This window comes from Arcanobacterium hippocoleae (assembly GCF_040360365.1).
Classification (GTDB): domain Bacteria; phylum Actinomycetota; class Actinomycetes; order Actinomycetales; family Actinomycetaceae; genus Arcanobacterium_A; species Arcanobacterium_A hippocoleae_A.
The window spans coordinates 1901279-2016621 of record NZ_CP136412.1; the positions used below are offsets into that span (position 1 = coordinate 1901279).

120 protein-coding genes, 1 tRNA gene and 11 pseudogenes (2 of these 132 running past the window's edge) are annotated in these 115343 nt (G+C 47.3%); 68 read left to right on the forward strand and 64 right to left on the reverse strand.

Annotation, left to right across the window (positions count from 1 at the left end; translation table 11 throughout):
- The 5 genes from RQN30_RS09810 to RQN30_RS09830 form a co-directional block, all read right to left on the reverse strand.
- Window positions 1-67 carry the 5' portion of a type IV toxin-antitoxin system AbiEi family antitoxin domain-containing protein gene (locus RQN30_RS09810; protein ID WP_353060314.1) on the reverse strand. 386 nt of this gene lie to the left of the window's left edge, so the window shows 67 of its 453 coding nt (coding positions 1-67); the start codon lies at window positions 65-67; the stop codon falls past the left edge of the window.
- Window positions 16-552 (reverse strand): restriction endonuclease subunit S domain-containing protein, encoded by a 537-nt coding sequence (locus tag RQN30_RS09815; RefSeq protein WP_353060315.1) that lies wholly within the window; start codon window positions 550-552, stop codon window positions 16-18. Before RQN30_RS09815 ends, RQN30_RS09810 begins: the two co-directional genes overlap by 52 nt.
- 119 nt (window positions 553-671) lie before the next feature.
- Window positions 672-1148: a riboflavin biosynthesis intermediates N-glycosidase gene (ybiA, locus tag RQN30_RS09820; RefSeq protein WP_353060316.1), complete on the reverse strand. Its 477-nt coding sequence runs from the start codon at window positions 1146-1148 to the stop codon at window positions 672-674.
- 64 nt (window positions 1149-1212) lie between these two features.
- Window positions 1213-1560, reverse strand: a complete 348-nt coding sequence (locus RQN30_RS09825) for a hypothetical protein (RefSeq protein WP_353060317.1) — start codon at window positions 1558-1560, stop codon at window positions 1213-1215.
- Window positions 1541-2218 (reverse strand): DUF3990 domain-containing protein, encoded by a 678-nt coding sequence (locus RQN30_RS09830; protein ID WP_353060318.1) that lies wholly within the window; start codon window positions 2216-2218, stop codon window positions 1541-1543. Before RQN30_RS09830 ends, RQN30_RS09825 begins: the two co-directional genes overlap by 20 nt.
- A 226-nt stretch (window positions 2219-2444) precedes the next feature.
- Between RQN30_RS09830 and RQN30_RS09835 the strand changes: the two genes are divergently transcribed.
- Entirely contained in the window at window positions 2445-2654 is a 210-nt protein-coding gene (locus tag RQN30_RS09835) for a DUF6290 family protein (RefSeq protein WP_353061835.1), read from the forward strand.
- 243 nt (window positions 2655-2897) lie between these two features.
- On the opposite strand, the gene RQN30_RS09840 is transcribed toward RQN30_RS09835, so the two are convergent.
- From RQN30_RS09840 to RQN30_RS09865, 6 genes are all read right to left on the reverse strand, one after another.
- Window positions 2898-3494, reverse strand: a complete 597-nt coding sequence (locus RQN30_RS09840; RefSeq protein WP_353060319.1) for a glucuronate isomerase — start codon at window positions 3492-3494, stop codon at window positions 2898-2900.
- Window positions 3491-4315: a glucuronate isomerase gene (locus tag RQN30_RS09845; protein ID WP_353060320.1), complete on the reverse strand. Its 825-nt coding sequence runs from the start codon at window positions 4313-4315 to the stop codon at window positions 3491-3493. Before RQN30_RS09845 ends, RQN30_RS09840 begins: the two co-directional genes overlap by 4 nt.
- Window positions 4316-4546: 231 nt before the next feature.
- Window positions 4547-5425, reverse strand: a complete 879-nt coding sequence (locus RQN30_RS09850; protein ID WP_353060321.1) for a LacI family DNA-binding transcriptional regulator — start codon at window positions 5423-5425, stop codon at window positions 4547-4549.
- A complete protein-coding gene (locus RQN30_RS09855; protein WP_353060322.1) occupies window positions 5422-5664 on the reverse strand; it encodes a LacI family DNA-binding transcriptional regulator in 243 nt (80 codons plus the stop codon). Before RQN30_RS09855 ends, RQN30_RS09850 begins: the two co-directional genes overlap by 4 nt.
- A 135-nt stretch (window positions 5665-5799) precedes the next feature.
- Entirely contained in the window at window positions 5800-7143 is a 1344-nt protein-coding gene (gene uidA, locus RQN30_RS09860; RefSeq protein WP_353060323.1) for a beta-glucuronidase, read from the reverse strand.
- A complete protein-coding gene (locus RQN30_RS09865; protein ID WP_353060324.1) occupies window positions 7050-7607 on the reverse strand; it encodes a sugar-binding domain-containing protein in 558 nt (185 codons plus the stop codon). The genes uidA and RQN30_RS09865 overlap by 94 nt, the downstream gene beginning before the upstream one ends.
- Window positions 7608-8066: 459 nt before the next feature.
- Here RQN30_RS09865 and RQN30_RS09870 point away from each other — a divergent pair, with 459 nt between their 5' ends.
- Both RQN30_RS09870 and RQN30_RS09875 read left to right on the forward strand, forming a co-directional pair.
- Window positions 8067-8261, forward strand: a complete 195-nt coding sequence (locus RQN30_RS09870; RefSeq protein ID WP_353060325.1) for an MFS transporter — start codon at window positions 8067-8069, stop codon at window positions 8259-8261.
- Window positions 8210-9388, forward strand: a pseudogene (locus RQN30_RS09875) (MFS transporter); the annotation flags it as partial. The gene RQN30_RS09870 and the pseudogene RQN30_RS09875, both read left to right, overlap by 52 nt.
- A gap of 131 nt (window positions 9389-9519) precedes the next feature.
- Here RQN30_RS09875 and RQN30_RS09880 read toward each other — a convergent pair.
- From RQN30_RS09880 to RQN30_RS09905, 6 genes are all read right to left on the reverse strand, one after another.
- Window positions 9520-9828, reverse strand: a complete 309-nt coding sequence (locus RQN30_RS09880; protein WP_353060326.1) for a MarR family winged helix-turn-helix transcriptional regulator — start codon at window positions 9826-9828, stop codon at window positions 9520-9522.
- Between the two features lie 236 nt (window positions 9829-10064).
- Window positions 10065-10832: an NAD(P)H-dependent oxidoreductase gene (locus RQN30_RS09885; protein WP_353060327.1), complete on the reverse strand. Its 768-nt coding sequence runs from the start codon at window positions 10830-10832 to the stop codon at window positions 10065-10067.
- A 404-nt stretch (window positions 10833-11236) separates the two neighbouring features.
- Complete coding sequence (locus tag RQN30_RS09890; protein ID WP_353060328.1) at window positions 11237-12385, reverse strand: LLM class flavin-dependent oxidoreductase; 1149 nt, start codon at window positions 12383-12385, stop codon at window positions 11237-11239.
- Between the two features lie 643 nt (window positions 12386-13028).
- Complete coding sequence (locus RQN30_RS09895) at window positions 13029-14135, reverse strand: TDT family transporter (protein WP_353060329.1); 1107 nt, start codon at window positions 14133-14135, stop codon at window positions 13029-13031.
- A gap of 270 nt (window positions 14136-14405) precedes the next feature.
- Entirely contained in the window at window positions 14406-15188 is a 783-nt protein-coding gene (locus RQN30_RS09900) for an isochorismate synthase (protein ID WP_353060330.1), read from the reverse strand.
- An 11-nt stretch (window positions 15189-15199) separates the two neighbouring features.
- A complete protein-coding gene (locus RQN30_RS09905) occupies window positions 15200-15850 on the reverse strand; it encodes a hypothetical protein (protein ID WP_353060331.1) in 651 nt (216 codons plus the stop codon).
- A gap of 58 nt (window positions 15851-15908) precedes the next feature.
- On the opposite strand from RQN30_RS09905, the pseudogene RQN30_RS09910 reads away from it, so the two are divergent.
- From RQN30_RS09910 to secA, 21 genes and pseudogenes are all read left to right on the forward strand, one after another.
- Window positions 15909-16606: pseudogene (locus tag RQN30_RS09910) on the forward strand (class I SAM-dependent methyltransferase).
- A gap of 258 nt (window positions 16607-16864) precedes the next feature.
- Window positions 16865-18148, forward strand: coding sequence for an NAD(P)/FAD-dependent oxidoreductase (locus tag RQN30_RS09915; RefSeq protein WP_353060332.1), 1284 nt, complete (start codon window positions 16865-16867; stop codon window positions 18146-18148).
- A 156-nt stretch (window positions 18149-18304) separates the two neighbouring features.
- Window positions 18305-18667 (forward strand): NADH-quinone oxidoreductase subunit A, encoded by a 363-nt coding sequence (locus tag RQN30_RS09920; RefSeq protein WP_353060333.1) that lies wholly within the window; start codon window positions 18305-18307, stop codon window positions 18665-18667.
- Complete coding sequence (locus RQN30_RS09925) at window positions 18667-19224, forward strand: NADH-quinone oxidoreductase subunit B (RefSeq protein WP_353060334.1); 558 nt, start codon at window positions 18667-18669, stop codon at window positions 19222-19224. Before RQN30_RS09920 ends, RQN30_RS09925 begins: the two co-directional genes overlap by 1 nt.
- Window positions 19221-19934, forward strand: coding sequence for an NADH-quinone oxidoreductase subunit C (locus RQN30_RS09930; RefSeq protein ID WP_353060335.1), 714 nt, complete (start codon window positions 19221-19223; stop codon window positions 19932-19934). Before RQN30_RS09925 ends, RQN30_RS09930 begins: the two co-directional genes overlap by 4 nt.
- Before the next feature lie 11 nt (window positions 19935-19945).
- A pseudogene (locus RQN30_RS09935) lies at window positions 19946-21281 on the forward strand (NADH-quinone oxidoreductase subunit D).
- Window positions 21281-21970 (forward strand): annotated as a pseudogene (gene nuoE / locus RQN30_RS09940) (NADH-quinone oxidoreductase subunit NuoE); the annotation flags it as partial. The pseudogenes RQN30_RS09935 and nuoE, both read left to right, overlap by 1 nt.
- Before the next feature lie 16 nt (window positions 21971-21986).
- Window positions 21987-23330, forward strand: coding sequence for an NADH-quinone oxidoreductase subunit NuoF (nuoF, locus tag RQN30_RS09945; RefSeq protein WP_353060336.1), 1344 nt, complete (start codon window positions 21987-21989; stop codon window positions 23328-23330).
- Complete coding sequence (locus RQN30_RS09950) at window positions 23327-24019, forward strand: 2Fe-2S iron-sulfur cluster-binding protein (protein ID WP_353060337.1); 693 nt, start codon at window positions 23327-23329, stop codon at window positions 24017-24019. Before nuoF ends, RQN30_RS09950 begins: the two co-directional genes overlap by 4 nt.
- Window positions 23958-25901 (forward strand): molybdopterin-dependent oxidoreductase, encoded by a 1944-nt coding sequence (locus RQN30_RS09955; RefSeq protein ID WP_353060338.1) that lies wholly within the window; start codon window positions 23958-23960, stop codon window positions 25899-25901. Before RQN30_RS09950 ends, RQN30_RS09955 begins: the two co-directional genes overlap by 62 nt.
- Window positions 25898-27241, forward strand: coding sequence for an NADH-quinone oxidoreductase subunit NuoH (gene nuoH, locus RQN30_RS09960; protein WP_353060339.1), 1344 nt, complete (start codon window positions 25898-25900; stop codon window positions 27239-27241). The genes RQN30_RS09955 and nuoH overlap by 4 nt, the downstream gene beginning before the upstream one ends.
- Window positions 27234-27942 (forward strand): annotated as a pseudogene (nuoI, locus tag RQN30_RS09965) (NADH-quinone oxidoreductase subunit NuoI). The gene nuoH and the pseudogene nuoI overlap by 8 nt, the downstream one beginning before the upstream one ends.
- Window positions 27942-28646: an NADH-quinone oxidoreductase subunit J gene (locus RQN30_RS09970; RefSeq protein WP_353060340.1), complete on the forward strand. Its 705-nt coding sequence runs from the start codon at window positions 27942-27944 to the stop codon at window positions 28644-28646. Before nuoI ends, RQN30_RS09970 begins: the two are co-directional and overlap by 1 nt.
- Window positions 28643-29014, forward strand: coding sequence for a hypothetical protein (locus tag RQN30_RS09975; RefSeq protein ID WP_353060341.1), 372 nt, complete (start codon window positions 28643-28645; stop codon window positions 29012-29014). Before RQN30_RS09970 ends, RQN30_RS09975 begins: the two co-directional genes overlap by 4 nt.
- Window positions 29014-29313, forward strand: coding sequence for an NADH-quinone oxidoreductase subunit NuoK (gene nuoK, locus RQN30_RS09980; RefSeq protein ID WP_353060342.1), 300 nt, complete (start codon window positions 29014-29016; stop codon window positions 29311-29313). Before RQN30_RS09975 ends, nuoK begins: the two co-directional genes overlap by 1 nt.
- Window positions 29314-29331: 18 nt before the next feature.
- Entirely contained in the window at window positions 29332-31275 is a 1944-nt protein-coding gene (nuoL, locus tag RQN30_RS09985; RefSeq protein WP_353060343.1) for an NADH-quinone oxidoreductase subunit L, read from the forward strand.
- A 21-nt stretch (window positions 31276-31296) separates the two neighbouring features.
- Window positions 31297-32856, forward strand: a complete 1560-nt coding sequence (locus tag RQN30_RS09990) for an NADH-quinone oxidoreductase subunit M (protein WP_353060345.1) — start codon at window positions 31297-31299, stop codon at window positions 32854-32856.
- Complete coding sequence (nuoN, locus tag RQN30_RS09995) at window positions 32853-34460, forward strand: NADH-quinone oxidoreductase subunit NuoN (protein WP_353060346.1); 1608 nt, start codon at window positions 32853-32855, stop codon at window positions 34458-34460. Before RQN30_RS09990 ends, nuoN begins: the two co-directional genes overlap by 4 nt.
- Window positions 34457-34867 (forward strand): polyprenyl synthetase family protein, encoded by a 411-nt coding sequence (locus RQN30_RS10000; protein ID WP_353060348.1) that lies wholly within the window; start codon window positions 34457-34459, stop codon window positions 34865-34867. The genes nuoN and RQN30_RS10000 overlap by 4 nt, the downstream gene beginning before the upstream one ends.
- 16 nt (window positions 34868-34883) lie before the next feature.
- Window positions 34884-35468 (forward strand): polyprenyl synthetase family protein, encoded by a 585-nt coding sequence (locus tag RQN30_RS10005; RefSeq protein WP_353060349.1) that lies wholly within the window; start codon window positions 34884-34886, stop codon window positions 35466-35468.
- A 356-nt stretch (window positions 35469-35824) separates the two neighbouring features.
- Complete coding sequence (gene secA / locus RQN30_RS10010) at window positions 35825-38641, forward strand: preprotein translocase subunit SecA (protein WP_353060350.1); 2817 nt, start codon at window positions 35825-35827, stop codon at window positions 38639-38641.
- A 179-nt stretch (window positions 38642-38820) separates the two neighbouring features.
- On the opposite strand, the gene RQN30_RS10015 is transcribed toward secA, so the two are convergent.
- The 3 genes from RQN30_RS10015 to RQN30_RS10025 are packed head-to-tail and all read right to left on the reverse strand — an operon-like array spanning window position 38821 to window position 39811.
- The gene (locus RQN30_RS10015; RefSeq protein WP_353060351.1) at window positions 38821-39087 is read right to left on the reverse strand and encodes a stage II sporulation protein M; all 267 of its coding nucleotides are present in this window, start codon (window positions 39085-39087) and stop codon (window positions 38821-38823) included.
- On the reverse strand, window positions 39024-39737 hold the full coding sequence (locus tag RQN30_RS12615; RefSeq protein ID WP_491608728.1) for a stage II sporulation protein M: 714 nt from the start codon (window positions 39735-39737) through the stop codon (window positions 39024-39026). Before RQN30_RS12615 ends, RQN30_RS10015 begins: the two co-directional genes overlap by 64 nt.
- Complete coding sequence (locus RQN30_RS10025; protein ID WP_353060353.1) at window positions 39677-39811, reverse strand: hypothetical protein; 135 nt, start codon at window positions 39809-39811, stop codon at window positions 39677-39679. The genes RQN30_RS12615 and RQN30_RS10025 overlap by 61 nt, the downstream gene beginning before the upstream one ends.
- A 139-nt stretch (window positions 39812-39950) precedes the next feature.
- Between RQN30_RS10025 and RQN30_RS10030 the strand changes: the two genes are divergently transcribed.
- Window positions 39951-40691 (forward strand): RDD family protein, encoded by a 741-nt coding sequence (locus RQN30_RS10030; RefSeq protein WP_353060354.1) that lies wholly within the window; start codon window positions 39951-39953, stop codon window positions 40689-40691.
- A gap of 209 nt (window positions 40692-40900) precedes the next feature.
- Here the strand turns inward: RQN30_RS10030 and RQN30_RS10035 are convergent, their stop codons facing one another.
- Window positions 40901-41287 carry a DUF3499 family protein gene (locus tag RQN30_RS10035; RefSeq protein WP_491608729.1) on the reverse strand — a complete coding sequence of 129 codons (387 nt, stop codon included), beginning with the start codon at window positions 41285-41287 and terminating at the stop codon, window positions 40901-40903.
- Window positions 41288-41476: 189 nt separating this feature from the next.
- Here RQN30_RS10035 and RQN30_RS10040 point away from each other — a divergent pair, with 189 nt between their 5' ends.
- Complete coding sequence (locus RQN30_RS10040; protein ID WP_353060356.1) at window positions 41477-41959, forward strand: metallopeptidase family protein; 483 nt, start codon at window positions 41477-41479, stop codon at window positions 41957-41959.
- A gap of 66 nt (window positions 41960-42025) precedes the next feature.
- Here RQN30_RS10040 and RQN30_RS10045 read toward each other — a convergent pair whose 3' ends face one another.
- The 4 genes from RQN30_RS10045 to RQN30_RS10060 all read right to left on the reverse strand — a co-directional run bounded on the left by RQN30_RS10045 (window position 42026) and on the right by RQN30_RS10060 (window position 47786).
- A complete protein-coding gene (locus RQN30_RS10045; protein WP_353060358.1) occupies window positions 42026-42958 on the reverse strand; it encodes a DUF5719 family protein in 933 nt (310 codons plus the stop codon).
- Window positions 42889-43782, reverse strand: a complete 894-nt coding sequence (locus RQN30_RS10050) for a DUF5719 family protein (RefSeq protein ID WP_353060359.1) — start codon at window positions 43780-43782, stop codon at window positions 42889-42891. The genes RQN30_RS10045 and RQN30_RS10050 overlap by 70 nt, the downstream gene beginning before the upstream one ends.
- Window positions 43782-47174: a glycosyltransferase gene (locus tag RQN30_RS10055; protein WP_353060360.1), complete on the reverse strand. Its 3393-nt coding sequence runs from the start codon at window positions 47172-47174 to the stop codon at window positions 43782-43784. Before RQN30_RS10055 ends, RQN30_RS10050 begins: the two co-directional genes overlap by 1 nt.
- 327 nt (window positions 47175-47501) lie before the next feature.
- Window positions 47502-47786 carry a WhiB family transcriptional regulator gene (locus RQN30_RS10060; RefSeq protein WP_353061836.1) on the reverse strand — a complete coding sequence of 95 codons (285 nt, stop codon included), beginning with the start codon at window positions 47784-47786 and terminating at the stop codon, window positions 47502-47504.
- A 189-nt stretch (window positions 47787-47975) separates the two neighbouring features.
- Here RQN30_RS10060 and RQN30_RS10065 point away from each other — a divergent pair, with 189 nt between their 5' ends.
- Both RQN30_RS10065 and RQN30_RS10070 read left to right on the forward strand, forming a co-directional pair.
- On the forward strand, window positions 47976-48872 hold the full coding sequence (locus tag RQN30_RS10065; protein ID WP_353061837.1) for a TIGR03089 family protein: 897 nt from the start codon (window positions 47976-47978) through the stop codon (window positions 48870-48872).
- Between the two features lie 230 nt (window positions 48873-49102).
- The gene (locus RQN30_RS10070) at window positions 49103-50440 is read left to right on the forward strand and encodes an immunoglobulin-like domain-containing protein (RefSeq protein ID WP_353060361.1); all 1338 of its coding nucleotides are present in this window, start codon (window positions 49103-49105) and stop codon (window positions 50438-50440) included.
- Window positions 50441-50727: 287 nt separating this feature from the next.
- Here RQN30_RS10070 and trpS read toward each other — a convergent pair whose 3' ends face one another.
- From trpS to RQN30_RS10090, 4 genes and pseudogenes are all read right to left on the reverse strand, one after another.
- The gene (gene trpS / locus RQN30_RS10075; RefSeq protein WP_353060362.1) at window positions 50728-51837 is read right to left on the reverse strand and encodes a tryptophan--tRNA ligase; all 1110 of its coding nucleotides are present in this window, start codon (window positions 51835-51837) and stop codon (window positions 50728-50730) included.
- Between the two features lie 91 nt (window positions 51838-51928).
- Entirely contained in the window at window positions 51929-52786 is an 858-nt protein-coding gene (locus RQN30_RS10080) for a 3'-5' exonuclease (protein ID WP_353060363.1), read from the reverse strand.
- The gene (locus tag RQN30_RS10085) at window positions 52783-52908 is read right to left on the reverse strand and encodes a 3'-5' exonuclease (protein ID WP_353061838.1); all 126 of its coding nucleotides are present in this window, start codon (window positions 52906-52908) and stop codon (window positions 52783-52785) included. The genes RQN30_RS10080 and RQN30_RS10085 overlap by 4 nt, the downstream gene beginning before the upstream one ends.
- A 347-nt stretch (window positions 52909-53255) precedes the next feature.
- Window positions 53256-54025: pseudogene (locus tag RQN30_RS10090) on the reverse strand (UvrD-helicase domain-containing protein); the annotation flags it as partial.
- A 625-nt stretch (window positions 54026-54650) separates the two neighbouring features.
- On the opposite strand from RQN30_RS10090, the gene RQN30_RS10095 reads away from it, so the two are divergent.
- Genes RQN30_RS10095 through RQN30_RS10115 form a run of 5 tightly spaced genes read left to right on the forward strand, consistent with a single transcriptional unit; the run spans window position 54651 to window position 56977 of the window.
- Window positions 54651-55325 carry a hypothetical protein gene (locus RQN30_RS10095; RefSeq protein ID WP_353060364.1) on the forward strand — a complete coding sequence of 225 codons (675 nt, stop codon included), beginning with the start codon at window positions 54651-54653 and terminating at the stop codon, window positions 55323-55325.
- Window positions 55322-55606 carry a hypothetical protein gene (locus RQN30_RS10100; protein ID WP_353060365.1) on the forward strand — a complete coding sequence of 95 codons (285 nt, stop codon included), beginning with the start codon at window positions 55322-55324 and terminating at the stop codon, window positions 55604-55606. The genes RQN30_RS10095 and RQN30_RS10100 overlap by 4 nt, the downstream gene beginning before the upstream one ends.
- A 50-nt stretch (window positions 55607-55656) precedes the next feature.
- Complete coding sequence (locus RQN30_RS10105) at window positions 55657-55992, forward strand: hypothetical protein (RefSeq protein ID WP_353060367.1); 336 nt, start codon at window positions 55657-55659, stop codon at window positions 55990-55992.
- Window positions 55962-56834, forward strand: a complete 873-nt coding sequence (locus RQN30_RS10110) for a hypothetical protein (protein ID WP_353060368.1) — start codon at window positions 55962-55964, stop codon at window positions 56832-56834. Before RQN30_RS10105 ends, RQN30_RS10110 begins: the two co-directional genes overlap by 31 nt.
- Window positions 56789-56977, forward strand: a complete 189-nt coding sequence (locus RQN30_RS10115; RefSeq protein WP_353060369.1) for a hypothetical protein — start codon at window positions 56789-56791, stop codon at window positions 56975-56977. The genes RQN30_RS10110 and RQN30_RS10115 overlap by 46 nt, the downstream gene beginning before the upstream one ends.
- 498 nt (window positions 56978-57475) lie before the next feature.
- Here the strand turns inward: RQN30_RS10115 and RQN30_RS12620 are convergent, their stop codons facing one another.
- Together RQN30_RS12620 and RQN30_RS10120 are read right to left on the reverse strand one after the other, a co-directional pair.
- Window positions 57476-58024, reverse strand: coding sequence for a zinc-dependent metalloprotease (locus RQN30_RS12620; RefSeq protein ID WP_491608730.1), 549 nt, complete (start codon window positions 58022-58024; stop codon window positions 57476-57478).
- A complete protein-coding gene (locus RQN30_RS10120) occupies window positions 57925-59001 on the reverse strand; it encodes a zinc-dependent metalloprotease (protein WP_491608671.1) in 1077 nt (358 codons plus the stop codon). The genes RQN30_RS12620 and RQN30_RS10120 overlap by 100 nt, the downstream gene beginning before the upstream one ends.
- Before the next feature lie 1251 nt (window positions 59002-60252).
- Here RQN30_RS10120 and RQN30_RS10125 point away from each other — a divergent pair.
- Window positions 60253-60504 carry a hypothetical protein gene (locus RQN30_RS10125; protein WP_353060370.1) on the forward strand — a complete coding sequence of 84 codons (252 nt, stop codon included), beginning with the start codon at window positions 60253-60255 and terminating at the stop codon, window positions 60502-60504.
- Between the two features lie 6 nt (window positions 60505-60510).
- On the opposite strand, the gene RQN30_RS10130 is transcribed toward RQN30_RS10125, so the two are convergent.
- Window positions 60511-61116, reverse strand: coding sequence for a PPA1309 family protein (locus tag RQN30_RS10130; RefSeq protein ID WP_353060371.1), 606 nt, complete (start codon window positions 61114-61116; stop codon window positions 60511-60513).
- 344 nt (window positions 61117-61460) lie between these two features.
- On the reverse strand, window positions 61461-62405 hold the full coding sequence (locus RQN30_RS10135) for a ubiquitin-activating E1 family protein (RefSeq protein ID WP_353060372.1): 945 nt from the start codon (window positions 62403-62405) through the stop codon (window positions 61461-61463).
- 522 nt (window positions 62406-62927) lie between these two features.
- Here RQN30_RS10135 and RQN30_RS10140 point away from each other — a divergent pair.
- The 21 genes and pseudogenes from RQN30_RS10140 to RQN30_RS10240 all read left to right on the forward strand — a co-directional run bounded on the left by RQN30_RS10140 (window position 62928) and on the right by RQN30_RS10240 (window position 80461).
- Window positions 62928-63467, forward strand: coding sequence for a UPF0182 family protein (locus RQN30_RS10140; RefSeq protein WP_353060373.1), 540 nt, complete (start codon window positions 62928-62930; stop codon window positions 63465-63467).
- Window positions 63350-65835: pseudogene (locus RQN30_RS10145) on the forward strand (UPF0182 family membrane protein). Before RQN30_RS10140 ends, RQN30_RS10145 begins: the two are co-directional and overlap by 118 nt.
- A complete protein-coding gene (locus tag RQN30_RS10150; RefSeq protein WP_353061860.1) occupies window positions 65736-66239 on the forward strand; it encodes a hypothetical protein in 504 nt (167 codons plus the stop codon). The pseudogene RQN30_RS10145 and the gene RQN30_RS10150 overlap by 100 nt, the downstream one beginning before the upstream one ends.
- A gap of 331 nt (window positions 66240-66570) precedes the next feature.
- Window positions 66571-66644 (forward strand) — tRNA-Met (locus RQN30_RS10155).
- Window positions 66645-67097: 453 nt separating this feature from the next.
- A complete protein-coding gene (locus RQN30_RS10160) occupies window positions 67098-67343 on the forward strand; it encodes a MerR family transcriptional regulator (RefSeq protein WP_353060375.1) in 246 nt (81 codons plus the stop codon).
- The gene (locus RQN30_RS10165; protein WP_353060376.1) at window positions 67340-67621 is read left to right on the forward strand and encodes a hypothetical protein; all 282 of its coding nucleotides are present in this window, start codon (window positions 67340-67342) and stop codon (window positions 67619-67621) included. The genes RQN30_RS10160 and RQN30_RS10165 overlap by 4 nt, the downstream gene beginning before the upstream one ends.
- 12 nt (window positions 67622-67633) lie before the next feature.
- Window positions 67634-68848, forward strand: a complete 1215-nt coding sequence (locus RQN30_RS10170; protein WP_353060377.1) for a helix-turn-helix domain-containing protein — start codon at window positions 67634-67636, stop codon at window positions 68846-68848.
- Between the two features lie 79 nt (window positions 68849-68927).
- Window positions 68928-69353, forward strand: coding sequence for a hypothetical protein (locus RQN30_RS10175; RefSeq protein WP_353060378.1), 426 nt, complete (start codon window positions 68928-68930; stop codon window positions 69351-69353).
- A gap of 122 nt (window positions 69354-69475) precedes the next feature.
- Complete coding sequence (locus tag RQN30_RS10180; RefSeq protein ID WP_353060379.1) at window positions 69476-70258, forward strand: hypothetical protein; 783 nt, start codon at window positions 69476-69478, stop codon at window positions 70256-70258.
- A 449-nt stretch (window positions 70259-70707) separates the two neighbouring features.
- Window positions 70708-73296, forward strand: a complete 2589-nt coding sequence (locus RQN30_RS10185; RefSeq protein WP_353060381.1) for a VaFE repeat-containing surface-anchored protein — start codon at window positions 70708-70710, stop codon at window positions 73294-73296.
- The gene (locus RQN30_RS10190; protein WP_353060383.1) at window positions 73278-73697 is read left to right on the forward strand and encodes a VaFE repeat-containing surface-anchored protein; all 420 of its coding nucleotides are present in this window, start codon (window positions 73278-73280) and stop codon (window positions 73695-73697) included. Before RQN30_RS10185 ends, RQN30_RS10190 begins: the two co-directional genes overlap by 19 nt.
- A 167-nt stretch (window positions 73698-73864) precedes the next feature.
- The gene (locus RQN30_RS10195) at window positions 73865-74335 is read left to right on the forward strand and encodes a hypothetical protein (protein WP_353060384.1); all 471 of its coding nucleotides are present in this window, start codon (window positions 73865-73867) and stop codon (window positions 74333-74335) included.
- A gap of 77 nt (window positions 74336-74412) precedes the next feature.
- Complete coding sequence (locus RQN30_RS10200) at window positions 74413-74622, forward strand: hypothetical protein (protein WP_353060386.1); 210 nt, start codon at window positions 74413-74415, stop codon at window positions 74620-74622.
- A gap of 12 nt (window positions 74623-74634) precedes the next feature.
- Window positions 74635-75021, forward strand: coding sequence for a PrgI family protein (locus RQN30_RS10205; RefSeq protein ID WP_353060387.1), 387 nt, complete (start codon window positions 74635-74637; stop codon window positions 75019-75021).
- 444 nt (window positions 75022-75465) lie between these two features.
- Entirely contained in the window at window positions 75466-77328 is a 1863-nt protein-coding gene (locus RQN30_RS10210) for a VirB4-like conjugal transfer ATPase, CD1110 family (RefSeq protein WP_353061839.1), read from the forward strand.
- A gap of 2 nt (window positions 77329-77330) precedes the next feature.
- Complete coding sequence (locus RQN30_RS10215) at window positions 77331-78107, forward strand: RCC1 domain-containing protein (RefSeq protein WP_353060388.1); 777 nt, start codon at window positions 77331-77333, stop codon at window positions 78105-78107.
- A gap of 98 nt (window positions 78108-78205) precedes the next feature.
- Window positions 78206-78397 (forward strand): RCC1 domain-containing protein, encoded by a 192-nt coding sequence (locus RQN30_RS10220; RefSeq protein WP_353061861.1) that lies wholly within the window; start codon window positions 78206-78208, stop codon window positions 78395-78397.
- A gap of 49 nt (window positions 78398-78446) precedes the next feature.
- Entirely contained in the window at window positions 78447-79070 is a 624-nt protein-coding gene (locus tag RQN30_RS10225; protein WP_353060390.1) for a hypothetical protein, read from the forward strand.
- 223 nt (window positions 79071-79293) lie between these two features.
- Window positions 79294-79617, forward strand: coding sequence for a CHAP domain-containing protein (locus RQN30_RS10230; RefSeq protein WP_353060391.1), 324 nt, complete (start codon window positions 79294-79296; stop codon window positions 79615-79617).
- On the forward strand, window positions 79614-79895 hold the full coding sequence (locus RQN30_RS10235) for a hypothetical protein (protein ID WP_353060392.1): 282 nt from the start codon (window positions 79614-79616) through the stop codon (window positions 79893-79895). Before RQN30_RS10230 ends, RQN30_RS10235 begins: the two co-directional genes overlap by 4 nt.
- Entirely contained in the window at window positions 79895-80461 is a 567-nt protein-coding gene (locus RQN30_RS10240; RefSeq protein WP_353060394.1) for a hypothetical protein, read from the forward strand. The genes RQN30_RS10235 and RQN30_RS10240 overlap by 1 nt, the downstream gene beginning before the upstream one ends.
- 165 nt (window positions 80462-80626) lie before the next feature.
- On the opposite strand, the gene RQN30_RS10245 is transcribed toward RQN30_RS10240, so the two are convergent.
- The 9 genes and pseudogenes from RQN30_RS10245 to RQN30_RS10290 form a co-directional block, all read right to left on the reverse strand.
- A complete protein-coding gene (locus RQN30_RS10245) occupies window positions 80627-81544 on the reverse strand; it encodes a type IV secretory system conjugative DNA transfer family protein (RefSeq protein WP_353061840.1) in 918 nt (305 codons plus the stop codon).
- A gap of 106 nt (window positions 81545-81650) precedes the next feature.
- Window positions 81651-82676 carry a type IV secretory system conjugative DNA transfer family protein gene (locus tag RQN30_RS10250; protein WP_353060395.1) on the reverse strand — a complete coding sequence of 342 codons (1026 nt, stop codon included), beginning with the start codon at window positions 82674-82676 and terminating at the stop codon, window positions 81651-81653.
- 176 nt (window positions 82677-82852) lie between these two features.
- Window positions 82853-83152 carry a hypothetical protein gene (locus RQN30_RS10255; protein WP_353060396.1) on the reverse strand — a complete coding sequence of 100 codons (300 nt, stop codon included), beginning with the start codon at window positions 83150-83152 and terminating at the stop codon, window positions 82853-82855.
- Window positions 83145-83402, reverse strand: a complete 258-nt coding sequence (locus tag RQN30_RS10260) for a hypothetical protein (RefSeq protein WP_353060397.1) — start codon at window positions 83400-83402, stop codon at window positions 83145-83147. Before RQN30_RS10260 ends, RQN30_RS10255 begins: the two co-directional genes overlap by 8 nt.
- Window positions 83347-84510 (reverse strand): ImmA/IrrE family metallo-endopeptidase, encoded by a 1164-nt coding sequence (locus RQN30_RS10265; RefSeq protein WP_353060399.1) that lies wholly within the window; start codon window positions 84508-84510, stop codon window positions 83347-83349. The genes RQN30_RS10260 and RQN30_RS10265 overlap by 56 nt, the downstream gene beginning before the upstream one ends.
- 155 nt (window positions 84511-84665) lie before the next feature.
- Window positions 84666-84752, reverse strand: a pseudogene (locus RQN30_RS10270) (hypothetical protein); the annotation flags it as partial.
- Window positions 84719-85072 carry a hypothetical protein gene (locus RQN30_RS10275; protein WP_353060401.1) on the reverse strand — a complete coding sequence of 118 codons (354 nt, stop codon included), beginning with the start codon at window positions 85070-85072 and terminating at the stop codon, window positions 84719-84721. The gene RQN30_RS10275 and the pseudogene RQN30_RS10270, both read right to left, overlap by 34 nt.
- A 28-nt stretch (window positions 85073-85100) precedes the next feature.
- On the reverse strand, window positions 85101-85733 hold the full coding sequence (locus RQN30_RS10280) for a hypothetical protein (protein ID WP_353060402.1): 633 nt from the start codon (window positions 85731-85733) through the stop codon (window positions 85101-85103).
- A 172-nt stretch (window positions 85734-85905) separates the two neighbouring features.
- Entirely contained in the window at window positions 85906-86895 is a 990-nt protein-coding gene (locus RQN30_RS10290; protein ID WP_353060404.1) for a relaxase/mobilization nuclease domain-containing protein, read from the reverse strand.
- 460 nt (window positions 86896-87355) lie between these two features.
- Here RQN30_RS10290 and RQN30_RS10295 point away from each other — a divergent pair, with 460 nt between their 5' ends.
- The 3 genes from RQN30_RS10295 to RQN30_RS10305 are packed head-to-tail and all read left to right on the forward strand — an operon-like array spanning window position 87356 to window position 88757.
- Complete coding sequence (locus RQN30_RS10295; protein WP_353060405.1) at window positions 87356-87694, forward strand: hypothetical protein; 339 nt, start codon at window positions 87356-87358, stop codon at window positions 87692-87694.
- Window positions 87695-87699: 5 nt separating this feature from the next.
- Complete coding sequence (locus RQN30_RS10300) at window positions 87700-88032, forward strand: hypothetical protein (protein WP_353060406.1); 333 nt, start codon at window positions 87700-87702, stop codon at window positions 88030-88032.
- 11 nt (window positions 88033-88043) lie between these two features.
- The gene (locus RQN30_RS10305) at window positions 88044-88757 is read left to right on the forward strand and encodes a nucleotidyl transferase AbiEii/AbiGii toxin family protein (protein ID WP_353060407.1); all 714 of its coding nucleotides are present in this window, start codon (window positions 88044-88046) and stop codon (window positions 88755-88757) included.
- Window positions 88758-89268: 511 nt separating this feature from the next.
- Here the strand turns inward: RQN30_RS10305 and RQN30_RS10310 are convergent.
- The 8 genes from RQN30_RS10310 to RQN30_RS10345 all read right to left on the reverse strand — a co-directional run bounded on the left by RQN30_RS10310 (window position 89269) and on the right by RQN30_RS10345 (window position 94227).
- Window positions 89269-90003, reverse strand: coding sequence for an ImmA/IrrE family metallo-endopeptidase (locus RQN30_RS10310; protein WP_353060408.1), 735 nt, complete (start codon window positions 90001-90003; stop codon window positions 89269-89271).
- Window positions 90004-90357: 354 nt separating this feature from the next.
- Entirely contained in the window at window positions 90358-91050 is a 693-nt protein-coding gene (locus tag RQN30_RS10315) for a hypothetical protein (protein WP_353060409.1), read from the reverse strand.
- 172 nt (window positions 91051-91222) lie between these two features.
- Window positions 91223-91852 (reverse strand): hypothetical protein, encoded by a 630-nt coding sequence (locus tag RQN30_RS10320; protein WP_353060410.1) that lies wholly within the window; start codon window positions 91850-91852, stop codon window positions 91223-91225.
- Window positions 91853-91914: 62 nt separating this feature from the next.
- Window positions 91915-92202 (reverse strand): hypothetical protein, encoded by a 288-nt coding sequence (locus tag RQN30_RS10325; RefSeq protein ID WP_353060411.1) that lies wholly within the window; start codon window positions 92200-92202, stop codon window positions 91915-91917.
- Window positions 92203-92234: 32 nt separating this feature from the next.
- A complete protein-coding gene (locus RQN30_RS10330; protein ID WP_309955734.1) occupies window positions 92235-92567 on the reverse strand; it encodes a hypothetical protein in 333 nt (110 codons plus the stop codon).
- A gap of 10 nt (window positions 92568-92577) precedes the next feature.
- The gene (locus RQN30_RS10335) at window positions 92578-93342 is read right to left on the reverse strand and encodes a ParA family protein (RefSeq protein WP_353060412.1); all 765 of its coding nucleotides are present in this window, start codon (window positions 93340-93342) and stop codon (window positions 92578-92580) included.
- A gap of 60 nt (window positions 93343-93402) precedes the next feature.
- A complete protein-coding gene (locus RQN30_RS10340; protein ID WP_353060413.1) occupies window positions 93403-93633 on the reverse strand; it encodes a tyrosine-type recombinase/integrase in 231 nt (76 codons plus the stop codon).
- 210 nt (window positions 93634-93843) lie between these two features.
- Window positions 93844-94227 (reverse strand): site-specific integrase, encoded by a 384-nt coding sequence (locus RQN30_RS10345; RefSeq protein ID WP_353060414.1) that lies wholly within the window; start codon window positions 94225-94227, stop codon window positions 93844-93846.
- A gap of 1263 nt (window positions 94228-95490) precedes the next feature.
- On the opposite strand from RQN30_RS10345, the gene RQN30_RS10350 reads away from it, so the two are divergent.
- Together RQN30_RS10350 and RQN30_RS10355 are read left to right on the forward strand one after the other, a co-directional pair.
- The gene (locus tag RQN30_RS10350) at window positions 95491-96273 is read left to right on the forward strand and encodes a hypothetical protein (RefSeq protein WP_353060415.1); all 783 of its coding nucleotides are present in this window, start codon (window positions 95491-95493) and stop codon (window positions 96271-96273) included.
- 68 nt (window positions 96274-96341) lie between these two features.
- Entirely contained in the window at window positions 96342-98999 is a 2658-nt protein-coding gene (locus RQN30_RS10355; RefSeq protein ID WP_353060416.1) for an LPXTG cell wall anchor domain-containing protein, read from the forward strand.
- Between the two features lie 337 nt (window positions 99000-99336).
- Here the strand turns inward: RQN30_RS10355 and RQN30_RS10360 are convergent, their stop codons facing one another.
- The 4 genes and pseudogenes from RQN30_RS10360 to RQN30_RS10375 all read right to left on the reverse strand — a co-directional run bounded on the left by RQN30_RS10360 (window position 99337) and on the right by RQN30_RS10375 (window position 101948).
- On the reverse strand, window positions 99337-100089 hold the full coding sequence (locus RQN30_RS10360; RefSeq protein ID WP_353060417.1) for a dihydrofolate reductase: 753 nt from the start codon (window positions 100087-100089) through the stop codon (window positions 99337-99339).
- 204 nt (window positions 100090-100293) lie between these two features.
- Window positions 100294-101044 (reverse strand): annotated as a pseudogene (locus tag RQN30_RS10365) (thymidylate synthase); the annotation flags it as partial.
- Between the two features lie 296 nt (window positions 101045-101340).
- Window positions 101341-101700, reverse strand: a complete 360-nt coding sequence (locus tag RQN30_RS10370) for a DUF2505 family protein (protein ID WP_353060418.1) — start codon at window positions 101698-101700, stop codon at window positions 101341-101343.
- The gene (locus RQN30_RS10375) at window positions 101700-101948 is read right to left on the reverse strand and encodes a hypothetical protein (RefSeq protein ID WP_353060419.1); all 249 of its coding nucleotides are present in this window, start codon (window positions 101946-101948) and stop codon (window positions 101700-101702) included. The genes RQN30_RS10370 and RQN30_RS10375 overlap by 1 nt, the downstream gene beginning before the upstream one ends.
- Window positions 101949-102115: 167 nt before the next feature.
- On the opposite strand from RQN30_RS10375, the gene RQN30_RS10380 reads away from it, so the two are divergent.
- Complete coding sequence (locus tag RQN30_RS10380) at window positions 102116-103741, forward strand: histidine kinase N-terminal domain-containing protein (protein WP_353060420.1); 1626 nt, start codon at window positions 102116-102118, stop codon at window positions 103739-103741.
- Window positions 103742-103798: 57 nt separating this feature from the next.
- On the opposite strand, the gene RQN30_RS10385 is transcribed toward RQN30_RS10380, so the two are convergent.
- The 9 genes from RQN30_RS10385 to RQN30_RS10425 form a co-directional block, all read right to left on the reverse strand.
- Window positions 103799-104044: a hypothetical protein gene (locus RQN30_RS10385; protein ID WP_353060422.1), complete on the reverse strand. Its 246-nt coding sequence runs from the start codon at window positions 104042-104044 to the stop codon at window positions 103799-103801.
- Between the two features lie 32 nt (window positions 104045-104076).
- Window positions 104077-104319, reverse strand: coding sequence for a WhiB family transcriptional regulator (locus RQN30_RS10390; RefSeq protein WP_353060423.1), 243 nt, complete (start codon window positions 104317-104319; stop codon window positions 104077-104079).
- A gap of 248 nt (window positions 104320-104567) precedes the next feature.
- A complete protein-coding gene (locus RQN30_RS10395; RefSeq protein ID WP_353060424.1) occupies window positions 104568-105785 on the reverse strand; it encodes an FtsX-like permease family protein in 1218 nt (405 codons plus the stop codon).
- Entirely contained in the window at window positions 105706-106740 is a 1035-nt protein-coding gene (locus RQN30_RS10400; RefSeq protein WP_353060425.1) for an FtsX-like permease family protein, read from the reverse strand. The genes RQN30_RS10395 and RQN30_RS10400 overlap by 80 nt, the downstream gene beginning before the upstream one ends.
- 20 nt (window positions 106741-106760) lie before the next feature.
- Entirely contained in the window at window positions 106761-107012 is a 252-nt protein-coding gene (locus tag RQN30_RS10405; RefSeq protein ID WP_353060427.1) for a hypothetical protein, read from the reverse strand.
- A 2-nt stretch (window positions 107013-107014) separates the two neighbouring features.
- On the reverse strand, window positions 107015-107356 hold the full coding sequence (locus tag RQN30_RS10410; RefSeq protein ID WP_353060428.1) for a hypothetical protein: 342 nt from the start codon (window positions 107354-107356) through the stop codon (window positions 107015-107017).
- Window positions 107357-107454: 98 nt separating this feature from the next.
- Entirely contained in the window at window positions 107455-108030 is a 576-nt protein-coding gene (locus RQN30_RS10415; RefSeq protein WP_353060429.1) for an ATP-binding cassette domain-containing protein, read from the reverse strand.
- Window positions 108031-108217: 187 nt separating this feature from the next.
- A complete protein-coding gene (locus tag RQN30_RS10420; RefSeq protein WP_353060430.1) occupies window positions 108218-108952 on the reverse strand; it encodes a response regulator in 735 nt (244 codons plus the stop codon).
- A gap of 80 nt (window positions 108953-109032) precedes the next feature.
- Window positions 109033-110259: a sensor histidine kinase gene (locus RQN30_RS10425; protein ID WP_353060431.1), complete on the reverse strand. Its 1227-nt coding sequence runs from the start codon at window positions 110257-110259 to the stop codon at window positions 109033-109035.
- Window positions 110260-110518: 259 nt separating this feature from the next.
- Here RQN30_RS10425 and RQN30_RS12625 point away from each other — a divergent pair, with 259 nt between their 5' ends.
- The 5 genes and pseudogenes from RQN30_RS12625 to RQN30_RS10445 all read left to right on the forward strand — a co-directional run bounded on the left by RQN30_RS12625 (window position 110519) and on the right by RQN30_RS10445 (window position 113080).
- Window positions 110519-110887, forward strand: coding sequence for a DNA ligase LigA-related protein (locus tag RQN30_RS12625; RefSeq protein WP_491608672.1), 369 nt, complete (start codon window positions 110519-110521; stop codon window positions 110885-110887).
- Complete coding sequence (locus tag RQN30_RS10430) at window positions 110830-111729, forward strand: hypothetical protein (RefSeq protein WP_491608673.1); 900 nt, start codon at window positions 110830-110832, stop codon at window positions 111727-111729. Before RQN30_RS12625 ends, RQN30_RS10430 begins: the two co-directional genes overlap by 58 nt.
- Window positions 111729-111968: pseudogene (locus tag RQN30_RS10435) on the forward strand (hypothetical protein); the annotation flags it as partial. The gene RQN30_RS10430 and the pseudogene RQN30_RS10435, both read left to right, overlap by 1 nt.
- A gap of 596 nt (window positions 111969-112564) precedes the next feature.
- Window positions 112565-112696 (forward strand): annotated as a pseudogene (locus RQN30_RS10440) (hypothetical protein); the annotation flags it as partial.
- Between the two features lie 135 nt (window positions 112697-112831).
- Window positions 112832-113080: a BRCT domain-containing protein gene (locus tag RQN30_RS10445; protein WP_353061841.1), complete on the forward strand. Its 249-nt coding sequence runs from the start codon at window positions 112832-112834 to the stop codon at window positions 113078-113080.
- A gap of 37 nt (window positions 113081-113117) precedes the next feature.
- Here the strand turns inward: RQN30_RS10445 and RQN30_RS10450 are convergent, their stop codons facing one another.
- Window positions 113118-114521 (reverse strand): phospholipase D-like domain-containing protein, encoded by a 1404-nt coding sequence (locus tag RQN30_RS10450; RefSeq protein ID WP_353060432.1) that lies wholly within the window; start codon window positions 114519-114521, stop codon window positions 113118-113120.
- A 49-nt stretch (window positions 114522-114570) separates the two neighbouring features.
- Between RQN30_RS10450 and gatC the strand changes: the two genes are divergently transcribed.
- Window positions 114571-114867 carry an Asp-tRNA(Asn)/Glu-tRNA(Gln) amidotransferase subunit GatC gene (gatC, locus tag RQN30_RS10455; protein WP_353060434.1) on the forward strand — a complete coding sequence of 99 codons (297 nt, stop codon included), beginning with the start codon at window positions 114571-114573 and terminating at the stop codon, window positions 114865-114867.
- 100 nt (window positions 114868-114967) lie between these two features.
- Window positions 114968-115343, forward strand: the beginning of a protein-coding gene (gene gatA, locus RQN30_RS10460; RefSeq protein WP_353060435.1) for an Asp-tRNA(Asn)/Glu-tRNA(Gln) amidotransferase subunit GatA. Its footprint extends 1136 nt past the window's final position; only the first 376 of its 1512 coding nucleotides appear in the window; it begins with the start codon at window positions 114968-114970; its stop codon lies off the right edge, out of view.

A 115343-nucleotide genomic window follows, 5' to 3' on the forward strand; every position in this document is an offset into this window, starting at 1 on the left:
CTGCTTCGGCTGAAGTTATGAGCCCGAAATCGTCAATGGCATCATACAGCATATCAATCTTTGCCATGTCAAAAGTATAGTGAATGAGTTATATTTTTGGCAATTTTCCTGTATTGGAAGAAAACTATAAGGATTTTCTAACTTACGCTGCTGAAGGGTAATCAAGGAGTCAAGACGACGAAAAAGCGTGCCGATCTGCTGCTGTTCAGAGTTATATTTTGGTATACAAACTTCTAAATTCTCCACATCTGCTGTATTGTATGACGGTAATGCTCCAACTTGTACAAGAGCAGTTAAGTCTATTGTTTCAAAAGTTATTTTTCCAAAATCAGCATTCCAACATTCCCCAAATGAATAACACATAGTGTTGTTGTCAAATAAGAAAGGTCTATTTACCAGCCGCTTTCTATTTAACATGACTGCTGCGCCTACTTTTGCAAATAGCATTGCAGGCACTGAGGTGACAGGTTTCCACTTGTTGCGATTAACTTGTTTGCTAGTCACATAATTCTTCGAAGAGTGCATTTCTTGCTCGTTGCCGAGAATATTCATGTCAGAGACTTTGTAAAAGGTATACCTTCTGCACCGCCTTGCTCCGAGTCAGGAAAGCCCACACCAGACTGTGCAAAACCGCAATTCCCCAGCCGTCGCTGTTCCCAAGCGTGAGCCGGTTACACGCGTTCGCGTACCATCATGAGTGTGTATCCAAGCAGATTTTGCCCTTTCCATTTTGTTTTATCGAACCTATCAGGATCTTCCATTGATAATCCCGCACCCCAAATTAGGTCTTTTACTGCACATTCCGCTAATAATGCTTCGCCGGTGGATTTGAGTTTACCTTTTAAGACCTCATTTTGTGAGAATTTCGCTAAAAGTCCTTCATAAACAACGATTTGTCTCACGCCATTCCAGATATGATCATCATAATTCGCTACTTGTCTGCCAAGTGCCTTGATCTCGGCAGCATCATCAGTGGCGAGTATCTTTGTTGCCGCTGCTTCGTCATAAAAACAAATCGCCTTGCAATACATCATGAATTGTTCCATTGAGGAAAAAGATTTTTGCTTTGCGGTAAATGATGATGGATACCAATTGCTTAAATAGCCATTTTCTTCATCTGGATTATGAAAACAGATAATGCTCATCATTCTTCGCCGACCTTTTGCACTGCTAAATCAAGTTCCAAATCGTGTAGGCCGCAGTACGCTTTCTTCAAAAATCAAGCGGCACTTTTTCCAGTACCTCTGAGCTGGGAATATTGTAGTACCACTGATAATAAGCATAAAACTCGCCAATCCAATCAGGCATAAAACCGGCAAGTGCCTTGCCGGACTTCAAAACATAGCTTTCTGTTTCGCTAAAGTAACTCCACAACTCTTTAGCGCTCATTGTATTGACATAAGCTTTCGCTTCATCAACGCTTCTTCTTGTTTTGCTTTGCATATAGGTCTTAATAAAATCCTCAGTGTCCTTATCGGGGAAATTTTGCGCAACGAAGTCAAAGAGTTTTCCCTGATTTTCCACTACATCATTCAAATAATCATTTGGATACGCTCTCATAATTATCACTCCGTAAAAGCGTACTGAACACTTTAGTTACACAATTAGCATCGGAATCAACAAGTTCTCGCATTTTCTGCCTTGCGGCAATATCACGCTGATTATACTTTGCGTTGAACTCAGCATACCGAACCGTCATCAAGCTATCCTCTACTTCGTACAGTTTAGAATAAGCAAGTTCAGACTTAATACAATACTGAATACCCAAACCACCCAAAGAAAGCAGTTCTTCAAGAATATCCATATCAATATTGTCTCTTACGAATTCCTTTGCAATGTAGAAATAAGAGGCATTTGCACGCCATCCTCTGATAACGTCGCAGTCTTTGGTGTCTACGCCATATTTTTCGATAAACTTTTTTGCAAGCATACGATAACGCTTTGTGTCGGCGGCGTCCCGATGTTTCATCAGTTCAGCCAGCCAAGCCAAAACACCTTTATCTTGAAAATCCAAGATTTTAAGCCCGGCAGTATCAAGCCGATACTTGTGAACCCATCCGTTTTCCTCATTCGGTCGGCAAACTGCCCATTCTTTGGCAAGGTTGATACTATCAGTCAAGTAAAAACCTTGCCCGTAGTCATGTTTTTCTTCGCCCTTGCCGTATGCTGGTACTACGATTTTGTTAGGAGAACCGTGAAATAAGATCAACTCGCTCATTTTCGCATTTCCTCCTAAATACCTGCCCGCCGTGCGGGCGGGAACATCTTTTCAAACATAGATTTCTTGATATTTTACATCTTTTCCAACTTACGACGTTGAAGGGCGGTACGCCCAGCAGATACAGGCTTCAGTAGCAGCCCCTAAAAACTATCTGCCAGTATACAAGCCGATGTCCGTTTCTCTGTTCTCCCTCACAAATATCCTCGCTGACATGTCGATTTCGATGAGGGTAAACGAGCAAGAGTCTCAACTAATTCATGAATACGTGGCAGTAAATCGCCTAAATCTATCTCAATTTCTTCGAGAAACAATCCTCGACAGAATCGAAAAAGATCTCCGCATGGACGAGCAACGCATCATACAGGCACACGAGCGGGTAAAAACTGAGGAGAAATACGAATATACCCAAGTGCGGCAAATGCTAGGCGTATAGTATGTATCGAATTTAAATTATGACCCCAAGCCAAAAGTAGTCTCTAGACCTAGTGAATGCCGGTAATGACGCTGCGATACACACTTCACCCTAACTATAACAATACAGCTTGAGGTGCAATGCAAACAGAATGCATTGCACCTCAAGCTGTATATTTCCCAGTCTCGTTATTTCCCAGGGGGTGTTTGAAGGCCTATCCCGAGGGAGTTCAGAGTTGAATCGGTTTAGAGTTTGAACTTCGGTTTAGAGCTTAAACGCACGGCTCGGGATTGCGGTTACAAGATCTACTGCTATTTCACGTGCCTCATCCATTTCAAGACGATGCTCAGCTACCATGCGTGCAAGATATCGTGCATCCATCCGGCGAGCCACATCATGCCGTGCCGGGATAGAAGCAAAGGCGCGAGTATCATCAATCATGCCGGAAGTCTTGTAGAACGTGCCGTAAGGCGTCACCTGCTCACGGTAACGCAAAATCGCGTCTGCTTCATCGAGGAACCACCAAGGAGCACCCACATAAACACTAGGATAGTAGCCGGCAAGCGGAGCTAATTCGCGTTGATATACGTCCTGATCCATTGTGAATACTACTACCTGGAAGTTTTCGTGATTACCATACTCGCTCAGCATCGGTTGCAGTGCATGTGTAAATTCAACTGCAGCCGGGATATCTCCGCCCACATCGGCTCCGAGCCGAGCAAAAGCAGCAGAATCATGATTGCGGTGTACTGCCGGGTGGAGCGTCATTACTAAACCGTCCTCGCAAGCCAAACGTGCCTGATCGTTAAGCATATGCCGCCGCAGTTTCGCTCCGTCTTTTGCGTTAATCTCGCCATTCAATGCTTTCTGGTAAAGCTTCTCCGCCTTTTCGCAGAAAGCCGCACAGTGCCCGCATCTGCATGTGAATGGTCGGAAGAGACGGCACCCATTTCTTTGAAGAACAAGCGGCGTTTGCGCATTGCCTCCAGATGCCCGGCGTAAGTAGAAATGTCTGTATCTGCCGCAGCTCCAAGCGCTTCAGTGAGCTGCTTGAAATCAGGGCGAGCTGGTTCCAAATATTGGTCAGGACGGAAAGTTGGGATCACGCGGCCGTCCCATTGCGGATCTTCATTGAGCTGCTGATGGTAACGCAAATCAGAGAGCGGATCGTCAGTGGTGGCAAGGAGCGCCAAATTGAAACGATGGTAGAGAGATCGTGGTAAAAATTCTTCCGTCTGCAATTGTTCGTTGATCGTATCGTAAATTTGATCAGCGGTTTCTTCGCTTGGGCGAACATCGATTCCGAAAACTCCTGCAAATACCTGCTCAAACCAAGTCTGCACCGCAGTGCCGCGGAAAACCCGCCAATTCTTGCAGAAAATTCGCCATGCTTCACGTGCACGATGCGCATCCATCGGGGAACCTACCGGCACGCCAAGATCAGCCAAATCCACGCCGGCTACACCATGCAAAATCCGATTGGTGTAGTGATCTGGCGTGAGCAGCATTGAGGTTGGGTCAGTAAATGGGGTATTTTCAGCAAGCCACTGGGGCGGCACATGCCCGTGCGGGGAAATGATCGGGTGAGCGTTAGCAGCCTCATAAAGTTCGCGGGCGATTTCGCGTTGCTTTGCTTCGCTCGGGAAAAGACGATCAGGATTGAGATTTAGCGGCGTTGGCATAGAAACTCCTTCAAAATTAGATTGCGGCATGTTCTGAGAAATCGCGCATTATCGAACAACCGGCGCGGTATCCGGGCGGAATCAAACGCTGCGAACGTCTTTGCGCACAACTTTTATTCCGATAACTTTTATCATGCAGCACTATTTTACCTTGAAAAACCGCCATTTTAGCGTCTGGTTGCCGCAAGTTGCCAAAAGTATTTGCGATTTTCAAATCGATTTGCGGATCAGTTAATTTCCCGCATCAGACTTCGGCACAAGGCTAAGCTTTTGCGTATTCACATTCGGATTTGAACCCATATTTGCATTCGTATTCGCGACGGCATATTCCGCTATCTCGCGGATTTTCGGATTCGCCGTACCCACACTTCCGCGTACAGTTAAAAACATCGGCACATATACTTTTGCCGGTACATGCTGCTTTTTCTGAATTTGCGTCCGCAGCAGGCGGGCAGCTTCCTTTCCGATATGGCGGTATGCGCCTGCCAGTGTGGTAAGCGGAGGATTGCATAGCGGCGCAGCAAGAGAATTATCAAAACCGGCGACGGAAACCGCTTCCGGAACCCGGATTCCGCGGCGGTTGAGTGCCTGGATGAAACCAGCTGACTGCATATCGTTGAAAGTAACCACAGCCGAGGTTGGTCTGGTCAGCCATTCCTTGGCTGCTTTAAAACCGCCCTGCGGATCCGGACTGGCAGTATTCGTTCGGTAGAGCTTTACCCCGATTTCGTGGCAATAGTTGTGCAGGAAGCGCCAGCGAATACCGTCCATCCACGATCCTTCCGGTCCGCGGACATAAGTGAAAGTCTGGTGTCCTTTTGAAATAAATAAATTAATGAGATCTTTAATTCCGGCTTCAGTGTCTGACAAGACGGAAGGGATGCCGGGAGCAAAACGCTGTATTGCCACCGTCGGGCAGCGTTTATAGACTTGTGCAAGCTGTGAATCGGATGCGAGCGGACCTACTAACACAATGCCGGATACATTCGGAATCAGGAAATCTGCTACTTCATTCACCGAACGTTTTTGGGTGCGGGTTTCAGCAACGATTGTGAAATATTCTTCACCGAATCCGTCTTCAAATCCGGTCATAATATCTTCATGAATCATATTTGTGATGTTTTGGGTAATAAACGCAATCGTCGGAATTTCTTTTTCCGATATACCCGTGCCGGGCGGTTCTCATAGCGGTATCCAAGTTTTTCCGCAGCTGCATATACAAGATTTAATGTTTCATTCGAGACGCGGCCAGGTTTGGAAAATGAACGTGAAACGGTGGAAACAGAGACATTCGCTGCAGCGGCGATATCGTAAATGGTCACCTTTTTCTCTGCACGTTCACTTGGCATATCACTCCTTTGTTAGCTGAACCCCATTATAACGAAACCGGGGAAATAAAGCGCGCAGAAAAATGCTTCGAACGCAAAGCGCGCATAATAAAAGCGGACGGTCCGCATACTGCGAACCGTCCAAAGTTATTTAATTTAAACCCGATACCGGATTAAAAGCTGCGCCTCACCATCCCAGTTCGTCACGCATTTTAATCCAGCGCTGGCGAACTTTATAAGCATTCGACTTTGGTAAGCGGTCGCGGGTAAACATTCCCTTTTATTGCCGCCCACACGCATAATACCTGGGGTGGTTTGGAAATCTGCGAAGTTCCACATTTGTTCTCCCACCACTTCCGGGTAGTCATCAAAGACTCTGTGGAACATTCCAATCATATCTTCCTGGAATTCTTCCGACCATGGACGACGGAAATAATCCTTTTGCCCCGGGAGCGTATCCGGACCATATTCGGTGAAGATAATTGGTTTGTTCGGGAAGAGTTTCAGCCAGCCGTCGATCTCATCCCGCAAATGCTTTTCCGCATCGCCCAAAGCGCCTGTATCCACATACCAGCCGTAATAGCGGTTGAGCATAATCACATCGAAGAGGTCTGTAATCTTCTCTTTCTCCGGGGTGGAGATCATTACGTTCACGTAGCCGACGGGGCGGGTTGGGTCAGCTTCCCGGGCGGCCTGTGCAAGCGGTGCAAAGTATTCGCGAGAGGCGTCAGTGTGAGTTTCCGGTTCGTTCGCGATTGACCAGATCACCACGCAAGGATGGTTCTTATCGCGCTGAATCAGGTCGCGAATTTCCTGCTCATGTACTAAACGGGTGGCTTCGTTTGCGGTTTCCGGCGAGAAAGTAGTGAATCCTTGGCTGCCGAAAATCCCGCCGCCAAGCCCCATATTCAACCCAACGGCTGGAGTTTCGTCGATTACCACAAAACCCTGTTCGTCCGCATAATCCATAACTTCTTCCGCATATGGATAATGCGATGTGCGGAAAGAATTTGCCGCCTGCCACTTCATCACTTCAAAATCGTGTACCATCATCACATTATCGTGCCCTTTTCCGCGGATAATGTTATCTTCGTGCCGTCCGTAGCCGCGGAAGTAGAATGGTTTGCCGTTGATTAGGAACTGATGGTCTTTAATCTCGACGGTGCGGATACCGAAACGCTGCGGGTAGACATCCGAATCAGCAGTGATTTCGAGTGTGTAAAGTGCGCCGTGGCCGGGTGCCCAGAAATCTGCATTCGACACGCGAATTTCGCCTGCGGCGCCGGCAGCTGCAGCTACCTCTGTATCGTTTGGATCAAGTACGCGTACTGAAATATTTTCTGCACCGTCAGCGACGGCTTCATATTTTACAATGCCGTCGGCGCCTGCAATATCGGTTACGATGGTTACATCGCGTACATATACCGCTGGACGGGTGTAAAGGCGGACCGAACGGTGGATTCCGGCGTAGTTGTAGAAATCATGCCAGTAATGCTGCACATTTTCGCCAGCCTCATTCTGATCGATATACCCTGGGGAATTGACTGCCAGTGGAGACGATTGTCAACAGCGACGGTAAGACGGAATTCTTCGCCCGGCTTTACCAGTTCAGTGATATCGGCTTCAAATGGCAGATACCCGCCCTTGTGGGTAGTTACCTCGGTGCCGTTTACAAAGATGTATGCTTCGTGGGTGACGGAACCGAAACGAAGTATCAGCCGGTCTTCTCCATACTTTGGGGCGATTACATTCCGTTCATACCAGACCAGACCGACATGGTCATGTACATTAGTATCGACGGTAACGTCGTTATAAGAACCAGGCACAGCCATTGGGCGGGTGCCGCGAAGTTGCTGGCCGGCCCAATTTTCAGCGAGACCAACATTGTTAGTGTCAACAGTGAAATTCCAAATTCCGTCGAGAATAGTGGAATGGCGGGAAATGGAATCTTTTACAGAAAGCATTTGAAGCTCCTTTGCTCTAGTTGCCGTTTGCTCTAGGCGCCGTACTTATTTGTGGCTACTGCTAGTCTTGCAATCCCGTAATTTCTCGGCAAGTGATTACGGAGAAATATGCAACATTGTGCAACAACTAGGAAAAGCGGCTTCCGCTCAAAGATGATGTTCTCAAGTAGCTGTGAATGTGCCGTGATGAAGGTGTTCGGCACGGGAAAGCTGTAAAATCGGAAAATTTTGTTAATCCGCAGATAGGCTCGCTGGAGAGATTGGGTATATCGCGAATTGATGGAATTGTAAACCTGAGCGTAATGAAGCGCTTCAGGCTTGGCCAGGAGGAAAAATGTCTCGACCAGAGAATACCGCTGTAAAAGCGGCGCGCAAATTTGGAATGCGCGATTGTCTCGGATATATGTTTGGTGATTTCGGGAACGATTTCACTTTCATCTTGCAAGCAATGTTTTTACTTTGTTCTACACGAACGTTGCGGGAATTAATCCTATTCATGTTGGTACGCTGCTGCTGGTTGCGCGAGTTATTGACGGATTCACCGATGTGGGAATGGGGGTGCTTGTTGACCGGCTCCCGCTGAAAAAGGCGGAGATAAGTTCCGCCGCTGGATTAAGTGGATTGCTATTCCGGTGGCTGCGGCTTCAGCATTAATGTATATGTCGTTTGTTGCTGACTTCAGCTCCTATACGGCAAAGATTGTTTGGATGTGCGCCACTTACTTCCTTTGGGGGTCGCTCTGCTATACGGCAATTAACATCCCTTACGGTTCGATGGCTTCGGTAATATCTTCTGATCCCGATCAGCGTGCGCAGCTTTCCGTATGGCGCTCCACAGGTGCAAACCTTGCAGTGCTCCTCATCAGCTCGGTTCTGCCGTTAATCGTTTACACCAAGAATGCGAAAGGTGTGGCGGTAATCGACGGCCCAATGATGACATATTCCGCAGTCGCCTGCTCAATTGCCGCTGTTGTCTGTTATGCGGTGCTTTACTTTAACTCCATCGAACGTGTGAAATCGGCGCCGAATACGGATAATTCAAGCACGGAAAATCAGCAGCCGGGCATTGCAAAGATGCTCGTCTCTGTGGTGAGTAATAAGGCGCTTCTTGGTTTGATTGTGGCTGCGCTTTTGCTGCTCCTAGCAAATCTTTTCCTCACGGGGATGCTCGGCTATATTTTCTTGAATTGGTTCGGCGACGGTAAACTTCAGTCTCCGGCTTCGATGGCGAGTATGATTCCGGCATTTGTGTTAGTTGTGCTTGCGCCGTGGATGGCGAAAAAGTTCGGGAAAGCTGAAGTCGGTTCCGTCGCGATGATAATCGGCGGAGCGGTGCTTGTGGCTGCATACTTTATGAAAATTGAAAATCCGGTTATTTGGATTGTGTTCTACTCAATTGCAATGTTTTGTATCGCAATCTTTAACTTCCTCGTTTGGGCATTTATCACGGATGTGATTGATGATCAGGAAGTGCGTACGGGGCATCGTGATGACGCGACCGTGTATGCAGTATATTCTTGGGCGCGGAAGCTGGGGCAGGCGCTTGCAGGTTTTCTTACTACCTGGGCGTTGAGCGTTGTTGGTTTCGACTCGGCGATTGCGAAAGAAGGCGGGCAGCAGGCGCAGAGTGTAATTGATGGAATTTACACTTTTGGAAATCTTGTGCCCGGGATTGGCTGTATTTTAGTTGGGTTCGCACTGCTTTTCCTCTATCCTTTGAAAAAGAAGCGGGTAGCGGAGAATGTGGCGGTTCTTGCAGCTCGCCGTGCTGCTGGGAAGTGAGAATTTAGCGCAGTTCGAAAATAAAAAGTCCGCTGCGTTTCAAAGCAGTATTTCGAAATACTCCCTGGAAGTTGGGTTGATTTGTTCAGTTCCTGTTTCCGGGAGTATTTTGAATTGCGGATCGTGTTCGGTTAGGGGTGTGCCAGCTTTTGCGATATGGCGCTGAGCGCGGAGATTTCTTCATGTGTCAACTTGCTGGTAAATGATTCTTCAATATGCCGGTGGTGTGCTCCGCCGATTTTTGTCAGAATATTTAACCCAAGTTTGGTGAGCTGCAAATTTGATGCGCGCTTATCGTTCGGGCAGGCGGTTTTCGCAATCCAGCCGCGTTCTTCGAGTATGCGCACGCGGTAGCTTAATCGGGCCACAGAAAAAACAATCTGCTGAGCCAGTTTTGCCATTTTTAAGGTGTGCGCTGGGGCTTCGGCAAGGGCAATCAAGATGTTGAGATCGCCTAAATCGGATCCGGTTTCGTTGCGCAGCTGCTCGTCAAGATGTGAAATCAGATGCTGTGCAGTTTCGAAATAGCTGCGCCAATGCTCCAGTGTATCGTTATGGAAAACGGGCAGTTCGGGGAAGATGGTTTTGGATTCGTCATTTTGCTGTCTGTACTTTTAGTGTCGGTTGAGAAGCTGGGCAAAGGGTGTGATTTGGTTTGGGTCAAACAAATCTGCTGTTACTGATTTCCGTTTCGGGAATCTTGTGCCGTCAGTGTATAAATCCTTGTTGATAAGTTCAATCGTATCGTTATTGCGTTCCCGTGCTTCTTTAATCTGTTCTGGATTTTCTGGTTCGGATGAAATTGTGTCCGCAGCTGCAGCGGATTTCTGCGAGTAATTTTTACATCTTGTGCTTCGGCAGTGTCTGCGGCGGAACTCTCAGTATTTGCAGGCGAATGGTTTGCTTTGCTCCCGATTAATGCGGTTACGAGTTCTTTTGCTGTCCCATCGATTCGGCGCTGTAAAGCGGCAGCTCCTGTTGCGGAACCCCAATCGTCTGTGGCGGCGAAGATACTGCTTGGCAGGACGATTCCTTTCAAATAGGAGAGCATTGGGCGGATTGCGTATTCGGCAGCGAGTGAGTGGCGTGCGGTGCCGCCCGTCGCCCCGATTAAAACCGGTTTGCCGCTGAGTGCGGCGTCGTCAATTAACTGCCAGAAGAGTGTTTGGATTCCAATCGGTGCTCCTTTATAAATCGGACTGATTGTCACGACGGCATCGGCGGTCTGGACACTTTTAAAAGCTGCTTCCAATTCGCTGTCCGGCACTGGGGTGAGCGCAGAAAGAGCAAGTTTTTTCGTATAATCGCGCAAGTTTATTCGGTCTACCGTGAGTTTTTCTCCGAAAGCTGCGGCGTGTTCGACGGCTGCTTTAATTATTTGCGCAATTAGTTTTGTGGTTGTTGATTCGGAACTGATTCCGGTCCATACTGCTGTGAGTTTCATTTTTTCCTTAAAATATTTGAGTTTGCGGCTTCCTGGAATGATTCATGTTTTGGAGACGATTTTTTTGGGGGGCGGCACCTGAGATATCAGGTTCGGAATATCGGGAACTCGGGATATCGGGCACTCGGCATATTAGGCTCAGGATATCGGGCACTCGGTTCGGAGTTTTGGTTTTCGCAATTTTCTTCACCTGTTTTGTGATTTTATTGATTCTGCCGATTTCGTTTTGGGATACCGCAGTGGCGCATTATCCGGTTTTATTTTCGTCTGCTGGATACATGATTTTCCTTGCGCCGCCCGAATTGGTCATTTACGTGCGCTGAGCTGGGCGGATAGTTCGGACGGCGCTTTCTGGATTTATATTTTATTTCACGGATTTAGCTGCAGCTGTGCACATTTTCGTTTTATGCCTCTGCCGCAGCGCGGTCTTTTCCTGCCTGTGAATCTGGTTTACCTCCAGGTACTGGTTCAGATCCGGCAGCTTTCCGTGCTTTCAACCATTCGTGAGTTGGTGAGTCTGGTACGTCTGCCGGGCGTCCTTTTGCGAATTCTTTCCGCAGTACCGGAACTACTTCTTCGCCGAGAATATCAATCTGTTCAAGTACCATCTTTAACGGTTGACCTGCATGATCGATTAGGAACATTTGGCGCTGATAGTCTCCTGCCCAATCGCGGAAAGAGAGTGTGCGGTCAATAACTTGCTGCGGCGATCCGACGGTAAGCGGTGTTTGCTCAGCAAATTCTTCCAGTGATGGGCCGTGACCGTATACGGGGGCATTATCGAAGTAGGGGCGGAATTCACGCACTGCGTCTTGTGAGTTCTTGCGCATAAACACTTGTCCGCCAAGGCCGACGAATGCTTGGTGTGCTTTTCCATGCCCGTAATATTCGTAACGCTGCCGGTAGAGGTTCACCATCTGTGCGGTGTGGCTGGTCTTCCAGAAGATGTTGTTGTGGAAGAAACCGTCGCCGTAATATGCGGCTTGTTCGGCGATTTCCGGGGAACGGATTGAGCCGTGCCAGACGAATGGCGCCACATCGTCGAGCGGACGCGGAGTTGCGGTGAAGTATTGCAGCGGTGTCCGGAAGCGGCCTTGCCAGGTGAGATCGGTTTCGCGCCAAAGGCGGTATAGCAGCTGATAGTTTTCAACTGCGAGCGGGATTCCTTCGCGAATGTCTTTGCCGAACCAAGGGTAAACTGGGCCGGTGTTTCCGCGTCCCATCATTAAATCGATGCGGCCGTCGGCGAGGTGTTGGAGGTAAGAGTAGTCTTCTGCAATCCGTACCGGATCTGTGGTCGTAATCAGTGTGGTAGCGGTAGAAAGTTTGATTTTCTCGGTCTGTGCTGCGAGGTTTGCGAGCAGGATCGGCGGATTGGCTGGTGCGATAAATGGGGGATTGTGGTGTTGGCCGGTGGCGAAAACATCTAGGCCGGCAGCTTCGGCATGTTTCGCGATTTCGACGGTTGCTTTGATTCGTTCGTGCTCGGTCGGGGTTTTGCCGGTAGTTGGATCGGTGGTGAGGTCACCAATTGTGAATACGCCGAATTCCATTTCGGTCTCCTTGCATAAAAATAGTTGAAAAATTAACTAACACTCGTTAGTTTACTTAAAATTTTTAATAATGCAAGCGGGGTGATGTGCAGCTTAAAACGATTATGATTGTTCGGAGGTGCCCTCGTTAATTGCAGTATCTTCGTTAATTTCTGTAACTAGCGGTGTTTTTGCATAGCGGTCAGGCTTGATTTATGTGAAACACTGCTTTCCGCCCGGATACACACCGGCTTTATTGCACCACCCCAAGCAATCAATCCGCAGCACCGCGCAATCAGATAGTAAGGACTCGTGCTCATCACGTAAGTGGTGGCAAGAACTCAGGTTAGTTACGTAACTGGTGGCAAGAACTTAGATTGAGATTTTTACTGTCGGAAGTGCTTGCGTTTGTGCTGGTCACAGGCTCGTGATAATGACGGTTCTCTCGTCGTTATACAAAACTGCTCACTTTGCACCAGTTACGTAAGTTCGGATTGATTTTGCAACTAGTTGCGTTAGTTGGGTCCGGTTTGGCTGGTTCCAAGCGGTGTTTTTGCATAGCGGTTTGCTGGGTAAATATCTGCTGCCGTTTTCGCTGGATAAAATAAATATGATAAATATTTAGTGAAATATTTTATCGAAACCGCGCTATTGTTATGTGATGTTATTGCGATTTTGCGGCTAGCTGCTGTTCAATAACTGCCCGCGCGCTTGTGCAGAGACAGAAACTTACCGTGAAGCACAGCGCAATTAAACTAATTACTCCGTAAATGTGGAACAATCCAATCTTTGTAGATTCGGATAAATAATATGCTCCGAGCGAAAGCGTGCCGATTGGGAAGGTCAGCGCCCACCATCCCGTCGTAAATGCCATCTGATTCTTAAATCCGTGCACCGTCATCTTAATTGCCCAGGCAATTAGCGGAATACTCAAACCGAGCATAAAACAACCGTAAATATCGGCAAGCAAATGCAGCATTTGCGCATACTCCGGATGTGCAATCGGTTCGGTGTTTTTTGCGATTACCTGCACTGCTGCGGTTGATTGCCCGACCATTCCAAGCGGAATCCAAGCACTTAGTGAAGCGTTAGTCGGGATTTTACTGATTCGCCAATGATAGTGGTACACCCGGCTGAAAATGACGGTACCCAAGACAAAAGCGACGAAAAAACATGCTGTCGAGAGAAAAAGTATCAATCCGCGTATCGCAATATCGTCAATATTTCCAGCAATTCCAGCTCCGACAGTAGCCGAAACCATTGGTCCGACAACAGCCAGACCCCACACCGCAATCGGGCTGGAAATGATTCTTCCAGACAAAACTACGCCAAAGCCGAATGCAGTGATTAAACCAATGAAAGTCGCAATAATCCATAAAACGGTATCGATCCAGAAAGCAGCCGATAAAGCGTTCGGAAACCAGTAGGGGAGAATCGTGAGCGTAGCAGAGCCGACGGAAAGAATTCCCATCGCGACGGTACCCCACATTGGAATCAAGTTTTGATTAGATATTGTTTCGATAAACGCATTCCGATTACGGATAATCCGAATAATAAAAATGCCGGTAATAGTAACCAGCAAAATCCAGGCAATGCTGAAAGGGAGTAGTGCGAGAATTTGCAAACCGGGAAATAATCCGCGGTTTAAATGAATTAGTGTGGAAAGAATTGCAATCCCCATCACGGCTGGATACCAGGATGGCCCTGCCGCTGGAAGTTTGATTTGCCGATATTTATTCCGTTTCGTTTCGTGCATTTTCATTTCGTGCATTTTCCGCAACTGCTCCTAGTGTAGACCGTATTAAAGGATACGGCCTACTGTTGCGAAAGCGAAATTGCGGTAACATTCAATGAATTAGAATTAACCAGCCGGTACTGAAGCGGCGGCAACACGGCAAAATGTTTATCCTGCAGTTCAGATTACTGAACGAAACAACTATCGGTATGCAGATTCGACTGGTATTAACCGCTGCCGAAAATGGTTTGTGTTTTGCTCTGCAGGGTTGTTGTTTCGGCAATTGCGGTTTGAAAATGCAATTTATTAATTCGCGAATTGGGATTTTAGGGCAGTAATTGCCGGGGAAAATTTTGCTTGAGTTTCTGCAAGCTCGTTCTCAGGAATCGAATCTGCCATAATTCCGCCGCCGGCCCATGCTGTTGCACTCCGTAAATCGGCAGAAACTTGGCAGCAGCGCAGTGCGATTGCCCACTGCCCAAACTCACCTGCAGCTCCGTGGGAAATCCAACCGACAGGTGCGCCGTAGCGTTCGCGGACATCTCCTTCAAGCTGAGTAATAACTTCATTTGCTTTCTCGCGCGGGTTTCCTCCGAGTGCCGCAGTTGGATGCAGTTTTCCTATCACCGCCAGCAAGGAGAGGGTGCCGTCGAGAGTAGTGTAAATATCGGTGGCGAAATGCTCCACGTTCGGTAATGTTAAGACGTATGGTTCGCCAATTTCCACTGTTCCGAATTCTTGTAAAGCGGCGGCAGCAGAATTAACTGCTACACGGTGTTCGCGGATATCTTTTTGGGAAGTTTCCAGTTCAAATTCTGCAGTAAAATCATTTTCTGCAAATATCTGGAGCGGCTTGGTGCCGGCTAAAACACGGCAATGTACGCGCGGAATGCCGTGTTGTGAATTCTCTGTTTGGGCGAGCATTTCAGGAGATGCTCCAACCAGTCCGTCGACAGAAAATACCCACGTATTTGGATATCCGGCAGCGAGAGTTTGTGTTAGTTTCGGCAAGGAAATTGGGTGCGGAAAATTAAGGTTCAATGAACGGCTGAGAACTACCTTTTCCAGCTTTCCCTGACGAATCATCATGCTTGCGGCCGCTACCTGTTTCTTCCAATCTTCAGGCGTCGGGGTAGGGATAATTTTAATGCCGGCACAATTTTTACTTGCAATATTTTTTCAAAACCAGCGGATTCGGCGGATTTTACCGATTCTGTGAAGCTTTGATGCGTGTTTTGCGATAAAGCTTTTGCGTGTTTTTCCGCACTGCGGTGAATCAGGCTGAGCAAACCCGCATTATTTTTCGGGACTGCAGGTTTGGCAGAATCTGCAGTCCAGGTTTGCGTAATCCATGCCATGCCGTTTTTCTTCCCAACCAGCACTTCCGGCACGATTAATGCTGATCCGACGGCGGAGTTCGGGCTGAATGAAAAGGAACCGAAAGTAATTAAACCGGAACCGGATGTTTTTACATTATCGATAATGGCGGCATTATTGCATAAAGCGTTCCAATAGCGGTTTGCGGCAGTGAAACGAGTTTGGGAGTGTGTTTGTGAATCTGCGCTGCTGCCGGCGGAATCCGGATTGGGGGCAGGCGTGCTGCGGTTATTGGCAAGGTCAGCGCGGGCAGCCGTGCCAAATCCGAGCAAATACGCGCTATCATGCGTCCAAACTAAACTATCGCGCGAAATTAGCTGAATCAGCTCAGAAAAATCCGGTTGGAAAGAAAGCGGAACTGAACGTACAAACAACTGCGGAATCTTAAACACAAATAACGATAATAGTCCTAAAAGTGGTTAAATTCGTATTATGAGTCGAGCAGATTTAGCAAAAAATCCAAATGATATATCCGGCATGTTTAATCAGGTTGCCCAGAAATACGATTTGATGAACACTATTCTCACTGGCGGATTGGTCTATTCTTGGCGGAAAGCAACCTCCGCAGCACTTGAAATCACACCTGGAATGAAGATTCTTGATCTTGCTGCGGGCACTGGGACTTCATCTATACAGTACTTGAAAGCTGGAGCTGATGTCGTAGCGTGTGACTTCTCTGCCGGAATGATTGCGGCCGGGCGAAAGCGTTACCCGGAATTAACTTTTGTTGCCGGTGATGCTACTAACCTGCAATTTGCGGAAAATACTTTCGATGCCGTTACGATTTCCTACGGTATTCGGAATGTGAGCGACCCGAAAAAGGCGCTTGCAGAAATGCTGCGGGTAACTAAGCCCGGGGAAAGCTCGTAGTATGCGAATTTTCAAAACCGACGAATTCGGTTTTCTTTGCGCTGTACCGTTTCTTCCTTGAACATGTAATGCCGCAAATATCGAAGATTTTTTCCTCTGATGCGCCGGCATACGAATATCTGATGGAATCGATTCTTGATTGGCCTGCGCAGCAGGAATTTGCCGGCTGGATTCGCGATTCCGGCTGGGAAAACGTGGAATTTAAGAATCTTACCAATGGGATTGTGGCACTTCACCGCGGTGTGAAACCGCTGGTTTAATATGAATAGATCTGCTGTCCAGCAGAATCGGGCAGACGGCAGAACTGTACCGCAGTTCCAAATAAATGTGAGCTAAGTTTTATGTGCATATTTTGTTGCGTAAAGCCTTTAGTCTGAGGTGTTATTCGCAAGAGTATCTCGCGTAGAATCTGAGCGAATACGTATTTGAAATTTTGCGCAGTTGTTTGCATAGATTCTTTTAACAAAGAAAATATCCGCAGACACACGGGATATTAACAGGGCGGGAGCAAGGCACGCATGGAAATTGCGAGTGAAGCTGATGTAGTGATTGTAGGAGCTGGTCCGGGCGGATCGGCAGCGGCACACTATCTCGCCCGCTACGGAATTGATGTCCTAGTACTCGAAAAAGCAACTTTTCCCCGCGATAAAATTTGCGGCGACGGGCTTACCCCGCGCGCAGTATCCGAGCTAATCCGCATGGGGATTCAAATCCCGCAGTCAGAAGGATGGGTGCGCAACTATGGTGTGCGCGCATACGGCGGCGGTCATAAAATTGAAGTTCCATGGCCGGATATTGCTTCGCAGCCAAACTACGGTTCAGCGAGCGCTCGCGTAAAACTTGATCAGAAGCTGATACAGCACGCGGTCCGCTCCGGAGCAAAGCTGGCGGAGGGAATAACTGTTACCGGCGCTTTGCAGGATGAGCGAACTGGGCGCATAGTCGGGGTAAAAGCACGTCAAACCAAAGATGGTGCAAAAGGCAGCGAATTTACAGTGAAAGCGCGCTACACAATCGATGCCGGAGGTGTATCAGCGCGGCTTGCCACTTCCGTCGGTCGGGAAAAGAATCTGCACCGGCCAATGGGGGTAGCGGTTCGTACATATTTTGAATCCCCGCTGGCAAATACAGACATGATGGAATCTCATCTCGAACTTTGGTCAGGAACACCGGGAGAATCTGAGCTGCTTCCCGGTTACGGCTGGCTTTTCGCTGTCGGAGACGGACTTGTGAACGTCGGACTTGGTTCGCTTTCTTCGACGGCGAAGCCCAGCGGGATTGACTATCGTTCTGTTTTCAAGACATGGATTGCAAACGTGCCGGAAGAGTGGGGTTTGAATCCGGAAACACAGCGCGGTCCGCTCCGTTCAGCAGCACTGCCGATGGCGTTTAATCGTAAACCGCATTACCGTGACGGTCTTGCCCTTGTAGGGGATGCCGGCGGTATGGTTTCTCCGTTTAACGGCGAAGGTATCGCTTATGCGCTTGCCTCCGGGCGGATTCTCGCAGATTTTATTATTCAAGCCTTGAATCGCCGCACTATGGCGCAAGCTGAACAGGCAATGCTGCAATATCCGCAGGAGCTGCGGGCAGAGCTTGGCGGATATTACACGCTTGGGCGGATTTTTGCGGCGCTGATTGAACGCCCGGAGATAATGCATATTTGTGTGAAATACGGTTTACCGCGTCCGGTATTAATGAAACTTGTGATGAAACTGCTTTCAGATACTTACGATCGGCGTGACGGCGACTGGATGGACAAGCTGATTACCGCGCTGACAAAGGTGGTTCCGAAAGCATGAAAAGCGCAGTGTTTCAAGCAGGAAAACTTGCAGATAATCTCTATGCGGATATGTGTGAGAGAAATCTTGCGTATAAGACATTTAATTTTCAAAGCTATATTATTAAGACGGATTGCGTTATTACGCGCAGAAATATGAAGAGCAGGTGAAGGATAGATGAACCCGTACGTTCCGCTCCTGATTATGATCGCGGCAGCGGCAGTAATCGCACTTGGAGGTCTTGGAGCTTCCGCGATTCTTGGTCCGCATAAGTTTAACCGCGTAAAGGTTTTGAACTACGAATGCGGTGTAGAGGCTACGCCGAACGGCGGGACAGCCCGGCGTTTCCCAATCAAATATTTTCTGACGGCAATGACTTTCATTATCTTCGATATCGAAGTTGTATTCCTCTATCCTTGGGCAGTTGCCAACGATCAGCTTGGTCTTTTCGGTCTGCTCTCGATGGCCGCTTTCGTAATTCTTATTACCGTCCCGTTCATTTATGAATGGCGCCGCGGCGGTCTGGATTGGAGTGAATAATGGGTCTTGAAGAGAAAATTCCGCAAGGTATTGGCCTGACCACAATGGAAGCAGTGCTCGGCTGGGCGCGGGCCCGCTCTCCTTGGCCGGTCACGATGGGTCTTGCCTGCTGTGCAATTGAAATGATGGCGTTCGGGGCAGTTCGTTTTGATGCTTCACGAATCGGGATGGAAGTTTTCCGCGCCTCCCCGCGCCACTCGGACTTAATGATTGTTTCTGGGCGTGTGAGCCAAAAGATGGCCCCCGTCGTACGCAATATTTACGATCAAATGACCGGTCCGAAATGGGTTATCTCAATGGGTGCCTGCGCTTCCTCGGGCGGAATGTTTAACAACTACGCACTTGTGCAGGGAATTGACCACATTGTGCCAGTTGATATTTATCTTCCCGGATGTCCGCCGCGGCCCGAAATGCTCATTAATGCTGTATTTGAGCTGCGTAATCAGCTGCTTGAAAAAGCTCCGCTTGGGCAAAACCGCATTGATATGTGTAAGGCTGCTGAAGCTGCTGCACTGAAAGCTGAGCCGATTGAGCTGCAGAAAGGACTCCTCGCATGAGCGAAAATCACGAAGGCGCCCTCACTTCTTTTCCGCCCGAAGCGGCCGGCGGTGAATATTTAGGCACCCGCAAAGGACTTTGGGGTGTAAAGAATCTTGCGGATACTACCGGTTTTTCTGAACAGACTGAAATAGTAGCAATATCGCATCCGGCGATGCGTCCTTTCGGCAGCTGGTTCGATGAAGTAGTCGATATCATCATTGAACTGGCGGCAAAAGACGGCTTTTCAGAAGATGACATTATTGAAAAGGTCACTACCGATCATGATCAGCTCGTAATTTTCGTTAAACGTGAACGGATTGTTGATGTAGCACGGTATCTTCGTGACGACCGCGATTTGCGTTTTGAGATGTGTCTCGGAGTCTCTGCCGTGCATTATCCGCACGATAAAGGGCGTGAACTTCACGCATATATTCCGTTCTTTTCAATTACACACAACCGAATGATTGCACTCGAAGTTGCAATTCCAGAATCTGATCCGCATATGCCTTCACTCACTTCGGTCTATCCCGGTGACGATTGGTCAGAGCGGGAAGCCTTTGATTTGATGGGGATTATCTTCGACGGACATCCCGGTTTAGCACGCTCAGCAATGCCTGATGATTGGGTTGGGCATCCGCAGCGCAAAGATTATCCGCTCGGCGGTATTCCTGTGGAATATAAGGGTGCCGTAATTCCGCCGCCGGACACTCGGAGGGAGTATAACTAATGGTCCAAACCATGCCTCATGCGACGAAAGCATTTGTCGATACTGAAACAAATTCCTACCCTGAGTTCTCTGCTGCCGGCGGCGATTGGGATTCCTCGCAAAAGAAGCAGAAGAACTTGGTGAAGACCATATTGTCGTAAATCTTGGTCCGGTCCATCCGGCTACACACGGTGTGCTGCGATGCCAGGTTGAACTCGACGGTGAAAACGTCAAAGAAGTTCGTGCCGCTACCGGCTTCCTCCATACCGGTATTGAGAAGAATATGGAATACCGGACTTGGACCCAGGGAGTGGCGTTCTGTACCCGAATGGACTATGTGGCTCCAATCTTCCAGGAAGTCGCATACTGTCTTGCAGTGGAAAAACTTCTTGGTATCACCGATCAGGTTCCGGCGCGTGCAAACGCAATCCGAGTGCTTTTGATGGAAATCGGGCGAATTAATTCGCACCTGGTTGCAATCGGGTCGGGCGGTAACGAACTTGGCGCAACCACAATGCTCACCTTAGGTTTCCGCGGCCGTGAAGACTGCTTGCGAATCTACGAAGACATTACCGGATTGCGAATGAATCATGAGTTTATTCGTCCAGGCGGAGTACTCGAAGATATTCCGGAGAACGGTGTTGAATATATTCGCGGATTGCTGCCGAAAATTAAGCGCACACTTGAAGATATGCAGGATTTGACGATGCAGAATCCAATCTTCAAGATTCGCCATGTGGATGTGGCAAATTCACCGCTTTCATCAATGATGGCGCTGTCAATGACTGGTCCGTCGGTGCGTGCCGGCGGAGTTCCGTGGGATTTACGGAAAACCCAGCCGTACTGCGGATATGAAAAATACGAATTTGATATTCCTGTTGCCGATAAAGCAGACGCATACAATCGCGTGCAAGTTCGGTTCGAAGAATGTTACCAGTCGCTGCGGATTTGCTATCAGGTACTTGATGAGCTTGAACGTACCGCAGGCGAACCGGTGATGGTTGCAGACAAAAAATTGCATGGCCGGCACGCCTTTCAATCAGCTCCGACGGTCAAGGGCAATGTCCAGGGCATGTACAGGAAATCATGAGTGAATCAATGGAATCACTGATTCACCATTTCAAGCTGGTAACAGAAGGTTTCCGAGTTCCCGCCGGGCAGGTCTATCAGATGATTGAACACCCGAAAGGTGTGATTGGAGTGCATCTTGTAAGCGACGGAGGCACCCGCCCGTACCGTGCGCATTTCCGTGATCCGGGATTTAATAATCTGCAATCGCTGAGCATCATGGCAGAAGGCGGAATGCTCGCCGACATGATTATCGCACTGGCGATGATTGATCCAGTTATGGGAGGTGTTGATCGCTAATGGCTCTTGAAAATACTTATACTCCGGAAGTCGAGGCGCGCCTGCGCAGCGACGCTGCCGAAGTAGTGGCCCGCTACCCGCAGTCACGTTCGGCAATTATGCCGCTGCTGCATTTGATTCAATCTGAGGATGGGTTCTGCTCTCCGCGCGGGATTGCACTCGTCGCCGATATTCTTGGGTTAACACGGGCGCAAGTTTCTGCAGTTGCGACGTTCTATTCGCAGTATCGGCGCCATCCAAACGGAGAATACAACGTCGGCGTATGCACGAATGCGCTTTGTGCAGTGATGGGCGGCGATATTATCTGGGATGAACTCACCGAATATGTGGGTGTCGGATCCGATGAGACCACTGCCGACGGCAAGATTACACTTGAGCGTCTTGAATGCAACGCGGGATGTGATTATGCTCCGGTGGTGATGGTGAATTGGGAGTTTTTCGATAATCAGACTCCGGAATCCGTAAAACAGATTGTTGATGATATTCGTGCCGGTAAAGATCTTCACCCAACCCGCGGACCGGAAAAAGTGCATACTTTTAAGGAAACTGAACGGGTGCTCGCCGGTTTTGAAGATGGTCATGTTGATGAAGGCGTCGGTGCCGGTGAAGCCAGCCTGCGCGGATTAAAGCTGGCGCGTGAAAACGGATGGAAAGTGCCGCAGCCAATTGCAGGTGAGGAAGATCGAGAAACGGAGGGGCTGAAAAATGACTGCCTTTTCAAAGCCAGGGATGCTTGCTCCCGTGCTTTCGAACATTTGGGATCAGCCGAAGTCTTGGAAGCTCGATACTTACCGTGCAAACGATGGTTATAAAGCGCTTGCAAAAGCGTGGCAGATGAAAGCTGAAGACGAATCTGCAATCACGAATCTGATTAAAGAATCCGGGCTTCGCGGCCGCGGCGGCGCAGGCTTCCCGACCGGGTTAAAATGGTCATTTCTTCCAGCTCCCGACGGCGGTCAGCGCTATCTTGTCGTGAATGCCGACGAGTCTGAACCAGGGACGTGTAAAGACATTCCATTTCTTATGGCAAACCCGCATTTGCTGATTGAAGGAATGGCGATTTGTATGCTCGCTATTGGGGGCAATCACGGATTTATTTATCTGCGCGGCGAAGTGGTGCATGTCTACCGGCGTTTGCTTGCTGCGGTGCGGGAAGCGCGGGAAGCCGGGCTGCTTGGTGCAGGTCTGGGGCCAAACGGCGATTATGATCTTGATATTACAGTTCACGCCGGTGCCGGTGCATATATTTGCGGTGAGGAAACAGCACTTCTTGACTCGCTTGAAGGATACCGCGGTCAGCCGCGTCTGAAGCCGCCGTTCCCGGCTGTAGCGGGGCTTTATGCTCGTCCAACCGTCGTTAATAATGTGGAATCAATTGCTTCAATTCCCGGCATTATCAATAATGGCGCGCAATGGTTCACGACAATGGGGGCGGAAACGAAGAACTCGCGCGGACACGGGATATTCTCGATTTCCGGGCATGTGAAGTATCCAGGTCAATACGAAGCTCCATTCGGGATTACAATGCGCCAGCTGCTTGAATTTGCCGGCGGTATTCGCGAAGGCCACCAGCTAAAGTTTTTCGTTATCGGCGGATCTTCCGTCCCGCTTTGGACGCCGGATCATCTTGATATTCCGCTCGGATACGAAGAAGTAATGGAAGGCGGGTCGATGCTTGCCACCCGTGCAATACAAGTTTTTGATGAGACTGTTTCCGTGGTGCGGGTAATTTCCCGCTGGACTGATTTCTATCAGCATGAATCATGCGGAAAATGTACGCCATGCCGTGAAGGAACATTCTGGATGCGGCAGATTATGCATCGTATTGAAGCTGGTAAAGGGCAAGAAGGCGATATTGAACGGCTGACTGAAATTGCCGGAAATATTGCCGGCCGCTCGTTCTGCGCGCTTGGCGATGCTGCTTCGACACCAGTTAGATCCGGTATTGAACATTTCCGTGAAGAATTCGAACTCGGTTATCACACGCCAGCTGCCGAGCTTTTCCCGATTGCAAACTCTGCGGTTTTCAGCAAAGTAGGTGTTAAATGACAACCACAGAACCACAAGATTTGATTACGATTAAGGTCGACGGCAAGGAAGTGAGTGTCCCGAAAGGGACATTGATTATCCGGGCTGCGGAAAAGGCAGGAGTGCATATTCCGCGTTTCTGCGATCATCCGCTTTTGAAACCTGCAGCAGCATGCAGACAGTGCTTAGTGGAAGTCGCTAGCCCGAATCGGCAGGGCGTCGTATCGAAAATGCCGAAGCCGCAGCCGGCTTGTGCTGTTACTGTTAGCCCGCAAATGGAAGTTTATACTGGAGCTACTTCTGAGGTTGCGAAGCAGGCACAGCACGGAATCATGGAATTCTTGCTGATTAATCATCCGATGGACTGTCCGGTTTGTGATAAGGGCGGGGAATGCCCGCTGCAGAACCAGGCGATGAGCGACGGACGTGAGAAGTCGCGGTTTATTGATATTAAACGCACTTATCCGAAGCCGATTTCAGTTTCTTCCCAGATTTTGCTTGATCGCGACCGCTGTATTCTCTGCCAGCGCTGTACCCGTTTCTCAACCCAAATTGCAGGGGATGCTTTCATCCAGCTGCAAGGCCGCGGCGGCGGTACTCCAGGCAGTGAAGTACACGCATTGCATGGTTCGCAAATCGGTAACTTTGATGCGTGCACGCTTGATTTTCGCGTCCCCGGATGGAACACATCCGGAAAAGATTGCGAATGACTATGTTGGGGCTGATGGTGCAGCTGGGATGAAGCTTGGTTTTGCCGCTGGGCCGGTAGGCAATGCGGAAGCCGATGTGGAAGGGAAGCCGTTTGCTTCTTATTTCTCCGGTAATGTGATTCAGATTTGCCCAGTTGGTGCGTTAACTTCGGCAGCGTACCGTTTCCGTGCACGTCCGTTTGATCTGGTTTCCGTACCGTCGGTGACAGAACATGACGCATCAGGCGCTGCGCTGCGGATAGATTACCGGCGCGGCAGCATTGTTCGCCGTCTCGCTGGTGAAGATGCGGAAGTAAACGAAGACTGGATTACTGACAAAGATCGTTTTGCGTTCCGTTGGCAGAATGGTCCGGACCGTTTACGCTACCCGCGTGTTGCAAACGAAGATAGTATTTCGTGGTTTGCCGCAATTGAAGCGGCAGCCCAAGGTTTGCGGAAAGCAAAGAATGTCGGTGTAATTACCGGCGGGCGGCTGACGCTTGAAGACGCTTATGCATACTCGAAGTTTGCGCGGGTTGTGCTGGGAACGAATAATATTGATTTCCGCACGAATGCAGTTTCGGATGAAGAAACGCAGTTCCTTGGATCGGCAGTGGCTGGACGCGGACTAGGAGTTACTTATCAGGATATTGAAAATGCCGGACACGTGCTGCTGATTGGTCTTGAAGCCGAAGATGAATGCGGTTCGCTTTTCTTACGGCTGCGTAAGGGAGCTTTGGCAAAGACTACTTCCGTGACAGTGATTTCTGCCTATAAGACGCTTGGCACGGCGAAGATGTTTGCACGCTTCCTGCCGGCAGCGCCTGGCAGCGAAGTCGCTGCGCTTGCCGCAATTCATGCAGACGCTGCAGGTGAAAAGGGTGCGGTTTTTGCTGATTTGCAGAAAACCGGCGCCGTAATTTTAGTTGGCGAACGGGCAGCAGACACTCCAGGCGCGCTCAGCGCCGCTCTTAATCTTGCAGAACGCACCGGTGCGAAACTTGCGTGGGTTCCGCGCCGTGCAGGTGCCCGCGGCAGTGTTGATGCCGGTTTGCTTCCAACACTTTTACCAGGCGGCCGTCAGACAGCGGATAGTGAAGCCCGGATTGATACGGCTGCAGTGTGGGGAGTAGATTCACTTCCAGCGCAGCCCGGACTCGACACGTCGTTAATGCTTGCTGCTGCTGCTGCCGGCGAACTTGACGCACTTATTCTTGCCGGAGTGGAACTTTCTGATCTCCCAGCTAATGCTGCACAGGCGCTCGAAAAAGCTTTTGTAGTTCAGCTGGAAGTTCGTGAAAGCGAAATCGCGCGGTATGCCGATGTCTTGCTTCCAGTAGCTCCGCCGGCAGAAAAGGGCGGTACTTTTGTGAATTGGGAAGGACGGATGCGTCCGTTCGGGCAAGTACTCACTTCCACGCATTTGCCTGATCGCCGGGTATTGAACGATCTTGCCCAGGAACTTGGTTTTGATTTAGGGCTTGAGACGCTTGAAGCTGCAGTTAATGAATATGCGCAGCTGCGTGAATGGGACGGTGCACGAACTGCAGCTCCCGCATTCGATCCTGCAGCTGCGCAGGAAGTAAATACGGAAAATATTGTACTGGCAACCTGGAAGCAGATGCTTGATGGCGGTGCGCTTCAGCTTCACGAGCCGTTCCTCGCAAATACTGCCCGCAAGCCGGTAGCAGTGATGTCTCATCAGACTGCTGCGGCACACGGGATTGGTGCAAACGTAGTGATTACTGGTCCTGCTGGTTCTCTTGAATTTGCAGTGGCAGAGCACGATATGCTTGACGGTGTAGTTTGGGTGCCGCAAAATGCTGTCGGACTTGCACTTTCGAGAATCGGTCTGCGCGCTGGAGATTCGATAAAGATTGCGAACGCGGAGGTGACAAAGTGAACAGCGAAGCAATGAATGTGATTGCAGACTTTTCCCAAGATACATGGTGGATTTGGGTAATTAAAGCCGTATTCATCGTTGTGTTTTTGATTTTTTCAGTGATTTTTGCGCTCTGGTTCGAACGCCGGTTACTGGCGCGGATGCAAAATCGTGTTGGTCCGAACACTGTTGGTCCTTTCGGTTTGCTGCAATCTTTCCCAGATGCGATAAAACTGCTCTTCAAGGAAGATTTCAATCTGAAGGGTGCGGATAAATTAGTTTACTTCTTTGCACCGGCACTCTCTGCACTCTGTGCGTTCACGGTGATGGCAGTGATTCCGATGGGGCCGTCGGTGAATCTTTTCGGACACGAAACCCCCTTGCAGCTCACGGATTCGCCGGTAGCAATGCTCTTTATTCTGGCTGTTGCTGCGCTCGGAGAATACGGTTTGGTACTCGGCGGCTGGTCAGCTAAATCTACACTTCCGCTCTATGGTTCAGTCCGTTCAGCTACCCAGATGATTTCCTACGAATTAGCGCAAGGACTTTCCCTAGTTACCATTTTTATTTTGAATCGGACAATGGCAACTTCGGGAATCGTCTCCGGGCAGCAGGAAATCTGGAATATTTTCCTGCTCATGCCGGCTTTTCTGATTTACTTGGTAACAATGTTCGGCGAAACTAACCGGCTGCCATTTGATCTTCCTGAAGCTGAAGGTGAAATTGTTGCTGGCCCGCATGTTGAATATTCTTCAATGAAATTCGGCTGGTACTACCTTTCCGAATACGTAAATATGCTGAACATGTCGATGATTGCAAGCACGCTTTTCCTCGGCGGATGGCGTGCGGGGCCAATTCTCAGTTCCTTATTCAGTCTCTGGGGCGGAGACCCCAATGTCGGCTGGTGGCCGATGCTTTGGTTTATTGGGAAAACATGGACATTTATGGCGGTGTTTGTTTGGGTTCGCGGAACGCTGCTGCGTTTCCGCTATGACCAGTTCATGCATCTTGGCTGGAAAGGCTTGATTCCAGGAGCGCTCACCTGGCTCTTCATGGTAATGGCAGTAAAAGGTATCAATATTGTCTACCCAATCAATGTGACGAATGTGCTTTTGATTCTCTCAATCGGCTTCTCGCTGATTCTGCTCATTTGGGCATTCGGTGACGATACCGTAAAGCCAAGCCAGGCCGAGTTGATTCGTTTCCGCAGCAGTACAGAATTTACTGGTTTCGAGAACGGTTACCCTGTGCCTCCGCTTCCTGGCCAGCATCTCCCGCCATCAGACCGAGCACCGCGTAAGGATACAAAAGACATCAGTGATACTGACTACGCGGAAGAATTGGAGGCAAAGAATGCCTGAGCAAATAGCACCAAAAAGCAATGTGGATCCAAAGCTTTACAAGCCGCGCAAGCGTTCTTTCCTCGGAAATCTGCTTGCGCCGGTTGCCGGGTTCGGCGTCACTTTCTCGACACTGTTTAAACCTGTTGTAACAGAACAATACCCATACCAAAAGTTCCGCCGCGTCCGCGGTATCACGGTTTACATCGGCTGAACCGTTATGCAGATGGTCTTGAAAAATGTATTGGATGTGAGCTTTGCGCTTGGGCCTGCCCAGCGGATGCAATCTACGTCGAAGCCGGAACGAACACTCCGCAAGCGCAATACTCTCCGGGGAGCGCTATGGAAAGGTCTACCAGATTAATTATCTGCGCTGCATTTTCTGCGGTTATTGTATTCAAGCTTGTCCGACTCGGGCATTAACAATGTCTACTGAATTCGAAATCGCTGGTCAGACCCGTGAAGAGATGATTTACGAGAAGCAAAACTTGCTTGTTCCATTGGCAAAGGGAATGCTCCAGCCGCCTCACCCGATGGCTGCCGGAAGCACGGACGCAGATTACTATCGCGGAAGAGTTGTTGCTCCGACGAATTCACAGGTGGCTTGGGTCCAGCTGCAGCGGCCAAACGATGAATCTTTGAAAGAAGTTTCATCCGTATCCGATGAATTGCATGAAGCGAAAACAACAGCTTCCGCTTTTGAAGAAGGGAAAGAAGCATAATGATACCGCAAATGCAGTCCCTTACATTCTCCATGGGAGAAACTATTCTTTTCAGCTGCTTAGCAATTTCGATGGTGCTCGTCGCCGGTTACGGCCTGTTGATTGCGCGGAAAGCTGTTTACACAATCATTTCGGTGATTTTCGTGATGGTTGGTTTTGCGTTCCTCTATACAATGCTTGAAGCGCCTTTTATGGGCGTGGCGCAGGTAGTTGTGTACACAGGCGCGATTTTGATGATGTTCCTCTTTGTTCTAATGCTTATCGGTGTTGATTCTGCTGATTCCGGGCATGAAACATTGAAAGCACAGAAACCGATTGCTGTTGTTGGCGGTGCCGGGATGCTTGCCATTGTGATTGCAGTGTTGGTTGAACTCGGGCATACGAGCGCTGCCGGACTTGAACTTGCAAACGGAGAAACTAATCCGGTTGGGGTAGCAAAACTGATTTTTTCAAACTATGTGCTCACTCTTGAGCTGACCGGCACACTTTTAATTGTGGCAGCACTTGGGGCGATGACGCTTACACATCGCGATCGGCTTGAAAACGTAAGACGCAAGAAATGCTTGCCAATGAAAAAATACTTGCGTTTACTTCACGCGGAGTCCACCCGGGAGCAAAGCCGAACTCCGGCGTGTACGCGGAATCAAACTCGTCTGCAAATCCGGCACTTACTGCATATGGAAAGCCGCTTGATAATTCTGTGAACCGTGTGCTGAAAGTACGCGGGCAGGAGCGCCGCGTCGCTGAAATTTCGCCGGCAACTGTCGAACGTCTTGCCAAGAATGGATTACTTTCTGGTCCAACAACTTACGGAAAAGTTGGACGGGCGCAAATTCCGGGTATGCCCGGTGAGAGTGCTCCCGATTACGAAACTGCAGCAAAGCGCAATTCAGAGCTTACAGCGGTGCAGACCAGCGAGACTGGCATCGAATCCGCTCCGCATTGGGAAAGCGAAAAGAAGCTGAATCCTCCGGAGCCGGAAAGTACCGATTATGCTGCTCAGAATGGGCAGCCGGATCAGCGTGAAGCAGATTCCCCGACCAATCAAAATGAAGCAGCGGAGGAGAAGTAATGGATTTGATGTATTACATAGCACTTGCGCTAGTGCTGTTTGCGATTGGCGGGGCTGCTGTGCTCACTCGGCGCAACGGCGTAATCGCATTGCTTGGTGTGGAAATCATGCTGAACTCTTGTAATCTTGCGCTGATTACATTCTCGCGAATGTGGGGAAACCTGCATGGTCAAGTGTTTTCATTTTTTGTGATGGTGGTGGCTGCTGCAGAAGTTGTAGTCGGACTTGCAATCATCGTGTCCATATTCCAAACCCGCAGGACGGCATCGCTTGATGGTGCCAATCTGATGAAGAACTAGGAAGCAGGTGTAATCGTTTTGTTTATCGGACTTCTCAATTCCGTAAATGTAGCTCCTGCTGCTGGTGCTGCGAATCTGATTTGGCTTGCAGCGGCGGTACCGCTGCTTAGCTGTGCAATTTTGCTTCTGCTTGGGAGAAAAGCTGAAAAGTGGGGGCATTGGCTCGCGATTTTCTCTTCCGCGGTTTCTTTCGTGGTCGGGTTACTCGCTGCAATTGAACTGATTGGTTTAGATCCGGCAGCACGCCTGCTTGAGACTGATTTTTTCACCTGGGCTGCAGCACCCGGTTTCAATATCGACTTTGGCACGCGCGTAGATCCGCTTTCAATTACTTTCGTGCTGCTGGTTACTTTTGTCGGTACGCTAATTCATATTTATTCTGTGGCTTATATGAGCCATGATGCTGACCGCCGGCGTTTCTTTGCATACCTGAATTTATTCGTTGCTTCAATGCTGCTGCTCGTGCTTGGCAATTCCTATCTAGTACTTTTCTTCGGCTGGGAAGGCGTTGGGCTGGCATCTTATCTGCTTATTTCTTTCTGGAATTTTGTTCCGGAATATGCAAAAGCAGGTAAGAAAGCATTCGTGATGAACCGCGTGGGTGATCTTGGAATGCTGATTGCAATGATGGCAATGGTTGACGCTTGGGGTTCTGTGAAGTTCACCGATGTTCAAGCCGGAGTTGCCGACGGCGCCGGTTCACAAGAACTGTTCACATTTATTGGTTTCTTCCTGCTCTTGGCTGCCTGCGGTAAATCTGCACAATTCCCGCTGCAGGCATGGCTGGGAGACGCGATGGCCGGTCCAACCCCAGTCTCTGCACTGATTCACGCAGCCACAATGGTCACTGCTGGTGTCTATTTGATGGTTCGCTCCGGAGCGATTTATGCTGCTGCTCCGGCAGCGGCTCTCGGCGTGGCAATTATTGGTCTGATTACTTTGATTTTCGGCGCAATTGTGGGTGCAGCAAAGGATGATATGAAGAAAGTGCTGGCTGCTTCAACAATGTCGCAAATCGGCTATATGATGCTTGCTGCCGGTCTCGGACCAGTCGGTGCAGGTTTTGCAATTTTCCATCTCGTCACACACGGTTTCTTCAAGGCAAATATGTTCCTCGGCGCCGGTGCGGTAATGCATGCAATGGATGACGAAGTAAATATGCGCGGCTTCGGCGGACTCGGGAAACGAATGAAGATTACGTTCTATACATTCATGGCTGGTTATCTTGCAATAATTGGTTTCCCGTTCCTCTCCGGATACTTTTCCAAAGATAAGATTATTGAATCGGCATTCATCGGCGACGGCGCGCAGCCGTGGATTTTCGGTACGATTACAGTGCTTGTTGCCGGGCTTACCGCTTTCTATATGTCACGGATGGTTTTCATGATTTTCTTCGGTGCGGAACGTTGGGAAAGCCACGGAACAGGAGCGAAACATCCGCATGATCCGTCGCCGTTCATGTGGATTCCTATGGCGATTCTTGCCGTCGGTTCACTCGGACTTGGCGCCGTGATGAACTATGGAGGGTTTCTCACGTGGCTTGAGCCGGTTATCGGGCATGCCGAACATGGTGATCCAGTGCTGCCGGTACCGGTAATTACTGGTGCCACACTGCTAACTGTGGCAATCGGCGTAGGTATTGCTTGGAAGATGTATTTGGCAAAGCCGGTTCCGAAAGCAGCGCCGGTGGGATCTGCCCTGACGCGTGCTGCACGGCAAGATTTGCTCCAGGATTTCTTTAATGAAGCAGGAGTTGTGCAGCCGACCATGGCGCTTTCGCGCGGTACTGCAGCAGTTGATAAACATGTGGTCGACGGCATTGCGGAAAGCACCGGGAAATTCTTGCCGGCATTGGGAAGGATTGCCGGCAGTTTCCAAAATGGTTATGTGCGTTCTTATGCCGGATATATGCTTATCGGTTTAGTAATCGCACTTGTTGCTTCTGTGGCGTTCACTTTGTAAGTACGGGAGGGTAATTAGAAAATGCAATCAGCAACAGCAGCCGTACCGTGGCTGTCAATCTTAGTTCTTCTCCCATTAGCGGGCGCACTCCTGCTCGCGTTGGTGAAGTCATTTGCGAAAGTGGCGAAGTCCGTCGCTCTTGCGCTTTCAGTTTTTATCTTCGTGCTTTATCTCACCGCACTGTATAGTGACTTTCAAATTGCGGATGCCGGCACGGTACAGTTAGCGGAAACTCATTCGTGGATTCCGCAGCTTGGCGTGTCACTTGCATGGGGAGTTAACGGAATGGGTGCGGTGATGATTGCACTCGCAACTTTCCTTGTTCCGCTTGTGATTCTCGCTTCTTGGGACGAATTCGACGGGGAAAATTCCCGCGGATACTTTGGCTGGATTCTGTTCCTTGAAGCAATTATGATTGGGCTTTTTGCTGCTCGGGATCTTTTCTTGTTCTATATCCTGTTTGAAGTGATGATCGTGCCGATGTACTTCCTTATTGGGCGTTACGGCGGTTCGGAACGGAAGAGCGCCGCGATGAAGTTCTTGCTTTACTCGCTGCTCGGCGGGCTGATTATGCTCGTTGGTGTAATTGCTGTCTATCTTTACGGGCCTGGCGGTCCCGGCGGTTACAGCATTGATTTGCTTGCTGAAGGTCTGCAGATTCCGGCCGGAGCGCAAATGTGGATTTTCCTTTCATTCTTTATCGCGTTCGCAATTAAAGCTCCGATGTGGCCGGTGCACACCTGGCTTCCGGATACTGCACAGGAAGCTCCCGCCGGCACGTCTACTTTGCTTGTGGGCGTGCTTGATAAACTCGGTACTTACGGAATGATTGCAATTTGTCTGCCGCTTTTCCCGCAAGCTGCGCAGGATGCTGCACCGGTGATTATGGTATTTGCAATCATCTCAATTCTTTGGGGTGCGCTGATGGCGATTAGTTCCGATAACCTTTATCGTCTTGTCGCATATACTTCAGTGTCGCATTTCGGTTTCATGGTGATGGGGATTTTCTCCGGATCGGCGATTGCAATGTCGGGAGCGATTCTCTACATGGCAGCACATGGCGTGGGAACAGCAGGATTGTTTTTCATCGTCCGCTTCCTTGAGCTTCGCGGCGGTTCGCCGCTGATTTCCCGTTATGGCGGTTGGCAGCGGGTAACTCCAGTGCTTGCCGGAGTATTTTTCATGGTCGGATTGGCAACAATCGCGCTTCCTGGTCTTTCCGGATTTGTTCCGGAATATCTGGTGTTGATGGGAACATATTCAGTTGCTCCGGCGGCTGCAGTTTTTGCAGTAATTGGTGTGGTGCTTGCGGCTGTATATATTTTGCTTCCGTATCAGCGGGTGTTTACCGGTCCTAAACCGGCAGAAGCAGCAGCAGACTTGAACGGTGTTGAAAAAACGGTAATGGGTGTATTGCTTGCGGCAATGCTTTTCTTAGGGTTCTATCCGGCGCCAGTGCTGAATGCAGTGAATCCGGTTGCGGAGAGTACTGTTAATATTCAGGAGACAGCAGCGGAAGCTTCGAATACCGGCAGCACTGCCGAGAATGCTGCAGAGACGATTGAAGGGAGCGAAAAGTGAATTTCACGCAAATAACATGGGAGCCGCTTTTACCGCTTTTAGTAGTTTTCGGCGGGGCAGTAATCGGGACCTTATTTGAATCCTTTATTCCGCGTAAAATTCGCCGCCCATGGCAAGTGATTTTTTCGCTGATTGTCTTGTTATGCGCTTTTGTGGCGGTAGTTTGGCGTTGGAGTCTTGCGCATGGCGAGCAAGGAATTAACACCACTCCTTTGTCGTTTGTTCAAGGTCAGGGCGGGATTACTGGAGTTTCGTTTGTTGAAGATGCGTTCACGCTTCTTGGACAGGGCACGATTTTGCTGATTGCTTTCCTCTCATTTCTGGTGATTGCTGATCGGAGTGAAACTCATGAAGGGGCGTTTGCGGCTTCCGCAGCAACCCAGCCGGGAACGTTAGCGGAGCGCAAGTATATTGCGGCTCGCTATGAGCAAAGCGAAATTTTCCCGCTTGCGCTTTTTGCAACCGGCGGAATGATGGCTTTTGTTGCTGCATTTGATTTGCTTTCGCTGTTTATTGCGCTTGAAGTTTTGTCGCTTCCGCTCTATGTGCTCTGTGCGACGGCTCGCCGGCGGCGGTTGCTTTCGCAGGAAGCTGCTTTGAAGTATTTCCTCCTCGGTGCATTTTCTTCTGCGATTTATCTGATGGGTGCAGCTTTTGTTTATGGTGCAACAGGTTCACTTGGTTTCTCGGAAATTGTAAATCTCGCGATGATGCAAGGAGCCGGAAAACAGCTGCTCACTATTGGTGCGGTAATGGTAACGATTGGTTTGCTTTTCAAAGTTGCTGCGGTACCGTTCCACGCTTGGACCCCTGATGTTTACCAGGGCGCCCCAACTCCAATTACTGGTTTTATGGCTGCAGCGACGAAAGCGGCTGCTTTTATCGCTTTGATTCGGGTTTGCGTATATATTGCCGGCCCGGTCGAAGTAAATATGCGCCTGTTCTTGTGGATTGTGATTATTGCGACGATTCTCGTCGGTACAGTTTCCGGTTTAGTACAAAATAATGTGAAACGTTTGCTTGCCTATTCTTCAATTGCGCACGCCGGGTTTGTATTGATTGCCATTAGCGCCATCCAGCTCACAACAATGACAGTAGAAACATATGTCGGAACAATTTCTGCGATAATTTTCTATCTGATTGCTTATGGAACGGCGACGGTTGGTGTTTTTGCAATTGTGACACTTGTGCGGGAGCAAGATGCGGCCGGAAATATTCTTGGCGAAGCGGCTGACCTTTCATATTGGGCTGGTTTAGGTAAGCGCAGTCCGCTGCTGGCTGCAGCGATGACGGTTTTCCTGCTTTCGTTTGCCGGGATTCCGCTGACAGCAGGTTTTATTGGGAAATTTGAAGTGTTCAAAGCCGGGATTATGGGCGGATCGGTAATCTTAGTTGTGATTGCGGTTCTCGCTTCGGCTGCAACGGCTTTCTTCTATTTCCGGATGATTCAGCTAATGTTTTTCCAGGAGCCGGCTGCCGGCACTGCAGTGATTCGTTCCGAAGGTTTTGTAATTTCCGCAATCGTGATCGCTTTCATTCTCACTCTTGTGCTCGGGTTATTCCCTGATACCGTGCTTTCATTGATTCAAGGATCGTTTGCGTGAGTTTTATAGATACAATTTTTCCAGAACATCCTGAACTGGCTGCGCAGATTACAGCTCAAATGGAAGCTGTGGAAGCGCAGCTGGCGCAGGTTGTGAGCGGCAGTGACGCATTTACCGACAATGTTACGGCGCATCTGGCCCTTGCTGGAGGGAAACGTTTACGGCCGCTGCTCTGTTTTATGGCGGCACAGCTTGGTCCGAATCCGAATGATTCACGAGTGCTTGATGCGGCGCTTTCGGTAGAGCTTACACATTTGGCTTCGCTTTACCATGATGATGTGATGGATGAGGCGCCGCTTCGGCGGGTGTGCCGACAGCACAGCGGCTGTATGGGAATTCGGCCGCAATTATGGCTGGAGATGTGCTTTTTCCCGTGCATCTGCAACGATACTTCGCGTTGGTCTTGACGCGGTGGAAGCACATGTGAAAGCGTTTGAGCGGCTGTGCATTGGGCAGCTGCGTGAGACTGCCGGTGTGCAGGATGGGGCGGATCCGATTGCGCACTATTTAGATGTCCTTTCCGGAAAAACCGGATCTTTGATTGCGCTCTCTGCCTGGCATGGCGTAACCGCTGCCGGCGGATCGCAGGAGGATGCACGCGATCTTGCCGAATATGGAGAACGTGTGGGGGTGGCATTCCAGTTAGCTGATGATGTGATTGATTTGATTTCAGATTCTGCGCTGACCGGAAAAACTCCGGGTACTGATTTGCTGGAAAATGTTGCGACAATGCCAACTTTGCTGCTGCGTAAACATCAGCAGGAAGGCACGCTTGACCAGGACGGAAAAAATATTCTTGAACTGCTCGATAGCGGTGAAATTAGTGCAGCGGATAATCTGAATCTTGTATTAGATCAGCTTCGTTCCCATGCCGTAGTGGCGGAAACGAAACAGTTAGCAGCGCAGTGGGCTGATGATGCGCTCAGTTATCTTGCACGTTTGCCGGAAGGTGCAGTGAAAGATGCTTTTTCCGGGTTTGCTCATGCGATGGTGCAGCGGATGGCATAGTTTCTGCTTGGATAGTGGTTTTGGATAGTTAATGCGCAGATAACTTTGCGGAATTTGTATTGACTGCCCAAACTGATATCTCTCAGTTGCTGATACTGATTGTCTCGTCATAAGTGGAATCCGGATTGAAAAAGAATCTGCGGGAGTTACGAAAAGGCACTTTGGTTAGATTCCGTTCACCACTGGGTGAAGAAGTTCAAAATTAACTCATTCTTGCTTTAGAATGAGCCAGAAGTCTGAAAAAAATAGCACAAAGGTGTTTGCTGCGAACGGCCGCCGGTATTTATGTGAAAATCTTTGCCGTCGGTATTTAAAACATGCAAGCGCCTCGGAACGAAGCTTTTCAAGGAGATAATGTGCGCAACATTTTGAACCGCGTTCTTCGTGCAGGCGAAGGCCGCACCCTAAAGAAATTGCAGCGAATCACGGAGCAGGTAAATCTCCTTGAGCCTGAGATGAAAGCGCTTAGCGACGAAGATTTGCGTGCACTCACTACTGAGTTTCGGAAGCGCTACACCGATGGGGAAAGTCTTGACGACTTGCTTCCGGAAGCGTTTGCCGCAGTACGTGAGGCATCTTGGCGCACTCTTGGGCAGCGGCACTATGATGTGCAGATTATGGGCGGAGCAGCGCTGCATTTAGGGAATATTGCCGAAATGAAGACGGGTGAAGGAAAGACGCTCGTCGCTACTCTTGCTGCATATCTCAACGCACTTCCAGGACGCGGCGTACATGTAGTGACAGTCAATGACTATCTCGCTTCCTATCAGTCCGAGCTAATGGGGCGAGTTTACCGGTTCCTGGGAATGACAACCGGCTGTATTACCGACGGGCTTACTCCGGAACAGCGGCGGCACGAATACGCCTGTGATATTACCTATGGTACGAATAATCAGTTCGGTTTCGATTATTTGCGCGATAACATGTCAAACGATGTTTCCGGGCTTGTCCAGCGCGAATACTATTTTGCAATCGTGGATGAGGTTGATTCGATTCTTATCGACGAAGCACGGACTCCGCTGATTATCTCCGGTCCGGCTGAAGGAGATGCGAATAAGTGGTATCAGGCATTCTCTGAAGCAGTGCTGCAGATGAAACGCAATATTGATTACGAAGTTGATGAAAAGAAGCGGACCGTCGGTGTACTTGCTCCGGGTATCGATAAGATTGAGGATTATCTCGGTATCGACAATCTGTATGAATCAGTAAATACGCCGCTGATTGGCTATTTAAATAATGCGATTAAAGCAAAAGAGCTTTTTACCCGCGATAAGGACTATATCGTCGCCGACGGCGAAGTGTTGATTGTGGATGAACATACTGGCCGTGTGCTTCCGGGAAGACGCTACAACGAAGGGATGCACCAGGCGATTGAAGCGAAAGAACATGTGGAAGTAAAAGCCGAGAATCAGACTCTTGCCACGATTACTTTGCAGAACTACTTCCGGATGTACGACAAGCTTTCCGGAATGACGGGTACAGCAGAAACAGAAGCTGAGGAATTTGCTTCCACATATGATATCGGCGTAATTCCGATTCCAACAAACCGGCCAATGATTCGTGTTGATCAGACAGATTTGGTGTATCCAACGGATGCTGGGAAATTCCGGGCAATTGTCGCCGATATTAAAGAGCGCCATCTGAAAGGGCAGCCGGTACTGGTCGGTACCGCTTCTGTGGAAAATTCAGAGCGGCTTTCCGAAATGCTGCGGAAAGCTCATGTTCCGCATGAAGTTTTGAATGCGAAGCAGCATAAGCGGGAAGCTGCAGTGGTGGCAATGGCTGGACGAAAAGGTGCAGTTACTGTTGCGACGAATATGGCTGGGCGCGGTACTGATATTATGCTTGGCGGAAATGCTGAGCATATTGCGCTGGCAATGATGGAAAAGCTTGGTTTGGATCCGCAGGAAAATTCTGAAGAGTATGAAGCACGTTGGCCGGAAGTGCTTGAACAAGCAAAAACGACCGTAAAAACGGAGCATGATGAGGTTACCGCGCTGGGAGGTCTGTACGTACTCGGATCGGAGCGGCACGAATCCCGCCGTATTGATAACCAGTTACGCGGGCGTTCAGGGCGGCAAGGCGATCCGGGTGAATCCAGATTCTATCTTTCCCTTGACGACGATTTGCTTCGTCTTTTTGCAAGTAATCGAGCAATTCAGCCATTCCGCAATGGGCCGGAAGATGAAGTTCTCGATTTTAAGCTGCTTTCACGGGTGATTCAGCGGGCACAGGCGGCAATCGAGGCTCGCAATGCGGAAATGCGGAAGAACGTGTTGAAATATGATGACGTGATGAATGAGCAGCGGACCGTGGTTTATGAGGAACGGAGAAGAATTCTCGACGGTGAAGATCTTGAATCGCAGATTCAGTCTTTTATTGACTTTACTGTGGAAGATGTAGTGCGGGCTGAGACGCAGAGTGCTGCCGAAGACTGGAATCTTGATTCGCTATGGAACACAATGCGTTCTTACTATAATCCGTCATTTACACCAGCTGAATTGCTGGAAGCGCATGGAGGCGTGCAGCGTAATCTGAGCCGAAGTGAAGTTCTTGACGAGATGAAAACGGATGCGCACGAGATTTATGCCGATCGTGAGGAAGAGCTTGGTGCGGAAACTATGCGTTCAGTAGAACGCCAGGTATTGCTCAATGTGCTTGACCGAAAGTGGCGCGAACACTTGTATGAGATGGATTATCTGAAAGAAGGTATTGGTCTGCGTGCAATGGCGCAGCGGAACCCGCTTGTGGAGTATAAGCAGGAGGGTTACGAAATGTTCCAATCGATGAACGATGCGATTCGTTCTGAAACAGTGCAGTTCCTCTTTAATTTTGAGCTGCCTTCAGAGCGGGAAGCGCGGTTAGCGCAAGAAGCGGCTGCTGCGAATCATGCTGCAATCCAGGCAAAATCACAGGCGCAAGCACAGGCTGCGCTGACGGCAGGCGCCCCGAGCAAGACAGCTTCACAGATGGCTCGGGAAATGCTTGGAGTGAAAAATACAGACCGCAGTCCGCAAATGCAGTATTCTTCCAGTGCAAATCAAAATAGTTCCGATTCGGGAAAGAATGCATTTGGGGTGAGTACCGCGAAAAATAGTGGCAGTGACGCTTCTTCCCAGCCGATGAATCGCGAGCAGCGCCGGGCAGCAAAGCGTAACGCACGGAGAAATTGATAATTTAAGGCATTAGCAGGATATGGATTCGGCTCGGGAAACTCTTATTTCAGAGTTCCTGAGCCGAATTCATATCAGCTGCAGAATGGCTTGCCGTGGAATTCGTACTGAATAATTACCGGAAGCTGTTTTCACTGCAAGCAATCATGACTGCAAAAACTGAAAGCTTATCGGGAGGTTTAAGCATATTCGACAGTCCAGCCGATTTCGGAAACTGTTTCCCGGAGGCTGCTTTCCTGTTTTGCGGCTTTGCGTCCAAAATACATAAACCAAAAGACGACGGCGGCAAAAGCTAATGTTCCAATGAAAATTTTTCCTGGCCACGGCAGATTGGCAGGTGTAATGAATCCTTCAATTAGTCCGGAAATGAGCAGGATAAAAACTAATCCGATACCGACCAGTGCCGTGTATTTTCCTTCTGCTGCAAGCGCGCGGGTGCGCGGCATATTTTTGGGCGCACCCATGCCCAGAAAAGCCGCATTCCAGCTGCTCCGGCAATAAAAATTGCAAAAAGTTCAAGCTGCCCATGCGGACCAATTAGCTGGAAAAATTCTCCGAGCATATCACGGGAGGAAAGAACGGCTGCGGCTTGCCCGACACTTACTGAATTTGACCAGAGGACGTATAACGGGAAGATACCTGTTACTCCGCTTGCCACGCATTGCAGTGCAATCCAAGCATTATTTGTCCATACTAACACTGTGAAATCAGCGTGGGTATATTCAGAGTAGTAAGCTTCAAAAGCGACTTTGGCATAGTGGTCGAGCTGTTCCGGGGATCCAAGTGCGGCGATAAGATTTGGGTTAAGAATATGTGACATAAGCACTGCGATAAAGACGCTGATACACAGCAGTGTGGAAGTGAGCGACCACCAGCGGATTCGGTAAAATGCGTAGGGGAGCGCGGCGAAAAAGAAATGTTTCAGAGCTTCCGGAAGCGATGTCCGTTTGGCAGTGAGTTTTGAACGGGCACGCCCAAGAATCGCTGAAAGGCGAAGTATTAGGTCGGGATCTGGGGCATTTGCCCGCAGGTATGCTAAATCTGCAGCGGTGCGCTGGTAGAGCCGGTAAAACTCATCTGCCTCTTCGCCGCGCAGGCTCCGTTTTTTGCCAGTGAGTCAAGGCGCTTCCAGTCAGCTTTTCTTGATTTTGCAAATGCTAATGAATCCACATTTCCACTTTGCCATATTTATCTGGAGAAACGCTACATTTCTGGAAAGAAAACCCGATTGTATCTGAAGTTGTATCTGAAGCAGCTTTCTGATTTTGGCAGCGCTGCTTCCAAAGCGGAAATGGGATAAACTCAAGGCATGCCGAAGAATTTGAATCACACCCCGCAATTTGCGGCTCAAGGGGCAGCTGCTGATGAGATTGTGACAGGTGAAGCTGTGGTGCTTGAGCTTCCTGCAGCCACTGCTTTTTCACGAATCGTTTCCGGCGGAATTGATTTCTTGCTTTACATATTATGTTTAATCGGTACGCTGTATTTAGCTCGCGATTCTTTCAATAACTATACGTTTGCAGTATCTCAGGCGATTATTATTTCGCTTTTGGCTTTCTATATTTGGATTCTCCCAGCAACAGTGGTTTCGCTCAGCCGTGGTTCTTCACTTGGAAAGCTGCTTCTCAGGGTGCGGATCGTGCGGTTGGACGGCGGAACGATTACTGCACGGCAAGCTTTTATCCGGGCGATGATTGGCATTTTTGAAATCTGGATAACATTGGGCTTTGCGGCAGTAGCTGCAATCTTTTCTTCGAAACGTGCGCAGCGGATCGGAGATATGGTTGCCGGCACATATGTGGTTCGCTGGCCGCGGCGTGCATTGCCGGAACCAAAACTGGATATGCCGCCGCAGCTGATCCCGTGGGCGCAGAGTGTGCAGACTCGTTCAATTCCAGCTGGGCTTCATTTAAATATTGTGAATCATTTTAAGCAGGCAAAAAAACTTACTGTACCGGCGCGTGAAAGTCAGGCAATGATACTCGCGGCAGCTGCTGAAAAGTATGTTTCTCCGCCAGCTCCTTGGAGTACGCCGCCGGAAGATTTTTAGCAGCACTGCTGCTGATTCGTTTCGAAATCGAGAGTGCGAATAATGAACGGGAAATGCAGGTGCAAAAGAAAATTATGCATCGTGTGCAGCAGTTAAAGTTTTGAATCGTTTTGCGTGTTAGCGTTATTTTTCGCTGCTCTGCCCTGATTTGAAAGCTTGTGAATATTAAATGAAAATCACTGCATTGCGGACAGGGAAAATCGATTCTTTCAGTTTTCTTGTCCGCCGTCGATAATTTCGAGATTCGGCCTGTTTTCGGAAGTATTTTTCTGATTGCTTGGATGTTCTCCGCGGCGGCGGCGAATAAAATCAGGGCGCACATTCAAATCGGCGTTTGGGCGCGGAATATCGCGCCGGGCTGGTTTCGGCGCGGGAGCTTCACGCCGCGACGCTTCCCGGATTGCATCAGCAAGAGCTGTAAGATCATCCGTTGACGGTTCGGCGGGTTGGAATTCGGTTACTAAACGAACTAATTGCCAGCCGACAGGTACGGTTACAGACAGCGCATGATCGGCACAAAAATCGAGCGCACCAGGCTGCGGTGTTGGAGAGAGCGGACCGATTACTGCTGTCGCTTGCTTATAGCTGGACGTCATTGTAGCCACTGCCGGTGATTGGCAGCGTGATCTTGAGCAACGGCGGATATGTCCCATGGAAGTAATCCTATATTCTCGGCATGAATGTTCGCGAATTTTGCTTGCATGATAACCGTTAACATCCTGTTCTCCGGCTGCATCGGCAAGGCGGAAATTAAAGGCGATACTAGCGTAGGGTAAGGTTAAGATGTGAAAGATCAGTCAAAGACAGAAGCTGTAAATAATCCGCGGCTGCAGATTGGAGCGGGAGCGCGAATTGGAATGAAAATTAAACGCCGTGATCGTCACGGACGCGGAATTCGCGGTCCGGTAATTCCGGCGGCTGTACCGGCGTGGCGGACCCGCGCTGATATTTTCGACGATATTATCTCCTACGAAATCGGGACTTACCGCCGTTATCTTGGAAAAAAGCTTGATAAGTTTGATTTTGCGGTACTTGATGTTCCGCAAAATGATCTTGCACCGTGGGAAGACGGCGTACCGCTTGGACGCTTTCTGCCGTTCGAACGCCCGGCGAAAATACATGGCCGGTTATTGTTTTATCGGCTTCCGATTATGATGGCAGCCCGGCGCGAACCGAGTCCGTCGCTATTTATTCACGGTGTGGTCACAAATCAAATCGCGGCAGCACTCGATACTCTCCCAGAGAAAATCGATTACCTGCTGAAATAGGAAGCAGGAAATTAGAAGCAGGTTTTATTTCAGCGGATAAATTTTGCCAGGAGGAATTTGCGCCGCCTAGTTTTTGATGTTTACAGCGATTTCTCCGGCATCACTAATCCCGGCAGTGAGCGGAATCCAGTCAATTAGGCGTGTTTCGCCGAGCTGTTCACTTACCTCAACCCCGGCATAGACCGGGAAATCAGCTGAAAAATGCACAAAAGCAGTATTTTCGGGGAGCGCAATGCTGGCGGCGGCAGCTGCGGGAGCAGCCGGAGTTTGTGTTTGCGCCCTTTGGGGAGAGAGCCGGATTTGGGCAGAATCAAGTTTTTGACCGTTTTTATCAAAAGCAGTCCAGGTTCCCGTAACTGTTTTGCCTGCTGTTCCGGTATTTACATCGGCATTCGCACCTGTTTTCGCTGTGCTGTTTTCAAAAGTGCTCACCGTGAGCACACCGTGCCCGGATGCGAATCCGGCTACTCCGGAAGTAATCGGATTTTGCGCAGCAATCCAGGCATAATCGCTAGCCGCATTTGCGATTCCAGAGGATATTTGCACACCGGCAGTGATTTCTCCATCAGCAGCGAGTTGGAGCGTGTAACCTCCAGATTTCAATCCGTCGAGACTAAGATCAAGTACAGATCCGGGCGTGAGCCGAACTTTTTCACCACCGGGAAGAATAGTTGGCGCTTCACCTTCGCGCACAGTATAAATACTAACTTCGCGCGGCGTATCGTTCGGGTTTGCAATCCGCAAGTTTGCAGTAAAATTCGGTTCGACAAGATCCGATTGGGTGCTTTGAGAATCGCTGGAATCACTCATATTCGGCGGAATATTCGGTGTATCCGGAGTTGAGATATCGGTGCCGTCGGATAAATCTACTAACGGTTTTCCGCTGTCATCTGCGGCGCTCTTTGCCGGCGGAAGGTACAGCCCCGGAATTACAAGCATATTTCCGGAAACAGACGGCTTGATAAAGTCGATACCGCGCGGTGTGATCCCCGCGAGCATATTGCTTTCGATTGCCGCCCCAAAAAGCCATTAGCACTGCTTAAATGCAATACGATTCGCTCATCGGCACGTAAAATTCCATCAAGTGAAATCGTTTTTATCTCGCCGGAGGCAAGCGCAACATTTGCGTTTGCTCCTGCCGGCGCTTTTCCGAGAGAGTTGAACGCGGCGAGGGTTACGACAATCGGATTTGCCGACGGATTCACAATCCGTAACTGATTTGAAATTCCGACACCGGCTTGCAGCCCAACGAACCATGCCGAATTTTCTGCCCAAACGCATGGATTCGTGGCGAGACCGCGTAAATCTCCGGCAACAGCACGATGGGAATTAAAAACACCGACGGCACCGGCAGTAATTTCATCCCGAGCTAATGCGAGCACTCCGCTCATTCCGGAAAATTCGCCCGCGGCAAGCCCAGTAGCGGTACCAAAAACGGGAGAATCAATAATTTTTCCTTTTGCGGATTGATCTTGCGATTCAGCTGCACTATGCCAGGTGAAACCTGCAGTGTCTCCAAGTGAGATTCTATTTTGGGAAGTATTATCTTCTTCCGCAAATGCAATCCCATTGGCCGCAGATTCAATAGCTGCCTCTTGCGTGCCGGAAACTGCTTCGGAGCTTGCACCGGCGGGAAACAAAGCCTGAACATTTCCAGTACAAATAAGATTCATTGTCCCGCCGTCAGCCGATATTAATGAGGGGCGGAAAGCAGCAGGACGGCTTGTGTCAGGTGCGGGAAGCTGCGTGATGCCGAAAATTATTCCGCCTGCCAGGCCGAGAATCCCAATTCCGCTGGATAAATGTTTGATTCGTTTCGCCATTATTCGCTCTTCTTTCGGTTGCGCAGCGGGAGGGCTGCTACAAGCGAAATTACCCCAATTAAAAGCTGAGCAGAGATAATCCAGCCATGAATCGGGTTCTCATACCAAATTGTGAGGGTTCCGGCTCTTTCTCCGGAGATAGAACTTAAATCCCAAGCCTGGGCCCAACCGTTGGCGCTGCGGGTTTTTGTAAGCTCAGTACCGTTGAGTGCTGCATGCCAGTTGTTACCGGCGCGTTCTGCAAGTTCGATTGTTCCGGTGCGCGGCAGAGTTTCCACTCTGGTTTCGATTTTGTAAGGTTGAGAAGCAATTGCACGCAGTTCACCAGGATTTTCGCCGGAGTTTGCAGTATCGGTGTTAATCCAAGCCCGCGCAGAAATCTTTAATCCTGTTTCTGGCACGACCCGCCAAAACATCCCAGTTTCATTTTCCGTCACATATTCAAGCCCGGGGACAGCGCGGAGTATCGCTGCCAAATTGTCACGTGCAGCTGTGCTTGGAAAAATCTGGTCTGCAAAAGCTGCTGCGGAATTAGCGCCAAGCACGTCGATTGCGTTTGCGGATGCAGTTTTGCGTTCACTTTCCATTCCGGTTATTCGCTTGCCTGCAGAGTTTGCGGAACGAGTGAGTGCAAAATCCGCGGGAGGCGGTAAGAGTACTACGGCGATTCCATGTGCTTGCAGCTGTGCAGCGGCATCCGGGGAAGCTGCAAGCAGGTTCGCTACAGATTGCGCCAAATCTTGTGAAGCTGAATCATTCCGGTTTCCGATCCGGCGGATTGTGTTCGCAGCCATTGTGTACTCGTGCAGTGCAATTCCCGAACCGCGCCACAACTCGGCTTGATATTCACCGGCGCCGGCCGGTTTGCGGGAATTTACTGCGTGGAGTGCAAGTACACGTGAACGATTGGGAGAATTAATGTATGTTTCGGCGATAGCTGGAAGTACTTGTGTGTTGGCTGCGGAGAGTACCTGCCCGGAAGGATTAAATTGGATTCCGGCGGAGACAGCGAAAAGCCCGATTAAGGAAAACGGCAGCAGCAGCATAAATCCGCCGCCGATAATCTGTGCGCAGCCAAAGCTGCGTGCGCGCAGTGCAGTTCTTAATCCGTGTGCTCCTGCTGTTAATACGATAAAAAGCCCGAGCCAGGAGATTGAGACGAATGTGCCATGCCAGGGCGAACTCAAAATCGGCTGTCCGAGCGAATCTATTCCCGGTACCGGAACATATAGTGTTCCGACGGCGGCTGTAATGCCAAGAATAATAATCAGCCAGCCCAGTCTGACATAGCGTGCGATAATACCGGTTCGCAGCAGTGCAAACAGCGCAATCACATACAGTGCGGCGAGCGCGGCAAAACCAATAATCGTCCAATGCTGCAGGTTAAATGCAAGGGTGGTGTAACCGCGGAGTATATCAATCCCAGCAGCATAATTTGCCGTCGGAATGCCTGGATTTGCAAGAAAGTAAGTGCTGAATGTGTCTTGGCTGAGTGTGATGAGCTGCGGCAGCAGCAAGACTATTGCGGGGACTGGAAGCCAGATCCAGCTGAAGCGATGATTAAAAATCAGCGTAAAGAGGGATAAAACAATCCCGAGAAGGAGAAAAACCGGAGCACTTGCAGAAAGCACTGCGAGTATAAGCGCTGCAATCCCGATTCCTCCGGGGCGTTTGCGCAGCGCGCCGATAAATGCCCAGGCAAATAGCGGGAGCAGTGCGTGAACCAGTGCCGGTCCGATTCTTCCGGTGTGCAGGGATTCGATGTATGCGGGAGCGAGTATCCAAAGGAGTGACATGAAATAGCGAATCATCCATGAACGGGTGAATCTTCCTGCAGCAAGATATGCGCTGAGCGTGCCCAGCACCGGAGTGAGATAAAGCGTGAAAGTTACGGCTAATCCGAGGTTAATTCCGAATGGTTGTCCGATAAGCAAAATCGGTAAGTATAAAATCCAGAGCGGATCAACAGTATTCGGTATTCCGTCGCCGGAAATCATCCACGAATTACGGATAATATTCCACAGGTCTGTGCCGACGGCGTTATCGGCGGTAAGCTGTCCGCCGGTAAGCGCACCTGCAGCGAAATATGGAATAAACAGTGTGCACATGATTATCAGCGCAGAAAGGAAAGCATAAAACATTCCGCGCCGTTGATGCCGGGCTAAATCTTGCTGGGCTTTGAGCGTGAGCGGATCTGGCAGGAGCGCCATTTTCTTTGCTTCGATATTTGCTTCCCGCAGCGAGTGTTTTGCGCGGCGAATATCGCTTGCAGAAGATTCAAGATTCCGAAGACTTTTCTGATTTACCCGTGTGCCGGCAATCTGATTCCGCCCTTTAATAATGCTGCGCAGGTTCTGCAGCGTTTCAAAGGAAGCTTTTATCTCACCGCCGGCACGTGTTAAATCACGCCATGCAAGACGAACTATTGCCCGCGGAATTCCGCCAAAAATATATCCGATCCATGCCAGCGGCAGCAACACACCCGGCTGCGCAAGCAGTGAGTTGAAAATCTGTGCTGTACGGCGTTCACCGTAGCTTTTTGCAAGTGACTTTTCGGAAATTTCCGAACTGGGAGTTACACGAATTCCTGCGGGAATCGCAGTATGCCCGGCAGCATGGGTGAGTTCGCGGCGGAGCGAGAGCTGTGCGTGGCGAATTCGCGCAGCGGGGCATCCAACTACGCGATAACCGGAAGACCAGATCCGCCGAGAGATTTCGAGTCCGTCGCCGAATGGTCCTAAATTTGGGTTAAATCCGTTAATTTCAGTGAATACCGTATAACGAATGAGCATCCCGGCAGAGCCGACGGCAAGTATGTCTTCGCGCCGATCTAGCTGACCTTGATCGCGTTCGCCGGAAATAACTTCTGGTACTCTCCGTGCTGAGCGTGTAGCGTTGATTCCAACTTCGAGCAGGTCATAAGATCCATCATCATGCGGATCCCAAAAGACTTGTTTCGGTCCGATTGCGCCAATCATTTGTGAATCTTCGCCGGTTTTCAGCATGAATTCAAGCGCATCAGATAGCGGTGCTGAGTCGGTATGCAGCAGCCAGATCCAGGTTTTTTCAGCAGAATTTAACGGTGTGCCGCTACTGTGAAGTACGGCAGCTGCTGCGGCAGAATCGGCATGTGTCTGGAACTCTGTAAGCGCTCCAGACACGCTTTGCCCAAAATTTTTCGCATTGCGGACTGTGAGTGCCGTGTATGAAATTCCGCTTTCGCGAAGTGCGTTTGCGCAGAGTTCAGCAATCGGATTGGAGTTTACTGAATCGTCTGCAGTATTTGAAAGTTCGGTAATAGCGATGATTATTTTATTCGGCTTGCAGGTTTGTTCCGCTAATGCGTGTAAAGTTTGCGCAAGATATTCGAGCGGCTCGTTGCAATAAACCACAATCGCAATTACTGCGTCATGCGTTAATTCTGAGCGGTCTGCCGGAAAACCTGGTGTGAACGCAGCTGGGAGTGTATGTGCAGCAGTTTCCTCAGCAGCAGCCTGATCAGCTCTTTTGTTTGCCGATCGGCTGCAGGCAGAGCCGTCTTTGCGGGATTCGTTTTGCTCTGCCGGGAGTAAATTTCCTGTGATTTTTGTTTTTGCTCGGTACTGTTCGGGCTGACCTCGTTTTCATGCTTTTCATGGTCAACCGTTTCGTTTTCCGCGCCGAGTTTGTTTGTCACGTATGCCTAACTAAATCCGCTCTAAATCCAGCCAGAGTTTGCCTTAACGACGGCTTCCCTGAGCCAGCTTCCGTTCGCGTGAAATACGCTTCCGGTCATTATCAGAAGTTCCGCCCCAAATCCCGTGGCGGATATCATTTTTGATTGCATATTCGAGACATTCGGCGCGAACACCGCAGCCCTGACAGATGGAAGTAGCCGGAGCTGTAGATCCGCCTTTTTCCGGGTAGAATATGTCTGGGTCGGTTTGTGCGCAGAGCGCATCTTCCATCCACGAAAGGTCATCAGCAGCTGCGGTGCCGTAGCCCAGGTTAAAAATACCCTGCATCAGGGCTTGCTCTCGGACTGCCCGCGAACTTTGGCGCTGCGTCTTTGAGCTAACCGCCCGGCGAGCATCAAGCTCGGAGACCGAAGCTTCTTGCCACATGTGGATACCTCTCATCAGGAAAACATACTATTTAAATTACACGCGTGTAATATGTCCAATGTCAAGACGAAAGAGTAAATTACTGTGTTTATGCACGAAGCTTCACATTCCCTGAAATTGTCAGAATTTCTCAGCTTCCGCGGCCCGTCGCCGGCTTTAACCTGGTATGGCGGAGAAGGATTAAATCAGCGGATTGAGCTTTCAGGAAAAGTTTGTTTGAACCACCTTTCAAAGATTGCAAATTACCTCAGTTTTGAATGCGATTTGGGGCAAGAATCAATACTTGTAATAGACTTGCCGGCAAGCTGGAAAGGTACGCTGTGGGCATGTGCAGGATTACTCCTTGGAGCGCAAATAGTTTTTATTAGCGGCGATCGGCAAAATTCTCTTATTCACATCGGTGCGGATAGTAATACTGCTGGCATTTCCGGCAAATCAGATTCGTTTACCGCTGAGACCGCTTTGGAAGGCGAATGCGTGCTGCTCACTGACCGCCCTGATTACTGGGTTGCAGGTGCAGGCAGTGCAATCGCTGCAGAAGCTGTAATCGAAATTATCGCATTGAATCTTGCGAGTCTCGCATTCGGCTGGGATAGGGAACTTCCAGATAATGTATTGGACGGGCAAGCAGAAGTTATTGCGCAGCCGGACGTACTCTTGAGTGAAGAACACTTCACTGAATCGAATTGGGCTGATTTTGTGTGTGCCGACGGTACGGAAACTGCTGGTATTAAAACTGATAATACAGCTAGTACGGTGCTGCCTGATAGGATATCCGCCCGATTTCCTACTGCTGTTCCCGAAACCGAGATTCTTGCACAGGATAGTGCGGCAGCGCGCTGTGCTTTTCAGACTTTCAGCGCTCGCGGTATGTTTACCGCAGTGCTGACTTCATGGGTTAACGGCGATACGCCGCTTGTGATTACTGCTGCCGGCAATCCGGTATCGGTGCTGAAATCAGAAGGATTCGGTGAATATTCGAAGTAATTCTTTTGCCGGAATAGTTTGTAGTTTGCAGATTTTCAGAATTCGCTGCAGCTTTTGGCGCCGAAAAATAGTGCGGAAAGATTTTTAATTCATTCTTCAGAACTATTTTGGGTGCAAAACGTACAAGGTACAATAGGAGCAGGTTATTCAGATTCTTGCTGTTTAATTTGCGCGGCGGATATGCCGGATTTAACAGCAGTGAATATTGTTAGAACAGTGCAGGCGCAGCAATGAATGAAAAATCTCCCGAAATACAGCACAAATCGGAAACACCAGAGACTTTGGAAGAAGTTAGCACTGCTGCTGCGCACGGAATTCGTGAGCGCATTGCAGCTGAAACACATGGAAAGAAAAAGCGCAGGAAGCTCTTATGGTGGGTGCTTGGTGTTTTACTATTAATCTCCGTCGTGATGGCTGCCGTCGTGATGATTAACAAGTGGATTGTGACGGTAAGCTTACAGGGCGGTGAAAAGATTACGCTTGAATACGGTGAGAGTTGGAATGATCCGGGTGCGCACGCCGCATATCAAGGATCTGTGCTGACTTTTATCGGTTCTGATTTGCCGGTGAAAATTTCGGGCAGCGTAAACCCGCAGCGAATCGGTGAATATGTGCTTGAATATTCGGCACAGGCGCAAGGCGTAAATAAAACAGTACAGCGAATTGTCGCGGTAAAAGATTCGCAGCCGCCGAAAATTCAGCTAACTGGCGGTGAAACAGTGCAGATTGCTGCCGGCACGCAATGGCAGGACGCATACACTGCAAGCGATAATGCTGACGGCGATTTAAGCGCAAAAATTGTGACTGCAGGCACAGTTGATTTAGCGGTGCCGGGTGACTATGAGCTGAAGTATTCCGTTACCGACGGCAGCGGGAACAAAGCTACGGCGGTACGGAAGGTTAAAGTATTGCCGGCTGCAAATGCCGGTATCGATCCGGCAGCCGGAAAAGATAAGGTCATCTATTTAACTTTCGACGATGGTCCAAGCGTTCACACGGCACGTTTGCTTGACATATTAAAGGCGCGCAATGTGCAGGCGACTTTCTTTGTTACCGGAAATTCCCCGCAAGAGATGATTGGGCGTGAGGCGCGGGAAGGGCACGCCGTCGGCGTACACACATATACGCATGATTACAAGCAGATTTATGCTTCAGATGAAGCATTTTGGGCAGATTTTGATCGCATGAAAGCTGCAATCCGTGCGCTGACAGGGCAAGATACGCGGCTGATGCGTTTTGCCGGCGGAGGTTCGAATACGGTGAGCAAGAAGTATTCACCCGGAATTATGACTCGGCTTGCACAGCAAAGTGCTGCAAAAGGATATGTCTATTTTGATTGGAACGTCTCCAGCGGCGATGCTTCCGGCAGTGCAACTAAAGCGAGCGTGCTTAATGCGATGAAAACAGGTGTGCACGGGAAACGAGTTTCGATAATTCTTTGTCACGACAGCCACGGTTATACGGTAGATGCGATTCCGGAATTTATTGATTGGGCTTTGAAAAATGGATACACTTTCTTGCCGTTAACTCCGAGCTCAATGACGGCGCATCATCCAATTGCGAATTAAGATTCACTGCAGAAAATCACTGCAGAAAATCGTGCGGCAAGACGGCAGATACGAACATATTTCCGGACGCAAAATTTTCGCAAATATTTCAGAGAACCGAAAACAGCTGCAGCTATTCCGCTTTTCCGGTATGGGATTTCTCCCAGATAATAATTAGGGAAATTAAATAATCGGAAGCTGATTTCCGGATTAGGTTTATCCAAAATCAGCTTCCGATTTGTTTTTTGCTTTCAGGCTGCTGAAAGTGTTTTTAAAAGTATTTTCAACAGCCTGAATGAAAATCAAAATTAGTAGTAGCGCATATTTAGTGCTGCATGTACTTCACGCAGCGTCTGCTGAGCTTGTTCACGAGCTTTTGCAATACCGTTTTTCAGTACTTGTGTGAGGAAAGCGCGGTCGGCAGTAAGTTCTGCGCGGCGTGCACGGATGGGAGCGAAATGTTCGTTAATCGCTTCTGTTGCCACTTTCTTCAAAGTACCGCCGCCGCCATTGCCGATTTCGGCGGCAATCTGTACCGGATCTCCGTCTGCAGCCATCGCCGCAAGCAGCAGCAAATTTGAAACTTCAGGGCGATTCACCGGATCATAAGTGATATTCCGATCAGAATCAGTTACCGCTTTTTTAATCAGCTTCGCAGTTTCGTCAGCACTCATCCCAATTTCAATCGTATTTCCGCGGGACTTGCTCATCTTCATGCCGTCTAAACCGAGCACCGATTCTGCTTCGGAAAGCAAAGCCTGCGGGCGGCGGAAAATCGGGCCCGGCAGCGATCCATGCCCGTATCTTGCTTCGAAACGATCTGCGATGACGCGAGCTTGTTCAAGATGCGGAAGCTGATCTTTCCCAACCGGCACAATATTCGCCTTACAGTAAAGAATATCGGCAGCCTGATGTACTGGGTAAGTAAGCAGCAGGGCAGACATCGGACGCCCGTTGGTGGCTTCAAATTCAGCTTTTACTGTTGGATTGCGGCGCAGTTCAGCGTCGGTGACCAGCGAAAGGAACGGCAGCATTAACTCGTTCAATTCCGGAATTTGCGAATGTGCAAAGAATGTAGTCTTTTCCGGATCAAGTCCGATTGCAAGATAATCAGTAAGTAACGAATAAGCGCGGTCATGAATCGAATCGGCAGTGTCACGGTCAGTAATTACCTGATAATCAGCAATCAAAATCCATGTGTCCACACCTGCCTGCTGTAATGCCAGCCGGTTTCGCAGTGAACCGAAATAGTGCCCGATATGCAGGTTGCCGGTTGGCCGGTCTCCGGTAAGAACGCGAAACTCGCTGGCGTCCTCTGCAATTGCTGCTTTAATTTTGGAACTGATCTTGCGGGCGTGCGCCAGTGATGCATCTGAAGTGGTATCTTCGAGAGCAGTTTGTTGATTATCTAAACTCATGAATTCTATTTCCTTTTCGCGTTTTGTTCGCGGTTACGTTCCTAATCTTAGCTTCCTGCACAGTGAACTTGAAGTGCCGACGGCAAGCTCACTAAAACCGGAAAGATTGTATCAGTGCTAAAATTTCTTCACCGTATTTGGCGAGCTTCATTGTGCCGATACCTTTAATTAATCGGAGTTCGTCAAGACTTTTCGGCTTTTCTGCTGCAATGCGATACAGCACAGTATCGTGAAAAATCGTGTATGCAGGTTTATTTTCGGCACGGGAAATGTTTGTGCGCCATTCGCATAGCGCGGTAAAAAGCTGCATTGCTTCAGGGTGTTCTGTGCGGAAACGGATCTGATTCTCTTTGGCGTTTCGGCGTTTAAGTGCCGAGCGTGAAATCTCGCGCGGCCAAATTTGCTGCAAAAACTGTGATGCTTTTCGTTTCTTGCCGTTAATATTTGCTTTCGAACATGAAATATAGAGTTCATCAGCTGCGCGTGTAATTCCAACGTAGAATAGCCGTCGTTCTTCTGCAATTCCGGCAGCTGTGCGGGCGTGTGAAATCGGAAGCAGCCCCTCATTTACGCCGGCAAGAAATACGATTGGCCATTCCAATCCTTTCGCGCTGTGCAGCGAGCTTAAAGTGACGCATTCAAGCTGCGGTTCAATTTCGAAGCGTGCACGATCTTCAAGATAAACAACGAAAGCATGTACTGTAATGGGTGCGGTTCTGCCGCTGAAACTTTGCTGTACAGTGTGTTCTTTTGCGAATTTTTCACCCATTTGCCGAATTACATCCAACGATTCCCAGCGTTCGCGGCTTGCACCGGGTGCGGCGGGTGCTTCTTTCCGCCAACCGAGTTGCCAGAGTACGCCGGCAATACATTCACTTAGCGGTTTAGACGCAGTTTGAGGTGATTCTTCACGTGCCGCAGAACGCAATGCCACCATTGCGCGAATCACTTCCGGACGTTCAAAAAACGTTTTCCGCCGCGTACGGTAAACGGAATTTTTGCTTCGCTAAGCGCTGTTTCGAATTCTGCTGACTGCGCATTTGTGCGGTACAGAATTGCAATATCACGCAGTGAAGTTCCGTTTTTTGCAGGGTGTTAATTTTTGCGGCAATCTCTTTTGCTTCCGCAGTATCATCAGCGTAGCTATGAAAAACGACGGGATTTCCAGAAGTCCTTGCCGAGACGAGGGATACAGCGCCGGTTTGAGTTTTTTCGTCATTTTTGCGGGAAGTTTCGATATGCGCCGCAGTTTTATTTCGGATTTCAAATTCGGCTTCGCTGATTACTTTGTTTGCAAGCTCCACAATTTCCGGAGTTGATCGGTAGTCTCGATTCAAGATGATGCGTTTCGCATTTGGGAAATAGTGTGTGAAATCTGCAAGATACCGCCAATTTGCTCCAGCGAATGAATAAATTGTCTGTGAAATGTCTCCTACCACACAGATATCTTTTCGCGGTCCGAGCCAGAGCTGGAGCAGACGATGCTGCATGGGCGAAACATCTTGATATTCATCCACTACGAAATATTTATATTGTTCGCGAATCTGTTTTGCAATATCCGGGCGGTCAAGTATTATCCCAATCAAGATTAGGATTACATCTTCAAAGTCGATTACGGCTCGTTCGGTTTTGATTTCTTCATAAACTTTGATTAGTTGTGCGATATTTTGCGGAAGCTGCCCGGCAATTTCGGTATGCCCGGCTGCTGCGGCGCGCTGCGGATAATTTTCCGGGGTAACTAGCTGTACTTTCGCCCAGGCGATTTCAGCGGCAAGATCGCGTATCGTTGGAGTGTCGGTTGGAATATCAAGCCGGGCTGCGGCTTGTGAGACTAGCGGTGCAGTAAATTCTTTTATTTCCGGTACTCTTCCGCCAATTGCGTTCGGCCAAAAATAATTTAGCTGTGCAAGAGCGGCGGCATGGAAAGTTTTTACTTGTACCCCTGAATCCCGAGGTTTCTTAGCCGTGTCCGCATTTCGCCAGCTGCGCGGACCGTAAAAGTAACGGCAAGGATGTTCTGCGGCTGTACAATTCCGCTGTGTACTGCGTTTGCGATTCGATAGGTTATTGCGCGTGTTTTTCCGGCTCCCGCACCTGCAAGTACACAAACCGGCCCGCGGATTGTCTGTGCGACGGCGAGCTGGGATGAATCGAGTTGTGCTTGTAAGATTTTGGAGAAGTCGTTCATTTCAATAATCCATTTTTTGAGATTCACAGTTTTTGTCTGTTTTAATTTTGCATTTGATTATTGTCTGTTAGCGGATTTTATCGGCGGATTTTTGCTGGGCAGATTCTAATTTGCTGCATATAGACTTGAGTTATCAAAATTCTATTCAGCATGATTGTATCTGGTTGCAGGAAATCCTGGTTGGCTTGCGGAGAAACTGTGTATTATGCGGCTGTTTGTCTCGGTTCCGCTGTTTCTTTCAGTTCCTTTGTTTCCCGCGGTTTGGCTGTAAAGATTCGGCAATTTTTATTTCTTGCAAAATTTGCTTTCCGGATGTACTGTTCACGGTTTTAATTTCCGTTCATTTCCCGGCAGATAATTCGCTGTCTGTGTGAAATGTGTGCAGTATTGAAATGTGATTGCGGATCGGAATATGAATGCCGGTAAACATAACTTTGCAAATTCACATCTATGCCGGGTGCAAAATTAACTAAAAACTGCAAGAATAAACGGGGAAATAAAGTCGATTACTGCAGCGGTACAAGTTTTTCAGTACGGAATATTTGGTGCTGTCTCGGCTTTCTTTCCATATGCTATGGTTCAAGAGTTGAATCTTCCCAATTGAAAGGTCGAGGCTATTTCGCAGATGCAAAAGGATTTCCAAGTCGAAGCTGAAGCTCCTGCTGCTGTGGGCGGATACTTACAGACGCAATCCGTCGAGCGGGAGAATAAAGAGATATCAAATGGGCCGCTCGGCAGACCGGTTCGTCTCGGAGCTTGGATGATCGGCAACGGAGCAGATTTTGCTGTTCGTGCAGGAAATGCGCAGCTTGTGGAAGTTTGTCTTTTTGAACGCGAATCCGATACCGGAAAACTGATTGAGCAAAGATATCCGCTGGCTCGTGGTTTTCAGGGTATCTGGGCCGGCCATGTTGCCGGTGTAACACCTGGGCAGCTTTATGGGTACCGGGTGCATGGAAAGTGGGATCCGCGCATTGCAATGCTGCACAATCCGGCAAAAGTACTCCTTGATCCGTATGCGCGCGGAATTGGGCAGGTCCCAACTTTAGACAATTCACTATACGGATATCAGAACTATGATCAGCTAACTGCGGCCGAAAATCAAAAAGCAGCAAGAACTGCAGCTGATTTCGGTGCAGAGCGGGCAGAAGAACATCCCAAACCGCATCCTCCGATTCGCAAGAGCGATTTTTCTGTACAAGATTCCCGTGATTCTGCACCTTTTGCGGCGCTTGGTGCCGTCGTTATTGATGAGCCGGCAAAAATACCTATCCGCGGAATCCGTGGCGGAAAACGGTGATTTATGAAGCGCACGTAGTTGGTTTTACAAAGAATTTTCAGAAGCTGCCGGCAGAAATTCGCGGAACATATGCCGGACTTGGCCACCCTGAGACGATTAACTATTTGAAAACACTCGGAGTTACCGCAATCGAGCTGCTCCCAATTCATGCGAAGTTCTCTGAACCGTTTCTGGCGAAAAAGGTCTGGAAAATTACTGGGGATACAACACACTTTCTTATTTCGCCCCTGAACCAAGCTATGCTACTGCTGCCGCGCAGCAAGCCGGACCGCAGGCAGTAATCAGCGAAGTAAAACAGGCAATCCAGGATCTGCACGCTGCAGGTATTGAAGTGCTTCTTGACGTAGTTTATAACCATACGTGCGAAGCTGGTGCCGACGGGCCGACTCTTTCATTGCGCGGGCTTGATAATACTTCCTACTATCGACATAATTCGCGGCAAATCGGGGAGTTGAAAGATACTACTGGCTGCGGTAATTCTTTAGATTTCCGCCGCATCACAGTGCTCCAGCTGACGCTTGATTCGCTGCGGTATTGGGTTGAAGTGATGGGCGTTGATGGTTTTCGTTTCGATCTCGCGGTGACGCTTGGCCGTGAGGGGATAATTTTAACCATCATCACCCGCTCTATGGGGCGATGGCCACTGACCCGGTACTTTGCAATGTGAAGCTGATTAATGAGCCGTGGGATCTTGGTCCGAATGGATGGCAGACTGGAAATTTCCCAATTCCGTGCGCGGATTGGAACGACCATTTCCGCAATAGTGTACGTGCTTTTTGGGTGAGCGAACCTGCGCGGATTGCAGCGGGCGGAATCGGAAATGATATGCGTGATTTAGCGACCCGGCTTTCCGGATCAGCTGATCTTTTCAGTCATGGAATTATCCCCGGCGGGCGGGGAATTTATGCCGCAATTAATTTCGTGACTGCTCATGACGGCTTCACAATGCGTGATCTGGTTTCTTACAACCGGAAACATAACGAAGCCAATCTTGAAGATAATCGTGATGGGTCTGATAATAATTCCTCATGGAATCATGGTGAAGAGGGCGGTGCGAATCCGGAGATTGAAAAACAGCGCCGGAAGAGTGTCCGCAATCTGCTTGCAACTTTAATTTGTGCTGCCGGTACGCCGATGCTTACTGCCGGTGATGAAGTTTATAAGACGCAAAACGGCAATAATAATGCTTACTGCCAAAATAGTGAGATTTCATATCTGGCTTGGGATGATTCTGCAGCTGCGCAGAATATGTTTGCGACGGTTTCCTATCTTTTGCGGTTGCGCCGCGAACATCTCACATTCCGTCCAGATAGTTTTTATACGGGCGAGTTTGGTGACGATGAGATTCGTGATCTTGAATGGTTTGACGCGTTCGGGCAGCGGCTTGCTGACTATAAATGGTTCGACGGGGAGTGCGGACAATTCAAATGCTTCGCTCGGGTAACCGGAAAGATGCGGACGTCTTGCTGGTCCTTAATGGTTCGATTGCGGAAACTGAACTGCAGTTAGCGCCAGGCAGAGGGATTGACTACCAGCTTGTTTGGGATTCGAATTGGGAAACTCCGCGTGAGAATTTACCGCTTTTTAAGGCAGGCGCCCCGACCCGTATTGGCGGTACATCGATTCAAATTTACTTTGCGAACCGAAACTGAGTTTATTTTTCGGCAGTATCAGGAGATATTTTCGGAGTTAGGCTTCCGAATAGATATTTGTGCATATCCGACGGCGAGAACTCTGTTTCATTTCATAACCGGCGGGCATAATTGCATTTCTTTTACGTAACTGCTGGCAAAAACACGGTTTTGTTATGTAAGCGGCGGCGAGAACTTCAGTTGCGGTTATTGCCGCCGGAAGTATCTGTGTTTGTTCCGGCCGCAGGATTACAGGAACGACGGTATTCCCGGCGTGAAATAAATTCAGAGATGATGCCGTCAGCTGCACAGGATTGGGTAAATCCTGCTGCCGGGAAAGATTATTAACCAGCTGTTTCGTCGGACGAAAGCGGCGCTCCCGCCATAAATGAATGCCATTAAATGACGCACCGCAGCATACAGAGTATATAGATACAAGGAAATCCAGATAGCTGCAGAAAGCTGGGAAAATGTGCCTGAGATCCGCTAATCGCGCACTAATCGTTCAATATTTGCTTCCTATTCATCAGCTTCATCAGTTTCATCAGTGTGCTCCGCTTTTCCGGCAGTATTTTCTGAATCAGCCGTATTAAACAAATCGGCGAGGAATGAATCGAGCTCTGCAGCAATATCATCAGAAGGTTCGGTGCTGAAAAACTGTTGGATATCGCCCGTAAGTATCTTCGCACTTGGGAGCAAGTCTGGATGTTTCCAGAGTCCGTCGCGCTCCGCGATTCCAAGCTTCGCTTCCGCTGTTTGCCAGAAAGCGACGGCATCACGCATCGAACGCGGGGTAAGCTCCATCCCGAGCTGCATTTCCCAAACATTTTTTGCGGGATTATCAGTAGCGTAACGGCGAGTGAACATCTCCCGAAGTGCAATCGCATTTGGCAGATGCGGGGAAACTGCACGTGCAGAAACCTCACTCACCCAGCCTTCAACCAGTGAAATTAGATGCTCCAGCCGATCTAATGCCTCCTGCTGTGTCGGAGAAATTTCGAGTGCGAAAATATCGCTAAGGTCAATTTCGGCAGCTGCCTGCGGATTTTCAAGCGAGATATCGCGGATTTTTCCTCAATCGCATCTGAATCAATTTCGATTCCGCGTGCGTACTCAGCAACAGTATCAAGTATGCGTGCGCGGAGCCACGGCACATGTGTGAAGAGCCGTGCCGCAGCAAGCTCGCGTACTGCAACATAAGCAAGAACTTCAGATTCTGCGATTTCGAGGTCTGCGGCAAATTCGGCGATATTTGCGGGGACAAGCGCGGCTGTGGAGGCTTCCATTAGCGGCAGACCAGTATCTGAAGTTCCAAAAGAGCTTCCTGCGAGTTGCGCAAGCGCACTGCCGTATTGGATTCCGAGTATTGAACTGATTAATGAACCGAATAATGCTGCCGGATTCTCCATCATCGGAAGCATGTGTTTCATTTCATCAGGCATCTCGCCCATTCGCTCTTGAAGCGTTTCCATAATTGCGCGGGAAATATTTTCACCCACCGGATCCATTAAACGTTTATATGTCGCAAGTGAATGTGCAATCCAGTCAAGACGATTCCACGCCATATTCGTGCCGGTTACCGGACCAAGTTCAGTAGCTGCGTCGAGCCACAGCGAGGCGATACGCAGTGCGTTTCGAGCGCGCTCGCCCTGTGTGCTTGTGAGTGAATCAAGATTCTTCTGTGCCACAGTTTGCCGGGCAATTTCTTCGGCGATTTTCCAGTTCACCGGACCTTTGCCATTCGAACCGAGCATATCTTGAATTTGCTGTGAAATAATAGTGAAGTTTTCGCCAGCGAAAATATTGGGGAAGCTATTATTTCCGCTATTTTCTCCCTGACCCATTGCAAAAGGAATCCCGGGCATCCCCGGAATCTGCGGCATTCCCATTTGCGAAATATTCTCCGGATTAATTCCTTGCTTCTTCATTGAAGCAATAATTTCTTCTGCAGCTTTATCGCCCAAAATCGAACGCAGCATCTGCTCCAGCTCGTTGAAACCATGTTCATCATCACCGCGATGTGAGTTATTCATTTCTGCACTCATCGAATCCTCCTGTTTTCTTATCAATAGCGTATCTGCTGCTGCCGAAATGCCACAATTCAGTATCGTAGTGTCCGGCGGGTTCAGCACTCAGCGAATCTCGACGGCAGCGATACGGAAGCTATCTTTTAGAAAGCGCGGTACTCTGGTATGCAGATATTAATTATTGGCTGCTAATTTGGACAGTTACTTGCACAGTTAACTGACTTCGTTTGGAGATAGATTCATGATTTTTCGGAAACACAGGGTGCAGCTTCCCGATGATACGCTGCGCAAAATGAGTTTGCCGGATAAGCTTTGGCCTAGTTCGAAAAAATCTGCTGCACACCAGAGCGGCCCGATTAGTTCTCCCCGCAATTTTTCATCACAGGTGCTGCAAAAAACACATTACGGCAGGCTGATTTGCTCAGGCGCGGTATTTACTTTGCTGCTGCTTGTTGTGATGGTGATGCCTTCCGGATATTTGGTGGAAGCTGCCGGGCCGGCAATTGATGTTAACTCCAAGATTGACGGGAAACCGTTAGTTGAAATTCGCGGGGCGGATACGTATGAAAGCGATACGAAGCTATTTATGACGACGGTTAGCGCGTGGGGAAATCCGAACCAGGGTGTGCCGGGCGCGCAGGCAGCGGCAGCTTTATTTGGGCGTGAAGCGCAGCTGGTCCCGGTGCGGGCATATTATCCAAAAGAAGTCACGGCGAAAGAAGTGGAAGCGCAGAACACGCAGCTGATGGTGAATTCGCAGGATTCAGCCGCATTACTTGCTTTCGAAATGGCTGGTTATCCGGTTAGTATGGATGTGAAAGTGGTGGGAGTAAATTCTCAGGCTCCGTCGGGAAAAGTGCTCAAACCGGGCGATATTATTCGCGGAATCGGGGCGGCAGATTCTGCAGGGAAAACGGGTGAAAAGCACCTTGCGGTTACGCCGGCAAAATCGCATTATGAATTGTCAAAAGTACTTGATCGGGTGAAGCCTGGTACTGAGATTACCCTCGAAATTGAACGTGCAGGCAAACGAGAATTGGTCAGTTTTCCGACGATGGAATATCATCCTGATACTACCGGCTGGGTTCATCCGGGTTCGCTGCTGGGAGTGGCGATTACCGTCGAAAATGTGAAACTGCCGGCGGAAGTGAAGTATCTTGTCGACGGAATTGGCGGGCCGAGCGCAGGGAATATGTTTGCGCTCGGGATTTATGATGCGCTTACCCCGGGCAGTCTTGGCGGCGGAAAAAGATTGCCGGAACCGGCAGTGTGGCGTGGGACGGCGATATCGAACCGATTGGCGGGATTACGCATAAGCTGGCGGGTGCATCCGCTGAAGGAGCGACGGATTTCCTTGCCCCCGCCGAAAATTGCCGTGAAACAATCGGGTTTGAGCCGGAAGGAATGCATATTTGGGCGGTACGGAACACACCGGAAGCTGTGGAAGCAGTAAAAGCGATTGCTGCCGGAACAACTTCTGGATTGCAGAGCTGTAAAGATATTGCTGCTGCCGCTTCCTAAGAACTTTTACTCTGCAGACAGATCCGTAAAAGTTACGGCGAGTGCTGAGCAGAGTTCTGCAAGCAGTGTTTCGCTGGAAAGAACCAGTGAGTCTTTGTCGTGATTGCGCATCCGTAATGCGCCCCATGTTTCTCCGCTGCGCATATAAGCGGCAACCATCCGCACATCTTGCCGATCCGGATGAGATTGCAGTGCATTTAAGGCTGCACTCTCGTTTTTCGGTAAATCAATTTCGGCAGAAGCTGGAAGTATCACCCGTTCTACGCTGATTGCGGCTCCGTCGACACTATCAGGCCAATAAATCTGCCCAAGCAGCTCGCCAAGTGAATTTGCGTGCGGAAGATTCTCTTGCTCGACAGAAAAGAGGGTGTAATCGTTTGCGGTGCTGTCGAGGATGTCTGAGTTGATATCGGCGGGGAGATCTGCCTGTAACTCAGGAGCTGCTGCGAGTGCTGCTTTCGCGTTTACCAGTGCAAAGACACGAATCGGACCATCCCATCCGCCTGCTGCAACATATTTTTCGATTTCCAGTGCGGCATCTTTGAGCGCCTGCAGTTTCGGTGTGATTTCGTGCGGCTGTTCTTCTTGGCCTGTAGATTGCTGCTCAGTCATACTCCTATTTTTGCATATTTTTTCCGGATTTCATTTTCGGGAATTTCCCAAATTTTCCAGTTTTCACTGAATTATTTTTCGCCGAATCAATTGGCAGATTGCACAAACATTCTGGGTGAACCGGAATTTTGTACAGCTCCGGCAAATGCGGGTTTGGCGGAATTCTCCACGCATGTGCCGAGAGCTGTAATGATTTCGAGTTTTTACTGAGATGATAGGGGTGGTTTCGGCAGAATTGAATTTGAACGTGTTCGTTTCAATGGGATGGCTGCTTTTATTGCGATATTTATTCACTCCAGTGCTTGCGTCATAGTTTGCGCCGGTATCAGCAGCTTCGGTGGGAGTTAAAACTTTTTGGGAGGTAAGACTTTCTGGCTGGGTATTATTTCGAGTGCGTCAATATATTCCAGTGCTGCCCGTAATGCTAATGCTGCTGCTAATCTGCTGCTTGCCAGCGGTGTCGGGAGGTTTTGAATTGTGCGTGCTTGCGGACTAATTACCGCCCAGTTTGTTTCGGCGGTGCTGCGATAACGCTCCAGGCACATTCCGCACGGGCCGAAATCAGGCAGGCAAAGCGGTCCGATGGTGATGTCAATTTCTTCCGTAATTACGATGAGCGCAGGTATTGAACGCGATAGATAGTCATTGATTTCGATTGGGTCAATGCTATTGCTTCCGGTTACTATCGCTAAGTGCGGAGTTGGATTTTCTGCGCGTTTTATTCCCGTTGCGGTGTAATTTGAAACTACTGTTTCGATATGCGGTGAATTTGCCCGCAAATAGCTTGCGAGCGCCCGATTTTTCCGTAAGCCAATGTAATTTTCCCGTAATACCGGGTGGGAGCGCTGGCCTGTGAACTTAGTGTCGCAGAGCTTTAATCTCCCGATTCCGCTTTCTGCGAGTGCAAGTACAATCTCAGTTCCAATCCAGTTCAAATACGGAATTTCTACGCATACCTGTGTTCTCGTAACTGGAAGTGTTCTGTGAATCCGCCAATTTGCACGGTATTCATTGAGAAGTTTCGGTGAGATATCCGCCAGTTCCTGCGGTTCAAAAAGTTGAGCTTGCTGCAGCGAGTTAATAATTTGTACACATCGGTTTGCTTTAATATCGTATTCGACGCTAAACAAGGCAATCTCTTCCGGGGTATGTGCGCGGGTAAGCGCCTCGACGAACCTTAGCTCTTGCTTATTAAGATTTGAAAAACATCTCGCAATTCTTGGATCCAGCCCGATTTGTGCATGCTGCATACTGCTCCAATAGATTCCGAGTCCGCTGTTGAGCTGCATTTTTCTTCTCCGTTTTCGTCGTATTCTTTTTCTATTTTTCTCCAAAATTTCTGCAGAATCAGCTGCGTTTTGCGGCTGCAGGATTAAATCTTTTTGCAGGCAGCCGAACCGGCTGCGTTTGAAAAACTAGCTTTTCTGTATTCCAAAAAATACCCGGTCTGTAAAATCGGAAAGTAAATTCTCCACGTTTGTGGATTTCGAAAGCATACAGATACGGATTCAAATTACGCTGAAAGATTCACTTGTAAATTTGGGTTGTATACAAACAGGATTGAACTGTTTACATTCGCCGTAATCCGTTCGCGATGATTTGTTTTCCGTGGTTCGTTCTTGTTTTCTGCGGTTCGTTCGCGGTGAGCAGGTAAAGTCGGTCGCTTTTTGCTTTCTCTGGTAGCCTTTTGATTATCGAAAATTGAAAAGTTTTGCTGATTTCGCCGCTGCCTGAGCTTGCGGGAATTTAGCAGACTGTTCAAAAGACTGATGGAAAGTTAAATAAGTTTCTGAACAAAAGAGGTAATAAATTTGTCTCCCGCTGAAAATTCTCATCCAGCAGCGCAGCCGAATCCGCCGCGTCCGCCGCGTAATGCGCGGAACACATCTCGCGGCGGAGGGCTGAAAGGCGGGGCATTCGTGCCGACGCTGATTATTCTTGCTGCGATTTTGTTTTTGCTTGTCGTTTTTGCAGCATTCTGGACCGAGCTGAGGTGGTTCGAACAAATTCAGGCGCTGCGCGTATTTTGGATGCAGTATGGTGCATTCGTCGGGATAGCTGCCGTCGGAGTGATTGTTCTTTTCGCTTTTCTTGCAGTGTCGGCATATTTTGCATTTAGTGACGGTGCGAAAAGTTCGGCAAATGATAAATCGAATGCGCGCAAGAAGAACGCAAAGAAAAACAGAATGAAGATGAGAGTGTTCAGGCTGATGGAAAACAGTCTGAACATACTGTGCATGAGGCAAAAATCGATGATGAAGCATCGTTGTTTGCAAATCTTAGCGCACAATTCGGGGGCGCGTTCGGCGGAAAATTTACTGTCCCGCCAACAGCTAATACAAAACCGGTAAAACTGCAGAAACAAAAACCGCATCAGGCGATTATTTGGGCGGTTATCGCGATTTTAAGCATAGTTGTTGGAAGTATGCTTGGCGGGAATTGGCGCGAATTTCTGCTTTGGTTCAACTCCACGCCGTTTAATGAAGCCGATCCGGAATTTGGTAAGGATATTTCTTTTTACGTGTTCACCTTGCCGGTATTGCACACTTTAATCTCTTTCATTTCAATAGCGATAGCGCTTTCACTGATTGTTTCACTAACCGGTTACTGGTTGGGCGAACAGATTAATTTCGTTCAAAGAAAGCTGAACACGACTCTGCGGGCACGAATTCATGTGGGAATCCTGGCTGCGCTGTTTACATTGACTTTTGCGGCGCGCTACTGGCTGTCGCGCTATGATTTGCTTCTCGGCAACAATTCACGGTTCTCTGGTGCGAGCTTTACAGATATCAACGCTTCAAAGCCCGGTTTAACAATTCTTGCAATTTCTGTAGCGCTAATTGCGGTGCTTTTCCTTTATGCGGCTTTCCGTAACTCGTGGAAACCGGCAATTATCGGTGTCGCAGCAACTGCCGCCGCCGCAATTGTACTTACCAGTCTTTATCCGTATCTAATTCAGAATTTTCAGGTTGAACCGAATGCGGCTGAACTTGAATCTGAGTATATTCAACGTAATATTGACGCAACTTTGTCGGCATACGGTATTGACAAGGTCGAAACCCAACAGTATGCGGCGCGCACTGAAACGAAGAGCGGGCAGCTTCGTCAAGATTCAGAGACGGCAGCACAGATTCGGCTGCTTGATCCAACTATTGTTTCTCCCTCGTTTAACCAGCTGCAGCAGAATCGTCAATACTATCAGTTCACTGACCGTCTTTCCGTTGACCGCTACCATATCAAAGGGGAAATGCGCGATACTGTGATTGCAATGCGTGAACTGAACCTTGATGGTTTGGATAATTCCCGTCGTTCTTGGGTTAATGATCATACGGTTTATACACACGGTTTCGGTGTTGTGGCTGCTTACGGAAATACAGTTACTACAAAGGGCGATCCGGCATTCTGGGAAGCCGGTATTCCGAGTTCTGGTGAGATGGGCGAATATGAGCCGCGAATTTATTTTGGGCAAGATTCTCCGGCTTACTCGATCGTGGGCGCACCTGAGGGAACAGAACCGTGGGAGCTTGATTATCCGGATGATAAGGCGCCAAATGGTCAAGTAAACAACACTTACAAAGGCGACGGCGGACCGGCGATTTCAAACGTTTTCGAAAAGCTGCTGTACGCAATCAAATTCCGCTCGACGGAGTTGTTCTTCTCTGACCGTGTTACTGATGAGTCCCAGATTCTTTTCGACCGCAATCCGCATCAGCGTTTGGCAAAAGTCGCTCCATATCTCACATTGGATTCTAAAGCTGTGCCGGCCGTCGTTGATATGGATGATAATCCAAGTACACCGAAAGAACTTGTTTGGATTATCGACGGATACACCACGTCGAATAACTACCCGTACTCTGCACGCGAAACATTGCAGGAAGCCACCGCTGATTCACTCACACGCGGATTGCGTGAAAGAAGCGGAATGAATTTCAACGCTCCGGAGCAGATTAACTATATTCGGAACTCCGTGAAAGCTGTGGTGAATGCGTATGACGGTTCGGTGAAGCTTTTCCAGTGGGATCAGAAAGATCCGATTATTAACGCATGGAAGAAGATTTTCCCGGGACAGGTTACTGATCTTGCCGAAATGCCGGGAGATTTGATTGCGCATGTACGTTATCCGGAAGATCTTTTAAGGTGCAGCGGACGCTTCTTGCCCGATATCACGTGCAGGATGCGAAGTCTTTCTATTCTGGCGGTGATTTCTGGCAGGTGCCGACCGATCCGAATTCGGAAAGTAAGGAAGCAGCTCCGGCACAGCCTCCGTATTATATGACTTTGCAGATGCCGGGGCAGGATCAGGCATCGTTCTCGCTTACCACTTCATATATTCCCGGCGGTAATACGAAACGTAATGTGATGACCGGTTTCTTGGCGGCCGATTCCAATGCTGGATCTGAGACTGGGAAGATTGCCGATTCATACGGCAAGCTGCGGCTGCTGGAAGCTCCGCGCGATTTGACTGTTGAGGGTCCGGGGCAGGCAAAGAATACGATGCTGGCGAATCCGGATGTTTCACAGGCACTGAACTTGCTGCGGCAGGGCGGAACAAATACCCGCGAGGGTAATTTGCTTTCGCTTCCAATTGGCGGGGGCTGCTCTATGTGCAGCCAATCTATGTGCAGGCATCCACAGGTACGCAATATCCGACATTGCAGTATGTGCTGGCACTTTTCGGAGATAAGGTCGGATTCGCGCCGACGCTTGACCAGGCTTTAGATAAAGTTTTCGGAGGAGATTCCGGTGTGAAAGCTGGGGATGCGGCAATTGCTGGAGACAAGGAAGCCCCGATAGCGGCAGGCGGAACTGCTGGAGGTGCTGGAAGTGCTGGAAGTGCGGATACTGAATCAGGCAATAGCGGTGATGGCAGCGGCAGCGGTGCTGATTCAGGCGGAACTGCTGCTGATTCGCCGATAACTACTCCGGCAGCTCCTCCTGCTCCTGGGGCTCCAGCTGCGGGGGATGCCAAGGCGAAACTTGATACGGCCTTAAAGAATGCGGAAGCTGCGATTGGTGAAAGCGAAGCTGCGCGGAAAGCTGGCGACTGGGCTGCTTATGGGAAAGCACAGGAGAAATTAGCTCAGGCAATTAAAGATGCGATTTCTGCACAAGGAGGTAACTGACATTCTGCGTACAACTGACGTGCGGAGTGTGAAGCGTGAAGCGTGAAGCAGATTTTATTTTGCTTGGATGGAATTTGATTGCAATAAATCGATTTTTGTGCGGTTTAATTGCATAAAGTTCGTTTGCACGAAGTACGTTTGTGTAAAGTGCTTTTGTACAAAGTTCATTTGTAAAAAGATTTTTTGTGCAAAGTTTGTACAACCAGAATGCGGGAAAATTTGGTGTGGTGAGCTGCCGATAAGTTTCATACAGCATATAGGTGCATGTGAGAAAAGGCACGGCGCTAAGCTTGCAATGCGTTGAGGATTGTTATTAAACTGGCATAGCCGACGCGGAGTGGAGCAGTTCGGTAGCTCGCCGGGCTCATAACCCGGAGGTCGCAGGTTCAAATCCTGTCTCCGCAACTGATACAAGATCCCTGGACTCGTAAGAGTTCGGGGATTTTGCTTTACCTGGAATAAATGGTGCTGGTGTCCAGTTTCCATTAAAGTCTTGCGTTGGTAGTAAATCGGCTACTTCTACACCGAAGTATGCCGCTAAACCCATGAGATCCTCAATAGTCCACTTTGTTCTTCCGTGAATTCGATTAGAAATATGCTGCCCTGCAAGATTTAAGGCATTTCCTAGCTCTGCTCGTGATACTCCCGTGTAAAGCAGGTGTTGGGCTACGGTCATACCGATAGCACGATCGGCACTCATGATACTAAATTCTATTACGGTCATGTAACTATCGTACCGTATGAATAAAATATGTTCAACTGATTTAATTGCTTTATTTTAAATAAAGTGTAATCATAGTTTCGATGAACAAAAAACGTTCAAATGATAATTTGTTTTATTGGTTGATTGGATGACATGTGTTTAGTGCAAATGAGCTTTCCCAACGACTTGATGGTGCAGTGTCTGCTCTCACTCTTCGACGCTGGGCGGCAGCAGGTCGTATCAAAAGCTCATACAAACTTCTTAATGGGCGAATAATGTTTACGGATGATGCTGTTGCTGAAATTCTTCAGCCGTTAGCTGCGGATTCAGAAGATTCTGAAGAGTTGTCTGGTTCTTTTTCTGATGTGCCTCTTCCTGGCATGGAAGAGTGTGATGTGTGATGGCTAGTGGTACGTTGAAGACTTTGATTGCGCCTGATCGTGATCCTGTGACGATTGAGGGTAAGCCTTGTTGTGCTAATGGGCATCCTTGGCAGTCTCGTACTACTCGTTGGCGGTATCGGGTTCGTGGTGGTCGGCATGGTTCGGGTTGGGAGCGTGATTGTCTTGTTTGTAAGCGTATGGCTGATAAGGCTCGTGCATCTAATTTTGCTGGTCGAAATCAGCAATTGATTGTGGATGTGGCTAGTAGTGGCACGGTGTGGCATACGCGGTTTTAGGGTGGTTGGGTTATGGAAACGTTGAGTTTATCTGTGTTTAAGCGGCTTTTAAGGCAGGCTGAGGAAAAGTCTGAAGGGGATTTGCCTGTGCTGGTTCGTTTGCCTGATGGTGGGCATGGTTGCGTGTCTGGGCTGCGTCCGTTATTGATTTTGAATTCTGATGGTGCCGGTGATTTGAAGGAAGTGGGGTTGCCGTCAGCGCTTATCGCGTTAGTGGTTGAGTGTGGAGGGTGGGGGTTTGTAGTGTCTTGGCGTGCGTCTGCTTGGTGTTTGGATCAGGTGAAGGGTGTTGGTGCGAACGCGAAGTTGGTGTTGTTGGCTTTGTGTGAGTTTGCTAATGATGAGAATGTTACTTGGCGCTCGCAGCAAGAGATTGCTTTGCGTAGTGAGTGTGAGGTGCGGACGGTTAAGAAACATTTGAAAGCTTTGGAAGGTTGGGGGTTGATTTCTCGGAAAGGGATTTACCGGTGGTGTGATTCTGATTCTGAGGTGTGTATGGTTCGCTCGCCTCATAAGCATCGTTCTGGCACGGTTTATCGGGTGCATCTTGAGATTGGGGATTTTGTTGCTCCAGATCATGTAGTAGTTCCAGATTCAGATTCAGTTTCTGTTGGTTCTGTGGATAAGTCCATAGGTGCAAATATTGCACTTGTGGAGAAAACCGCGTCAGAAAGCCAAAAAGTCCATAGGTGCAATATTTGCACTTGTGAGGGTGGGGATGGTTCCACAGGTGCAAATTTAGGTATTCCACAGGTGCAAGAGCGTGCACCTATATGTAACAGTAAACCTCCAAGAATATCCTCCAACCATTCCAGGGAAGCCTTAGCTTGTGGAAAAAGTGATTCTTCTGATGTGGCATGGCATGGTGGGATCGGGTCTGAGGATCAAGTTTTGCTGCAAGAGTGTATTCCGCCGGATTATCTTTCGGTTCTTGGTGAGAGTGCGGCGAAAGTGTGCTTGGAAGTTTTACGGGTTGGGATTGGTCAAGGTTGGGAACCGAGCCAGATTCGATTAAAACTTGCAGCTCAGCCTTTGCCGGTGGATTTAGCTAATGGGGGCGGGTTGGTGATTTACCGTGTGCGTGATGCGCTTGCTGGGATGCGCCCGACACGGGTGAAATCTGAGGCAGAAAAAGCAGGTGAGAGACGCGCGGTAGTGGAGGAAATTCTTGCTGGGGGTAGTGCTCTTTCAAAGCGGCAGCAGGTTTTGTTGGTGAATGGTTTTTGAATCAGGCTGATGCGTGTGATCCGTTGGTTGGCAGGGCTGATTCTTGGTTGGCTGAGCAGATGAGGGTGGTGAGTGTGGGATGAAAAATATTTATTTGTTTGCGCCGCGTTGTGTGTATTTGCCAGTTGATTTGGTGGCTAATCAGGAGTTGACGTATTTGGATTTAGGGGTTTTGGCAGTGCTTTTGTCGGGTGAAGTGAAAGATGGTGGGTATCGGGTGCTTGCACGGCGTAATGGGATTGGGCAAGAATCTTGCCGTGCGGCGCTGCGTCGTCTTGAGCGTGCTGGGCTGGTGTATCGATTTTTGATGGTGAAAGACGGGAAGAAGCATTCGATGATGGTTTCTTCGCCTTTTCCTGTAAGTGCAGATCAAGCATGTGAAAAGCTGCTGCAAGCCAGTGAAGGGGATGTTGTTTCTTGCTTATCGCACCCATCTTTTTCAAAAAGCAAGGAAATATCTGGGGAAGCCTGTGATAAAACGGGTATAGAGCCGTCTTCGGCTTGACTAGGCTTCCCGGTCAGGAACTTTTCTCATAGTAATTCTAGACAGATACCTCATAACCTTGTTCTTGGCTGGGATCTTAAAATTCAATAATTTCAACAAAATCAAGAGAAAGCGACAAGAAAATGAACAAATTAATGAATATGTCTAAAAAGGCTAAGATCTTTGCCGGTCTTGGGCTAATTGGTTTTTGTGCTTTGATAGCGGGATTATCTTTTTGGGCTTGGTCAAATTCGGGTGTGCGTGTAGAGGATTTGTCTAAGGAATATAAGCAAGTGGTGAAGTCTTTAGATGGAGATATTTTTACTGCGGAGAGTCTTCGTGTGGTGTGTGCGGAAAATAAGAGTCTTGACGGTGTGAACCGGTGTGAGCAAGCTAAAGTTCTGGAGAATATTAAGGCTGCGAAAGAGGTGAAAAAGGCTGAAATTCCTACAAGTGTTGCTCAGTTGGAAAAGAGTCTTGATTCTGCTAAAGAGGTGAAAGAAAAGTTAGCTAATTCGATTAGTAATGCGGAAGATGCTTTGGGTAAAGATGCTGATAAATATCGTAGTGAAGTAGTTGTTCCGCTGATTGAGGCACTTGAGGATAAGATCGCCCAGGCACGCAAGCTTGCTGCTGATAATTCCGATAATGGCGAAACACTTGTGCATAAGCCAGGTGAGCTAGCGCATGTTTTGAATATTAAGGCTGATGAGCTGGGTAAGGATGTTGAGCGTATCAGTAAAAATATGAGGGATGAAAAAGTATTTATTTCACAGTTGCAAGATATTGCTGCAAGTTTGAAATCGTCTTTGGAAAGTCTTAATGAAGCTTTTGTGATGGTGCAAAACGCGATTGGTGTAGAGCCGGAAAAACAAGCGCCGGTAGTAGTGCCGTCCCAAAAAGTGCGGCACCAAGCGGGAATGTGAATAATTCAAAGCACGCTCAAAGGGTGGCACCCCAAAATCAAGTAACACATCTTCAAGACCTGCCACGCCAGCAAAGCCTGCTCAGCCTGCTGCTCCTGCTAAGCCTGTTAAGCCGAGTACAGATCAGTCTTCGATTGTGCCGGGGTCAAAGGATCCAAGTGGTGGTACTTGGGTAGTAACCGAAGAAAAGGATCAGTGTTTTTCTGGGGTTTTAGGTTCTGATCCTGTTGAAGTTCCTTGCCCTTAAATAAATGGTCTTCGTAAATATTTATTTACGAAAAATTGCTGTACATGCACAAAGTCTTGTGTGTGTTTATCCAACAATTAGTTGAAGGAAATATGATGGAATATAGAGTTGTCTCGAAAATGAGACAAGCTTATGCCGTGCTTTGTGCTTTTTCCTGGCTTTGCTAGTGGTTTTAGCACCCCTTCCGGCTTCCGCGGCGGGGTTGACTACGACTCCGCCTGCTGGAAGTGAGGGAAGTATTGGCTATGGTTGGGAGAAAAAGCCAGGATATTATTCTTTCTGGCTTGGTACTGAAGGAAAGATTGAAGGGTATGACCGCTACTGTATTCAGTGGCTAATGAACTCGCCGGGTGCAGCCCAGGTTACAAGCGTAACTGATCTGGCTGCTGCTACGCCGCGAATTAGTGGGTATGAGATAACCACCCCGCAGATGGCTTACTTGCTTTCAAAATATAATGGGTCTGTAGATCCAGCAATTACTTCAGCGATTGCATATTTAGTTCATGCGAATTTTGAGGTTGACGGTAATAAATTGAATGCGGCTACGGCTGTGGCGAATATGGAATCTAAAGTGAAAGCCAATGCCCCGCAAATTGCTGCAAAAGCTCTTGAGTTGCGTGCTGAAGCTATTAAGAGCGCCGCGATTGGCTATTCAAATTCCAGTGTAGATGGAGGAGGGAAACGCGAAGGGACAATTAGTGGTATTTATACTACTTACGATGATGGTTCACCGGCGATTAATGTGCCAGTAACAGTTAAACTCAATGGACCAGCGATTATTACTGAATCTGGCACGAACACGTGGTCTGGCGTGACCACTAATGATCCAATTACCTTGCACTGGAAATCTACCGGAAATGGCAAAGTGACTTACAACGTTTCTTATGCGGGGACTCATAAGACTTTATCGCTTATTGACCATCACGGGAAGGTTCAAAAAACAATTACACGTAAAATCGCTGGTCCTGCAGATCCTGAAGTGCGCGAGGGAGAAGCATTTAATGTTATTTATGATTTTCAGCCGCTTGGTGTATCAAAAGCTGTTAGTCAAGAAGTAAATACGGATGGCACTATTTCTGATGTACTTACTACTGGTGTTGATAAGGGTTATGGGTCTGGGAAATGGCTCGAAGTTGGCGGAAAACCGGTAGAAGTTACCTATAAAGCTACCGCGTATTGGGCTGGTCGGGTAAAGCCTGCCACGGCGGATAGTGTGCCTGCTGGAGCAGAAAAACTAGGCGAAGTCAAAGTAAAAGCAAGTGGCGAAGGGCAAAAACTCACCGCTAAGCTAAAAACCACCAAACGCGGATATATTACCTGGGTCTGGCAAGTAATAAAAGCTGAACAAGGCGCTAACAGCGATTATGTGCATGCAAACTGGAAGGATCGTTTTGGTTTGGATGCTGAGACTTCGCGTGAGAATTTTCCTTTCCGTCCAATGGGTGTTTCTAATGTTGGAAAGCAGAAAGTGGTTGATGGTCAGGATTTGACTGATACTTTTACTGCGTCTGCTGATCCAAGGTTCCGTGATGGTGAGTGGACTCGGCTTGGTGATGGTTCGTTTGATGCGGGTGAGTATGTTCCTGTGACTTATCGTGCGAGCGTGTATTTTCATTCACCTTCTATGCTGCCAGAAGAATCTAAAGCGGCACCTGATAAGGCTGAGTTAATAAAATCTATGACGGTTACTGCTTCTAAGCCTGGGCAGGTTCTTAAGGTTAATGCTGGTGCTGCGCCGAAAGATGGTTTTTATACCTGGGTCTGGGAAGTGCGTGAGGCTGACCAGGCTAAAGAGTATGTGAAGTGGATTGATTCTGGCTGGATTGATGGCTATGGGATTCCTGAAGAGACGACATCGGCTAGATATGAGGCTGTGATTGATTCGGCGTTATCAGTGCGTGATACGAAATCTGGCACTTATTTTGTAGATGATGTGTGGGTTAAGGGTATGCCTGTGAATCATCCTGATTTTGCTGGTGGTGCCGGTTTTAAGGCTGATGTGAAAGTTATTGAGCATTCTATTCTTTTCTTCCCTCACGGGGTGGAAGTGGTAGAGGAAAATATTTCGCAGGCGGTAAAGATTGGGAACACGGTAAGTATTCCGGCTAAGAATGGTTTTTATCCGTCCATTGGGGATACTTCATGGCTGGCAAAAATTGATAAGGCTGGGAAGCTGGTTCCTGGTACCTATGTTTTTGTTTCATCTTTTGCTGGTGATGATCGGGTAAAGTCGCTTACTACTTCGGTAGAAGATAAGGCTGAGCAATTCACGGTGAAGCCTGAGCCTAGTGTGCATACGACTTTAATGTATGACAACACTCGTGGGAAGGTTCCTGGGTTTGGTGTACGTAAGCTGGTTGACGTGGTGACTTACACGAATCTTGAAGTAGGGAAGCCGTATTCGGTTGATGGTGAGCTGGTTGATAAGGCTACTGGGAAGCCGTTATTGAATGGTGAGGGTAAGCCGATCGTGTCGAAAGCAGAGTTTAAGGCTGAGAGCGTGAACGGTTCCGTGGAAGTCGTCTTTGAGGTTGATGCAGGCTTGTTTGCTGGAAAGACTACTGTGGCTTTTGAAACTTTGAAGTCTGATGGGCGTGAAATCGCGGTTCATGCTGATATTAATGATGAAAATCAGACGATTGGTTTCGAGCCAGGTTCAAAGCTTAAGACTACGGCAAGAGATGTGGCTGATGGGGATAAAGAGATTAAACCCGAGGCTAATCAAACAATTGTGGATCGTGTTTGTGATGTGAATAAGCAATTAAAGCCGGGGTGGCATATGAGATCGTAACTAGCCTCGTCTTTGATGATGGCAAGCCTGTGTTAGATGCGAATGGTAAGCCTGTTGTGGTTAAAAGCAAGTTTATTCCAAAGAGCAGTGATGATTGCGCAACCGTCGAAATCAGTTTTGATGCTACCGGGTTTGAGGGTAGGAAAATTGTGGTATTTGAAGATGTTTTGTATAACGGGCAAACGGTTTCAGTGCATCATGATTTGAAAGATGAAGATCAAACGGTAATCGTGTTCAAGCCTTTTATCCCTGACCTTGTGAAAACTGGTGCGGCTGGAATGGTGGTTTTGGCAACTATTGCTGCTTCAGCATTTATTACTGGGTTTGTAATGCTTCGTTCTCGTAAGAAGGGGACGAATAGAGAAAGAGAAGAAGATGATTTATTTCCTAAAGCTATTTAGTCGCTTTCAGCTTTTGGGTAGATAAATCATCTCCTTCATCTGATATTTGCAAGGGCTGGAAAGTTTCAAGCTTGCCGGCGTTGGCTTTCCAGTCTTTGCTAGATTTCCGCATCTCGCGTGGAATCGAATTTTTGATACTCAATCACACGATTGGAAAGGAAATAGTCATGAAGCGAAAACTTATGACTGGAACAATTCTAACATTAATGCTGGCATTGCCAGCAATGCCAGCATTAGCGGTGGAAGAAGCACCTGCTAATACGAGTACATCTGTGGCGACACCGACTCCGGTAACGCCTGCGCAACCGGCAAAGCCTGCTCAGCCGGTTAAGCCTGTGGTTCCGGCTCCGGTTAAGCCTGCGCAACCGGCAAAGCCTGCTCAGCCGGTTAAGCCTGCTCAGGTTTATGAAGATATTGAAGTGCCTGTGACTCCGAAAGGGCAGATTGTGCCTGCTGCTACAGTGCAGCCTAGTAAAGCTGTGGTGAAGACGCGAAAGAGTGTTGATACTTCTGTGCCACAGCTTGCAAAGACTGGTGCGAGTGTGCCTGGTGGTGTGGTGATTGCGGGAACTATTTTGACGCTTTTGGGTGCGTATTTTGTTGCTGCGATGCGTTTTGGTCGAAAGTATTTCGGCTAAATTTACTGGTTTGTGGTGGCGTAAAACGCCACCACAAACGTTTAGTTTTCACAATTTGAAAAGTTAAGGATTGGATTATGAATTTTTTCGCACAGGCAATGAAGCTACTTTCGACTGGTGTGATTGCAGGTGGCTCAATTTGGCTAATTTTCGGAATTATTGTGCTTGCTGGAGGGCTGAAAGAACATAACGGGCAGCAGACTCAGTCTGGGATTTGGCAGGCGATTGGTGGTGCTTTGATTACTGCTGCTGGTGTGTGGCTAACGCAAGTGAATATTAATTTTTAGCGGTGAATCAGAATGGCTCTTGAGGTAAAGGTTTACCGTGAGGTAAGGGATTATCAGGCGCGAGTACTGGGTGGCATGTCTTGGCGGCAGTTGCTGATTGTTGGTGTGTGGTTTCCAGTCATTGCGACCTGTTATGGGGTGTGCTGGTACTTCGGATTTGAGGATCTGGGCGTTGTAGTTGTCGTATTTTTAGCTCTTCCGATGGTTGCTATTGGATGGATGCGTCCGATGGGAATTGTGATGGAAAAGTATGTGGGCTATTGGTGGGCGCACGTGCAGGGGCGAAAAATTTTCACATTTAATCAAGAAATGAGAGCGGTTGAGGGGATAAGTAGTGAGAAAAAGGTCAAGGGTGCGCGAAGTAAAGCAGCCTACGGAGCTTTCGAGTCCACAAATTAAAAAATATAAGCCTTCCGCAGTTCAGGCCTTGATTGCTTATGAGGCATTGACTGATTCTGGTATTGCTTGGCTTGGAGAAAATAAGTATTCGGTGACTTTGCAGCTTTCGGATATTAATTATTCGCTTGCTCCTTCGCAGGTGCAAGAGGAATTGATTGAAAAGTATGCGCAGTTTATTAATTCTCACCTGGCTGGTACTCATGTGCAGATTTCGATTATTAATCGGGTGTTAGATAAAGATGAGATTGTGCGTGGGGTTCAGCTGGGTTTGCGTGGTGACGGATTTGATTCTTTCCGGAAAGATTATAATTCTTTGATTGCTAAGCGGTTATCCTCTGGTCGGAATAATACTCGTACTGATAAGTTTTTGACTCTTACGGTAGAGTCGGCACAGTTTGAGGAAGCGAAAGCTAGGCTTTTTCTTTGGCTGCTGAGGCTGGGGCTTTGCTGCGGGAAGTTGGCGGGTGTAAGACACAAATTCTTGATGGGAAGGCTCGCGCTGATGTGCTTTCTTATATTTTGCGTCCTGGTTCTCGGGCGGGGTTTGATTTTAAAGACTTGCTTGGCTCGAAAATGTCTACTAAAGATTTTATTGCTCCGATGAGTTTTGATTTTACTAATCCTTCTCGGGTAGGGGTTAGCGCGGTGGATGAAAAACTGTGGCAGATTTTTGTTTTGCGTAAGCTTCCGCCTTGGTTATCGGATAAGGTTTTGAAAGATCTTTCTGAGATTCCAACTGATTTGTGTGTTTCGTTGCATATTGATCCGATTGAGCAATCTGATGCGTTGAGTCTTGTGAAGCATCAGATTGCGTCAATGGATATTCAGCGTTCGACTGAGACGCGTAAGCTTGCAAAGCAAGGGTTGGCTGGTTCACATGGTTCGCATGAGTTGGAATCTTCTTATTCGGAGGCGGTTGAGCTGCGGAATGAGCTTGAGCAATCTAATGAGAAACTTTTTGAAACAACGATTGTTGTTGGGGTTGCGGGTAAAGCGGTAGAAGATTTACAAGAGAACGTGGCTCGGGTGCGGCGTTCTTGCGCGAAGCATTCGTGTGATCTTGAGGTGTTGAAATATATGCAAAAAGATGCTTTGAATGCTCTTTTGCCTTTGGGTCGATGTGATTTGCCAATTCATCGGACGCTTACGACTGCTGCCTTGGCTGTTTTAGAGCCTTTTACTACTCAAGAATTATTTGATTTAAGTGGCATGTTTTACGGTGTTAACGCGCTGTCGAAGAATTTGATTATGCTGTCGCGTAGTGAGGGGATGAATGCTAATGCTTTCATTTTGGGTACGTCGGGGTCTGGGAAGAGTCAGTTTGCAAAATTTGAAATGATGCAAACTTTTTTACGGCGGGTAAATGATGAGATTTTGATTATTGATCCTGAGCGTGAATATGTTTCTTTATCTTCTGCGTTGAAGGCGAGTCGGGTTGTGATTAGTCCGGGGTCGAAGAGTGCTTTGAATGCTCTTGAAGTTGATAAAAATATTAATTTGGATGAGGATCCAATCCGCGCTAAATGCTCTTTTGTGCTTTCTATTTGCCAGGTGCTCCTTGGTGGGGCAGAGGGTTTATCAAACGTGGAAAGATCGATTATTGATCGGTGTGCGCAAAATGTTTACCGGATTTATTTCAATACTGATAATGCTGATATGCCGACGCTTATGAGTCTTTATCAAGAGTTGAAAAAGCAACCAGAAATTGAGGCTGGGCAGTTGGCTACGGGTCTTGAAATTTATGCGAAAGGTTCGGCTGCTGGGTTTGCTGCTCAGACTAATGTTGATTTGTCAGCGCGGGTTGTTGTCTATGATTTAGCTGATTTGGGTAGAGATTTGCAAACGTTTGGGATGATGGTTGTTTTAGAAAATGTGTGGGCGCGTATTTGTGCAAATAAAGCGCGTGGGGTTCGTACTTGGCTTTATATTGATGAGTTTCATTTGCTTTTTGAAAATGATTTTGCTGCCGCATATTGCCAGGCGATTTATAAGCGGGTGCGTAAATATGGTGCGGCTGCTACTGGGATTACCCAAAATATTGAAGAGCTTTTACTTAATGATCGTGCAAGGTTGATGTTATCGAATTCTGATTCTGTATTTTTGTTAAATCAGCAGTCTACTGATGCGCAGGCTTTGCAGGATTTGTTGCGGTTGTCGGCTCAGCAAAAATCATTTTTTACTAATGCTTCTCCTGGGTGTGGGTTGCTTAAATCGGGGTCAACTGTGATTCCGTTTGATAACAGTATGGATGTTGAATCGAGTATTTTCCAGCTGTTCCAAACGACTTTTGAAGTGAAAGAGGGTTGATTATGCTTGATAAGAATCTTAGTGCTCATAATCTTTATTTGATTGCGCAAGAAGAAGAATTAACGCCTGCTTTAGTGGCAGAGATTGAGAATCATCCTGCTAGTTATCGAGCTTTAAAGCTGTGGGCACAGTTAGAGCTAGAAACGCGGGCTGGTTCGCCTGTGCCTGTACCGCCTGCTGAAGTTGTGCCACGGCATGAATCTAGCTCGGATCCGGCGCCGTTGCCGGTGCGTAAGTCATTTAATATTCGCAAGGTAATTGTGATTCTTGGCGTGCTGCTTTTAGTTTTGGTGGGCGGATTGTGGTCGTACGTGTCTTTGAATGGTAAAGCTGCTGGTGAAGTTGGTAAAGCTGAAAGTGTTGGGGTTAAGGAAAAAGTTGTTGATGAAGATAAATCTCCAGATGATAGCAAGCTTAGTGATGGAAAATTAGAGAAAGATAAAGAAAAAGCTGATGATTTTTCTGGAAGTGTTGCTGCTGGTGCTGCTTTTTCTTGTACTGGTAAAGAAAAAACTGTGACGTGCGTGGGGGTGAATAATTATGGGCAGCTGGGTACGGGTGCGGCTGCGAGTATAAATTTTAATTCTTTCCAGTTGAAAGATTCGATTATTTCTTTGACTGCTGGGTCTGATCATGCGTGTGCGGTAACTTCCGGTGGGCTGGTTTGTTGGGGTGATAATCGGTGGAAACAAGCTGGGGATGGGGAAGCTGCAATTCTTCCACCAACGCCTGTAGCTTTGTTTGCTGGAAAAAGGTTGATTCGGTTTCTGCCGGCATAGTACACACGTGCGTCACTAGTGAAGGTAAATTGTATTGTTTTGGGTCAGATTATTCTGGTCAGTTTGGGTCTGGACAGCAAGGTGCGCAAGCTGGTGTGTTGACTGAAATTAAGATTCCTGATGGTCAAAAAGCTCTTATGGTAGTGGCGCAAGATTTTTCTTCATGTGTTTCTACTGATAAGGGGCGATTGTATTGTTTTGGGTCAAATGCTGATAAGCGGATCAGTCAAGAAGATAAGCCTTTTATTGGGCTTACCCAAATGAATCAGGTAATTAGTGAGAAAAATTAATGCTTAGCAGTGTGCGTAATACGCAAAATCAGGAGTTTGTTTCCCGCATATGCGGTCAAAAGTATCTATTACACGCCAGCAGCATACTTTTAGGTCAAAAGCGCATTCTGGGGTTATGGTCTTTGGAAAGATTCGCCAGAGCGCAAGAGATGTGGCTGATGGGGATTTTGAAAAAGCTGGGGATGATGCTGGTAGGGATTTATCGCAGTCTTTAGTGAAAACAACGTATCGGGGAGTAAATAATTATGGGCAGCCTGTTATGGGGCGTGCTGGTGTTGATGGTATAAGCTCACAAGTGAGATTCGGTAAAAATGCGGTACGGAGTTCTGGTTATGCTGGTGTGAATGCTAATCGGTTACCTATTGCCAATGGTCAAAAACTTCCTGCTAAAGGGCGGGTAAAGCGGTTTAATCGTGGGCGTGTTCCTGATAGTAAAGTACGCGGTAGTGTGGCGCGTGGAGGTAAGGCTAGTGGGCGGCTTGTAAAGAAAGTCATGGTGAAAGCTCAAGCGGTAGGAGCGAAAGTTATTGCCGCAGTTGCCGCGATGGTCACATCCGCATCATTACCCGTAATTGCTGTATTGACAGCAGTAATAAGCGTGGTGGCGCTGATTGCTTCGATTTTTCTTTTATTTTCGGTGGTTGGAGTGAAGAAGAGGCTAAGTCGCGTGTAGTAATTGGCGTGCTTGGTGATGATTATCCGTGGGCGGATAAGGTGAGAACACCAGCTGGTATACCTACATCGGTTTATAACACGATTAATCACTCGACAAATTTTTATTACGGAAATTGTACTGATTTCGTTTTTTGGCGGGTGAATCGCGACATGGGTGCGAGTGTAGATAATTGGATTTATTCACATGGCTCTTTGACCCCGCTGGGTGGTAATGGTGCACAGTGGGAAAACCTGGGAATATGCCTGGCTGGAAGCGGGTAAAGACTCCAGATGAAATCCGGCCAGGTGATGTAATTTCCTATTCTCAAGGAGTCTATGGTTCGCATCCACTGTATGGGCATGTGGCGTATGTGGCAGAAAATGATGGCCAGAAAATTGTGGTCGAAAATTATGGGTATGCCCAATATTATTTGACTGAGCATGATTATGCTTCGCTTAGAAAGTGGTTGAAATCTGGCTCGGTAGTGGTAGTACAAAATCCAGAGTTGACTGGAGAAAAACGTAAAGCAATAGCTGCAAAAAATACTACTGGAGATAAATCATGATTGTTGACATTCTTTTACACATGCTAACTGCCCTTTATGGTGGGGTGGGTATGGGTGCAGTGTCTGCGGTTGAAAAATCTTTTGAAACGTATTCTAGCACTGCCTATAATGTTGCGGTCACAATTAACTCAATGGCTGTTAAGCCGGTAGCTGCCGTGGTCTTATCGGGGATGTTGCTGTTGGAATTTGCGCGGATTTCATCGAAGGTAGAAGGTGATCATAAGCTTGGGGTGCAACTTATCGGGATTACCTTTTTAAGGCTGGATTTATTATTTTAATGATTCAGCATACTGAAATGCTTGTGCGTGGGCTTAATGGCGTGGGTATGGAGCTGATTAAGAATGCTACTAAAGGTGAGGCTGGTGCGGTTGCGGGTAAAGCGGTTGAAGAGTCTATGCGTGCAGCTTTAGAAGATTTAGGGATTACTGAGCAGCTTGCATTGCTGCCGATTTTGTTTTTGCCTTGGCTTTTATCGATTGCTGCTGTGATTGTGATTCCAATAGTTGTGATGATGCGCTTCCTTGAATTGTATGTGCTGACGGCGGGGGCGTCGCTACCGCTTGTTTTTCTGGCAAATCAAGAGACTAAATCTATGGGGGTGGGGTATTTGCGGAAGCTTTTAGTCGCGATTTTGCATGGATTTACTTTGATTATTGCGGTAAAAATTTATGCGGCTTTCCAAGCAGATTCGTTAAATGCTGCGCCTAGCTTGAAAGAATTATTTGCAGATTTCAACATCGTTGTTTTGTTGCAAAACATGGGTTTATTGATCCTTGGCCAGATTATGTTGATTGTGGTGGTCATGGCTGCAGGAAGATTCGCTAAAGCATTTGTTGGCGAATAATATATTTATTTTGCTTCATAATTTTCTATGGGTTCGCTAGAGGATAGCGGAGTGCGATTATGGGCAACATCGAATTGTAGCTGAATAGCATAGAATAAATAATTCCCTAGAAAGTCTTTTCTAGGGAATTATTTATGTCTGTTAGTCCTACGTTGAAAGTATTTTTCAAAGTTTGAGTTGGTAGTTCATGGTTAGTTCTGCTTCATAGTTTTCTATAGGTTCTTCTGGGATTCCTGAAATTGTGCATGTGCTTTTGCTTGGATTGTAGGTGACGGTCAGCCCTTTGGATAGGTTATTGGCTTTTATAGATATATTTGCAGCGTTTTCGCTGTTGTGGATTTTTATTTCGAGTGGGTCAATGGGTATTCCGGCACTGCCGTTGATTGGCTGGATTTCACCAAAATATGGTGCGGCTGTTACTAGGGTTTCATTTTCTTGAAGAATATCGAAAGCTGCTGGTATTTCATCGTCTTCAATAGTGATACTAACTGTGCTTTTGGTTTTTAATGGTGTCTTGGCTGGGGTGTATGTGAATGGTGCGGAATTATTTGGTGGGGTAGATTTATTTGCTAAGAATGGTTTTACTCCGCGTAGGATGTAGATGCATTTTTTCGTGTCAAGCCGACCGATTTCATCTAGTGATAATAGGTCACGTGCGAGCCGTTTTTCGGATTTTGAGTAAGAGCCGCTGCGTCCTTTTGAAATTGAAGTGTCTGTGGTTTGGATAGTTTGTTTTCCAAGTATTTTTGAGACGTATTCGGTAGTTGATTTTTCGTTACCTCCAAGGAAAAGAAAAGAATCGCAGTTACCGACGATGGTTTCCCAATCGTCTTTGTATAGCGCTTTTCCTTGTGCGAAGTTTTGTAGAATGATTATGGTTGAGAGCCAGCGGGAGCGCATTACAGCAATTTTGCGTTCAAATGAAGGGATTTTGCCAATATTTGCAAATTCATCCATTAGGCATTGGATTGGTATTTTAAGATGTCCGTCTGGATTATGGTCGGCTTGGTAAATGTTGGTTTCAAAGAATATTTCGTAAAAGATTGAAATTAGGAATTTGAATGCGGCATGGGTGTCTGGAATGACTAGAAAAAGAGCGGTTTTTCTTTGCCTACTGTGTCAAGATTGATTGTGTCTGCTGCTAAAATATTTCTAATTTGGGTCATGTGTAGTGGTGCTAAGCGCACTCCTAGTGAAATGATGACGGACTTTTGGTTTCTCCCGCGCCTTGCATGTAGGTGTTGTATTGTGCGTGGGCAAAGCGTAGAAGGTTTAGTGCTGAAAGTGCTTGATTATTCCAGTTATGGAGTCCTTCATCTGATTCGCTGATTATTTCTTTGACTGCTTCAAAAACTAGGTCTACTTCAGACATGGAGGTTTCATCCTGTTCTGACGCTTGCATTTTAGCGAGCATATCTACCACGTTATTTAGAGTACCGTTACTGCCGTTTATTGCATATTCATAGGAAATGAGAGCGGTAAGTAAGGCGCGTTCTGCTTTTTCCCAAAAGCTATCCGAGCCCGCGGGTTTAGAGCCGTTAGTATTGGCAATAAAATTTTCGGTCAGGACTGTGCAGTCTACTTCAGGTTGGGCAGGGTTGAAATATGTGAGCGGGTTAAATTTATCTGATGTGGCAAAATCGATTAGGTTTAAGCATCTGATTTTATAGCCATGATCGAGCAGGTGCCAGGCGCAATCTCTTAAAAGTTCTCCTTTCGGATCGGTAATTACAAAGGAAGATGCTTTAGCGAAAATGTTTGGTTTTACAAGAGATCTTGTTTTGCCAGATCCAGATCCTCCGAGGCATAAAAGGTTGAGATTACGTTGAGTTACGTGCGAGTTAATATTGAGCCAGTGTTCATTGGTAATTTTTATGCATTGGTTCTCGATTTTTGTAGCGAAAGGTTTAAAGTCTTTGGGTGTTCCCCATTTGGCTGACCCGTGTTCTTCGCCTTGTCGGCGCTCTGCTTTTCCTGCATGGTGATAAATCCATGTGAGTGCTATCGCTAGTAGCGTGCCTGCTCCTGCTAGCAAATCTGGTGTGTCTAAAGAAAAATGGGTAGGGTTGGAAAAGTCTGCAAGTGAGTTATCTAAAACGGCGGTAATATCCTTTCCTGTGGCAATATTTGTGCGTATTTGGAAGGATATTTTGTTTGCAGTATAGAAAGTGATTAGGCTACAAATAATTACGAAAATAGTTTTAATATTCTTCACTAGATTTTTCTACTTTCTTAATTTTTATGAAACTTTTTAATGATTTAAATGATTTCGTTGCTTGTTTTTCGTCTCGATTTTCGCTTGCAGCAAGCCTAGTAATTGACTACGGTTTTGGATGTTGAATCGAGTATTTTCCAAATCTGGATCATGACTATCATTTTGGGGAAGCTGATTCAATTCCGATTCGTGTAGGGTATCTGGGAGATTTTCTTCGTCTTTGAAATGTGGATATTGTAAATATTTTTTTCGATACTTAAAAGATTTTGGAGGCAGTTATCATCAAAATCGGAGATAATCGTCATGGTAGGAGAAACATATAGTATGCCTTCTTCGATTTGTGCCTGATTTACTGCTATTTCAATCCATTCAGTATCTTCTGCTTCAATTTCTGGCCATGATTTTTCTGGCCATGATTTTTCATATTTTGGTACGCTTTGCCCGTTTTTAGAGAAAATGTATATTTGTTCATCCATCGTCTGTGCCTTTAAATGTTTCGATTGCTGCATGTTTTGCGTATACCGTTTTATCTTCTAGGTGTCCGAAAATCAGTAGCGTGTCACCTTTAGATAATCCTTGTGCTTGTAAATGTTTAGCTAAAGGGATATTGGTGATTCGCAGGTTTAGTTGTTTTTGTGTGTGTGGGTGAATAATTGTTGCCCGTCCTTGTTTAGGATCTAGCACGTAGGCGGAATTGAGTGTTGCGATCAGCGCTATTTGTGCCATTATCTTCCCCTGCTTGTAACGGTTTTAGTGATTTCTGGGGTTTTTCTTTCTCAATATTTTGTGGCTGTGTTTTCAAAATAGATAGATCAGTTTTCAGTTCTGCAGTTTCGATACTCTGATTTTGTGCTAGTCCTTGATGTGGTGCTATTTCATCGATTAAGGGAAGTACGTGTTCAGATACGCGACTGAATGCTTCGCATATTTGCTCTGTTTTGCTTTCGCCATTCCAGCTTGCAATGTATGTAGCTGATGTATCGGTTAGGCATTGATCTGATATTCCGGCAAGTGCGCAGGTGAGGAATGCAAAAGTTTCAGCTTCTAGTTCGTATAGCGAGCGGCGTTTTTGATAGTCGGCAATTCCTGTATGCATTATGGCGTGCCCGATTTCATGAGCCAGAGTGCGGAGCTGACTTGCTTGACTCATGCGCGAGTCAATCACAATTCTGTGCGAATCGTGAGAGTTGTTGTAGGCGTGGAAACCATTTTCTGAGCCTGCAAATTGATTAGCATCGAAAATGATTTCAATATTTTTAAATTGTTTAGATACGTATTGGATGAGTTTTTCTTTTAATTCTCCGGTTTCAAAATCCATTTTTCGGCTAGCTTGAGAGGCAATGCTGCGCATTTGTTCAGTATCGTCCGTTCCGTCTATGCGAGTTGTGGAGAAAATATCGAAAACTGGGGTTGGTTTTACTCCTACGAAACAGGTGTAGTGTTTATCGTCGTATCCATCACTTACTCGTCCTTGGTTTAAATCTTCAAGGTATTCTTGAGATATTTTTCCTTTGGGAGGTAATTCTTTTTGAACTGTTATTGGCGCGAAAATACGCATTGCTTTTGCGCCCTTTTTCACTTTCCGTCCCTGATGTTGCCATGCTTTGAAACCATTGACTTGAGTTGCGTTTTGAGCAATTAAAAGCATTTGATTCTTGGGAGAATATTTTGAAAAGTTATGCTTGATTAAAGGTCTAAAAAGTTTTGTCCAGCCCTGGATAGAAGTGATTTTTTCGATTTTGGTTGTTAATAATTCTTCAAGTTCTTTAACTTGGGTTTCGCGTTTTTCTCTAAGGTCTTGTTTTTGTGCTTCGGTGTGTTTACGGTTTGCCATAATATTTCTTCCTTAATTTTAGATTTTGTCGATTTTTGGTGCTTGCTTCGGGCTGGTCTGAGTAAGAGATTTATTTACTACCGGTTTGTTTGCATATTTTTCTTGCACGCGATTCTTAATCGTTGATTTCAGATCGGAAAGTTTTTCTTTCCGGTTTATCCTTTTTCCAGCCGTGCTTGGGCTTGTGTTAATCCCTGCTTGACGCTATCTACATCGTTTCCTTTGAAGTGGACATAGATTTTTCCGTCTTTGCCTTTTTCAACTGCGAAATCGAGCCCGCGGGTTTTGAAATCTTTTTCAAATCACGAAGTAAGGTTTTGTCACAAGGCTGGCTGTGCAGGTCGCCGTTATTTGAACGTTGTAAATATTTGACGGTTTGTTGGCCATGCTCAGGGTTAAAAGGTACTGCTGGTATTTTCTTTACTTGTTCGAGTCCGCTTTTAAGGATTTTCAGCATCATCCCAAGGGTTAGCTGGCCGCATGTGGCACTGATTTTTATGCCACTGTTCATGACCGTAGTTACAATTTGGTTTACTATCGGGCTTGGATCAATAGTGGTCATTTATTTTCCTTCCGTGTTGAAATAGTTTTTAGCGATTGTTTTGATTCTTTTTGGATGCTGGTGTGGTTGTAGAAATCTGTTTTCTTGCATTTATTTTCGCGATTACTTTTTCGTATGTATTTTTCTTTTCAATCGTCTGTGAAAGTTTCTTTTCTGAAGCGGTAGTTTCCTTGCCGTGATCGAGTGCTTGCTGCCGCTCGATTATTGCTTCAATGATCTTGGTTTCTATTTGTGAAAGCTGATGTTTCATGGTGTCAAGAATTTTTTCCCGCTCACTTATAGGCGCATTTATGTATTTCGTGAAAAGATTAGTTACCTGCATTTGGTTTGAAAGATCGCTAACTTTCCGGTCAATCATCTGGTAGTAGCGTTGCTGAGCTATGGTGTGTCCGCGCCTAATCTGTCCCAGATCATCGACGAAATTGATGTTTTCAAAAGGGTTAGTGCGAGAAAAATATGTAAAAAGATCTGGTGTGCTTATCTTTTTCCCAGCGTAGTGTCCTTCAATATTTACTGGACGGTATTCCGCACTTTTAGGTAAATACATTCGATAATGTGTGCCATAATCTCGCACATGCTCATCATTCACTGTGATAAATTTTGTATCTGGCCATGTGTGGGGTAGCTGTATTTTCCAAAATTCATCATCAATTTTTTCCATGAACTTTTTTGAATTATGACCTCGCTGATTTCTATGCGGCCAATGCGTGCGGTTAATGCGGTTTCTGTAAAACCAGCCCCTAGAGTAGATCCTCGCAATGGTCTTTTAAATAGTTGTGGTGCATGAAAAAGGATAGATTTTCCGTGGCGAGTAATTGTTATCTCGTGGTCTTTCAGATTTTCTTCGAAAGATTCCCACGAAAAAGCATTAGTGATGGCATGGTCAATAATTGCTGCCAGCCGCATTTTTTATTATTAGGTTTTGCTTCAGAAAGTATGCCGCCAAGTGTTTTCGATGGTGCAGATTCCCAATCTTTTTCATCCCATTCATATGTGCGTGAGTATCCTTCACGGCTAGTAATCTCGTTAGAGATACGTCGGTAATCTTTTGGTGCGCTTCGCTTCATCTCATAATATTTATGAGTGCGGGTATTTCGCGGATGAAAAATAATATGATTATGTATATGCCCACGATCAGTGTGTGTAGAGATTGTGTAGTTGTACTCATCTTCTCCACCTAAAATTTCGTGTAAAAATTCCACACCAAGACGGTGAGCTTCTTCTGCTTCAATTTCACCAGGGAGAAAAGATTGAATGACGTGGTAGGCTAAAATTTTTCCGCGTCGTGCACCTTCAGCTAAAGCGTCTGCCTCTGTTGCCCGCATTCCTATATAAATTGACTCAGGAATTGTTGGCAGTCCGCAATTAGATGAGCATAATAGTCCGTCCCTTGTCTTGTCGGGATTGGATATATACTCAATCGCTGTCTTGAGTGTTTTGTAAATCTTCTTGATTTTTACTACTGCCATGAGAACTCTTAAAGGTGGAAACGAGAGCGTAAAGTTCTTCGAGCAGCAAAAAATTTCATTCAATTGCGCAAGACTAGCAAACCCATCAGTGTTTGCTTTGCGTGCAATTTGATTCACGTTATTCCCAATCGGAGCTAGTGCGCGAGTGATTTCATCGGCAACAGATCTGGAATATGCGACAGTAACGATGCCGTTCGTTAGAACTTCACGGGCGAATTTTGAAAAATTCTTTTGCCCATATGAGCGCATTCGGCGCTCGACCACGCCCCAATCAGCGTCAGACATCCACAAGCTTTTATGTACTTGCCCGGCTCGACGCTTCGAGTTCTCCCCACTAGATTCTTCGCCACACATGGCTTCTCCTTAATGGGTTTGGGTACTCCCAAGCATACCAGAGCATCGCGATGGGTGCAGCTTTGTGCTACAAAGGCGTATCTTGCTAATAACTTTATACAGGGCTAAAGTCCTATATAAAGTTATTAGTTGTTTTTCTTTAAATTTCGATGATTTAAAGAAAAATAAATGCGAAATTAGCTTCGCATTTATGCGCAAGCGAAAATCAATTTGTGCATATTAGTTTTGAAAAACGTGTCTGCTTTTATAATTCGCGCTGCATTTTTTATCTCGTAATTTACGGTTAAATGTATTTAACTTTGCGTGTAAAAAATTTGCTTTTATTTTCCGCTGTCGCAAATTAGAAATGAATTTTTGTTTTTGAAAATTGTTTTGTATCAGGTACTGCATATTTTGAATATAAAAAATGCAAATACGCTATACTCCTTGTTAGGGGTTATGAGGAAGTATCTGTTACTACTTGGAAGTAGGAATAATAGATGCAAAAAATATTGTTAAAGGAAAAGTTGGCGAATTTTTAGCAGAGCAAGAAACTCGTCTTAAGGCACAAAAAGTTTTGTTGAGGCGTTTTGCTCTTGCATTAGAAAAATATGAATCAAGTATTACAGAACTTGAAACACTCGCTAATGAAATCAAAATGCTTGGCATTACACGTACTGAGATAGAATCATTATTCACAATTGATTCCTTAATTATGCAAAAACTTTTTAAACGCAAAGTAAGAAAACCAAAACAAGAAGAACAAGAAGAATCTGATATGGAATATTCTCATCAAGAAAATAATTCATATGAGAACTAAAAAATATGCGAGGAAAAATGGCTACTGTTTACGCGCAACGTAAAGTCTACTATTTGCCAAGATCTCTTGAGGCTCTTAGTGGTCCTGGTATTTGTGGAGTGGTACATACAGATCCGTTTTATTATTGGGCACCTGGAGAAAAAAGTTTGGTTCTTGACTCCTATGGCACTATTCGCAGTTTATATATGGCAGTGTTGAATGAAGGTGATACCGCTCAAATTGAGCAAGTAGTGAATAAAGAACTCCTATTTCTTATATGGCCAGCCTTAACGCTTCCGCAAAAACTTGTGCAAATGTGGGAAACTAAATTCCCGGTCCTAGCTGAAATAAAAATATAAGTTAATAATGAATGATGTATAAAAATTTAAATATTCAAAGAAAAGTATCGAAAATCTTGCTTAAAGCTCTTTCTGAGCATGGGTTTGCACTTGCTGGTTCAGGAGCGATTAGAGAACATAACCTAATTACTCGTGCCACTGAAGACATAGATTTGTTTACTATTAAGCAGTATGAAAATACGTTTCAACAAGCAGTGGAAATCGCTTTAAAAGCAATTCATTCTAACAGTTTTGCAGCGCAAGCAAAATTAAATGGAAGTTTTGCAAGAATCGTCATTGAAATAGACAATACTACGACTTTGACAGTGGATATGGGTGTTGATTTCCGATCTCAAAAACCAGCTGTACTGGAAATTGGACAAGTCCTTTCACTTGAAGATGCGGTTGGGTCAAAAGTTGCAGCATTATATTCTCGTGGAGAGGATAGAGACTTCCTAGACGTAGATGCAATACGGCAAAGTGAAAAATTTGATGATAAAGAATTAATCCATCTGGCAAAGAATATCGATGCGGGGTTTGATTTGAAATATTTTGCAGCACGCTTAAAAGATGCCGAAAAAATCAATATAGAAAGCGTCTCAAAGTACAGTATTACAAAACCGCAATTAGACCAGATAAAACACCGCTACACTGTTTGGTGTAATCAAATACTCGAAGCTATGCGGCAGACACCATTCATTCAAAAAATATTAGCGAAATTATCGCTCAGAAAGTTCGAAGAATAAAAAGTGAATATGATGCTAAACATCATTCAACATCGCCTAACTGTTCTGAGCAAGTAAGAAAAGATAAGAACACTCGATAATTGGCTTATATGAAGGTTTAATTTGCTAAAATTTTTCTAACATGCTGACGGTCGTGAAGCGTGTTGAAAGCAGTGAAATTTTCAACACGCTAGGATTCTGAAATGGTCACCATATATACCAAAACAACTGCCCACAATGCATTGTAATCAAACGCCAATTTGCTAAAGCCGGCATTGAGTATAAGAAAATAAATCTAGAACAAAATCCCTAACACGTCATCCTTCTTAAAGCGATGGGATATAAGACTGTACCAGTAGTCTTTGCGGGGATAAACCACTGGGCAGGATTCAGACCAGAGCTAATTAAAGCTGCTATCAAATCCCAACAATCCAAGTGCAAGCAAAAAGATAATTATTGACTGTGGGTAACATCTGCAGAAAAACAGGTGATCAGCAAAGTTCTTCAAAGATGCAGTTAAGGGGTGTACAAATCACACAAGACGGAGTTTGACCGGAGCAAGAGTCTCAGGAACTGGTAATTTAGGTAAGCCATTACTTTTCAGACCATGCATTTCAGTGTTCATAGTCAATGAATGAACCTCATCTAGTGGGCATGCAAGGTCTTTTGCAATTGCAGAACAAGTTCTGCCCGGTATCGAAGAATCCAATACCACACGAAAAATTCGTGATTGTTCGAACTGCATTGAGCTTCCTGGTTCTCCTGCACGAAAGCCCTTTTGCGAAAGTGTCTTACACAATAAACGATAATTCCAATCGGACAATCTTCCTGATTCATGCAAAGCATACGTAACGGCCATCGCTGACATTCCAAAGGCATGTCTGTAGTTGAAAATATCGGTAAGTTTTGGATTAAGTACTGTGTGCTCTAACTGCGCAATTTTCGGAAATAGGAACTCGGACGCGAAGGCATCAGCCTGTTTTTCTCGTTCCGACCCTGAGTCTATATTGGAACTCTCGTGAAGAACGAGATGTCCGAGTTCGTGCGCAAGGTTAAATCTGGTGCGTTCTGGTGTTTTTAAGCGGGATACAAAGACATACGGAGTATGATGAAACCAAAATGATATAGCGTCAATTGTTTGTATATCTATTGGAAGACCTAAAACGCGAATCCCATGCGATTCGCACAGTTGAACAAGGTTAGGTAGCGGCTTAGTTCCTAAATTCCAAGCTCCTCGAAGTGTGGTTGCTGCAATCTTTGGATCCATGCCGGCTAAATCTGGCAAAGATGGTTGAGGAATACTGAATCTATCCCCAATCCATCCGAAAAGTTCTATGCCAAGCTTTGTAATCGAAATAGCCGCTTTTTTTCTTTGGCACGAGTACTTCGTTTCGACCTAAATTCAACGTTCTCGACACTGACATCAGGAGTAGAACGTTGAATGAAAAAATCTTCTGGGAAATTAAGAATCCAAACAAGATCATTCAATCGGGAGCTAGGAGCCCCTACCGACTCATAATTGGTGACAGTACGTATATCAACCCCCAATTCGCGAGCAAGTTCACCTTTCGTAAGGTATCTTCTTTCTCGCGCGGTTTGAATCCTACTTGGAGAAAGGACCTCACGCATTGAACGGGATAACCTCGAAATCAACATCGCCACCACCAATATCCAGGGGTTTTGCTTTGACATCATTAGGAATATATGGGTCGAGAATGATACGTTGCTTCCAGCCACTGAATTCACCGTCGCTAATCCCTACTGGAAGAGACACTTCAGCACGAATTTCACTTTCGTCTCGGTGGTACAATAGTACCCAAACTTTATCATGAGCCGGATTTTCGCTATCGTTACCAAGAACGCGAATTAGTTCGTCAATACCGTCTATAGCAGGCTGTTCATTAGGCTGACTATGAAGTGCGTGAGCAACTTTTCCTTGCTTTCGCTTTACTTGCGGAAAGCCATCAGTCCTTCCAGTATCAGCAGTTCCTGCTGCAAAAGATAGGATAATACCACGCTCCTTATTACGCATAAGCGGCTTAAGCGTAGGATCCTCGCTTTCCCAAGACTCGGTGTCCATGTTCGCAAGACCGGTGCGAGTAACACCGACGGTTGTTATCCATCTTTCGAGACCAGCAGCGGTTTTAGGGTAGAAACTAGTTATTTCTTGGGAACGTGATTCGGCAACCTGGATCGCTTCAACCAGCACTTGCAAATCAATGCCAAGATTATCTAGTGCTTTAGCTGCTTCTTCGTGATTCTGATAAATTTTGACATCTTCATTATTGTGCAATTCTTGCTGAGCCGACAACATAATTAAGTTCCAATCTCGAAGTTATATCTCCTCATATTTTTGCTCAAAATAGGAAATTTTGCAATTCTTCTTTAGAACTATTTTGAACTTAACTATTTAATCATTCTCTCATCCAGACTAGGTTATTTGTCTGGATGAGAGAATAAGGAAGTTGTAATATTTTCTGTTTTCTCTATTTTCCATTCTTGTTCGGCCATGTGAAAGTAGCGGTCTGAACACCGTCTGTGTCGGTGAGAATATGACCCACATTGACTTTTACTTTCTTCCCGTTAGCTTTCGTAACCTTGACCGTAGAGCCTTTCGTCAACCCTTTACCTTTAACTAAGTAATCTTCATCCTCTCTGATGAAAATAATCCGCCCGTTATCAAGCAGTTCGCTCATGTCTGATTCTATATTCTCAAACGCAGCTGTCTGTAAACCATTTTCATCGGTGCTTTGGATAGCTTTGACGATAACTGTACACTCCTTCCCGTCTCGTGAGGTGACTTTGACTTCCTCACCCTCAATCATTGCATAACCCTTAATCAGCCATTGACCATTATCGGTCTGGGTAAAGATAATTTGCCCATCTTCTAAAGCTTTTCCAACTTCGTCTGGCCATGTGAAAGCTGCGGTGACTAACCCTTTGTCATTTTCTAGAATTTCACTGACGGTAACCTTCTTCACCTCTCCTTCCTTTGTAGTCACGTCAACTTCGCTACCTTCTTCGAGATTCATTCCTCGGATTGCGAAAGTATCTTCATCGTAAGAAACGAAACTTACAAGTCCTTCTTCGTAGGATGCTGCCAGATTGTTTTCCATGTTGTTTTCTCCTCTATTTGTAGTTTTTTCTAAAACAATTACACGTAAAATCGCTGATTAAGTCATTTCTGCCCCGCTAATTTATCGAAGTGTTTTTCTAGCCGGTCAATAGCATGTGCTGCCTCACTCAAGCGGATAAGAAGATCAAGTTTTGCTTGAAAATCTTGTGAATCAATCACGTTTTTCACTATTTCGCTTTCGCGTTTTTGAATCGTTAAATAGTCTCTATATCGGATGAAGTTAAAAGCGTTTATAATGTCGTGGCTAACTAATTTTTGATATATTTCTTTTCTGGATGAATCAGCATTTTTATAATGGTATAGATGTGCTTTTCGAGAAATTTTTCTCATGATTTAACTCCTTTTTCTTTTCCTTAAATTTTCTAGATTAGCGGTAGCCGTGGTACATGCCCGGCTGGTAGTGATTCAAACCGTGTGCCGTTATTGTGGGCGTTTTCTATTTCCTCGACAGTGCTTTCTAAGATTCCTGCTGCCCATGCAGAAAGAGATTGCGCCTTTGCCCCTGGCTTATATTGGGCTAAATAAGCGGAGCGAATCCTGCCCATCAAATCTTTTGAAAGCCGAATCGTAAACTTAGTCTGCTGCTCGCTGGCGTAGTCAGTAGTGCTGGCTTTGCTGGCGTGGCTGGCTGTGCTGTCAATGATTGGATCTTTAACGGTGGCTTTGCTTAATAAATTAGTATTTGGAATTTTCATTACTTTTTCCTTACCTGCTTCGAATTGTTTGATATATCTGTGTAAAAGCGTTTTGTGTAATTTCATCGATAAACGGGATTGGCTGGTGGCTGGTTGCTGCGCGTGCGATCGCTTCACGTTCTGGAATAGGTGGTTTTATAATGTATTTCCCGTAATATTTTTCAAGATTTTCCAGCCAATGCTTGCGGTCTTTCCGTCCATCACGATAAGCATTGACCGCTATTCCGCTTAGCCGTAGCTGCGGATTGTAATGCGCTCTTACTTGCGCGATAGTCTCAACAATTTCAGCTACACCGTCAAAGCTGGTTTCACGCGGTGTTGTCACCACAAGTGCCTTATCGCAAGCCACAAGAGCATTAGTAGTCAACATGCCAAGAGATGGCGGGCAGTCAATGACTACATGGTCATAATCAAACCGTAGAGCGTCTACCAAGGTGCGGATGCGGCTTTCTCTGCCGAGAGAGGTATCCGTTTCGCGCGACGCAAGTAGGCGATCAGCTGGAAGAACATCAATAAACCAGTTATTTACATTCGGTTCAATAGCTTGCAAAGCTATCTCTCCAGATGCTCCTGAAGCAATGGCTGCAAGAACGTCATTTAACGTTAGACCTTGCGAATCTAACTCAATCCCTACAGTTGTAGTCGCATTCCCTTGTGGGTCTGCGTCAATTAAAAGCACTCGCTTCACACCTTCTTCAGAAAGCATTTGTGCAAGATTCGCTGCAAGCGTGGTTTTACCGACCCCGCCTTTTTGGTTGCAAATCGAAATGATCATTTTTCCTCCTAAATTACGACGCTGCCAGTAGTGCTGGCTTTGCTGGCATGGCTGGCTTGTTTATATGGCAATTGAAATGACGGTATTGCGCACCGCGTCTTTCGGTGGCTCCACATACCTTTGAGTAGTAGACACATCTGCGTGACCTAGTAGGCGTTGTACTGTGATGAGATCTCGGTCTTTTCGATAAGACTGAGTACCAAAGCGATGCCGGAGAGTATGCAAAGTCCATTTTCCAGGTAAAGCATTTGCGCCAATCTTGCTGACCCACCGGGCGAGATAGATGCCCATCTTTCCCTCCTGTGAAAATCCAGCCGGTAATCGGATCTGCTTGTACAAGCAAAGCCCTGTGCATTTCAGGAACTAGCGGTAGTAGTCTTATTCGCCCGCCTTTCCCGTTAATCCTTAATGAGTAATCAAATAAGTCAGGCACAATATCATCAATATGCAGCCGAGAAATCTCATCTGCCCGTAAACCAAGATTCCCAGCCAGCCGTAAAATTAACTTTGTGCGGGAACTCTCCGCTTTTTCCAATGCTTGAATGTAAATATCTTCCGGAGTTGGTCTAGGGGTGGAACTAACCGGCGTACTGAAGGAAGCCGTTTAGCAGGATCTTCACACTTGTATTTTTCTGCATACCATGCAAAGAAAGCACGCAAAGTAATGTAAGCACAGTGCCTGGTTTCTGCCGCCCACGTCTTTTGCCCGCAATAATCAAAAATCATTTCTTCAGTAACTTTGGCAGGTGGCAAATTAAACGCTCTGGCGAAATACCGCATTCTCCTTATTCGCGTATCTATAGTGCGTTCTGCTTTATTAGCAGCATTCAGATAGATTGCCCATAATTTTAATTCTTCTTCCCAGCCCTCTGGGACACTCATCATTGTAATCTCATGATGTAATCATGCGGTGCAAACCGGAAAGAAAAAATATTTGCTGGCTTTGCTGGCGTGGCTGGTGCTGCCGTAGATGCTGGCATTATTTGGATGTGTAACATCTGCCCACGCCCAAACGTGCTAAATAAGCAAGTTTTATAATTAGAATAAGTGTCGTATGAAAAATAAAACCGGAGGTCGCAGGTTCAAATCCTGTCTCCGCAACTGATATAAGATCCCTGGACTCGTAAGAGTTCGGGGATTTTGCTTTTTCAAAAGTATCGATTAAAACATAAAACCTCAATAATGCCGACTTTTCCCCGCTGCAGTAACGAAACCTAAATAACCACGACTTTAGCCCGGCATCGCAACGAAAAGTCCAATCTTAAGCAACGATTCTTGGCACTTAGCCCGTACTTAGCCCCGTATTCCCGATTTTTGGCACTTAGCCCACTTGGCCCGCACTTAGCCCACTTGGCCCGAAAACTTATTTTTAAGCAACGTTTTTCTGCTTAGCCTTTTTGACGCTTCGCCCGCAAGTCCGTTATTAATCCTAATTTTCGCAATCAATTTTACTGATGTGCCTTTTGCTTGGGCAGGCACGGTAATTGGATTTGCAAGGTAAGTCGTAAGCCATGCTGCATGGTCTGCTTTAGCTAACGTGAGCGGTGGCGTAATGGGTGTGGGGTTACGTAGCTGGTGGCAAAGTTTTCGGGAGCATACGTAACTGGTGGCAAAATGCCCTGTATGGTGACGTAACTGGTGGCAAAACGGGTGGTCTTAAGGTAACGACGGGAGTGCCGTCGTTACTGTAATCCTGTGACCAGCATAAATACAAACTCTTCCGACGGCGATAATCCCAGCCCAAGTTCTTGCCACTAGTTACGTGATGAAAATGAGTTCCCGCCGCTAGTTATGTAAAGAATCTGAGTTTTGTCACTGGCTATGTGATGAAACTGAGTTCTTGCTGTTGGTTGCGTGGAGGGAAGAGTTGGGTCTTGCTGTTGGTTGCGGGTTTGCTGGTTTCTGTTTTTCTTTATGCTGTGTGGTGTTTGTCATGTTTTGTGTGGTGTGGGGTGTGGTGGGTGTTGGTGTTTGTGCTGGTGGTGGTTGTATTTTCAATTATTTTTGGTTGGTTTTGTGTCGTGTTTTTTGGGTGGAAAACGTGCGGGGGGGTAGTAGATTGATGTTTGCGTGCCTTGGATACCCGCTTGTCTTTTGTGGTGAGGGGTTTGGGCGTGAGTAAGCATTAATACTTAGGAGTTGTTTTTCATGTTTGGTAAGAGTGGTGGGGATGCGTATCGAGCGCGTCATAAGGTTGTAGTTGGTCCGAAGTATTCAAAGTTTGGGATCAAGTCTGCAATGGTTAGCAGCTTGTTTGCTTTGGGGATACCGGCAGGTTCGGCTAACGCGGTTGATGATTCTAATTCAGTGCTGACAGAAGAATCAATCAACATCGTTGCAAACTCGCTCGAAAACACACCAAACACCACCACTACTGCTACTGCTGATACTAGTGTTACACCGAAAAAACGCGCGAAAAGACAAACAGATTCCAGTACTACAGTGGGTGAAGAGCTTCCGCCATCACGAAATGATTTAAGTAAAACGAAGTTTGTAGATATTAGCGGATACACTTTGGTGTGGGACGAAAATATTACTCTTAACGGTCAAAAGGTTGGACCGCTGCCTGGTGGTAGGAAAGATCCTGGGTTTAAGAAGATTAGCGATACTGAGTACGTGTATTACTACGATTTCAATACTCCTTTCAATCTTGATATGGGTGAGGTGATGAAACGAATCAAAGCAGTACCGAAAGATAGTAGTGATAAACCTACTTATTATGGACGCGACATTTTCAATCCTAAAGTGAAGAAAGTGTCTGTATCTTATCCTCAAGGTGGTAGACAGTGGAGTGTGCAGGAGTTTAAAAATTCTGGCGGTCAAGCTGTTGATGTGGTGTATCATGAAGCACAAGGAAGCACCAACAGAAGATACAATAATGTAGCTGGAACACCTAGTGGAACATTTAATTCAATTATTAAAAAAATATAGGTAACGAAACAATTAATGTAGTTCGTAACGCAAGTTATGGCGGTCAGATTGTCATTAGACCGCATACTATGGTCGATCAGCTGAAAGGTACTGCGAAAAACTGGAAGTTTACATTGCAGGGTGCGGATGTGCGTCCTCCGGTAGTGGATTTGGATCAGACGAGAACTGCTCTTGGTCTGGATGATTTGCATGTGGCGACGGTTGATTCGCTTGATACGCAGTTTGCGAAGAATAAGATTGATGTTACGGATAATGTGACACCGAAAAACAAGCTGCAAGATAATGCTGAGTTTAAGTTTATTGATCCGCAAAACCCGGGCAAGGAGCTTTCACTAGAAGATGTGAAAGAACAGGCGAAGAAGTCTGGTTCTCCGAAGCATTATGGTGTGCGGGTGAAAGTTAGTGATGATGCTGGTTATCAGGCTGGTGGAGTTAATGGTGTTAAGATTCCTGGGACGGTGATTGTTGCCCCAGCAACCATTGCAACGCCAGATGAGACTGAGAAAGTAGTTGTACTGAATTCGGGCGATTTGAGTAAATCAGATAAGGCGCGAATTATTGACGCAGTCAAGAAAGCTAATCCGCAAAACGTACTGCTTAACTTTCCAGACACGGATATACAGGTTACCGGGGATACTGTAGGTAATGCGATGGTTAACATTACTTACCCGCATGGAAGTGAATCTGTGCAAGTTAGTGTTGATAAGGTTGCTTCGGACAAAAAGACTGACAAGAGCGAGAATTTGCCGACTGATTTGGATGATTTGTCGGATGTGACTGGTTATAATGGGACTCCGGCTGAAGCTACTTTCGAGGATATTGAGAAGTCTGGTTCTGAGTCTGTTACGGTGATTGGTAATGCTAATCCGGTGGTAGATGGCAGTAATATTGTTGTTGGTCATGTTGATGAAACTGATGCTGCTGGTTTATCTGATTTAGATGATTTGAATCCGTTGGGTGTTGGTCGTCCGGCTGAAGCTGATATTGATGCTCTTGGGGGTACCGGTTCGGGTTTTGTTTCTGGTGATGTGGTTCCTGGGCCTGTTGATGGTAATACGATTCTTAATCCGTTTGATGGTGTTTCGGGTTTGCCGACTGATTTGGATGATTTGTCGGATGTGACTGGTTATAATGGGACTCCGGCTGAAGCTACTTTCGAGGATATTGAGAAGTCTGGTTCTGAGTCTGTTACGGTGATTGGTAATGCTAATCCGGTGGTAGATGGCAGTAATATTGTTGTTGGTCATGTTGATGAAACTGATGCTGCTGGTTTATCTGATTTAGATGATTTGAATCCGTTGGGTGTTGGTCGTCCGGCTGAAGCTGATATTGATGCTCTTGGGGGTACCGGTTCGGGTTTTGTTTCTGGTGATGTGGTTCCTGGGCCTGTTGATGGTAATACGATTCTTAATCCGTTTGATGGTGTTTCGGGTTTGCCGACTGATTTGGATGATTTGTCGGATGTGACTGGTTATAATGGGACTCCGGCTGAAGCTACTTTCGAGGATATTGAGAAGTCTGGTTCTGAGTCTGTTACGGTGATTGGTAATGCTAATCCGGTGGTAGATGGCAGTAATATTGTTGTTGGTCATGTTGATGAAACTGATGCTGCTGATTTATCTGATTTAGATGATTTGAATCCGTTGGGTTTGGGGCATCCGGAAGAAGAAACTAATATTAATGATCTTGCCGATGGTGGTTCGTTTGTGACTGGTGATGGCGGGACTAGTGACATTATTGTGTCTGATGTTCCGGGTGTGGCGTCTGTGTTGCCTGAGGGTGAATCTGGTTCGTCGTTTACGGGTGTGCTTGAGTATCCGGAGTTGGATGGTTTGTCTGATTTTGGTTTTCCGGTGAGTGGTGCTGATACTGCGGATCGGCCGGGTGTGGCGTCTGTGTTGCCTGAGGGTGAATCTGGTTCGTCGTTTACGGGTGTGCTTGAGTATCCGGAGTTGGATGGTTTGTCTGATTTTGGTGTTCCGGTGAGTGGTGTTGATACTGCGGATCGGCCGGGTGTGGCGTCTGTGTTGCCTGAGGGTGAATCTGGTTCGTCGTTTACGGGTGTGCTTGAGTATCCGGAGTTGGATGGTTTGTCTGATTTTGGTGTTCCGGTGAGTGGTGCTGATACTGCGGATCGGCCGGGTGTGGCTTCAGCGCTTCCGGAAACTGAATCTGGTTCGTCGTTTACGGGTGTGCTTGAGTATCCGGAGTTGGATGGTTTGTCTGATTTTGGTGTTCCGGTGAGTGGTGCTGATACTGCGGATCGGCCGGGTGTGGCTTCAGCGCTTCCGGAAACTGAATCTGGTTCGTCGTTTACGGGTGTGCTTGAGTATCCGGAGTTGGATGGTTTGTCTGATTTTGGTGTTCCGGTGAGTGGTGCTGATACTGCGGATCGGCCGGGTGTGGCTTCAACGCTTCCGGTAACTGAGACGGGTTCGGTGTTTGCGGGGATGTTGCTTGAGTATCCGGAGATTGCGGGTGTGAGAGATTTTGGTCTTTCCGCTGATAGTGCTGATAGTGCTGATGGTGCGGATAGTGCGGATACCGTGGGTCGGTTGGGTCAGCCGATTGTGCCGGTGCTTGATAATGGTGGTGTTTCTTCGGCGGGGGTTGAGAAGTTGCCGCAAACTGGTGCGGATTCGCGGGCTGGTTTGCTTGGTGCGGCTGGTCTTGGTTTGGCTGGTGTGCTCTCAGTTTTCGGCGCACGCAAACGCCGCGAAGACTAAACGCTCAAGAATGCTAATATTCCCCGAATATTAGCAAGCAGAGTTCAAATGTTTTATTAATCTGTTTTATTAATCCATTGAGTTCTGTTCTAAGAGAGCGATTACAAAATAATCTGTTACAAGATAAGGGCGATAATAACCGCCTTGAGAAGCGGCTGGGAATGCGATAAAACTCCCAGCCGCTTCGCATTATTAATAAGGTATGAATTTTATCGCCTAGTGCAAATCGGCCCTGGTGCAAATCGCACTCTGCTGTAAATCACCCCTGGTGCAAACCAAGCTGCTTCACAAACTGCGATTACGATTTTTGCTCATATTATTTTTATGCATATTAGCTTTAATCACGCCGAAAACTGGCGGCCGATTCAAAGTGTGCAGCTATCTGCGCAGTAAAACGGGAAAGCTGCGTACTATTTAGACTGCCGTCGGTAATATTCTGCGGATTCGCATAGGCAGAGAAGCGGTAGCGAATTTCCTTTAAACTTTGATGCCATCCGCGATCTGGAGAAGCAGCAATTAGTCGCCAGTCAAAACTAAATTCCGGTGCGTAAGATAAGCCGCTGACATTGGCGCGAGAAGAGCTATGCGCAGTTTCATTAATTGCGCTGCTGCCAATATTGCTGCTATTTCCGACGGTATTACCCGAATTGCTTGCACCATCTGGCTCAATATCTGGTGGCTCAATATCTGCTGACTCAATATCTACTGGTGAAATATCCACATCGATATTAGTCACTACAAGCACATCGGCATATTGCAATGCCTGCGCATAAACATGTGCCCCGCCGATTACCCAAATAATTTTATCCGGATTTTCTGCAGCTGCCTGTTTCAGAATCTGGTTCAAATCATTTCCGACGGCAGCACCGGCAGGATGATATGAACTATCGCGCGTAAGCACGTAATTAGCGCGCCCAGGGAGCGGGCGCTGTTTCGGCGGAAGCGACTCCCAAGTTTTTCTCCCCATTATTACCGGATTACCAAACGTTGCGGCTTTAAACATTGCTAAATCTTCAGGCAGACGCCACGGGATTGTGCCATCTTTACCAATTACGCGTTCATTTCCCTGCGCCCAAATCAATCCAATCATGCGCTGCTCCTGCTTCTCCGGTTCCGGTTGCGTTCTTCTCCGGTTCCGGTTGTGTTTCAATATTTGCGTTTCAATATTTTGTTTCAATATTTGCGTTTCAGTATTTCAATATTTCGTATTGCAGTGTTTTGCAGTTTGGGATTAGACCGCAACCGGAGCATTAATCGCTGGGTGGTGCCGGTATCCTTTGGAAGCGAGAATATCGTCCATTTCATATTCGAAAATTGACGGTGCTTGCTTTAACTCAAGTTCCGGGAACGGGTAAGGTTCACGTGAAAGCTGTTCGCGCACCTGCGCTAAATGATTCAAATAAATATGGCAGTCGCCGCCAGTCCAAACAAATTCACCTACGGCAAGTCCGCACTGCTGTGCAATCATCTGTGTGAGCAGTGAGTATGAGGCGATATTAAACGGTACGCCAAGGAACAAATCTGCTGAACGCTGATAAAGCTGGCAGGAGAGCTTCCCGTCGGAAACATAAAATTGGAAAAAGCATGGCAAGGCATCAGCGCCATCTTGTCCAAATCTGAAACGTTCCAGGCTGAGACAATCATCCGGCGGGAATCCGGATTAGTTTTCAGTGTCTGTATCACTTCAGCAATTTGATCAATATGCTTCCCGTCCGGAGCGGGCCAAGAACGCCACTGATATCCATAAACCGGTCCAAGATTACCGTCGGTATCAGCCCATTCATCCCAGATTGTAATCCCCTGCGCTTGCAGCCACTTCACATTCGTATCTCCGCGCAGAAACCAGAGCAATTCCCCTTTACCGCTTTCATCGCCACAAATTTTGTCGTAATACGCGGAAAACCTTCCTGAGCGAGATTGTAACGCAGCTGGCGTCCGAAAACTGAAAGGGTTCCAGTGCCTGTTCGGTCGCCTTTCCGGGTGCCGTTATCAAGCACATCTTGCAGTAAATCTTCATACTGCCGGTTGATTGGTTTTTTATGCATCTGGCAATCCTCTATCTATTTGGTTTTGGCGGTGGAAAATTGTGAACAAATCAGAAATTTCGCGATATTAGCCAATCAGCGAAAAGAATCTATCAGGAAATCGGCAGGCGAAGCAGCCAGCAGATTAAGTAAGCAGATTAAGTAAAACGTAAAAATATCTTCCGAAAGTAATTCTAGCTAACTCATTCCAATCAGCTGCCTTATTTACAGCAGTTTTGCGGTTTTCTTTTCAGCAATCCGCATCGCGTCAATTTTCTTCCAGCCGCGGCGCATACCGGAATAAACTCGAAATCGTATTATTTAGTTTTATCTGCCGAAATTAGCCGGCGAATCAATGCAAAATCTTTTTTAAACAAATCCGGAAGTTCTTCGCGAATCTTCGCTTCTGCCATTTTTCCGATAAATGGAATATTTACACTCAGTTCGCCGTAATAGGTGAGCTTTGACTGCCTGGAGGTGCCTTTTTCACCACGATCAATATGGTTTCCCGAAAATGTCTCTGCAATTAATGCGAATCCGGAAACCGCCGCGGGAATCCCTTTCAGCTGGATATTAAATTCGATTCGCGCGGTGCTCCTGCCGTCAGTGAAAGTTTGCGGATGCACGCCTGATTCGCAAACGGCTGGTATCGGCGGTGTGAATTCCGTTTCAACCACTAACTGTACTCCGTGCGGGAACAGCATTTGAATCCTGGCAGGCACATCGCTTGCGGATAAAGAAGTTGAAAAAGCGTTTTGGTAATAGCTCCGTCGGTATTTTTAATCTGTGAAAAAGAATAATTTGCAAAAGAAGCGGAATGGGTGCGAATTGCCTGCACCCGCGCTGCAGTCAACTCTGCAGAAGCAAACAGCGCGGAAAGTTCTGCCGCAGTTGCTGCAAAACTATCAGAAATCTCAATTTTCATATTTTTTATTTTAGCTGCGAATACAGTATTTTTCTTAAATGGTCAGAAACCCGGCGAAACAGCAATTACATCTGTTTGATTGCCCGCTGCAGAGAAAAATACTGATAACGACGCGGCAAGTTTGGTCTGAAGTTTAGAAAATTGCAAAAACAGCTTAAAGTGGGCATGTGCCTACTTTGAAAACAATTCTCGAACGATCCGGATATTCACAGCCATACGCAAACGAATGGCTGCATCAGCTCATTGGCGATTGGCAAGCTGTAGCAGATCTTGCATTTGCAGATTTAATCCTGCTGATTCCGGAAAAAGACGACTTTGTGGTCGGAGCCCACACTCGTCCGGCAACTGCGGCCACACTTCTCGAACGCGATATTATTGGCGAACATGCAAGTACCGCTTCTCCTGATATTTATCATGGAGTACGGGCAGCTTATCTTACCGGTGAAATCGCGCAATTCACGCGCGACCTCATTAACCATAAATTTGTTCCAGTGAATATTGGCGGATACGGTGCTTCAGAAGGGCTGGCTGCAGCGGTGCATGGCTCGGCAAATAGTCTGAATTCTCTTAACTCTGTTGAGCAAATGGCAGAGTCCGGTGAAAATGATACCGAAAATCACGCCGGAGATAATACCGAAAATTCTGAGCACAAACGCCGGGCTGCATATTGGAAAAATACTCAGCTGCTGAATGAGAAACCAATCGCGGTAATTCACGCAATGTCCGCAGTTTTCCCCGATCTTTCACCGACACAGCTGCACCAGAATTATGGTGAGGTTTCCGATACATTGTTTAAGATGGTCTCTACCGGTGAGTTTCCGATGGAAGGAACGCCATCACGCTATCGTCACGGCACTCCGCGTGTTTCTGATGGGGTAATCAGCATGGACGCCGACGGAGAAGTGCTTTATGCAAGTCCCAATTCAGTCTCGCATTTTCGCCGGCTCGGTATCGATAAACCGCTGGTTGGGCAGGTACTTGCAGAAATTGTTTCGGAATTAATCACTGATAACCAAGTCCCGGATGAACAGCTGCCGCTGGTGCTGATGGGCCGAGCAGCGTGGGTTACCGAATTTGACTCACGCGGTGTGATTATTTCAATGCGGGCACTGCCGTTGAAACTTCGCGGAGAAAAGCTTGGTGCTGTGCTTCTCTCCCGTGATGTCAGTGAGCTGCGCCGGCAAGAAGCGAAGCTGCACTCGAAAGACGCCACGATTCGCGAAATCAACCATCGTGTGAAAAATAATTTACAGACAGTCTCGGCACTGCTGCGTTTGCAAGCCCGGCGTGCGACCAATGAAGAAAGCCGTCAGGCACTTGAACAAGCACAGCGGCGTGTAGCGATGATTGCGATTGTGCATGAAGGACTTTCACAGACAATTGATGAAGTCGTTGAATTTGATGAAGTTTTTGGTTCATTACTGCGAATTGTCCGCGATATTTCCGTGACGGAAAACGCGGTAGAATTTGAGTTTACTGGGAGTTTCGGCCGGGTGCGTGCCGAGCACGCGACGGCACTTGCAGTGGTAGTAAATGAGCTAATCTCTAATGCGATTGAACATGGTGTAAGTGCCGGCGGGAATGTCTGGCTTGCTGCAGTGCGCGAAGAGGAACAGCTTATTCTGACTGTGTCTGATAATGGTGTGGGTATTGGCGACGGCGGACCGGGAAGCGGTCTCGGGACGCAAATCGTGCAAACGTTAGTTCATGCTGAATTAAACGGCACAATTGAGTGGAAAAATCGCGACGGCGGCGGAACACAAGTTACTGCGAAATTACGCTTGCAAAAATGATTTGTTTCTAATGCGGTTGTGCTTGCGGAAAATACTTGCGGAAAGTATTTGCAAAGATTAACAGGCTGTTCCTGATGCGAAGATTCTGCGGCGCCGTCGTAAAAATTTCGCATCCGCAGTGCGGCGCAGATTCTCACTATTTTCACTATGAATCTGCGAGATATTTCGCTGCCGGTTATACGGGGTATTCTTATCTGGTGCGAAAATATGAATCCGGATAACTTCGCGCGAATCATATGAGTTATCAAAAATACCCGGATATTTTTCGTTGGGTTGTTTGTACTGATTTTGCAGAATTTTCATGCAGACGAATAGTTGTTTCGGTACGCAAAATTTTAGGCGCGGCGGCGTGCAGTGCGGCGGCGAATTGCACGCCGTTCTTCTTCGCCCATTCCGCCCCAGACTCCTGCATCCTGGTTTGTATCGAGAGCCCATTGCAGGCACACTTCCATCACCGTGCAGGTGCGGCAAATCCGTTTTGCCTGCTCAGCTTGTGCCATTGCCGGACCTGAGCTGCCGATAGGGAAGAAAAGCTCAGGGTCTTGATCCAAACATGCTGCCTTGTGGCGCCAATCCATTTAATTAATCTCCTCGAAGTACCTGACCATAAATAATCATATGTCCGTAAGCTGCTGAAGCAGATGTATTCTTATGAACTTATGATTTTCAAATAATTATTTATTCAGTTTTTGACCTAACTAACTCTTGCAGGTTTTTCATCCTGAGTAAAGAGTTAGAACTGTGATTATCAGCAAGGTGGACTTTTTCAACCTTTGCAGCTATATCCCGCGGCTATGTTTTCAAATATGTTAGCGCCTGCAGCATCTTATCTTTTGCTGTTTCGAACGGTGCTGGCAGTTTCGGGAGTTAATAGTTCGGTATTAGGCGCCGCAGCGGCAAGTTTCAGCCAAATAGATACACTCACAGACATAGTAGAAAATAAAATTACTAGTCCGGCCAAATCCCACGGCAAGGTGAAAATATAGTTTCGCGGAAGTTCACCGATAAATCGCTGTGCCATTAACAAGCCGGATTTGATTCCGACTAATGCGCCGATTGCTGCGGCAAGTGCGGTAATGCCTAATGTGTGGAACATTATTGACTGGCGGATTTGCCGTTGAGAAATTCCAAGTGTAAATATGAGCCGCAGCTGTTTTTGCGAAGATCTAATCGCAGTGATACAAGACTTAGCCAGATTCAGCAAAGTAAAAAGCAAGGTAAAAATCAGCAGAACTACCGTGATTACAGTGGAGATATGGTTATGTGCAATTAGCGGTGTTGGTCTTGTGGCTAATGTAAAACTTAAATCAGCTGAATCCGTTTGGCTGTGAAGTAATTTCGTATAGCTGTGCGCAAGACGGTTCTTGCCGTTTTCGGTTAATTTTATCCAGAAAACAGCGGCAGAACCGATTTCCGCCTGAGCTAATTCAGTTTTCAGTTCGCCGAATGACCCGTTTTCAGGGTTGGATGCCGGAAATAATTTTGCCGCATCCATTGGCGAAATTAACGGCCAAGGCACATCTGCGAACGCTAGTTTGAATGCAACATCAGATATTTTCGGATTTTTTCCATTGGAGAAGTGATGCGAATCGGAATTGCTGCCGTCGTTATCAGTGCTGTGCGGATCGCTCACAGCGAGCTGAATCCGGGTATCCGTGTTTGCGCTAATCCATGCATGGCTTTCGGGTAAAAGCAGTGTGCCCGGTTGGATATCGGGGATATGAATATTCGAAATCGGTTCAATGAAATCTTTTAACTCTTGTTCGGCGATGAGAAACGGAACACTATCGACCAGCGGATTTTCATTCTGTAGAATGTTCGCCGAAAACGAGTGCAATCCAATTACGTTTTCTACACATGGTTCACTTTTCAGCATCCGGAGAATTTCCAGATCAGAGCGCGGCTCTCCGCCGCTGTCTGATTGTGCTGCTCGTTCCGCCGAAATATCGTAGGGAGCTTCCTGGCTATTTGCAATCCCATAACTGAAATCTGCGATACGCGTCGTCGTAGAAAGCGCTAAAACTGCGGCGCTGATACCAACCACAAATAGTGCTGAAAAGTTTACATCCAACGTGTTGAGGAACTGGGTCGGATGCGTGATTCGCGGCAGCTGCGAGATTTTTTGTAAACAGCTGTAAAAGCAGCGGTATTAATTTTCGTAATACGATAAAAAGCAGTATTCCGACAAGCACAACTATTGTCACTGTAGTGAGATGACGAAGATTTTCCAGTTCTGCTCCAATCGCAGCTATCCGAAGCAAATTTTCCGGAATAATCACCACATAATAGATATTGATGGAAATAATGAAAGCCACAAGTAATAGCTCAAGCGGCAGCATTTCGTTCTGTGTTTTTGCGTCGCGTGAAATAAACACTTTGCTGAGAAAATTCCGGTGAGTATTTCGGCGGACGCCGTCGCTTTGCAATACTTCCGGTATTTCAACTGCTGATTTTAACGTTGAAGAGTCTGACTTCGCTTTTCGCGTGACGGCCTGCAGGTTAATAATCATGTATCCGATTGCCAATAATGCCAGCAATATTGTTGCTGCAAAAGTGAGAAGAAATTGTGACACATGGGTTGGAATCATATCTGCGGTGAATTTACTAACCGGCAGTGTATTCAAATAGGAAATCAGCAAAACAGAAAAGGCACGGCCGAGCGCGACCCCAATGCCAGTGCTAATAAGTGTAAAAAGCAATATTTCGCCGCTGATAATCAATGCGAGTTTTCGCCATGAAAAGCCCATGCTCTCAAAAATATCGCGCATAGATTTTCTCGTATGCACAATTCTGCGGATACTGATGAGCAGCACAAAAACACACAAAAATGTCGGGATATTGAAAAGCCAATGAATTGAAGATTCGAGATAATCTGTAGAATCTTTTTGATCTTGATATTCAAGTTGATACAGGCGGGATTTTTCGACGGCTGTGCCTTCGGCCGCTGCAGCGATTTTTGCTAATAGTTCCTTCTCGCTGAGAGTGCCATTCCCTTTCACTCCCACGTAATTGTTTGCGTTTATCTGCTGGTCAGCCGCGGAAGGTGTATAGAATGCGGTGAGGTTTGGAGAAAAAGTTCAAAGCGCTTCGGTTCTTGCGCAAATGGGCTGCGCTTTGAAATTCCAGCAACAAGCACTTCGGTTGTTTTGTGGGCGCTTACTTTTTCCCAAATCAGACTGATTCGTGCCCCCACATCGATATTCAGTTCTTTTGCGGTTGCTGCGCTGAGGATAATCTCATTAGTTTGCGTCGGGATTTTTCCCGCACTCAATGTCAATGCGCTGATATTATCCGGAGTTTGTGAATATGCGGTTGCGGTAACCGCACGTTTCCCGAAACTGCTTGGAGCGTAACCGCAGTATTTGCTTCGGCACTCACAATTTCGGGTAAATCTTTTAGCCGTCTTATTACTTCATCGCGCGGAAGAGCTGATTCGACTACGAGCGCATCTGCTCCGGCTATTGTTTTTGCTACCGATTTTTCCAAGCTTGCTTTCAGATACGCCGGTGCCGTCATTTGGAGAAAGATAAAAATCGCTGCGACAATTAAAGCGAGGATTGAACTCAGATATTGACGCCAAGAACGGGCGCAAAGTTCTTGAATCAGATTCAGCATATTTGCTTCTCCGCCTTAAGACTCGAGCGCTTCGATTGCGAATAGGATTGCGCGGGATGTCGGGTTAGCGATTTCCCCAACCAGCTGTGAATCGCGCATTAAATACACGGTATCGGCAATGCTTGCTGCGTGCGGAAAATCGGTAGTGAACAAAATTGTGATTCCATACTCGTGGCAGGCAAGCTGCAGTAAAGAAAGGAGTTCTTGCTGCTCTTTCTGTGCAATATTGCTGCTTGGCTGGAAAACAAGCAGCAGCGGATTTTTGTTAACACTGCACGGGCAAGAGCGACTTTCCGCTCCTCAAAGAGTGAAATTTCTTCCGGATAGTTACCGAGTAAATCATTAATCCCAAACAGTGTTACAACTTTTGCGAATTCACCCGGATCAATCGGCTTATTTGCCAGCATAAAAGATAATTCAAGGTTCTGTTTTATCCGTAAATCTTCAATCAGATTCGTAGATTCAAAGATGATTGATACTTTTTCCCGACGGAGTTTTTGCTGCTGCGCAGGCAAAAGCGCCGTCATTTCAGTGCCGAAGATAAACACAGTGCCGCTATCTGCTTTGCTTAATCCGGCAATTATTTCGAGCAAAACTCTTTTCCCGGATCCGGAGAAACCAAAGAGTGCTCCGATTGTTCCCTGTTTCAATGAGAAGTTTGCGTTCCGAATCAAAACCCCTCTGCCGCGGGGAGAAACTTCAGTTTTCGATACTCCATCTGCGTTTATTGCTGGAATGTCTTTTGCACTGCAGTATCTGTGGTATCTTCCTTATTCATTATCAATCCGAACTAAACTAAATTCTTTTCCATGAGACTCAGAATTATTAAATGTGATTATCAAATACGGAACCGTTTTTGCATCAGTCAATTTCTCCAGGTTTTACGAGACCGGCTTGAAATGCCAGCACAACTGCTTGGACTCGGTCTCGGACCCCAAGTTTTGCAAAAATTCTCCCAATATGCGTCTTTATTGTGGCTTCAGCAAGATAAAGCTCTGCAGCGATTTCAGTATTGGAGCGTCCGCGTGCTGCAAGCTTAAGGACTTGGAGTTCACGTTCAGAGAGACCTTCAAGGAGCTGCGGATTGATGAGACGATGCAATTCACTGCTAGCTGCGAGGTGTGCGACGAGACGCTTCGTCGAGGAAGGCGCAATTACCGCATCGCCTTTGTATACGGTCCGAATTGCGGAAATCATATCGTTGGGCGGCGCATCTTTCAGTAAGAATCCTGAAGCGCCGGCTTCGATCGCACTCATTACGTATTCGTCCAAATCGAATGTTGTCAGAATGATAATCTTTGGTTTCACGCCATGTTCAAAGTCGGTTTCGGTGATTTGTCTGGTGGCTGCCAGCCCATCCAGCGTGGGCATGCGGACATCCATTAACACCACATCAGCCGGAATTAGCGCTAAACGATTAAGCGCCTGTACTCCGTCGCCGGCTTCTGCTACAACCTGCATATCATTTTGTGAATCAATCACCATAGTGAGACCAGACCGCACGAGCGCTTGGTCGTCAACGATCGCAACGCGAATAATCTCAGATTCAGTTCCGGTAGTTTTATTCGGTTCAACACTATTTGAAAAGTTAGACATTTCGGGTTAAACACTCCTTATCAGCTTTCGACACTGCTTCTCATAATTTTGTTTCAGTTCCGGCAGATTTTCTTCCCTGTTCATATGCGTTCCTGTTCCGCAGCAGCCTGCGAAAGCTGCTTATTTGCTGCTTTACCGATTGGAATTAAGGCTTTTACTCGAAAACCGCCTTCAGCCCGCGCCCCGGCTTCAATCGTGCCGCCAAAAAGTGCTGCCCGCTCACGCATTCCAATAATCCCATGTCCCTGACCGTCGTTTCTAGTGGCGGCTCCGCGGCCGTCGTCAATCACTTTTAGTGATATATGGGTTCCTTCCCAACTTAAAATTACAGCAATCGAAGCGTTCGGACCTGCGTGCTTTAAGGCGTTTGTGAGCGATTCCTGGCAAATACGGAAAAGTGCATTTCCGAGACCGACCGGAAGCGCTTGCGGCTGCCCAATCCGAATATAGGAAATGGGTGTACCTGATTCCTTTATTTTGGCGACGAGTGTTTCGATATCATTGTCAATCGGCTGCGGCTGAAGCTGTTTCGCATTATCCGTTGGATCGCGCAATACCCCGATGATTGAACGGATATCTTTCAAAGCTGCACGCGACATTTCAGAAATCGTTTCCAGCGCTACTGCTGCAGCTTGCGGATTTGTTTGCGCCGCATATTTGCCGCCGTCGGCTTGCGCAATCACCACCGAAAGAGTGTGCGCCACAATATCATGCATCTCCCGTGCAATCCGGGTGCGTTCTGCGGCAACTGCTAAGTCGGCATTGCGGATTTCGTCCCGTGCATGTGCCAGTTCATGTTTTTGCAAAGTTGCGCGCTGTTCGTTCCGCAGCCGTTTCAAACTGCCAAAAGTAACTGTAATCACGATTAATGTTTCTCCGAGAAGTAAATAAACAACCGAGTTAAGACTCAATTCGGAGATGAAGAACGGAAGTGAGAGCAAAGCTCCGCCAATCAAGGCACCGATAAAACTCGCAATCCGCGCCGGAGGAGTACCGTGAACAGAAACATAGTAAAGCGCGAGTATCAGGCACAAATCGGCCGGAAGAAGCGCTGTTGGGAAAAGCAGATAACGAACTAAAAGTGTTGAATAGATTACAATCGTGCTCGTATTTGGGAATTCAGAGCGGAAAGCGAAAGCGAAACAGCAAACTATGCCGGATACGGCAAGTGTGATTTCGCCAATCAGCCCCAACGATTCAGCTGCCGTACTGAAAGTTAAAAGCCAAAGGATAAACGCAAGCAAAGCAAAGAGCACGTCCAGCGGAAGCTGTTCGCGATTCGCCTGAATTTTTTGCCCAAGATTCATGTAAAACACAATACCGGAGGTAACTGGCAAAATCGCGGTGCTTTTCCGATGTTTGCCGCATTATTCTTTCAAACCAGCGGAAAGAGCACCTTCAACCAAGGGAAAAGCTGGGAAAATTTGATTCTCCGGCATTAAACAACACTGCCGCGCTGAGAAAAGAGTTTCCAAAATCGTTACATGTTTCGGCACATGTTTAAAGAAATAAAAAACTTCAGAAGTATTTTCTGAATGAATCGGGCAAACATGAGATGATAGAAAAGTGGAAAATGAAAGTGAAACTCGGAAAGAGCTGGAAACCGCAGCGAATCGCTGGAACGAACTTGCAGCACAGCTGACGCAAGCACAAAAAGCCTACCATTTAGGCGGCGAGCCGTTAATGGTCGATGCTGAATATGATCGATTAATTCACGAACTGCGTGTGCTCGAAGACAGATATCCGAAACTTTGGAAAGCAACCTCACCGACAATGAAAGTCGGTGCGAAACCAACAAAAGGTGCTGCCCGTGAGCTTACTCACCGCGAACGGCTTTACTCGCTGCAAGACGTTTTCTCCCGTGAAGAATTACGCGATTGGTATGCGAATATCAAAAATCCATTCCCGATAACACGAAATTCACCGTCGAAGTAAAAATCGATGGGCTTGCACTGAACCTGACCTATCGGAAAGGAGAACTGGAAACGGCAGCTACCCGCGGCGACGGGATTACCGGTGAAGATGTTACAAAAAATGCACTCGCAATTGCTGATATCCCAGTGAAACTAGCTGGAGATAATATCCCGGAGCTTGTGGAAATTCGCGGTGAAGTGTTCTTCCCGATTGAAAAATTTCGTGAATTTAACACGCTTGTAACGAAACGCAACGCTGAAATTGAAGCACGAAAATCTGAGATTCGGATTGAAAACGAAAGAATCCGCAAAGCGAATAAACAAATCCGTGCCGAGAATCAAAAACTTCCGCCAGATCAGCAGCGTGCGCTGCTTCCAAAAATTCGCGCTGAATCAAAGTTGAAGACTTTCGCGAACCCGCGCAATGCTGCGGCAGGTTCGCTCCGTCAAGATGACAACACGGGATTCGCAATTCGCGCCCTTGGTTTCATCGCTCATGGAATCGGTGCGCTTGAAGGCGCCTCGGCAGAGCTGGTGCAGCGTTTCGAACTGCAAGAGAACGTTTATACGCAGTTCAAAGAATGGGGGATACCAGTATCGGAGCACACTGAGATCCTCCAAACACTGCCCGAAATAGAAGCTTTTCTCGATAAATACCAGCATGAACGATTTACTCTTGTACACGAATTCGACGGAGTTGTGATTAAGATTGAAAATCGCCGGATACAATCCGATCTTGGATACACTACCCGTGTCCCGAAGTGGGCGGTCGCATTCAAATTCCCGCCAACCGAAGTACAGACTCGGCTGATTGATATTCGAGTGCAGGTTGGACGTACCGGACGTGTAACTCCTATGCGGTAATGGAACCAGTACTCGTTGACGGATCCACTGTTGCGCAAGCCACCTTACATAACCCGACTGAGGTAAAACGGAAGGGAGTAAAAATCGGCGACCTTGTAATTTTACGCAAAGCCGGCGATGTGATTCCGGAAATTGTCGGCCCAGTTAGGGCTGCACGCGATGGTTCGGAACGAAATTTTGCGATGCCGCGGCACTGCCCGGTGTGCGGAGGAAAGATTCGTCCGGCAAAAGCCGGCGACGTGGATCTTCGGTGCGAAAATACACGTTCCTGCCCGGCACAGCTCTCCCAGAGAATTGTGCATATCGGCTCGCGCGGCGCACTCGATGTCGAAGCGCTGGGCGACGAGACCGGCATTTGGCTTGCTGATCCTGACCGGCTGCGTGAAGATGCGCTCCTTGCCTTTGCACAGGGCCGGAAACTTCGGATTGAAAATTACTCATCCCTTTCGGGCGATGAACTTTATCAGGAAATTCAATGCACGCGGCAAGAGCTGATTGAACTTGGCGTAATTGATTCAGACGGTGCAATCGTTGACCAGCAGCATATTGTTCCGCCTGCCGTCGCCAAAAAATTGGGAATTCCGGCAGTACAAAAACCAGTATTAAGCTCGGAAGCCGGTATTTTTGATTTGCGGGCAGAAGATTTACAGAACATCTGGCAGTGGCAAGAGATTCGCGAGGGCGGCAAGCGAACCGGTAATTATCGTTATCTTCGTGCTGCTTGGACGAAACCAAAAATTGACACAACCGCGGATACCGTCGTTACAGTATCGGAACCGTTAAAGAATGTAATGACAATGCTTGCAGAACTTGCGAAAGCAAAATCGAAAGAGCTTTGGCGGCAGCTTGTAGCACTCAACATTCGGCATGTTGGACCAGTGGCGGCAAAGGCACTTGCACGCAATTCGGCTCGCTTGCAGCAATTGAAGCAGCAAGCGCGGAAGAACTTTCGGAAGTTCCGGGAGTGGGAGAAATTATCGCCGGATCAATACGCGACTGGCTGGAAGTTGATTGGCATCAGGAAATTCTCCATGCTTGGCGTGAGGCAGGAGTGCGTTTCGCTGATGAAGCAGCAGATTCCGGCGAATCACAACCCTCTCTTTTGCCGACACTCGCAGGAAAGACCGTCGTTGCAACTGGAACATTAGCGAATTTTACGCGCGATTCAGTAAAAGAAACGATTGAAGCGCACGGCGGTAAGGCAACGAGTTCAGTTTCAAAAAAGACGGATTATGTGATTGTTGGTGAAAATGCCGGTTCAAAGGAGCAAAAGGCGCAGGCGCTTGGGATTCCAACATTGAATGAAGCCCAGTTTATCGAATTGCTAAAGACGGGAAAATATGCCGGATAGCTATCGAATAATTCCAGTAAATCGGTGCAAAACGGTACTAGAGCAGCGGTCCGAGCGGGCGCAAAATTCTCTCGCCAAGCTTGGCAATCCGGCTGCGGTTTTCCCAACGCTCAAGCGTAACTTCTACTGAGTTGCTCAAATCCACACGGAATATTTCCTCCATTAGAGAAGCCATCTCGCTGCTGAATATTTCGAGGTTAATCTCGAAATTCCCAGACATCGAAAGCCGATCAATATTCGTGGTGCCCACAGTGCTCCAAGCTCCGTCAGCGGTCATTGTTTTGGCGTGTACCATCGCATCTTTGAACCAGAAAATCCGAACCCCGGATTGCAGCAGTTCAGTGTAATAGGGCCGTCCAACCCAATCAGCAACGATATGATTCGAATACCGCGGCAGTAAAATCCGGACATCTACGCCGCGGCGTGCAGCCTGTTTCAGAGAATTGCGCAGACCTTCATCTGGGATGAAATATCCCATCGTAATCCAGATTCGTTTCGCAGCACGATTAATCGACTCAAGGTAGAGTCCGCGTACCGGATATGAGTTAAATGCGGGAGTGTTCGCCGCTGCGCGTACTTCCGGATTCCAATAACTGGCGCCGCTATCTGGAATTTCCGGATGGCGGCGGTGCGAGCGGTACATATTCCACATGTCGGTAAACGCATTTTCCAGTTCCCACACTTGCGAACCAGTTAGCTGAATATGTGTATCCCGCCATTGTTTCTCATAAATTTTGCCGATATTGTACCCTCCGACAAAACCAACATTGCCGTCGATACAGAGAATTTTGCGGTGATCGCGCCCTTTCTGGCGCGGATTTCCAGTGAGAATACCGGGCCGAATCAAAGGGAAGCGAATCACGTGCAGATGCGGCAAATCCGGATAGTGCCGGAAACTTGGCGGCTGATTCAGGTTTCCCCACGTGTCGATGATGATATACACTTCCACGCCGCGTTTGGCTGCTGCGATTAGAGCTTTGCGGTACGCTTTGCCGATTTTATCCGCTTTCATAATGAAAATTTCGAAATAAATATGGTGCTTTGCCTCGCGAATCGCTTTTAACTGTGCCTGATAAAGATGCGCGCCATAGGTGTATACGGTGATATCGCCCCTTGGTGTACGCAAATGCTGCGGTTCGCAATAAGGAAAAGAATTTTTTGGCGGATGACGGTATTTGCGCCGGATATCAATTGCGGTGACAGCAGCAATCGCAGAAGCTTGTGTGAGTAAAACACCGCCTGCCCCGAGCCGAATTGCCTTTTGGATCCGTTTTTTCGTTACGGCATCCTTGCCCTGGCTAAGCCGGTTAATGATACGGTCAGTGATTTTTTCGCGGGTGTTCATGCCGTCTAGTTTAACCGATACACTGCTAATCACGGAGATACCAGAGTATTTTTGCGCGGAAAATGCGGCAGCCGGATTTCCAGTCCAAGTGCTCACTTCGTGGTCTGGTTCGGTGCATTTGAACGGTAGGCGTTACACTTAAAATATGTCGACATTTAGTAAAGAAGAGGTTCGGCGTGTAGCTGACCTGGCGCGTATTGCCTTGACAGAAGCGGAAATTGAGCAGTTTGCCGATGAGCTTGGTGTAATCTCCGATTCTGTAGCAAAGGTTTCCGAAGTTGTTTCAAATGATATTCCGGCAACGTCACACCCGATTCCGCTCACGAACGTTTGGCGGGAAGACGTCGTAGGAGCGGGAATTGACCGTGCAGAGGTTCTTGCCGGTGCTCCCGAATCTGAAGATGGAAAGTTTATGGTGCCATCTATTTTGGGTGAAGAGTAGCGTGCTGAAACGCAAAAATCGGAATTAACAGATATTTTAGCAGCTTCAATTTTGCGTAATATTACGTAATTTTCAGGATTTTAAGGAATAAATCATCACTATGACGACGAATCAAGAACTATGTCGGAAAAGTGCACACGAGCTTGCCGCGCTTTTGCGCAGCGGAAAAGTCACTGCGGTAACACTGACTCAAGCTTTTCTCGACCAAATTTCAGCATTGAATCCGGTGCTGAATGCATACCTGTACATCGATGCCGACGGCGCGCTTGCGGAAGCAAAGTCTGTCGATGCCGATCGGGAGGCCGGAAATACTCTTCCGCCGTTCGCTGGCGTGCCAGTGGCAATCAAAGATAATATCTGCCAGCGCGGTATCCCAACAACGTGCGGTTCGCGGATGCTTGAAGGATGGAAACCCCCATATGATGCCACTGTTGTGACTCGAATCCGCCAAGCGCGTTTGCCGATTCTCGGGCATA

Coding starts and splice junctions, on each gene's coding strand:
- RQN30_RS10375 (WP_353060419.1), bottom strand. CDS start 101,948: ATGAAAATTGAGATTTCTGATAGTTTTGCAGCAACTGCGGCAGAACTT.
- RQN30_RS09825 (WP_353060317.1), bottom strand. CDS start 1,560: ATGAGAGCGTATCCAAATGATTATTTGAATGATGTAGTGGAAAATCAG.
- RQN30_RS10345 (WP_353060414.1), bottom strand. CDS start 94,227: ATGATGAGTGTCCCAGAGGGCTGGGAAGAAGAATTAAAATTATGGGCA.
- RQN30_RS09950 (WP_353060337.1), top strand. CDS start 23,327: ATGACAACCACAGAACCACAAGATTTGATTACGATTAAGGTCGACGGC.
- RQN30_RS10320 (WP_353060410.1), bottom strand. CDS start 91,852: ATGGAAAACAATCTGGCAGCATCCTACGAAGAAGGACTTGTAAGTTTC.
- RQN30_RS10195 (WP_353060384.1), top strand. CDS start 73,865: ATGAAGCGAAAACTTATGACTGGAACAATTCTAACATTAATGCTGGCA.
- RQN30_RS10290 (WP_353060404.1), bottom strand. CDS start 86,895: ATGTGTGGCGAAGAATCTAGTGGGGAGAACTCGAAGCGTCGAGCCGGG.
- RQN30_RS09885 (WP_353060327.1), bottom strand. CDS start 10,832: ATGAAACTCACAGCAGTATGGACCGGAATCAGTTCCGAATCAACAACC.
- RQN30_RS09830 (WP_353060318.1), bottom strand. CDS start 2,218: ATGAGCGAGTTGATCTTATTTCACGGTTCTCCTAACAAAATCGTAGTA.
- RQN30_RS09895 (WP_353060329.1), bottom strand. CDS start 14,135: ATGCACGAAATGAAAATGCACGAAACGAAACGGAATAAATATCGGCAA.
- RQN30_RS10205 (WP_353060387.1), top strand. CDS start 74,635: ATGGCTCTTGAGGTAAAGGTTTACCGTGAGGTAAGGGATTATCAGGCG.
- RQN30_RS09845 (WP_353060320.1), bottom strand. CDS start 4,315: ATGCCAACGCCGCTAAATCTCAATCCTGATCGTCTTTTCCCGAGCGAA.
- RQN30_RS10275 (WP_353060401.1), bottom strand. CDS start 85,072: ATGACCACTATTGATCCAAGCCCGATAGTAAACCAAATTGTAACTACG.
- RQN30_RS09815 (WP_353060315.1), bottom strand. CDS start 552: ATGAATATTCTCGGCAACGAGCAAGAAATGCACTCTTCGAAGAATTAT.
- RQN30_RS10310 (WP_353060408.1), bottom strand. CDS start 90,003: ATGGATCCAAAGATTGCAGCAACCACACTTCGAGGAGCTTGGAATTTA.
- RQN30_RS09955 (WP_353060338.1), top strand. CDS start 23,958: ATGCGTGCACGCTTGATTTTCGCGTCCCCGGATGGAACACATCCGGAA.
- RQN30_RS10350 (WP_353060415.1), top strand. CDS start 95,491: ATGTTTGGTAAGAGTGGTGGGGATGCGTATCGAGCGCGTCATAAGGTT.
- RQN30_RS09990 (WP_353060345.1), top strand. CDS start 31,297: ATGCAATCAGCAACAGCAGCCGTACCGTGGCTGTCAATCTTAGTTCTT.
- nuoK (WP_353060342.1), top strand. CDS start 29,014: ATGGATTTGATGTATTACATAGCACTTGCGCTAGTGCTGTTTGCGATT.
- RQN30_RS09920 (WP_353060333.1), top strand. CDS start 18,305: ATGAACCCGTACGTTCCGCTCCTGATTATGATCGCGGCAGCGGCAGTA.
- RQN30_RS10360 (WP_353060417.1), bottom strand. CDS start 100,089: ATGATTGGATTGATTTGGGCGCAGGGAAATGAACGCGTAATTGGTAAA.
- RQN30_RS10135 (WP_353060372.1), bottom strand. CDS start 62,405: ATGCAGCTCAACAGCGGACTCGGAATCTATTGGAGCAGTATGCAGCAT.
- RQN30_RS10070 (WP_353060361.1), top strand. CDS start 49,103: ATGAATGAAAAATCTCCCGAAATACAGCACAAATCGGAAACACCAGAG.
- RQN30_RS10390 (WP_353060423.1), bottom strand. CDS start 104,319: ATGGATTGGCGCCACAAGGCAGCATGTTTGGATCAAGACCCTGAGCTT.
- RQN30_RS10425 (WP_353060431.1), bottom strand. CDS start 110,259: ATGAATCTTGGGCAAAAAATTCAGGCGAATCGCGAACAGCTTCCGCTG.
- RQN30_RS10280 (WP_353060402.1), bottom strand. CDS start 85,733: ATGGAAAAAATTGATGATGAATTTTGGAAAATACAGCTACCCCACACA.
- RQN30_RS09925 (WP_353060334.1), top strand. CDS start 18,667: ATGGGTCTTGAAGAGAAAATTCCGCAAGGTATTGGCCTGACCACAATG.
- RQN30_RS10335 (WP_353060412.1), bottom strand. CDS start 93,342: ATGATCATTTCGATTTGCAACCAAAAAGGCGGGGTCGGTAAAACCACG.
- RQN30_RS09865 (WP_353060324.1), bottom strand. CDS start 7,607: ATGCTTTCTGTAAAAGATTCCATTTCCCGCCATTCCACTATTCTCGAC.
- RQN30_RS10175 (WP_353060378.1), top strand. CDS start 68,928: ATGAAAAATATTTATTTGTTTGCGCCGCGTTGTGTGTATTTGCCAGTT.
- RQN30_RS10300 (WP_353060406.1), top strand. CDS start 87,700: ATGCGAGGAAAAATGGCTACTGTTTACGCGCAACGTAAAGTCTACTAT.
- RQN30_RS09970 (WP_353060340.1), top strand. CDS start 27,942: ATGATACCGCAAATGCAGTCCCTTACATTCTCCATGGGAGAAACTATT.
- RQN30_RS10170 (WP_353060377.1), top strand. CDS start 67,634: ATGGAAACGTTGAGTTTATCTGTGTTTAAGCGGCTTTTAAGGCAGGCT.
- RQN30_RS10200 (WP_353060386.1), top strand. CDS start 74,413: ATGAATTTTTTCGCACAGGCAATGAAGCTACTTTCGACTGGTGTGATT.
- RQN30_RS10225 (WP_353060390.1), top strand. CDS start 78,447: ATGCGGTCAAAAGTATCTATTACACGCCAGCAGCATACTTTTAGGTCA.
- RQN30_RS10045 (WP_353060358.1), bottom strand. CDS start 42,958: ATGCTCGCGGGGATCACACCGCGCGGTATCGACTTTATCAAGCCGTCT.
- RQN30_RS10420 (WP_353060430.1), bottom strand. CDS start 108,952: ATGTCTAACTTTTCAAATAGTGTTGAACCGAATAAAACTACCGGAACT.
- RQN30_RS10240 (WP_353060394.1), top strand. CDS start 79,895: ATGATTCAGCATACTGAAATGCTTGTGCGTGGGCTTAATGGCGTGGGT.
- RQN30_RS10325 (WP_353060411.1), bottom strand. CDS start 92,202: ATGAGAAAAATTTCTCGAAAAGCACATCTATACCATTATAAAAATGCT.
- RQN30_RS10120 (WP_491608671.1), bottom strand. CDS start 59,001: ATGAGTGCAGAAATGAATAACTCACATCGCGGTGATGATGAACATGGT.
- RQN30_RS10035 (WP_491608729.1), bottom strand. CDS start 41,287: ATGACGTCCAGCTATAAGCAAGCGACAGCAGTAATCGGTCCGCTCTCT.
- RQN30_RS10050 (WP_353060359.1), bottom strand. CDS start 43,782: ATGGCGAAACGAATCAAACATTTATCCAGCGGAATTGGGATTCTCGGC.
- RQN30_RS10355 (WP_353060416.1), top strand. CDS start 96,342: ATGGTCGATCAGCTGAAAGGTACTGCGAAAAACTGGAAGTTTACATTG.
- RQN30_RS10065 (WP_353061837.1), top strand. CDS start 47,976: ATGCACGAAGCTTCACATTCCCTGAAATTGTCAGAATTTCTCAGCTTC.
- RQN30_RS10305 (WP_353060407.1), top strand. CDS start 88,044: ATGATGTATAAAAATTTAAATATTCAAAGAAAAGTATCGAAAATCTTG.
- RQN30_RS09855 (WP_353060322.1), bottom strand. CDS start 5,664: ATGCCAAGTGAACGTGCAGAGAAAAAGGTGACCATTTACGATATCGCC.
- RQN30_RS09915 (WP_353060332.1), top strand. CDS start 16,865: ATGGAAATTGCGAGTGAAGCTGATGTAGTGATTGTAGGAGCTGGTCCG.
- nuoF (WP_353060336.1), top strand. CDS start 21,987: ATGACTGCCTTTTCAAAGCCAGGGATGCTTGCTCCCGTGCTTTCGAAC.
- RQN30_RS09900 (WP_353060330.1), bottom strand. CDS start 15,188: ATGATGATTCGTCAGGGAAAGCTGGAAAAGGTAGTTCTCAGCCGTTCA.
- RQN30_RS10110 (WP_353060368.1), top strand. CDS start 55,962: ATGGCCACTGACCCGGTACTTTGCAATGTGAAGCTGATTAATGAGCCG.
- RQN30_RS09850 (WP_353060321.1), bottom strand. CDS start 5,425: ATGATTCATGAAGATATTATGACCGGATTTGAAGACGGATTCGGTGAA.
- gatC (WP_353060434.1), top strand. CDS start 114,571: ATGTCGACATTTAGTAAAGAAGAGGTTCGGCGTGTAGCTGACCTGGCG.
- RQN30_RS10340 (WP_353060413.1), bottom strand. CDS start 93,633: ATGGGCATCTATCTCGCCCGGTGGGTCAGCAAGATTGGCGCAAATGCT.
- ybiA (WP_353060316.1), bottom strand. CDS start 1,148: ATGATGAGCATTATCTGTTTTCATAATCCAGATGAAGAAAATGGCTAT.
- RQN30_RS09930 (WP_353060335.1), top strand. CDS start 19,221: ATGAGCGAAAATCACGAAGGCGCCCTCACTTCTTTTCCGCCCGAAGCG.
- RQN30_RS10235 (WP_353060392.1), top strand. CDS start 79,614: ATGATTGTTGACATTCTTTTACACATGCTAACTGCCCTTTATGGTGGG.
- RQN30_RS10385 (WP_353060422.1), bottom strand. CDS start 104,044: ATGAAAATTCTGCAAAATCAGTACAAACAACCCAACGAAAAATATCCG.
- RQN30_RS10330 (WP_309955734.1), bottom strand. CDS start 92,567: ATGAAAATTCCAAATACTAATTTATTAAGCAAAGCCACCGTTAAAGAT.
- RQN30_RS10315 (WP_353060409.1), bottom strand. CDS start 91,050: ATGTTGTCGGCTCAGCAAGAATTGCACAATAATGAAGATGTCAAAATT.
- RQN30_RS10015 (WP_353060351.1), bottom strand. CDS start 39,087: ATGCCGCGCACCCGCGCGCTTGCAGCAGAAGGAAAATACACGGCACTG.
- RQN30_RS10255 (WP_353060396.1), bottom strand. CDS start 83,152: ATGGATGAACAAATATACATTTTCTCTAAAAACGGGCAAAGCGTACCA.
- RQN30_RS10095 (WP_353060364.1), top strand. CDS start 54,651: ATGCAAAAGGATTTCCAAGTCGAAGCTGAAGCTCCTGCTGCTGTGGGC.
- RQN30_RS10180 (WP_353060379.1), top strand. CDS start 69,476: ATGAACAAATTAATGAATATGTCTAAAAAGGCTAAGATCTTTGCCGGT.
- RQN30_RS10260 (WP_353060397.1), bottom strand. CDS start 83,402: ATGGCACAAATAGCGCTGATCGCAACACTCAATTCCGCCTACGTGCTA.
- RQN30_RS10030 (WP_353060354.1), top strand. CDS start 39,951: ATGCCGAAGAATTTGAATCACACCCCGCAATTTGCGGCTCAAGGGGCA.
- RQN30_RS09835 (WP_353061835.1), top strand. CDS start 2,445: ATGAGGGTAAACGAGCAAGAGTCTCAACTAATTCATGAATACGTGGCA.
- trpS (WP_353060362.1), bottom strand. CDS start 51,837: ATGAGTTTAGATAATCAACAAACTGCTCTCGAAGATACCACTTCAGAT.
- RQN30_RS10215 (WP_353060388.1), top strand. CDS start 77,331: ATGCTTGATAAGAATCTTAGTGCTCATAATCTTTATTTGATTGCGCAA.
- RQN30_RS10130 (WP_353060371.1), bottom strand. CDS start 61,116: ATGACTGAGCAGCAATCTACAGGCCAAGAAGAACAGCCGCACGAAATC.
- RQN30_RS10410 (WP_353060428.1), bottom strand. CDS start 107,356: ATGCTGAATCTGATTCAAGAACTTTGCGCCCGTTCTTGGCGTCAATAT.
- RQN30_RS09890 (WP_353060328.1), bottom strand. CDS start 12,385: ATGGAATTCGGCGTATTCACAATTGGTGACCTCACCACCGATCCAACT.
- RQN30_RS10265 (WP_353060399.1), bottom strand. CDS start 84,510: ATGGCAAACCGTAAACACACCGAAGCACAAAAACAAGACCTTAGAGAA.
- RQN30_RS10060 (WP_353061836.1), bottom strand. CDS start 47,786: ATGCAGGGTATTTTTAACCTGGGCTACGGCACCGCAGCTGCTGATGAC.